This window comes from Pandoraea pneumonica (assembly GCF_049918595.1).
GTDB lineage: Bacteria > Pseudomonadota > Gammaproteobacteria > Burkholderiales > Burkholderiaceae > Pandoraea > Pandoraea pneumonica_A.
Genome location: NZ_JBNCRZ010000004.1, coordinates 284,924 through 400,266, shown reverse-complemented (window position 1 = coordinate 400,266; position 115,343 = coordinate 284,924). Strand labels below are relative to the sequence as shown.

Here is a 115,343-nt window from a genome sequence, read left to right as displayed (position 1 = left end):
AGCTTTCGTCTGTGTTTCCCGCCGCGTTGGAAGAAGTTTCGTCGGAATCAAGGCACGCGAGGTTGAAGGTTTTGACGACTTATCATCGAAAATTTCGATGATCGAAATTTTGGAGATTCATCCGTGCTCAAGCTGTCTCTGGAAGCCATCGAAATCGTCGATGCCATCGCCCGGTACGGCTCCTTCGCCGCCGCGGCCGAACGGCTGCATAAGGTGCCGTCGACCATCTCCTACGCCGTCTCCAAGCTCGAAGATCAGCTCGGCCTTGCCCTGTTCGTGCGCAACGGCCCACGGGTCACGCTCACCGACGCCGGACAAGAGATGCTCAAGGAAGGCCGCTGGCTGCTCGCCGCCGCGAATCAGCTCGAATCTCGCATGCGGCAGATCTCGACCGGTTTCGAGGCGGAAATACGACTGGCGCATGACTCGCTGATCCCGACGAGCGCCTTCAATCCCGATATCTGCGCCTTCGAAGACCTGAACTGCGGCACGCGCCTGCGCATTGGCACGGAGACGCTCACGGGCACATGGGAGTTGTTGCGGGAAGGGCGAGCCGATCTGGTCGTGGCGGCAGGGGAAGGACCGGCAAGCGGCGGTTATAAGGCCGTGTCGATCGGCACGCTGGATTTCGCGTTCTGCGTGAGCGCCACCCATCCGTTCACCAAGCTGGGACGCCCGCTCACGCGGGACGATCTGCTGGAGAACACCGCCATCGTCGTGGGCGACGGGGCACGCTCGTTGGCAGATCGCTCGGTGGGACTGTTGCTAGGCCAGCGCCGGATCACGGTGCCCGGCATGCAAGCAAAAATTTCGGCGCAGCTGGCAGGGCTGGGGCATGGCTTTTTGCCGCGTGCCTGCGTGTGTGCGGAATTGAAGCGCGGTGCGCTGGTGGAATTGCAGGTCGAGGAGCCACGCCCGCCCGAGACCTTCTGGCTGGCATGGCGCACCGAGCGCATGGGCGAGGCATTGAAGTGGTGGAGCCAGCGGCTTAGCCGGCCCCTGCTGCCCGATATCCTCGCGCTTTAAAGCTGCGCGAGGGCGTTCGCAACAGCCTTCAGGTCGACAGAACCCGGCGCGCCGATCAGCGCATAACCGAGCTGCCCCTTACGCCAAGTGACCACGCCCATCCGGTCGATATGCTGCTCGGCCACGCCCTGATCGGGGCGTGGATCCTTCACGACGCATAGCGCAATCGGGTCGCCCTTCTCCGGCAGATACACCATCTGAACCAACGCACGATCCTGCCAACGCAGGCGCTGCACGCGCTTGAACGTCAGACCCTGCGCCTTCAGATCGGGCACTTCGATAGCGAGTTGGTCGTCGCGCTGAATATCGGCCACGGTGCGCGCGGTATCGCTCGCGTCCACGTTCACCGACGCCACCGTGTCGCGCGCATAAAGCTGCTGGTATTCGGCAGCCGCACGCACCCACGTCACGCCTTGGGGCGACTTCGGCGGCGGCGTCGTGGCGCTGGTCAGCACCGGCGCACCGAGCCCCGCCTTCTGCAAAACACCCGGCAACAACGGCATGGTGACCGCCGTCGCGGCAACGCCTGCCGCAAAGGCCGCCGCAAGCCACCACGGGCGCACACGTCGCCCCTGTGCCGGAACATTCGCCGCGTTGGACGATGCCACCGGCGCATCGTTTGCGACGGGCGCATTCGCGTGCGGAATCTCAGTCGCCGACGTCGCTGTCGTCTGCTGACGTTGTGCGTGCGTGCGCAGCAGCGCGTCGAGATTGGCGCTCAGGCTTTCAGGAACAGGGGGTAGCGCTTGCGCGGCGAAGGTCTCGCGATACGGCAGACGTGATGCGCGCAGCGACGCCACCACATCGGCCAGCGCGGGTGAGGCGGCCACGGCCGCTTCTACCTCGGCACGCTCGGCCGGGGCGAGTTCGTCGTCGACGTACGCGAGCAGGCGGATATCGTCTTCGTTCATCACGCGTCCTCCTCACGTGCGCCGGGGGCTGTGTCGATCCGGCGGGGTTGTCCCTCGGGGTTACGGAACCGGTCGCCGATGGTGCGGCGAGCACGTGACAGACGGCTCATGACCGTGCCGATAGGTACGTCGAGCACGAGCGCGGCTTCCTGATAGCTCAGGCCTTCGACGGCCACCAACAGCACCACGAGACGCTGCGCCTCGGGCAACTGGTCGACGGCACCGAACACCTGGTGATAACTGGCCAGCTCCTCCGGCGTCGAGGCTTGCAAATCGGGCACGGTCTCCACGTCGGCGTCTTCCCACGCGAGGCTGCCGCGCGAGCGAACCCGCCGCGCACGAATCTCGTTGATCCACGTGGTATGCACAATGCTGTACATCCAGCTCAGCGCCGAAGTGCCGGGCTGCCACTGATGCACGCGCTCCAGCGCATGCACGCAAGCGCGCTGCACGAGGTCTTCGGCATCGTGACGATCGCCCGCAATGCGCAGAGCGAATGCCCAGAGGCGTGGCAGCAAGCCCGGGAGCATGCTGGGCAAATCCTGACCGGTCATCGGCGAATTTCCTGGCGGAGGAGACCTGGCGGCAAGCCAGTCCGAAGCGCCGCCGGCGGAGGCCGCCAGCGTACGCCGCGAAATTATACTGAGCCGCCGGGCATCCCGCGCGACGGGAGTTCGCACGTGCGTCCTCCCGCTTCGCTCAAGGCTTGATGGCGTGCCACACGTCCTTGAAGCCGTCGCCCTTCATGTCGCCCGGGGCGGCGTCTTTCGTGAACAAGTACATCGGCTTGCCTTTGTACGCCCACTGCATCTTGCCGTCGTCGCGCTTGATGATCGAATAGTCGCCTTCGGGCTTGGCACCCGACATGGCCATCACCGGCGGCCACGCTTCGGCGCACTGGCCGTTACATGCGCTCTTACCGCTACCGGCTTCATCTTTGTCGAACGTATAGATCGTGCGATTCTGGCCGTCGACCAGCATGCCGTTGGCCGCCTTGAACGGCACTTCTGCATGGGCAACGGTGGCGGCAAACGCGCCGGCGGCGACGACGAGAGCGGACAGAACGGCGGACATCGATTGACGTTGGTTCATCAGATTGGCTCCTCAGGTAATTGTCGGTGTCGACATTGAGAGAACGTTCGCCCGCCACGCTTTATTCCATCGCGAGCGATCGATATTTTCCGCCGCTGCCCGGTAAACGACAACGGCCACCCGAGCCCCCTCGGATGGCCGTCACCGGGCAGGCCGCGCCGGGGGGACATCCGGCGCGTCTGCCTGACAAACGCAGTCTTCCTTCGCTGACTAACGCCCCGCTTTAGTCTCCCGCGTATTCTCCCGCTCACTCTCCTTTGGGCGCTTCTTTCACGCGGCTCACCAACTGCGTCGGGCTGACGAATTGCAGCGCGATGAGCACCCACAGCAACGTGATCGCCATGTAGATCATCGCCATCGCATCGATCGACTGTGGCGCTCGTACACCGGTGGAGAACACCGCGTAGTACAGCGCCACCACGAGCGTCTGTGTGTCGGGCCCTGCCGTGAAGAACGTCAGTTCGAACATGCCGATGGTGCGCACCAGCACGAGCAGCCCCGCCGCGAGCATGCCCGGCACTAGCAGCGGCAGGAGCACGTGGCGGAAGTACTTGAACGTGTTCGCGCCGAAGATGCGCGCAGCGGCTTCGAGATTCGGATCGATCTGTTCGATGAACGGCGTCATCACCAGAATCACAAACGGCAGCGACGGCACGAGGTTCGCAAGAATCACGCCTGAGAGCGTGCCGCCTAGCCCGATCTTGTAGAGCACCGTCGCCATCGGAATGCCGTACGTCACCGGCGGCACCATCAGCGGCAGCAGGAACACCAGCATCGCAATCCGCTTGCCGGGAAACTGCGCGCGCGCCAGCGCATAGGCAGCGGGCACGCCCAACGCAATGGACAGCAGCACTACGGCGCCCACCACTTCGAACGTCACCCACAGCACATTGGCAAGCTGGAAGTCGTTCCACGCCTGCGCATACCAATGCAGCGTGAAGCTCTCGGGCAACGGCGTGCCGAACCAGCGCGTGGCGACCGAGTTCATCGTGACCGTGGCAATCATCAAGCCGACGTTCACGAGGAAAAAGATCATCGCGCCCCACACCAGCACACGCCAGATCCGTCCGCCGGGGCCTTCACGGCGCAAATTGCGGCGCGTGCCCTTCGCATCGCGCGACGCGGTAGTGTTGCCCACGGGCGAAGGCGTCGTCATGAAGTCTCCGTTCTGCACAGCCATGGCACCCGCCTTGGGTTTATCGGTGGCGTTCATCCTTTGCCTCCCGTGGTCGGACCGCTATAGAACGCCCGGCGCGCGCCGAGCATGCCCGCCACGATCAGCAGTTGTACAAAGCCCATCACAATCGCCACGCACGAGGCGAGCGAGTAGTCGTAGCTCTCGAATGCCGCTTCGTACGCCGCAATCGACACGACGCGCGTGGCACCTGCCGGTACCCCGAGCAGCACCGCCGACGGGAACACGGAGAACGCCTGCACGAACGACAGACACGCGGCCATCGTCAGCCCCGGCACCAGCAACGGCAGATAGATCAGCCGGAACTGTTCCCACGGGCCTGCGCCGAGCGTACCTGCGGCGCGCGCCAGCGTCGGATCGATCCCCGTCACGTACGACAGAATCAGCAGAAACGCGAACGGGAACCCCGAGATCACCAGCGAGATCAACACGCCCCAGTAGTTGTGGGTCAGCCGCACTTCATCGCTGTACAGATGCAACGCGTGCAGCGCCTGCGGGAACCAACCGTTCGGTCCGTAGTACGTCAGCATGCCGTCGGCGATCAGCACCGTACCGAGCGTGACCGGCACCACCAGCAGCATCGTCACGAACTTCGCAGCAGGCGTGTTTCGACGCAAGGCAAACGCCGCCGGAATCGATGCGCCCACGTTGATTAACGTGGCCGGGACCGCGAGCTTGAGTGTGATCCAGACCGTCGGCCAGAGCGTGGATTCGGTAAAGAACTTGAGATAGTTCGCGAACACGCCGCCGCCGTCCATCGGCTGGAACGACAGGAACAAGCCATACGCGAACGGGTACACGAACATCGCCACCAAGCACGCGAGCGCCGGTACGACGAGCCAGCCGCGCGCGTCGAACCGTGCCCCGGCCGGGGCCGTAGACGTGGCGGCACTCATGCCCGCTCTCCCGCATAAACCAGCGTACGATCGGCCGGAACACGCAGCGGCACGCGCTCACCGACGGCGAAGTCGCCGGGCAAGCGCGCATACAAGGGGCCGAAGGGCGACGCCACGCGCAGCAGCGAATCGTGACCGCCGTATTCCACCGTTTCCACCACGGCTTCGAAGGCGTTGTCGTTAGCGGCTTGTGCGCGTTCAAAGTCATCGGGGCGAATTGCCACGCTGACATTGGCACCGCTGGGCGACTCCATCAGCACGCCGTCGAACGAGGCACCGCCCGCCGACACGCGGGCGTGCTCGCCCTGCGTCGACGTGACCGAAAAATCGAGCACGTTGCGATAGCCCATGAAGCGCGCCACGTGCAGATTGCGCGGGCGGCAATACACGTCGCGCGGCACACCGATTTGCTGCACCACACCCTCTTTCATCACGACGATGCGATCGGCCATCGACAGCGCTTCGTCCTGATCGTGCGTGACGTAAATCGTCGCGCGATCGAGCTTGCCGTGAATGCGGCGAATCTCGGCGCGCATCTCGATGCGCAGCTTCGCGTCGAGATTCGACAAGGGCTCGTCCATCAGCACCACCGGCGGCTCGATCACGATGGCGCGCGCAATCGCCACGCGCTGCTGCTGGCCGCCGGAGAGCTGACCGGGCAGCTTGCGTTCGTGCCCCACGAGTTGCACGAGTTGCAGCGCATCGCGCGCCCGCTTCTCGATCTCCGCACGCGGCACACCGCGCATGCGCAGGCCGAAACCCACGTTCTCAAGCACGCTCATATGCGGAAACAGCGCGTAGTTCTGAAACACCATGCCGAAGCCGCGCTTCTCGCTGGGCAGCACATCGATACGCTCGTCGTCGAGCCAGATCGCGCCGCCCGTGAGCGGCGTGAGCCCGGCAATACAGTTGAGCGCGGTCGACTTGCCGCAACCCGACGGCCCGAGCAAGGCAATGAACTCGCCGCGCTCGATCGTCAGATCCAGCCCGTTCAATGCCGCCACGGACTGGCCTTCGGCGTTGGTGAAACTACGCGCAACGTGGTCGAGGCGCAGATGCTGAAAGTTATGCTTCATGACGAAACCCTTGTGAATCCGCCGAATTACTTCGACTTCTGTGCGCCGATCTCGGCATCCCACTTCTGGAACGCCGCCACCATGGCCGTGGCGTCGAGCGGCACGGCATGCGGGAAGTCGGCGATCAGCTTCGCGTACTCGGGACGGCCGTACTTGGCGATCACTTCCTGGCTCTTGGCGGGCGCGGCCGAGAGCGGCACGTCCTTCACGGCGGGGCCCGGATAGAAGTAGCCGTCGTCGTAGGTCAGCGCCTGTTGCGCGGGTTCAAGCATGAAGTTGATCAGCTTGATGATGACTTCCATCTTTTCCTTCGACACACCCTTGGGCACGACCATGTAGTGCGCGTCGTTCACCCACGTGAACTTGTCGAACGACTGCACCTTGAAGCTCGCCGGGACGATGCCGAGTGCGCGCGGGTTGATATCCCAGCCCGTGACGGTCACGGTCATGTCGCGGCTGCCTTCGCCGAGTTCCTTCATCACCGCCGACGTGCCGCCCGGGTAGTACGGAATGCACGTATCGAGTTCTTTCAGGAAAGCCCACGTCTTGTCCCATCCCTTGATCGGATCGTGCGGATCTTTGTCGCCGAGCAGATACGGCAGGCCCATCAGGAACGTACGGCCCGGGCCGGAGTTGGCCGGACGCGCGTAAATCAGCTTGCCGGGGTTCGCCTTGCACCATGCCAGCAGCTCAGCCGGGGTTTTCGGCGGCGCGCTGACCTTGGCCGGGTTGTATTCCACGAGCGGGCCGGCGGGCATAAACGTCACCGCCAGACCGTAGCCCTTCGAGAGCTCCTGCATCGCGCGCACATTCGGCGCGTATTTGTCGAGCACGCCCGGCAGTTGGGCGCTGTACTCGGGCAGCAGGCGTTGCCAGAGGTTTTGCTGGATACCGGCGGCGAGCGCATCGGTGCCGGTCAGCACCACATCGATGTCGGCGCGGCCAGCGGCCTGCATCGCTTTGATCTTGCCCGGCAGTTGCGGCGCCGGGGCGTTGGTGAAGGTAATTTTCGAAACGAGATCCGGGTACTTGTCACGGAACGCTTCGAAGCCCTTCTGCGTGAGCGCGAGGTTACCCGCCACGTCCACGATATTGAGCGTCACCGGCGCGGCAGCGGCGGTGTTCGCGATGCTCCCCACTACGGCGGCACATGCCAGTGCGCTTAGCGTGCGTTGCCAGAATCCCCTGCGGCTGAAGGCCATGCTGTCTCCTCTTCTAGGTTAAATTTCTCGTAAGTCATCATATGACTGACGTTGTCATTTTGCAATTAGGAGACGCCGCGAAACACGTCAGAGATTTCCCTAGGATAGCGAGACATCTTTGTTTTTACAGCGTTTACAGGCTTATTTCATCAGGAAACACGGCCAACGATCAGGGGAAACACCGATAGAGAGACGCCGGATGCGTCACCTAAATTACGGCCAGTCATACGATGACGTAAAAGATATCAGCGCACCGCAATTTGCGGTGCCGCAGAAAAGGCCGAGACACCGTGAAAATCCAGCGCATCACCATCACTCCCATTGCCTTTCGCGACCCGCCGCTGCTCAATGCGGCGGGTATTCATGAGCCCTACGCCCTGCGCACGATCATCGAAATCGAGACCGGTAACGGGCATGTCGGTTTGGGCGAGACGTATGGCGACGCGCCGGTGCTCACGCTGCTGCAAAACACCCGCGAGCAATTGATCGGCATGGACCCGTTCGACACGAACGGTCTGCGCGCCCGGGTGGCGGCGGTGGTGGCGCGTGGTGTCGGCGGCGAGCGTGTGGAATACGAACTCGCGCCGGGCACCGATCCGCGCAAGGATGCCGAGAAGATCTACTCCGCGTTCGAAGTGCCCTTCCTCGATTTGCAGGCGCGGCATCTGGGCATTCCGCTCGTCGAGCTCCTTGGCGGTGCGGTGCGCAACGAAGTGCAGTACAGCGCTTACCTGTTCTTCAAGTACGCGCAGCACATCGAGAACCCCTACGCCCCCGATAGCTGGGGCGAGACGCTCGACGCCACGCAGTTGGTGGCACAAGCGCGCACGATGATCGACACCTACGGCTTCGGCAGCATCAAGCTCAAAGCCGGGGCGCTCGATCCGAGCGAAGAAGTGAAGTGTCTCAAGGCCCTCAAGCGCGCCTTCCCCGACAAACCGCTGCGCATCGATCCGAACGGCAACTGGTCGCTCGCCACGGCGATTGCGATGGGCCGCGAACTCGAAGGCGATCTCGAGTACTACGAGGACCCGACGCCCACGCTCGAAGGCATGGCCGAACTGCATCGCGCCACCGGCATGCCGCTCGCCACCAACATGGTGGTGACCGACCTGCGCCAGTTCCGCGAGAACGTGCGCGTGAACGGCGCGCAAATCATCCTTTCCGATCACCACTACTGGGGCGGCCTGCGCGACACGCAGCTACTGGCACGCATGTGCGAGACGTTCGATCTCGGCTTGTCCATGCATTCCAACTCTCACCTCGGCATCAGCTTGATGGCCATGACGCATCTGGCCGCGAGCGTGCCGCGCCTGTCGTATGCGTGCGACACGCATTACCCGTGGCAAGAAGCCGATGAAGAAGTCGTGCGCGGCGGCAAGATCGCGATCCGAAACGGCGCGGTGGCCGTCACGAAGGCCCCGGGGCTGGGCCTCGAAATCGATCAGGACCAGTTGGCCAAGCTCCACGAGCAATACCTGCGTTGCGGGGTGCGCACTCGCAACGATGCGGTTCAGATGCGCAAATACCAACCCGGCTGGAGCGGCAAGGCACCCCGCTTCTGACACAGGCACACGCGGTATCCGAAGTCCCGAAGCATCGAAGCACCGTAGTTCCAGAAACACAAGAAAACACACCACCTGAGGAGATGTCGTGAGACAAACGAAACTGTTCGCCGGGCTCGCACTAGCCGGTCTCGCTGCCGGCGCTGTGCCGGCCTTCGCGCAAACGAACGTCACGCTGTACGGGATCGTCGACGATGCGCTGACTTACAGCAGCAACCAGAACGGCAGTTCCAACACGTACCTGCGTAACGGCAATCTGGCGGGTAGCCGCTGGGGCCTGCGCGGCACCGAAGATCTGGGCGGCGGCACCAAGGCGCTGTTCCAGTTGGAAAACGGCTTCGACGTCAACAGCGGCGCGTTCAGCTCGTCGGGTGTGATGTTCAACCGTCAGGCATTTGTGGGTCTGAAGAACGACACCGTCGGCACCGTCACCATCGGCCGCCAATACTCGCCGTACTACCTGATGGTCGGCACGATCGGCCCGGTGGCTTACGTCACGGGCGCGACCGGCGCACACCCGGGCGATATCGACGGTTTGGATACGACGATTCGCATCAACAATTCGGTGACATACACGTCGCCGGTGCTGTGGGGCGTGACCGCCAGCTTGCAATACGGCTTCGGCGGTCAGGCCGGCGCGTTCAGCAAGGGCAACACGTATTCCGGCGCGTTGCGCTACGACGGCGGTCCGCTGTCGTTGGCGGCCGGTTATCTGCGTTTGAACAACGTGGGTGGCGGTACGAGCTGGAACAGTGCGTCGACCGGGTCGTTCGGCACGTCGGCGGTCAATCAGGGGTATGTCACGGCGGACGTGCTGCAACACATCGCCTTCGCCGGTGTGTACACCATCGGCGGTCTGACGTTCGGTGCGAGCTACAGCAACGTGCAGTACAAGCCGGGCGCCACGTCGTTGTTCCACGATACGGCGGTGTTCAATACGGCGGGCGTGCACGCGTCGTGGATCGTCGCGCCGCAATGGCGTCTGGCCGCCGCGTATAGCTACACGGCAGCATCGAAGGCGAATGGCATCAATGACGCCGCGACCTACCATCAGGTCTCGCTGGCACAGGTGTATTCGCTCTCGAAGCGCACGTCGCTGTATGCGCTCGAAGCCTGGCAGCACGCGAACGGCAAGTCGCTGTCGGCGAACGCGACGAGCATCATCAACGCCGGTCCGGTGGTGGGCGACTCGCAGAATGCCACGCCGTCGTCGACGAGCTCGCAGTTCGTCGGCATGCTGGGCATTCGCGTCGACTTCTGACGTCTGCCTGCATGTTGTGAGTCCCGAGGGCCGACGCCGTGCGCACGTCGGCCTGTGCTTTACGAGTGGTCGCGAGAAGGCGCACTTTGGGCCGTCGGTACCACGCCGCGTCTAGGGTGAGATACCGACGGTCGATTCTTATCGGTTGTCGTATGTATGCGACGGTCGATAAGGTAAACTGGGGGCGTTTTTTCGTCATCACCTCTTGATCCGACGCCATGTCCATGAACAGCTCGTTGCCCGCACGTCCTCGCCGCAAGTCTCGCAGCCTCACGGAAGAGGTCGTGAGCGCCTTGTCCGAGCAGATTCGCGCCGGCACGTTCCGGCCCGGCGACAAACTGCCGACCGAGTCGGCCATCATGGAAAGTCTCGGTGTGAGCCGTACCGTGGTTCGCGAAGCCATTTCGCGGCTGCAAGCGGCGCAACTGGTTGAGACGCGTCACGGCATCGGCACGTTCGTGCTGGAAGCCCCGCGCGAAAATGCCCTGCAAGTCGACACCAACAGCATCCTCACGATGCTCGACGTGCTGGCCATTCTGGAACTTCGCATTTCGCTGGAAACCGAAGCGGCCGGACTGGCGGCAAATCGCCGCACCGACAACCAACTCAAGCTCATGCGTCAGGCGCTCGACGACTTCGAGATGCACGTGCGTCAGCGCACCGGCAATGCCGTGACCGCCGACGTCGCGTTCCATTTGCAAGTGGCGAGCGCGACGGGCAACCGTTACTTCCACGACATCCTCGAACAGCTCGGCAACACGATCATTCCGCGCACGCGCGTGAACTCGGCCGCGCTGGCCGACGACGATCAGGTGACATATTTGAATCGCGTGAACCGCGAGCACGAAGATATCTACAACGCGATCGCACGACGCGATCCGGAAGCGGCGCGCGCCGCGATGCGCACGCACCTGACGAATAGCCGCGAGCGCCTGCGCCGTGCACAGGAATCGGCAGGCGCTCAGAACTAAACCCCGCCGTCTTTCAGTAGAGATTGCCGCGCACCGCGCGGTAATACCCCTCGTCCATCTCCTGCGCTTTCGCTTTATCGATCCCGGTCAGCGATGCCTTCATCTCGCCGAGCGACGGCACCGCCGTGCGCGCGAGTTGCGACTCCGGCCGCCAGAGTTTCGCGCGATTGATCGCCTTCCCGCAGTGAAACAACACCTCGTCGATCGTGACGACGATGGCGGTCTTCGGCGTGCGTTCGTTCTCCTTCAAACGGGCCAGCAAGTCGGGCGATGTCGATATCTGCCCGTGTCCGTTGATCCGCATAAACACCTCCAACCCCGGAAACAGAAACAGCATGCCGATGCGGCTGTCCTCGCTGAGATTGCGCAGCGACGCGATACGGTTGTTGCCTGGCCAATCGGCGAAGGCGACTGTCTTGTCGTCGAGCGCATGAACGAAGCCGGGTTCGCCGCCGCGCGGTGACGCGTCGAGTCCTTGTGCGCTCCCCGAGGCGAGACAAAAGAACGTCGCGACCTTCAGATACGCGACGTGAAATGGCAGCAGATTCGGCATGACGCCTTTGACGATCATCTCCGAGGGCGGGTCGTAGAGTTGATCGAGATCGATGGCAGGTTGTGACATAGCGTGGCTCCAAGGCAGGTTTGCCGAGGCAGCATATCGCCGCGCGCGCTGGCACTGATAGACTATCTGCGCCATTCAATAGCGCATTTACGCCACAATTGCGCTCACCTACCGCGGCACCACGATCGCCATGACGTTCCCCGAGCATCTGACACCGAAGATTGCACGCGTGCATTGCATGGACGCGACCGATCCACCGCTCATCGCCTTGATGGGACGCATCGACGAGCCGCGCGGGTCGCAAACGCACCAACACGATTCGGGGCAACTGCTCGGGTTGCTCGCCGGGCTGCTCACTGTGAGCACGAGTGCCGGTACGTGGGTCGTGCCCACCACGCGCGCGGTCTGGATTCCGCCGAATCATCCGCACGCGGCGTTCTCGCATGGGCCGTTCTACGGCTGGGCGGTGTATGTGCGCCCCGACCGGTGCGACGGTCTGCCTGATACGCCGCGCGCCATTGAGGTGACTGGACTGATGCGCGAAGCCGTCTTGCGCGCGGCGCAATGGGAATTGGAGCAGCCGGACCGCCGTCAGGAAAGCATCGTGAACGTGATTCTCGACGAGGTTTCCGCCAGCGATGCCGACACCTTCCGCTTGCCGATGCCCGGCGACGCTCGGCTGCGACGCATTGCCACCGCGCTAGTCGACAATCCAGCCGATGCGCGCACGCTCGACGAATGGGCCGTCTGGGCCAACACCACATCACGCACCGTGAGCCGTCGTTTCGTCGAAGAAACGGGGCTGACCTTCACCGCTTGGCGTCAGCGTGCGAGGTTGCTTCGCGCAGTGGAATTGCTCGCGGCGGGCCAGCCGGTCAGCACCGTGGCACTCGATCTTGGTTACGACAACGCGAGCGCCTTCATCGCACTTTTCCGGCGCACCTTCCACACCACGCCCGGGCGCTACTTTGCTTCGTAATACGGCATAACACATTGCCTATGCTGCAACCTTCGCAGCCCGTTCCCGGCGTCATGCGGCAGGGGTAGTATCACCGCTGGTTCTCGCGCTTTCCCGCCGCATTCCTTCGAAGGTCAATAAAAATATGATGCCCGTCGCCACGCGTCTGCGCCCTCGCCTTCCTCGCCTCGCACCCCACTGCCGCTCAGCGATGTTGCTGACCATACTTCCGATCGCCTTGTTCGCAGGTGCCCCGCCTGCCTTCGCCCAAGACGAAGCCCCGGCAGCCACGGCTGCGCCATCGCAGGATATCCAGCCCGAGATCGTCTCGATCGTCGTGCCCGGCGCGGGCAACTTCGGCCGCGATATCGCCATGCGTACCGAGGTCTACAAGCCCAGCGGCAACGGCCCCTTCCCGGTGCTGCTCTTCGAGCATGGCCGCGCGGGCGACCCGCTGGACCGAGCCAAGCTGGCGCACCCCGTGCTACAAGGGCATGTGCGCTTCTGGCTCAAGCGGGGCTTCGCGGTCGTGGCCCCGATTCGCGTCGGCTATGGCGCGACGGGCGGGCCGGATCGTGAGAACTCCGGTGCCTCGTTCGGCAATGCAGGGGAATGCAAGCGCCGCCCCGATTTCCGGCAGCTTTGGAAAGTGACGTCCGAGGCGAACCTCGCGGCGCTTAACTGGGTACGGGAACAGCCGTGGGCCGACAAGGATCGCGTCATCTTGGAAGGCCGTTCGGTCGGCGGCTTCACGACCGTGGCGACGGCGGCCGAGCGGCCGCCGGGTGTGGTCGCGTACATCAACTTCTCGGGCGGTGCCGGTGGCTCGCCCGACAAAGCGCCGGGCCACAGTTGCGACCCGGAGCAAATGAAATCGATCTACGGCGAGATGGGCAAGACGACGACGATTCCCGGCTTGTGGCTCTATGCGAAGAACGACCAGTACTGGGGACCGGACGCGCCGAAGGGCTGGTTCGACGCGTTCGCCGCGGGCGGCAGCCCTGCACAGTTCGTCCACACCGACGACTTGCCCGGTCACGATGGACACTTGCTGCTCACCTACGGCGGCAAGATGTGGTCGGTGCCGCTCGACAAGTTTCTCAAGCAAGTCGGGTTTTGACTGACGCCGCGATGCGCGCTCAGAAGCGATACGTGAGCTTCACCCAGCCATTGCGCGGTGCGCCGTAGGTGTAGCCGTTGTAGCCGCCCAACCCGGCCCAGTACCGCTTGTCGGTCACGTTGCCGAGATTGAGCGACACGCTTAGCTGACGCGTCACGTCGTAGCGCGCCATCAGATCGATCAAGGTGATGCCGCCTTGACGTGCCGTCAGCCCGCTGTACGTCTCGACATACGAGATCGCGCTCTGATAGCTCAAGCTACCGCCGATCGTCACTTTGCTGAGTACGCCGGGCAAACGGTATGTCGTCGCGATACGCAGCAGCCGCTGCGGATACGTCGGGTTGACCAGCGCGCCGGTGCGATCGCGCTTGGCGCTGTATGTGTAGCCTGCCTGCACTTGCCAGCCCGGCAGCACCTGCCCCGCGACGGTCGCCTCGAAGCCTTGCGTCTTTGCACCGCTCACCGCTTTGTACGCAGCCGTGCCACCGGGCGTGAGCGTGCCATCGGCCACGGCGAGGTTGTCTTCCGTTGTGCGGAAGATCGCCACCGCAGTGTTCAACCGTCCACCAAAATGCTCCCCCTTCAGGCCCAGCTCGATGTTGTTGCCGCGCTTGGGCGCCAGCGTATTGCCCGAGGTGTCCTGCACGGTGTTCGGCGTGAAGATGCTCGTGTAGCTCGAATAGAGCGAGAAGTCCTCGCTGACATCGACCACCAGCCCCGCATACGGCGTGAACACGGCGTTCTGTTCGACCGGCGCGCCGGTCACCAGCGCACCATTCGTGCCGTTGTTCCAGTAGCGCGCCCAAGACGTGGCGCGATACCACGTGACGCGGCCACCGAAAATCACCGAGACGCGATCGATCGGCTTGATCTGCGTCGCCGCATAGATGGCCGTTTGTTGTGTCGTGCCGCCAAGCCGATTGAGCGGATAAGCAAACGACGGCATGGCGATACTGCCCGGATTGAGAATGTCGACCGGGCGTCGATCGAACGCATTGGGCACTGCCGAGTCGTTGCCGTAGTTGTAGTCGTTGTGATTGATGCTCGCGCCGAACGTGGCCTGATGCGTGCGCCCGAACAAGTGATACGGCCCCGTCGCATAAACATCGAACGCCTTGTTAATGCCATACGCCGGGTTGTTCGCGAGCTGCATCGTGCCCATGTGCGTGTTGGGGTCGATGTTGGCCGGATACAGCCAGACATCGCCGCTGTAGCGCTCGCGCTGGTTGCGCGACCACGAGCCTTCCGCCTTGATCTTCCATCCCGAGTCGAATCGATGATCGAGATCGACGAAGACGCGATCGGTCGTCATGTTCCACAGGCTCCACGGTGCGGACGAGTTGTACGAGCGCGGCAGATTCGTCGGCGCGCCATTGCTGTAGAACAGCGGGCTCTGGCCGAAATCGGCACCGTGGATCTTGTTCTTCTGATACTCGTAGCCCGCCGAGATCGTGGTGTTGTCGGTGATGTCCGCTTCGACGATGCCGTAGAACACGTCTTCACGCGTGCGCTTGTCGTCGGTGAAGGTGTTGCCTGCGGTGTGCGAACCGACCACACGTGCGCGCAGCGAGCCCGATTCGTTGAGCTTGCCGCCTACATCGGCTTCAAGGTTGTAGCGGCCCCACGATCCGGCTCCGGCAGTGACATAGCCCGTGAAGTCTTTGCTTGGGCGCTTGCGCACGAGATTGATCGCACCGCCGGGGTTGCCTACACCGTTGAGCAACCCGGCCGGCCCACGAATCACATCGACGCGGTCGTACATCACCATGCTCAGCAAGTTGCGCATGCCGGCGATGGTGTCGTACGCGAGCGTCGGCACGCCGTCGATCATCGTAGCGAGGTCGAAGCCACGCGAGGAAAAGTTCGCGCGCTCGTCGAGCGTATCGACCACGATGCCGGGCGTTTGCCGCAGCACGTCGGTGAGCGACATGAGGTTCTGATCTTCGATCTGCTGGCGCGTGATGACCGTCATCGATTGCGGTGTTTCACGCAATGACAAGTCCATGCGCGTGGCGCCATCGGTCACTCGCGTCGTGTACGAGCCGGTGCCCTCGGTCACGCGTTGCGCATCGGCCGTGACGACCGTCGCAGGCAACGCCACCGTATCGGCATGAATCGAGACCGTGCGCCCGGAGATGCTCACTGCAAGCCCCGAGCCAGCGAGCGCCCGTGTGAGCGCATCGCCCAACGTCATGCGGCCTTGCAGCGCCGGAGCTGCCTTGCCGACGGCGAGGCTCGCGTCGTAGCCGATGCCCACGCCCGACTGACGCGCCAGCGCGTCGATGGTCAGCGCGAGCGGTTGCGCGGGCAGCGATAGATCGAGCGGCAAGGCGGCCACGCTCGCGTTGGCGGCTGCGGATGTCTGCGCGCGTACCTCTAAGGGAAGCGTGGCGGCACACAAGCAAGCGGCGGCGATGCTGATGAGCGTGGCCGCGTGTTTCGAGTGAATCGAGTTGGGCAAAGCGTGCAGATATCTGGTCATTTCCGTGAGTCTTCTGTTGGCTTACCCGGTGAAGACGCACGAGAACGCGAAAGACAGACAAAAAGTTTTTAGCTAGCGCTGGGCGGTAATGACGGCTTGCCCGTTCTCCCGGCGCACGCGCACCGGTAGCATCGCGGGCAGGCCTTGCAGGAAGCCCGCCGGGTCGGACACGGGGAACGTGCCCGTGAGCCGCAACGCGCGCAATGCGGCCGCGTCGGTTTCGGCAATGCGGATCTGCTGTGCGGGCTGTGAGAGGAAGTCGTTCCACTGCGCAATCGCTTGCGGCAGCGGCGTGGCCTGAAAGACCAGCCACCCTTCGCGCCACGCGCCCACACTTTGCGGCGTAACGCCTTGCGGCGAGCCAATCCCTCGCGGCGTGGTACTCACCGCCTGTCCGGCACCGAGCGTGACATCGGGGTCGCGATCGACGTGAACCTCACCGTCGGGCGAACGCGCCCAGACCGCCACACGTCCACGCGCGACAGCCACGTCCATACCGTCTTCACGCAGTGCAACGGTGAATACCGTGCCCAGCACGCGCACGTTGCCGAATTGCGTGGCAACGCTAAGCGGGCGCGAGGTATCGGGTTGCACGTCGAGATGGAGTCCGCCACGCCAGAGTTGAAACTCGCGGCGATTGCGGTAGTAGGTGATCTGCACGTCTGTGTGAGGTGCCAACGTCACGACGCTGCCGTCTGGCAGCGTATGCGGCGTCACCTCCCCCTTGCCGGTGCGCAACGTCAGCGTGAGCGTCGGCTGCAACCATTGGCGTCGGGCAGCGCCGCCGAACACGATGGCGAGTCCGCCGACGCCCAGCCACGTCAGCATCTGACGGCGCGAGTGACGGACCACGCCGTCACTGCGCTTCGGTACAGCCACACGCTCGCGTAAGGCGGTACCGTCGGTTTGCGCCCAATACGATTGCGCAATATCGGCAGCGGCATCGTGCACAGGCGATTCGGCACGCCAGTCTGCCAACTCGCGCGCAGCGATCGCGGCGTCATCGGCATCGCCATGCTGCGTGCGTCCGATGAGCGAGAGCGCGTGCGCGATCTGGCCGCGAGACGGTTTCGGTGCGCGCGATGTTGGCGCAGTGTCGGGTGTGCGGCTAGTGTGGGTAGCGCGGGCGTTCATGGGCGGTAGCTCATGCAATCCATGACGCCGCGAACCACGTGCTTGTCGATGGCTTCGACGGAGACCCGCATGTGGCCAGCGGCTTCGGCATAGCTCATGCCGTGAATACGCACGAGGATGAAGGCATCGCGGCGTTTGCGCGGCATACGTTCCAAGCGGGCGAGCAACCGTTCGAGCTGCTGACGAATATCCGCATGGTGTTCGGCCGACGGCGCATGGTCGGCGCCAATGAGCGCGAGCGTTTGGAGCATGCGCGCCTCGGCGTCGTGACGGCGCGCGTCGCTCACGATCAAATGTTTGCCGGTGCGATAGAGCAAAGCGCGCCAGTCACGAACCTCCGTGCCGCGCGTCTGCAAGGCGAGCACCTTCGCGTAGGCTTCTTGCACCAAGTCCTTCGCGTTGTCGCGATTGTTCAGCGACTTCGCGAAGAAGTTGACCAGCTCGGTGTAGTAATGCGCAACCACGGCAGTCTTCCGGCAGCCCGCCGCATCCGCGCACGGAAAAGTTAAATGAGAATTAATCGCATTATTACCGTGAGTGATGGCGAGATGCAAGAAGGATTTTGTGCAACGGAACGAGGCTGGCTCAGGCGCGCTCCGCCTCACGGCGAATGCGCGCCTGCATGCGTCTGAGTTCGTGGAAGTGCGCTACCGGATTTCGGCAACGTCGATGCGGTTGCCGTCCGGATCGGCAAACACGAACGCGCGCAAGCCGATGTCCATCGTGCGCAACCCTTTGACGATGCGCACGCGATGTTGCTCGAGGTGATTGTGCAACGCATCGGCGTTTGCCACCATCAAGTGCGCGACGTTCTGTGAGGTCGCACGATGCTGGGCGTCGCGCGACAAGTGCAGTTCCGCACCGTCCTTCTTGAGAATCACGAAGCCGACGGGCGAGCCAGCTTCGAACACTTTCTCGAAGCCGAGCACATCGGTGTAGAAACGTAGCGACCGGTCGAGATCGGTCACGGAGAGGGTTGGGGCAATTCGACCGAATTGCACGGCATGCGGGACACGATTGAGAGTATCCATGGGCGCTCCACAAGCGACGTTTGCGGTTCCAAAAAGGGGCGGCGAAGGCGGTGCTTCGACGGGAGGCAGAACGTCAGATGGCGGAGCGGTGTCCGCAGGTTCGGCGTATCCTAGCACGACGTTTTCGGGCTGTTTAGCCCGCCCCCCCTCTCAAAAGTATCAAGTGCACGACTCGCCCGACACGCTCACCTCTCTCTACTGGCATGACGACATGCTGCGCAGCCGCCGCGTGAGCCGCACCGTGCTGTGGGGGCATGTGGACATTCCTGCGCCGCCTGCGCGATTGGTGACGGATTGGTCACGCGACATTTCATCGCATATGCCATTGGCCCCCGGCGACGTCGAGCCGATGCCGTTAGCTCGCGCACGCATGCGCTGGCCTGAGTATTCGCAATGCGTGCAGGCAGCCTACGACTGGACCGGAGCGCACGGGTTGCCGGGGTTGCTGTCGGCAAGCGACGTGGCGTTGATGGCATGCCGCGGCGCGCGTTATCACCACGACGGCGAGCAATACGGCGGCTTCGTGTTCTGCAATTTGTTTCTGAGCGACGACTGCGGGCTGGACGTGCATTTTCCATCTGCTGGGAATGGCGGCTACCGCATTCCGCTGGCGCGCGGCACCATGCTCGTGTTCGATACCTGCCAGCCACATGCGGTGATCCGCCGGGGCAGCAGCGGGTTCGACGAAGCCGATTTCGCGAATTCCGTAGGCGCGCTCGACGACGTGCAGATGTTCCTCACGTGGGAGCTTCCCGTGGACGACGCACGCGTGGTGAAAGCGCTCGACATTCGCTTTGACGTCTTGTCGTCGGCCCCGACCCAAGACTCGCAAGTGCTTGTGGATGGAAGCGCCGCCGCGCTGTGCGCCGATACCGGCCGATGGCTGCCGGTGGCGAATTCGCTTTGATTGGCGCATCCGGCCGTTAGCGCCGTCGCTCGTAACGCCATCATCCGCAAGATCGTACAAGCCAGCCCTCTGCTGGCTGCGTTAGTCTTCCCCTCTCGCATTTCCACACGACCGGTGCCGCAGATGCCCCGGCGTGTTCGACGTTTCGTTGGGCGTAAGTGCTTTTGTTTGAAGGACGTGTAATGAGTGGTATGTATTCGCCATCGGTCGCGGCGCAGGCGTCGCCGTTTCGCACCGAGATGGCACGAGGCATGCGCGCTGCGCTGCCGGTGATGTTGGGCTTCGTTCCTTTCGCGTTGGTGCTTGGCGCGCAAGCGGCCCAGAAAGGCTTGAGTGCGATCGAAGTGCCGTTGATGACGGGCCTGAACTTCGCGGGCGGCTCTGAATTCACGGCCATTCGTATCTGGACCTCGCCACCGCATATCGCGCTGATTATTGCCATGTCGCTGCTGGTGAACGCGCGGCACATCTTGATGGGTGCGGCGCTCGCCCCTCGCATGCGTCACGTGCCGCTGCCGCGTGCGCTCGCAGCGCTCTTCCTGATGTGCGACGAAAGCTGGGCCATGGCACTTGCGGATGCGAATGCGCGCGGCAAGGAGCGCATCAGTTTCGGTTACTACGTCGGCGCGGCGATCAATCTGTGGATGACGTGGGTGGCGTTCACCGCGCTCGGGGCAGTCCTCGGTCCGATACTGGGCGATATCGAGCAATACGGCTTCGATATGGCGTTCACGGCGGTGTTCATCGTGCTGTTGAAAGGCATGTGGAAGGGCATGACGGCGAGCCGCCCGTGGTTCGTGAGTCTGGTGGTCTCGGCGCTCACTTATCTGCTGGTGCCCGGGGCTTGGTATGTTGCGGCGGGCACGTGTGCAGGGCTGATTGCCGCGGTCATGCTGGAGAAGAAAGATGCTTGATGGGATGACCGTTCTGACGATTGTGCTGATGGCTGCATCGACGTACGCGACGCGCATCGTTGGCTTCGTAGCGCTGCGCGATCGCACACTGAGCCCGCGTATGCGCGCGATCATGGAGAGCGTGCCGGGTTGCGTGTTGATCTCGGTGATCGCACCGGCGTTCGTCGCACGTAACCCTGCCGATTTGCTGGCGCTGGCGGTGACGTTGCTGGTAGCGACGCGGTTTTCGCTGTTGCCGACGGTGGTGATTAGCGTCGTGGTGACTGGGGTGTTGCGACAGGTACTTTGATTTCGTCGACTCGGGAGAGGTGCGTTTGACTTTGCTTACGTTGTCATCGGGGAAATCCGACGGTCTGATCGTTCGGCCACGCTGGCCTGCGCGTCACGTGCATGTGGATGCACGGGTGTTGCATCGGCTTCAGTCGATACAACGTGAGCTACCGCCCGAGATCGAGTTAATTCTGACGCGAGGCTTCGAGCCTAGCGCTTCAAACCTCGGCTTCGCCCGCCGGCAGTTTCGTGCGCTGGGTATTGCTGTCTTTCGCTTGGTCTATCCCACGCGGCACAATGAACTGACCGATATTTTCGGCAGCAACGGACATGAGGCTGACGGCACACACGTCGACGTGTCCTTCCTGTTGCATGGACGACGGGTGCGGATGTTGCCGCTGGGGGTATTTACGCCGCCGTTCTGGCAGCGGCGTCGTATGCGGCGGTGTGCGTCATCGTTGGCAATGGTTAAGTCCGCGTTAGTGAATCAAGGGTTTGCGATTCACCGGAATGCTACGGAGAGTTTGCAGATTCATTGTGATTGGGTGGCATAACGGGCATAACCCCACTCACGCGTCGAACGGCATTCGAAAATGCATCCAGCGCCGGTGTTTGATGCGTCTCCGCGCGCATCACCATGCCGACAGCGGGCATCGGCCACTCGTGTGGCGTTTTCAGAATGGCAATGACGCCGAGCTTTTCATATTGAAGTGCAATTGGCCGAGGGAGGAAGGCGAGCCAATCGGTGTCTTGCAGCATTTGTAAGTTCGCAAGCACCGATACGCACTCCACCTTGGGCACAGGCACCGGCATCGCGGCGTCAGTGAAGAACTGCCGAATCGAGGTTCGCAATGGCGCATCGCCGCCCGGGAATATCCAGTCCGCCGATGCCAACATGGCCGCCGTGATGGTCTTACGTCGCGCTATCGGGTGCGCGCTTCGCGCCACGATGCAGACGCTCTCATCAAACAGTGGCTCTCTGCGGAAATGCGTCGCCGCGGTGCCGTCACCTAGTCGGCAAATGACGCAATCGAGCTTGCCTTGCGAGAGCGCACCGAGCATCCAATCAAGCGACCCTTCATGAAATTCCGCCACCACGCGCGGCGCATCGTCGGCCAATTGCAGCAGGACTTTGCTCAGCAGCGATGGCATTGCCACCGGCATGATGCCGACACGCACCTTTCCTAATGCACCGTTGGCAATGAGTTCGAGATCGCTGCCGAGCTTCTGCATTTCGACCAGCATGATGCGTGCCCGATCGATCACGATCTGCGTGGCTGCCGTCGCTCGCAAGCCGCGCGAATGACGTTCGAATAGTTGGGTGCCGAAGAGCGTTTCCAACTCGCGCAGCGATTTGCTCGCGGCCGGTTGCGTCATGTGAAGACGCGCGGCGGCGCGATGAATACTCAGCGTGTCGGCGAGCGCGACGAGCAGCGCCAAGTGTCGCGCTCTCAAGCGCGCGAGGAGGTGTCCTTCTACGACTGGTGGCATGGAATACCCCGATACCGGGAAGTTATCAGCGCCTGAAAAGAAAGCATTACCGACAGGCGGGAACGCCGTGCCATTCTACCTACGCGAGATTTCTCGATAAATTCAAACGACGGGAGACGGGTATGCAGAAGCTGCTTCGAAAGTGTGGTGCGATCGTAACGCTGCTTTGTGCTGCGAGTTATGCGCCGGTGAGTGCAGCGGCAATGAAGGTGACGTTGCTCGGCACTGGCACGCCGATTCTGAACATCGAGCGGTTCGGTATTAGCGTGCTTGTCGAAGCTGGGGATCAAAAATTGCTATTCGACGCTGGGCGAGGTGTTGCGATGCGTCTGCATCAACAGCAGGTGCCCCTGCGCGATATCTCCGCCGTCTTCATCAGCCTCTTGAATTCGGACCATATCACCGGATTGCCGGATCTGTATGCCACCGCACCGCTCCCGACGGACGACGGACGGTTAAAAACGCCCATGCTGTGGTTTGGCCCGGACGGTATCGACAACGTTGCGCGTGGCATCGAGCTTATGTTCAAGGATCAGAACCGGATGCGCATGCTCGAAGGGGAAGTCGTCGAGCCTGCAACTCATATCACGGCAAAGCGCGTCGAACCCGGCACAGTGTATGAAAAGGACGGCGTGAAGGTCTCGGCGTTTCTGATCGAACACGGTCACGTCAAACCGGATTTCGGCTATCGCATCGAATACGAGGGCCATGCCGTCATCATCACTGACGACACGACCTACTCGGAGAATTTAGTCGCGCATTCGAAGCAAGCGGACCTCATGGTGCAGAGTGTGGCGATCGGCAGTCGCGCTTTGGAGCGTGCAGCGCCCGATTACGTGAATCACTTCTATGGCTATCTCGCCAGCCCGGAAAACGCCGGTCGAATTCTCTCGGAAACCCAACCAAAGCTGGCGGTCTTTGCCCATATCTCGCTGTACAGTCGCCCCGGCATTGCACGAGCCACGGTGGATGAGTTGCGCGAGCGAGTTCAGGCGGCCTACAGCGGCCATTTCGTCATCGGTGAAGATTTGATGCGATTCACCATCGATGAACACGGCGTGACACAACTACCGTACTCGCCGGAGGTTCGGCATCAGGAGCCGGGCAGTCGCAGTTCAAGGGGGTGAGTCTCGGCGACGTGCGCCGCGCTTGAGTTCACGCCGGATTCGCACTACGCCCCTTCAGCCACGCAATCAACTTCGTAGCGGGCATCGCCTTCGAGAAAAGCCAGCCTTGCCCGTATTCGACGCCTTTGCTCTTCAGGTATTCAACCTGCGCCTCGGTTTCGACACCCTCCGCCACGATGCCGAGGCCAAGCTCGTGGGCCATGTCGATGATGTGCGGGGCGACGACACTCGACGCAGCGCCCTGCCCGATCGTGTCGACGAATGACTTGTCGATTTTCAATACGTCGACAGTGAAGGATTGCAGGTAAGACAGACTGGAATAACCGGTGCCGAAGTCATCGATATACACAGGATGACCGGCTTGTCTGAGTGCCGCGATGATCTTTCGCGCCGAGTCGGCTTTTAACATGCCCCGTTCGGTCGCCTCGATTCTGATTTGTGAAGGATGAATGCCCGTGCCCGACAAGCTCGTATTTAGTTTCTTGATAAACCTGTCGGTTTGCAGATCTTCGCCTGCCACGTTAATCGACACATAAAACGACGGCTGCGCCCGCAGAAATTCTTGTAGCTCTCGTATCGTCTTATCGAGAACCAGATCGGTGAGCGGTTGAATCAGTTCATTCTCTTCGGCGACGGCGACAAAGATATCCGGCGGAATATTCTTGCCGTTCAAGTTCCATCGAACGAGCGCTTCGGCGCCGACGCACACACCATCTGCGAGCCGCACGATCGGTTGGTACTGCACCTCGATGTAGCGTCGCTCGATGGCCCATTCGAGCGTGGCGGGAAACGAGACTTGGCGAGAGATTCGCTTATACGAGAGCCATCCGATCAATCCCCCCACCGCTACGCCAATCGCAAGCCATACGGCTAGTAGGCCAGTCCAGCCTGCAATCAACCCGCTGCGCGGCGCTTTCACGATGACGCCAATGGGCCGCGACGACGATCGGGCAACGGCGTAATGCCATGCGTCGCTCTTGACCTGCCCGCCGCGCCGCCATGCGTTGAGCATTTCATCGCGGTCGGCCCCATACGAAATCGCAAGGATGTTGTCGGTATCGATGTTGATGGCGGCGACCGGACGGCGCGACGGATCGATGATGTCCACATACGACTGCGGATTGATCGACACGTAATTGCCGTCGCGCCCGAATTGAATGTCGTCGCGAACGTCGCTGATGGGGTTGTGTTGCCGGAGCCAGACAAGGTACCCGTCGTTACTGCGCCAAGTCGGTGCCGGGAGTCGATAGTGTTTGTCGCGCACGTCCCCGAGCAATGGGGAGCAAAGGTATTGCGAGTCGCCGTAGGCGCCGGCGTCCTGAACGTATCCGTAATTGAAGATGACGCGGGCCGCGCGGGCAAGGTAGGCGGGAGAGCAGCGAGGCTCGGTACCCGCCGACAAGTCGGCGATGGCGGCGAACGCCTGATAGGTGACCTGCTCGGCGCGCATAACCGCCTTCGCGGCAAATTGCTGGAGCTCTTCTTGCTCGCGCTTTTGCGCGTCTTCGCGTGCGATGTAGACGCTGGTCAGCACGGGCAAGACCGTGCCGACACAACCGAGGGCGATGGACGCCGAAATGAGCGACAGCCGTCTTAACATGCTGCAAGCCTCCCCCGAGATCCGCATTCTGCCAATTAGCGGCAGCCCCCCGAACGGCGACAACGGTCAGGATGCCTGTTGCGACCCATGACTTGGTCGCATACTAGCTGAAATTCGGTGCACAAGGGATTGGCGGGCGCGGCAAGTCAATGCGGCGGCGGCGGAAAAAGAAAAAGCCCTGACAAGTCAGGGCTTTTGAATTTTGGAGGCGGGAGTCGGAATCGAACCGGCGTACACGGCTTTGCAGGCCGCTGCATGACCACTCTGCCATCCCGCCATCGGGATATGCCGCATTGTAACCACTCGGTGTTGCCATCGAGGGCGCCCTTCGGATCGATCGCCGTGGGCTTTTCGGCAAATAAAAAGGGAAGCCAGGCTTCCCTCTGGATTTGGAGCGGGAGACGAGTCTCGAACTCGCGACCTCAACCTTGGCAAGGTTGCGCTCTACCAACTGAGCTACTCCCGCATGACACCCGACACCAAGGATTTATTCACTCAATGTCCAGTGTGAAAACTGGAGCGGGAGACGAGTCTCGAACTCGCGACCTCAACCTTGGCAAGGTTGCGCTCTACCAACTGAGCTACTCCCGCATTTTCATGCGTACTACCAATCCAACACTTCTCAAAATTTCGCTGCCGGGCTAACGCCGTAGCAGCGAGAAGGAGATTATGTCCAAACGCCGATTCAGTGTCAAGCACCTGCACTGAAAATTTGTGAAGATTTTTTGCCTCCCCCGCGCAAATCCCGCACTTTCAGCCACTTACGCTCACATCTCTGCGCCACCGCGCTCCCGGATCTGCGGCCACGCGCGGCGCAAATAGTACAGCATCGACCACAACGTCAGCACCGCCGCCACGTAAATCAGCCACGTGCCCCAGAACCGCGAATCGAATCGCAAGCCGTTCCACACCACCGTGCCGTTGAACAGCAACAGCGGAATCGCCACCATCTGCGCCGCCGTCTTGATCTTGCCCAACTGATGCACCGCCACGCTGCGCGACGCGCCAATCTGCGCCATCCACTCACGTAACGCAGAAATCGTGATCTCGCGGCCAATGATGATCAACGCCACCAACGCGTTGATCCGGCCCATCTGCAACAACATCAGCAAAGCGGCCGCCACCATCAACTTGTCCGCCACCGGGTCGAGAAACGCCCCGAACGCCGACGTTTGATTCCAACGACGCGCCAGAAAGCCGTCGAACCAGTCGGTCAGCGCCGCCAGCACGAAGATCGCACACGCCACCCAATTCATCTGGACCGGCGTCAACCACGTGGTCGGCAAGTAATAAACGCCGACCACCAGCGGGATCAGTACGATCCGAAGCCAGGTCAGGAAGATGGGGACATTGAAAGGCATGGCAGCATGAGTTCGGCAAACGGCAGTCGACACACGGCGCACTCGGCAGCCGTACCAGACCCGCATTGTGCCGTGTATGCCCCGCAGCGACAAGGCCGAGGCACCGCTACGCGGTTGACATATGCGTCACTGTGCCCCTATCTTGCTCGCAACCACCCGCCATTAGCACCGATCTCGTGAAACTGCTCTGGTCGTCTCTGCCCGCCCTGCGACGCCGCCTGCTCCCGCCGCACGTGATCATCAGCCTGCTGGTCGGCCTCAACGGGCTGCTGCTCGTCGCCTCCGTCTTGCTGCGTGTACCGGGCAGCCTGCTCATCGACCTCTTCGTGCGCGGCGACCTCTCGGCACTCGAGCGCATCGAAGCCCGTCACCTGCCCCGCCTGCTCTTCGGCATCAACGCCATCGAACGCATCGATTTCTCGCATCTGCCCCGCGCACTCGTCGGCCTCTCGCTCGTTGCGCTCAGTTGCGGACTCGTCATTCGCGCCCGCACCGCATGGGCGTTCTCGCTCGTGATGCTCGCCCTCGCCGCGATCATCAACGTGCATCTCAATATCCGCTTCGATCTGACCTTCGCCCTGTCGATCGTCAGCATTGCGCTGCTGCTCTGGTACTGGCGCGAATTCGACCGCGCGAGCTTTGCCGCCGCCACGCTCTACACACTCGTCGCCGTGTTCGCGCTGATCGTCTATGCCACGTTCGGCACGATGTATCTCGGCAGCGAATTCGCACCGCCCGTCACCGATCTGGCCACCGCGTTCTACTTCGCCATCGTCACGATGACGACCGTCGGCTACGGCGACATCGTGCCGCACTCGACCGACGCCCGGCTCTTTACGGCGTCGGTCATCATCTTCGGGATTAGTGTGTTCGCGACGTCGCTCACCGTGGTCATCGGTCCGCTCGTCGGGGGCAATCTCAAGAAAATTCTCGCGGGGAGGTTTACTCACGTGATACGCAAGCAACACTTCATCGTGGCCGGCGCGTCGCCGCTCGCCATCAACGTGCACCACGAACTCACCAAACGTGGCTGGCCCGTCACCGTCATCATCGCGAGCGGCGTGGATAATCCGTACCCGGAAGATGCCGACGTGATCCACGGCGACGCGAGCGATAACACTGTGCTCACGCATGCCGGCATCGAACATGCGAAGGCCGTGTTGGCCCTGCGTAGCGACGACTCGGAGAACGCCTTCATCATTCTCGCGACCAAGGAGATCGCGCCGGGCGTGCGCACCATCGCGTCCGTGAACGACAGCAAACACCTGAGCAAGCTCAAGCGGGTGCAGCCGGACATGATCTTCGCGCCCCCCGTTGTCGGCGGCGAGTTACTCGCGCGCACGCTCTCCGGCGAGACCGTCGATAACGATACGGTCATGCGACTGCTGTTTCATGGGGATACCGAGCGGTGAACGGCATTCGGCGGTAACGGCGAAGACCGAACTCGGTCTTCGCCCGCGTCAGTGAAGCTGCCGGTAGATCTGCTCGGCGAGCGTTGTCGAAATACCTTCCACGCTCGCTAATTCATCGACGCTTGCCGATGCCACACCTTGCAAGCCGCCAAAACGCATCAGCAAGCGCTGACGCCGTTTGGCACCGATGCCCTCGATCTCTTCCAGACGCGACGTCTGACGTGCCTTCGCCCGCTTCGCACGCATCCCGGTGATCGCGAAGCGGTGCGCCTCGTCGCGGATCTGCGCGATCAGCATCAGCACCGCACTCTCCCGGCCAAGTTCTAACGGCGCGCGGCCATCGGCGAAGATCAACGTCTCCAACCCCACCTTACGGCCTTCACCCTTGGCAACGCCCACCAAGCGGCTAATGTCGATGCCCAGCTCCACGAACACCTGGCGCGCCACTTCCACCTGCCCCTTGCCACCGTCGATCAACACGAGTTGCGGCAAGTTGGCTTCGACATCGGAGACGTCCGTGCTTGTCGGGGTGTTGGTGACAGCGTCTTCGGTGGATCCTTGGGTGACGTCTTTGGTCCCGCTGTCCGTCGTGACTGTGGTTTCCGGTGAATCGTCGCTCGACGCCGTGTCCGGCATCACCGCTGTCTCGGCTTCGGCACGCGCCACATCCGCTGCGACGGACGACGGATCTGCGGCATCGCTCACCGTCGACGCCGCCGCTTCCATCAGGCGGCCATAACGGCGCGTGAGTACCTGTCGCATCGCCGCATAATCATCGCCCGGCGTGATGCCCGCGATGTTGTAGCGGCGATACTCGCTCGTCTGCATCTTGTGATGATGAAACACCACACACGACGCCTGCGTCGCCTCACCCTGCGTGTGACTAATGTCGAAACACTCGACGCGCAGCAATGCCGCATCGTCGATATCGAGCCCGATGGTCTGCACCAACTCGCGCGTGCGCGCCTGCTGACTGCCCTGTTCCGTCAACAACCGCGTGAGTGCCAGTTGCGCGCCTTGCAGCGCCATGTCGAGCCAGGCCCGTCGTTGACCCTGGGGTTGACGCACCATCGCAATACGGCGGCCCGCCTGCTCGGAGAGCGCCGCCAGCAACTCGTCGCTGGGCAGTGCGTGGCTCACGACCAGCACCGGCGGCACCGACTGACCCAAATAGTGCTGCGCCACGAACGCTTCGAGCAGGCGCGATTCGAGCGACGCAGCGGGCGTGTCGGACGGCAAGTCAGCGGCGATCTCGGCGGAGACGGCCGGTTCGGCATCGATCGCCTCGGGGTCCGTCGCGGCGACGTCGACCGGCATGACCTCGTCCTCGTCGAACTCATCGGCGATGCCGCCTTCGACACCGCGCTCAACGTGCGCCGGGAAGTACGCTTTGTCGCCCAAATGACGACCACCGCGCACCATCGCGAGGTTCACGCAAGCGCGGCCGCCCGCGTATGCGACCGCAAGAATGTCGGCATCGACATCGCCCGCCGTTTCCACCGATTGCTGTTGCAACACGCCGGAGAGCGCCTGCATCTGATTGCGCACGACCGCCGCCTGCTCGAACTTGAGCGCCTCGGCGTACGACATCATCTTCGTCTCGAGGGCGCTGAGCACTTCGCTCTGACGGCCGGAGAGAAACGCGGCAGCGTTGTTCACGTCGCGTGTGTAGTCCTCGTCGCTAATTGCGCCGACGCACGGTGCACTACAACGCTCAATCTGGTGCAGCAGGCACGGGCGTGTACGGTTGGCAAACACCGAGTCTTCGCACGTGCGCAGTTGGAATACCTTTTGCAGAATCTGAATGCTCTCGCGCACGGCCCACGCGCTCGGGAACGGGCCGAAATACTGCCCCCGGCGGTCGACCGAACCCCGGTAGTACGCCATGCGCGGGTACTGATGCTGCGTCAGCTTGAGAAACGGATACGACTTGTCGTCCCGAAACAAGATGTTGTATCGCGGGTGCAGCGCCTTGATGAGGTTGTTTTCCAGCAGCAACGCTTCGGTTTCCGAGCGCGTCACCGTCGTCTCAAGTTTGGCGATGCGTGCCACCATCAACGCGATACGTGGCGAGAGTTGCGTCTTATTGAAGTAACTCGAAACGCGCTTCTTCAGATTGCGCGCCTTACCCACGTAGAGCACATTGCCCGCGGCGTCGTAATAGCGGTACACGCCCGGCAGGTTCGGTAGTTGGGCCAACACCTTACGGGCGTCGAAGGCGGGCACCGACGCGTTGACGGTCTCCGACCCGGCGGCGGTTTTCGCTTTGCGTGATTTGCGGGGAGGTGTGACGTCGTGGGCGTCTTCGGTCATGAACTCTAGGCATCGGATGCGTCCTGCGTGCGACACTGCGGCGGCGTCACGTGCCACAAGGACTAGAATCGCAAGTTTAGACCAATCCGCGTCACCGCTTCTCAATGTCCCTGCCTACGTCTCACTCCGCCGCTCCCCCCGCCATGCCGCCCTCATCGCTGCCTCTCGTGCCGCGCTGCGATCTCTTCTGCACGGTGATCGACAATTTCGGCGACATCGGCGTGTGCTGGCGGCTCGCCCGTCAATTGGTGCGCGAGCATGGCTGGTCGGTACGGTTGTGGGTCGATGACCTGACGAGCTTCCGTCATCTGCGCCCCGAGATCGATCCCGGGCTGGCCAAGCAACGCTGCGATGGTGTTGACGTACGGCATTGGGGCGCCGACTTCGGCCCCGTGACGGACGACAACGCGCCGGGCGATATCGTCATCGAAGCGTTCGCGTGCAACGTGCCGGAGGCCTACGTTCAGGCCATGCATGCGCGCAAGCAAGCCGGAAGCGCACCCGTGTGGATCAATCTGGAATATCTGAGTGCGGAAGATTGGGTAGACGACTGCCACTTGCAACGCTCGGTGCATCCGCAGCTTGGACTGGTCAAGACGTTCTTCTTCCCGGGCTTCACCGAACGCACTGGCGGACTGGCGCGGGAGCGTGAGTTGTTCTCGCGGCGCGATGCCTTCTATGCTTGCGTCGAACTGCGCGACGCCTGGTGGCAACGCACGCTGGGGCTAGCCGCTGCGCCGCAGGATGCCTTGATCGTCTCACTGTTCGCGTACGAGAACGCGGCACTCCCGGCGCTGCTCGCGCAGTGGGCTGCGAGCGATACGCCGGTCGTGTGTCTCGTGCCGCAGGGGCGCATTGCCCCGGGCGTTGGCGAGTGGTTCGGGCGCAGCGCTTTGGCGCCGCGTGAGACGGCAACTCGTGGATCGCTGACGGCCTACGGCCTGCCGTTCGTCCCGCAGGCCGACTTCGACGCGCTGCTATGGGCATGCGATCTGAACTTCGTGCGTGGAGAAGATTCGTTCGTGCGGGCGCAATGGGCGGCAAAGCCCTTGGTCTGGCACATCTACCCGCAAGAGGACAACGCGCATCACGAGAAGTTGGACGCGTTTCTTGGCCGATATTTGGCTGAATTGACCGATACGGCCACAAGCGGTGGTGACCTGACGCACGCCTCGCGCGAAGCACTGCGCACGTTCACGCATCTCTGGAATGGATACGCTCAGACGGCACCCGACTGGCCGGCGCTGGCGGCGGCTCTGCCCGCACTCACCGACCATGCGCGCGGCTGGGCAGACAGACAGGGCGCCCTGCCCGACCTTGCGCGACAGTTGGCAAGCTTCGCGGAAAATCAGGTAAAATAGCTGGTTTTTCAACGCTTTGCTGCTGAACCTGCTGCCCCGGACCGTTCCGGGCGGGCGCGGGAATCAAGCGGCGAATGGGCGTATGGAAGCGCTCAACAAGCGGCAAATCGCTTATTTCGTCACAGGATCTCGTTTTTTATGAAAACCGCTCAAGAACTCCGCGTCGGTAACGTCGTCATGATCGACGGTCAGCCCAACGTCGTGCTGAAGACCGAATACGTCAAGTCGGGCCGTAACTCCAGCGTCGTGAAGATGAAGTACAAGAAGCTGCTGACCGAAGGTCGCGGCGAATTCGCGTACAAGGCCGACGACAAGTTCGACGTCGTCGTGCTCGACAAGAAGGAAGTCTCCTACTCGTACTTCGCCGACCCGATGTACGTGTTCATGGACGCCGACTACAACCAGTACGAAGTCGAAGCCGAAAACATGGGCGACGCGATCAAGTACCTGGAAGCCGACATGAAGTGCGAAATCGTGCTGTACGAGGAAAAGGCCATCTCGGTCGAACTCCCGACCACGCTCGTGCGCAAGGTGGAATACACCGAGCCGGCAGTCAAGGGCGACACCTCGTCGGGCCGCGTGATGAAGAACGCCAAGATCAACGATCTGCTCGAAATTCAAGTGCCGCTGTTCGTCAGCACCGACGATTTGATCGAAATCGATACGCGTACCGACGAATACAAGAGCCGCGCTTAAGCGTTTGCCAGCTGCCCGCGCCGTCTTCGGATGACGCGGTGCAAATGCAACGCCGTGGTGATAAAAAAAGCGCTCGTCCCTTCGGGGTCGAGCGCTTTTTGTTTGGCAGTTGGCTTGGATGAACCCGAACGGCTGACGACACCATTGGGTTCAGCATCGATGGAGACGCATCGACTGCCAGCGCAATTACCCGCCGAACGTCTGCGCAATCAGTCGCTTCGCGGCTTGATATTCCGGCTGCGCGAGCATCTTCTCCCAACCGTGCACTTTGCCGCGGCCCTTGAGATGCTTGATACGGCGTTGCGACACCGTGTCGATCTCCGTCTTCATTTCGCGCAGCATACGGTCAGCCTTTTCCGGGCTATTGCAGATCAGCACCATGTCGCAGCCCGCGTCCATCGCCGCGTGAGCCGCAGTCACCACGTCACCCGCGGCGCTCGCGCCCTGCATCGACAGGTCGTCGCTGAAGATCACGCCGTCGAAGCCGTATTTCCCACGCAGAATTTCCTTGAGCCACTTCGCGGAGAAACCTGCCGGATTCGGGTCGACCTGCGGATAAATCACGTGTGCCGGCATCACCGCCGCCAGCGACATGCCGAGCCAGTCGTAGGGCTGCGCATCGACGGCAAGGATCTCGTCGAGCGAGCGCTCGTCAACCGGAATCTCGTGGTGTGAATCCGCCGCGACGAAGCCGTGCCCCGGGAAGTGCTTGCCACAGTTCGCCATACCGGCAAGCAACAAGCCGTGATTCAAGCTCTTGGCGAGCATCGCCACCACGCGCGGGTCGCTGTCGAACGCACGATCGCCGATCACCTGCGACGTGCCGTAGTCGAGATCGAGCACCGGCGTGAAGCTCAGGTCGATATCGCACGCGCGCAACTCGGCCGCGAGCACATAACCCACGGCCGTGGTCACGCGCGTGGCCTTGAACACGTCCTCATGCCACAACTTGCCGAGCTTGCCCATCGCGGGCAGATGCGTGAAGCCGTCGGTACGAAAACGCTGCACGCGCCCGCCTTCGTGGTCCACCGCGATCAGGATATCGTCGCGCACATCGCGAATCTGCTTCGTGAGCGAGCACAACTGCGCGCGATCGTCGAAATTGCGCGCGAACAGGATGACACCTCCGGTCAGCGGATGGTCGATGCGGCGAATGTCGTCTTCGCTAAGGGTCAATCCGACGACATCCAGCATCACCGGACCCGGCCTGCGCTTCGTCATTACGTATTCTCCGATGCAATTTTGCGTGAAGCGATCGCGAACGCGACCGCGTATTCCTTCTCGTCCGTGATCGAGATTTCGATCGACAGTTGCCGCGCAGCCAGCCACTCGGCCAACTCGCCGGACGCCACCACCACGGGCTTGCCCGACGGCGCGTTGAGCGTCTGCACGGCGCGCCACGTCATCGGCCAGCGCATGCCCAGGCCGATCGCCTTCGACACGGCTTCTTTCGCGGCAAATCGCGTGCACAAGTACGCGAGACCGCGAACCGCAGACCGGTTCTGACGGGCGTGATAAACCTTGAGTTCCTCGGGCCCCAGCACGCGCTCGGCGAATCGGCCTTGCGTGCGCTCCATCACGCCCACGACGCGACTGATCTGGAGGATATCGGTGCCGACGCCGTATAGCGTTGTCGGCACTTCGGGCGGGAGCGGATCTTGAACACTCATGAGGTCAAGGTCATGCGTCGCGGTTCAGCCACGCGCAGCGATGCGGCTGGCGACCATGATCGCCTTCATCTCGCGCACGGCATTTTCCCAGCCTGCGAAGATCGCGTGCGCCACGATGGCATGACCGATGTTGAGTTCGCTAATGCCTTCGATGGCGGCGATCGGTTGCACGTTTTCGTAGTGCAAGCCGTGACCGGCGTTGACCCTCAGGCCCAGCGACAGACCCAGTGCCACGGCACGTTCAATGCGGGCGAATTCGGCTTCGCGCGTGGCTTCGTCATGCGCTTCGGCATATCGGCCGGTGTGCAACTCGACGACCGGTGCGCCCATGCGGGCAGCGGCGCGAATCGGCGCTTCCTCCGGGTCGATGAAGAGCGACACGCGACTACCGACGTCGCTCAGCCGCTGCGTCGCCGCGGCCACGGCGTCGTACAGTCCCACGACATCGAGACCGCCCTCGGTGGTCAGCTCCTGACGGCGCTCGGGTACGAGACACACGTCGTGCGCTTTGACCTGACAAGCGATGGCGAGCATCTCTTCGGTCACCGCGCATTCGAGGTTCATGCGAGTCTTGAGCAGACCGCGCAGGTTCGTCACATCGTCGTCGCGGATATGGCGGCGGTCTTCACGCAGGTGCAGCGTAATGACGTCTGCGCCCGCCTCTTCGGCCAGCAACGCCGCTTTGATCGGGTCGGGATACGCCGTGCCGCGCGCGTTGCGCACCGTTGCGACGTGATCGATATTTACCCCCAGGTCGATGGGGTTGCCGTGGAAGAAGAGGCTCATAGTTTTTGCAGGTCGAGCAGGATCTGCCGGGTATTGAGCGGCACGCCGCCCAAATGATGGTTGAGAAGAAAGCGCATCAGCAGCTTGCTTTGCTGCACTGTCTGCGCGCGCGTGTAGTCGTCCTGCTCCATGTCGAGCAACGTCTGACCACTCACCACGGGCCAGTCGGGCGACTCGTCGCCACGCGCAGGCCGTACACCCCAATCGGGATGGAATACGTACTGGCGATCGCACACCACCTTGCCGCGCGTTTGCGTGCAGCGGTCGAAGGCCACGGCGTAGCCAGTCTCGCGCAACAACACGCGCTCAAACGCGCGCAAGATGATGCCGGCCGGCTCGCCATGCGCGAGGTGGTGCAACGTCGTCAGGTAATGCTGAAACAATTTGTCGTGCGGGTCGTCGCGCGCACAGAACTTCACCAGTAATTCGTTCAGGTAGAAGCCGGAGAGCAGCGCATCGCCTTCGAGCGGACGCAGTCCGCCCACCCATTCGGCTTTGGTCAGCGTGCGTAATTCGCCCTTGCCAAGCCACGCCAGCGAGAGCGGCTGAAACGTTTGCAGCACGCCGCGCAATGCCGAGTGCGGGCGCTTGGCCCCTTTAGCGACCAGCGCAATACGGCCATGATCACGCGTCAGGACGTCGATGATCAGACTGGTTTCACGATAGGGGTAGCTGTGCAGCACGAAGCCCGGCTGCTCGGAGACGCGGCTTTGTTCGCGTTCGGCGGCGCGGGCCGGTGAAGGGGCGCGGCGCGGGCGTTTGGCCCCCGTAGCGCCCTTGGCCGCGGGAGAAGCACCGTCGGCCTTGCCCGTGACGTCGGTCTCGCGAAAGGCTTCCGCCGCTTCGTCGTCCACCACCCGCGTCGCTGCGCTCGTTGCCCGTGAGGTGCGCGTCGAACGCGTCGGACGAGTGGGACGCGCGGGGCTTGCCGTGCGGGCAGGCGATGTCTTGCCGGGCGTCGGCGCTAGTTCGGCCGACGTGGCAATCTCGTCACTTGCAGTGTCGAGTTCACTCGTAGCCATACGCCCGCAGGCCGGCCTCGTTGTCGGCCCAACCGCCCTTGACCTTAATCCAAACTTCCAGATACACGCGGCCGTCGAAGAGCTTCTCCATATCGACGCGCGCATCGGTGGAGATCTGCTTGAGCTTCGCCCCCTTGTTGCCGATGATCATCGCCTTGTGGCTGTCGCGATCGACCAGAATCGTCGCGAAGACGCGGCGCAGATTCCCTTCCTGCTCAAACTTGTCGATGATCACCGTGCTGGTGTACGGCAGTTCGTCGCCAGTCCAGCGGAACACTTTTTCGCGCAGAATTTCGGCCGCAAGGAAACGCTCGCTGCGGTCGGTCAGATCGTCTTCACTGTAGATCGGCTCGCCTTCCAGCAGGTACGGGCGCAGCACGCCCAGCAGGCGTTTGACGTCGTCGGCACGCTTGGCCGAAAGCGGCACGAATTCGCGGAAATCCCGAGCTTCGCCGACGCGCTTCAGGAACGGCAACATCTCGGCTTTATCGTTGATGCGATCGAGCTTGTTGACGATCAGCAGCACCGGCACATTGTCGGGCAGCAGCTTCATCACCTTCTCGTCGTCCGGGCCAAAATTACCGGCCTCGATGACGAAAAGCACCACATCCACGCTCGACAGCGTGGACGTCACGGCACGGTTCAGCGAGCGATTGAGCGCACTGGCGTGGCGCGTCTGAAAACCCGGGGTATCGACGAAGATGTACTGCGCGTCGTCGGTGGTGCAGATGCCGGTGATGCGATGGCGCGTGGTCTGCGCCTTGCGCGAGGTAATGCTGATCTTTTGACCGACGAGGGCGTTGAGCAGCGTCGATTTGCCGACGTTCGGACGCCCGACGATCGCCACGGTCCCGCAGCGAAAATCCGTCTTATCGTTCATGTTTGGAAACTCTCTTGATAGGGGGCCGGCGCCATGCGCCCTCCCCTTGAATGGTACTCAGGCGGCTGCCGGCGGTTGCTTGGCAGCGTCGACCTTGTCAGCCGATTTCTCGGATGCCTTCTCAGGCGCTTTCTCCGAAGCTTTGTCGGCTGCGGCCTTATCAGCCGCCTTACCGTGCACAGCCGTCATCGCGGGCACCGGAGCGCTCGCCGCCTGATCGGCCTTCTTGGCCTCGGAAGCCGCCGCCTTCGCCGCGCGCTTCTTGGCAGCCTTCGCGCTCTTCTCCGCCTTGGGCTTCGCGAGCGCCGGCATCTTCTGCACTTCTTCAAGCGCCTTCTTCGCCGCGGCTTGCTCCGCTGCGCGACGGCTCGCGCCTGCACCACCCACCTTGATATCGAGCTTGGGTACCGCGCACTCGACTTCGAACTGCTGGTTATGCGCCGCGCCGTGCGTGGCCGTCACCGTGTATTGCGGCAACGCGATCTTGTGACCTTGCAGGTACTCCTGCAACAGCGTCTTCGCGTCCTTGCCCAGCGTCTTCGGATCGACGTGTTCCAGCACCGGCGTGTAAAGACGTTCGATCACGGCGTACGCCGCTTCGAAGCCACCGTCGAGATACATCGCACCGAACAGTGCCTCGAGCGTGTCGGCCAGAATGGACGGGCGACGGAAGCCGCCGCTCTTGAGTTCGCCTTCGCCCAATCGCAGGAAGTCGGAAACCCCCAGCGCCTGTGCAATTTCGTACAACGACTGCTGCTTGACGAGATTGGCGCGCACACGCGACAGATCCCCCTCGTCGAGCTTGGGATAACGACGGAACAGAATCGCCGCGACGGAACAATTCAGAATGGAATCGCCGAGAAACTCCAGCCGCTCGTTATTGGCGGCACTATGGCTACGATGCGTCAGTGCTTGGCAAAGCAATTCCGCATCGTGGAAGCGATACTGGAGACGTTCTTCCAGTTGATTCAGAGATTGAGGCATGGCGCAAGTATAGCGCGACGCTCCCGCCCCGGCGCGCCCCGTCGCCAAGAAACGACGGGCGAAACCGCCGTCAGACGGGCTTTTCAGACTCGCGTGAGGGCGGTGGCTCAGGCAATTCCGGGGTGATCGCAGAGAGATCCCTCCGGCCCACCAAGCCAGCCGCATGATTAAAAGCAAAATCAGAAACAATAATGCGGAAATTAACGATTAATCGCCAATTTCCGCATTAATAACGCTTTACTGCCGCGTCATTCCCGGATTACCCAATGTTGCAGTCATCCGAAAACCTTCCAATTATTGGAAACCACCCAGACGCTTGAGGTTCGAGAAGTTCATCCAGATGAAGAACGCACGGCCCACGATGTTCTGCTCGGGCACGAAGCCCCAGTAGCGGCTATCCGCGCTGTTATCGCGGTTGTCGCCCATCATGAAGTAGTTGCCCGGCGGCACCTTGCAGATCACGCCCTGACTGTTGTACTGGCAGTTCTGCTTGTTCGGGAAATCGTCGGCGCCCATGATGTACGGCGGCACGTTCGGGTCGTTCAGGATGCGATGCTTCACGCCGCCCACCGTCTCCTCGAACTGCTTGAAGTACGCAATGTGCTCGTCGTCGAAGAAGTCCGGCATGGCCGTCTCGGGCACCGGCTCGCCGTTCACCGTGAGCTTCTTGTTCTCGTAGGCCACCACGTCGCCCGGTACACCGATCACTCGCTTGATGTAGTCCATCGACTCATCTTTCGGGTAGCGGAACACGACCACGTCGCCACGCTTCGGCTCGCCCAGATCGATGACCTTTTTGTTGATCACCGGCAGACGAATGCCGTAGTCGAACTTGTTCACGAGGATGAAGTCGCCGACGAGCAGCGTCGGAATCATCGAGCCCGAGGGGATCTTGAACGGCTCGACCACGAACGAGCGCAGCACGAACACCGCCAAAATCACCGGGAAGAAGCTCGCCGAATATTCCAGCCACCAGGGCTGGCGCAGCTTCTCGTCGCGCACCTTGGCACGCGCACTTGCCAGGGCACCGCCCTCTTGCACGCCCGAGCCCTGAATACCGGAGCCCTGCATCGCAAGCTGCTGCTGATCGAATTGCGTCACCGCCTGCTGTGCTGCCCGGCGGCGCGCCGGTTGAAACACCAACTTGTCGGCCACCCAGGCCACCCCGGTAACCAGCACCAGGATCAAAAGAATCAGGGCGAAATTCATGCGGGACCTGTCGCTACGTTATTTGTCTTCGACTTGCAAAATGGCGAGGAACGCTTCTTGCGGAATTTCCACATTCCCCACCTGCTTCATGCGCTTCTTACCAGCCTTCTGTTTCTCAAGCAGCTTCTTCTTACGCGAGATGTCGCCACCGTAACACTTGGCAAGCACGTTCTTGCGCAAGGCTTTGATGTTCTCACGCGCAATAATGTTCGCGCCAATCGCCGCCTGAATGGCCACATCGTACATCTGACGCGGGATGATTTCCCGCATCTTCGCCGCCACTTGGTTACCGCGGCGGCGGCTCTCCGAGCGGTGCACGATGATCGACAGCGCATCGACCTTGTCGCCGTTGATCAGCATGTCGACTTTGACCACGTCCGACGCACGATATTCCTTGAACTCGTAATCCATCGACGCATAACCGCGCGACACCGACTTCAGACGATCGAAGAAGTCGAGCACGATTTCCGCCATCGGAATTTCGTAAATCAATTTGACCTGACGACCGTGATATTGCATGTCGAGCTGAATGCCGCGTTTTTGCTGGCACAACGTGACGACCGATCCCACATACTCCTGCGGCATGTAGAGGTTGACCGTGACGATCGGCTCGAGAATCTCTTCGATGCGGCCCGGATCGGGCATCTTCGACGGATTTTCAACGGTGAGGGTCGTGCCATCGCGCTGCACCACCTCATAGATCACGGTCGGTGCCGTGGTAATGAGGTCCATGTCGAATTCGCGCTCCAGACGCTCCTGCACGATTTCCATGTGCAGCAGGCCCAGGAAGCCGCAGCGGAAGCCGAAGCCCAGTGCCTGCGAGACTTCCGGTTCGTATTGCAGCGATGCGTCGTTGAGCTTGAGCTTTTCAAGCGATTCGCGCAGGGCGTCGTACTGGTTGGCTTCCACTGGGTACAGGCCCGCGAACACCTGCGGCTTCACTTCCTTGAAGCCCGGCAGCGGCGCCGGCGCCGGCTTGGTCGTGGTGGTCACGGCGTGCGTGACGGTGTCGCCGACCTTGGCAGCGTCCAGTTCCTTGATACCCGAGATGATGAAGCCCACCTGACCGGCCGACAGCGACTCGCGCTGTTGCGAGCGCGGCGTGAACACGCCGACCTGCTCGACCGGGTACGTGGCGCCCGTGGCCATCAGTTGAATCTTTTCCTTCGGCTTGAGTGTGCCGTTGACCACACGCACCAGCATCACCACGCCCACGTAGTTGTCGAACCACGAGTCGATGATGAGCGCTTGCAGCGGGCCGTTGGCGTCGCCCTTGGGCGGCGGCACTTTGGCGATGAGGGCTTCGAGCACTTCTTCCACGCCGAAGCCCGTCTTTGCCGAGCAGCGCACGGCGTCGACCGCCTCGATGCCGATCACGTCTTCGATTTCCTGAATCGCGTTCTCGGGCTCGGCCGACGGCAAGTCGATCTTGTTGAGCACCGGCACCACTTCCACGCCGAGCTCGATGGCCGTGTAGCAGTTGGCGACGGTCTGCGCTTCCACGCCTTGCGAGGCGTCGACCACCAGCAGCGCGCCTTCGCACGCGGACAGCGAACGGCTCACTTCGTACGAGAAGTCGACGTGTCCGGGTGTATCGATGAGGTTCAGGTTGTAAATCTTGCCGTCGCGCGCCTTGTATTGCAGCGCTGCGGTCTGGGCCTTGATGGTGATGCCACGCTCGCGCTCGAGGTCCATCGAGTCGAGGACTCGGGATTCCATTTCACGATCGGACAAACCGCCGCTCAGCTGGATGATGCGATCGGCCAGGGTCGATTTCCCATGGTCGATGTGGGCGATGATCGAAAAATTGCGAATATGGTCCATGAGGCGGGGCTATAGAAAAGTCGGTGCCATGAAGATTCGGCTCGGCAGCGGCTTTCGAGAGAATCGGCGAACACGACATTTTAGCCGAAAGCGCGGTCATTCCGGCCGAAATCGCGTGCATCGCGGCGTTTCATCGGTGGGGTGGGGGAAGCCGTCCCGCGCCATCCGGGGGGGCTTGGCAGATATAGGTGCTACGGGGCGCGTAGCGCCGCTTGGACGGCACCGGCATCGAAACGATACCGGCACAACTCACGCTCGCCCAAGGCCAGCACGGGCACGATCTCGTCGTATTTCGCTTCGAGCGCAGGATCGCTGTCGACGTCCACCACTGTCACAGAGAAATCCCACGCCGGGCGCAACGCCTCCAGCGCCGCGAGCATGTCATCGCACAGATGACACCACTTGCGGCCGTAGAGGGTCAGCGCCGGCGCGGTCATCGGCAAGTCCGCTTACTTGCTCGCCGGCGCACGCGGGCGCAGCGGCACGAACTGGGTCGCATCGCCACGGCGCACCAGAATCGGCACCAGACGCTTCGGATCGAGCGCCTTGACCACTTCTTCGAATTGCTTCGCGCTCGTGATATCGGTATCGCCCACGCGCAGGATGATGTCTCCCTGCTGCAAGCCGGCGCGACCTGCCGGGCCTTCCGACAGCTCGACCTGCACACCGCCGCGCAGCTTCATGTCCTTCTTCTGCGCATCGGTCAGATCGGAGACCACCAGACCCAAGGCGTTCGGATGCGGGGTATCCGCTGCGCCGCTTTGTGCCTTCGACGCCTTCGGTGTATCGGCATCCGCTTCGGCGATCGTGATCCGCAGGTCCTGATTCTTGCCCTTACGGAGCACTTGCAGCGTCGCCGTCGCGCCCGGCTTGGTGTCGCCGACCATGCGCGGCAAATCCGTCGCGTGATCGACCGAACGGCCATCGAACTTCATGATGATGTCGCCCGGCTGCACGCCTGCCTTCTCGGCGGGGCTGCCCGGCTCGATGCTGCGCACCAGCGCGCCTTGCGCACGCGGCAGGCCCAGCGAATCCGCCACATCCTTGCTGACTTCGCTGATCGCCACGCCGATACGGCCACGCACGACCTTACCGGTCTTCTTGAGCTGGTCGGCGACGCGCATCACTTCGTCGATCGGAATCGCGAACGAAATGCCCATGAAGCCGCCGGTCTGGCTGTAGATCATCGAGTTGATGCCCACCACCTCGCCGCGCATGTTGATCAGCGGACCGCCCGAATTACCGGGGTTCACGGCCACGTCGGTCTGAATGAACGGCAGATAGTCACCGGTGTCGCGGCCCTTGGCCGACACGATACCGGCGGTCACCGTGTTCTCGAGCCCGAACGGCGAACCGATCGCAACGACCCATTCACCCACGCGCAGCTTGTTCGAATCGCCAATCGGCACCGTCGGAAGATCCTTGGCGTCGACCTTGACCACTGCCACGTCGGTGCGTTTGTCGGCACCGACCAGCTTGGCCTTGAACTCGCGCTTGTCGGTCAGCGTGACGTAGATGCTGTCGGCACCGTCGACCACGTGAGCATTCGTCATGATGTAGCCGTCGGCCGACACGATGAAGCCCGAACCGACGCCGCTGTTCTGCTCTTCGTCGGGCTGTGGCTGTCCGCGCTTGGGCGCTCCGCCCTTCGGCCCCGGTTGCGGCATGGGCACGCCGAAGAAGCGGCGGAACAGCTCGGCCATGTCGTCGTCCATGCCCGGCGGCAGGCCGCGTTGACTGCGGCTCACGCGCTCGGTCGTACGAATATTCACGACGGCCGGGCCGACGCGATCGACAAGCTGAGTGAAATCGGGGAGGTTGGTCAGCGGCGCGGCCGGTGCGGCTGGCGCTGATCCACTGGCGGGTGCCGATGCCGGTGCGGCAAAAGCGGCGGGAACTCCCGCCAACGAGGCGGTCACAATGCCGCCGAGCATGACACGAAGCAGGAGAGTCTTCTTCATTGGAAGATCGTAGTGCGCGATAGTCTGGGAATCCCTGAGGGCAACGTCGTCATGCGCACGGCCATCGCTGCCATGTGCCCTTCGCTGCCCGGGCCGCACCGTCACCGGTCGCGGCCCGCCCGACAGCCGATTACTTCGCCGGCTGCTTGAATTCGATACTTGCAGCGAACTGTTGCAGAGTCGCCTGCGGCACTTCGCCGAGCAAGGTCAGCCAGTAGTCGCCGTGGCGCTTGATGAGGATGTTGGTCGCCCCAGCGCTGCCGTGGCCTTCCTTGCGGTCACGCGTGGCCGGTTCGATAAACACCGAAAGTCCAGCCATGCCGTCGGAATATACCACCTGCTGAACTTCCAGCGGTTTGCCATCGGCGGTCGAGCGCATCGTACGACGCACTTCGCGCACGGCCTTGAAGCCCGGCACCTTCTTATCGACGTCGATGCTCCAGCCTGCGTCGGACAAGTGCGTCGGTGCAATCTGCGGTTTGATGACGTGCCAGCCGTGCGTCGCCTGAATGGCATGCACGATACGCGCCTTCTCGCTCGGCACACCAATCGAGATTTGCGAGAACGCCGCCTGCTCAAGCATGTGACCGTCAGCGTCGATGGTCTGCGCGCGCAGCAGCAAGCCGGTATTGCGATCAGCCCACAGGCGGTAGCCGAAACGATATTCGTCCTTCGGCGTCAGTTCGATCACCATGCAATCGAACCCGGCCATGCGCTCGTTCGGCAGCAGCTTGGGCGTGTAGAAATCGAGGACGTCGCGGTTAGGCGTCGCGAGCAATGCGGGGAACGAGTCCTTGCTCTCGCGTTTTTCCTGGAAGACGGTCTTCTGCTCCGGAATCAGCGTGTAGACGTCTTCATTTTGCCGAAGAATTCGGCGCTGACGACCGTCGAGCGTTTCGAGTTCTTCGTACTCGTTACCCTTATCGGCAAAGTGACTGATCTTCGACGAACGCATGGTCGAACCACGCTGATACACGAAGGTGCCGATGTAGTTTTGGGTCTGCGCCGCGCGATGGATCTTATTGAGCCACGCGCTGACTTCACGTCGCTCGACCAACGGGTCGGCAGATGGCGCCGAGGCCTGTGCCCACGCCTGCGATTGCAGTGTGGACACCAGCAGGAAGGCAAACAGGAAGAAAGTGCGCCCCAAGGGCGCACGCGGCAAGGATTCGATACTCAGGCGCTGCATTTATTCATCCGCTTGCGCCGAGGCTCGCATATAAGGAGACACACCCTGGCCGATCGGCGCCGGGGCGTATTGCTGATGCGCTGCCAGATACTGGTCCAGACGCGCATCGCGCAGCACGATCAGATCGTTCGGACCGGCACCGTTGGCGGCTGCGGCGACAGCTTGCGGCTGCTGCGTGAGCGTCACACGGGTCAGGTTCGAACCACCGGCGGCCGTTGCCGGCGTCGCCGTCTGTGCCAGCACTTGCGGTTGTGCACCGCCAGCCGGGTGATCTTGCAAACGCGGCACCACCACCCACGACAGGGCAGCGACCGCAGCAGCGGCAGCGGCCGTCGGCAGTACGCGGCGCACGCGCAGGAAAGGATTGATACGAGTGATGCGCGAGCCGGCATTGCCTGCCGTTTGTGCGGCGCTTGCCTGCGCATCGGCCAGTGCGGCCGGCGCGAGCAAGTGCGGCTCGGCTTCGAGACGCGCGGCGAACGAGGCCATGAAGGCCGATTCCGAGCGCGGTAGTGTCAGTTCATCGGAACGCAGTGCGTCCCCGATCAGATGGTAGTCGTCCCACAGAGGCCGGCCCGAAGTATCCGCCTCGTCCAGCAGGGCTGCCAACTCGTCCGGATCGAATTCCCCGTCCACCAACGCGGAAATCCGCTCGGCTTGCAGCCCCCGCTGCGTTTGCACCGTCGCTGATCCCATGATATCCCCCAACGAAAATAACTTCCCCGGCGGCGCGCTCACCAGCGCTTACCGTCAGGCGTGTCCAGCAGCGGCCTAAGCCGGCTGGCAATCGCTTCACGCGCCCGGAAAATTCGCGAACGGACCGTTCCGATCGGGCACCCCATGGCTTCGGCGATCTCTTCGTAGCTCAAACCCTCGATTTCTCGCAGGGTAATTGCCGTTCGAAGTTCATCGGGCAAAGCCTCCATCGCCGCGTTGACCGTTTGAGCAATCTGCTTGCTCATCAGCATCGACTCAGGCGTGTTGATATCCCTTAGTTGATCGGCCTCGGCAAAAGTTTCCGCTTCTTCAGCGTTTGCTTCAGTCGAAGTCGGTGCACGGCGCCCCTGCGTTGCCAGGTGGTTCTTCGCCGTGTTGACAGCAATACGATACAGCCAGGTATAGAACGCCGACTCGCCGCGAAACTGCGGCAAGGCACGGTAGGCCTTGATAAAGGCCTCCTGCGTCACATCCTCGACCTCGGCGTGGTCGCGCACGAGCCGCGATACGAGGCGGATGATCTTGCGGTGATATTTCGCGACCAGCAGCTCGAAGGCGGCTTTGTCGCCTTTTTGCACGCGCTCGACAAGCGCCTGGTCGATTTCTCGTTCACTCACCTGATATGGATCCGTTTTTTCTCTGGCTGCCAGGTCCCGGTCGGGCCTGATTGCACCATGGCGGCATTTGCCGCCACAGCTGGATATGTCTTTTGTACGCCGCACGCCCGGGCACACTCACCGGCGCGTGGGTCAGCGGGACGGGACGCCAGCACGGCGTCCCGCGAACTTAGACTCGCTGGAAGACCAGCGTGCCGTTAGTCCCGCCAAAACCGAAAGAGTTCTTCAATGCGACATCAATTTTCATGTCGCGTGCCACGTTTGCGCAGTAATCCAGGTCGCAAGCGGGGTCCTGATTGAAGATATTGATCGTCGGCGGCGATTTTTGATGATGAACAGCCAGCACGGTGAACACCGATTCCAGACCGCCTGCGCCACCCAACAGGTGACCGGTCATCGATTTGGTCGAATTCACCACGACGTTCTTGGCCGCATCGCCCATCAGACGCTTCACAGCGACCGTTTCGGCGATATCGCCCAACGGCGTCGACGTGCCGTGTGCATTGACGTAGTTCACCGCATCGCCGTTGATACCGGCGTCGCGCAGTGCGTTCTTCATCGAGCGCAGTGCACCGTCGCCGTCTTCGCACGGGGCGGTCATGTGGTACGCGTCGGCGCTCATGCCGAAACCAGTCAGCTCGGCGTAGATCTTCGCGCCGCGCGCCTTGGCGTGCTCGTACTCTTCGACCATCATCACGCCGGCACCTTCACCCAGCACGAAACCATCGCGATCGCGATCCCACGGACGGCTCGCCGTCGCCGGGTCGTCGTTACGCGTGGAAAGTGCGGTCATCGCGGCAAAGCCACCGATGCCCAGGGGCGAAACCGTCGATTCGGCACCGCCAGCGAGCACGGCATCTGCATCGCCGTACTGAATCATGCGCGCGGCCTGACCAATACAATGCAGACCCGTCGTGCAGGCCGTGACGATGGCAAGGTTCGGGCCCTTCAGGCCGTACTTGATCGACAGGTGACCCGAGATCATGTTGATGATCGAACCCGGCACGAAGAACGGGGAGATCTTGCGCGGACCACCGTTGAGGGCCGCAATCTGGGTGTCTTCGATCATCGGCAAACCGCCGATGCCCGAACCCACCAGCACGCCGATGCGCTCGGCGTTGGCTTCGGTCACTGCGAGGCCACTATCTTCGAACGCTTGAATGCCTGCGGCGAGCCCGTAATGGATAAACGTATCCATGCGGCGGGCTTCCTTCGCGGAAATGTACTTCTCGGTCTCGAAGTTCTTAACTTCGCCGGCGAAGTGCACTTTGTGGGCACTCGAATCGAACTTCGTGATGTTGGCGATGCCCGATCGGCCGGCGACCAGATTTTCCCAACCCTCGGCAACGGTGTTGCCGACCGGCGAGATCAGGCCCAGACCAGTAATGACGACGCGACGACGACTCACGATACTCCCCTTCTTCTGCTGGGTCATACAAAACAAAAGCCACAGAGGCGACAGGGTTCGACCCCGTGCTCCCTGCGGCTGACAGGCATCCCTGGCGCCGGGAACCGGTCGGCACCCCGGCCGGCCAGGCGATCCATAAGCCCTGTTTAGGCCTTGACGTGCGCGCTTGCGTAGTCGATCGCTTGCTGCACCGTCGTGATCTTTTCGGCTTCTTCGTCCGGAATTTCCATGCCGAACTCTTCTTCCAGGGCCATCACCAGCTCGACCGTATCGAGCGAGTCGGCACCCAGGTCATTCACGAAGCTCGATTCGTTCTTGATCTCCGCCTCGGCAACGCCAAGTTGTTCCGCGACGATCTTCTTGACGCGTTGCTCAATGTTATCCATGCAAACCCTCCGGGGTAGTTAGTTCAGACAAGTGCGCGCATTTTAACAGGTTTGCCGTGCAAAGTTAGCCTGCGCCAAATAATGTTCAACGTCTCGCAAAATCGCATAATTATACGATTTCTTACGCGATCCGCCCTTAACTCATAAACATGCCGCCATTCACGTGCAGCGTGGTACCGGTGATGTAACCGGCCTGCGGCGACGCGAGGAATGCGACGGCATTTGCAATATCTTCCGGCGCACCCAGACGGCCCAGCGGAATCCGCGCCTTCAGCGCTTCGTGCTGAGCTTCGCCCAACGCCTTGGTCATATCCGTGTCGATGAAACCAGGTGCCACGCAATTGACCGTGATGTTTCGGCTGCCGATCTCGGCGGCCAGCGAACGCGTCATGCCCGCGACGCCTGCCTTCGCGGCAGCGTAGTTGGCCTGACCCGGGTTGCCAGCCGAGCCGACCACCGAAGTCACGTTAATGATGCGACCGTTACGCGCCTTCATCATCGGCTTGATCACGGCACGCGACAGACGGAAGATCGCCTTCAGATTCGTGTCGATGACGTCGTCCCACTCGTCGTCCTTCATGCGCATCGCGAGGTTGTCACGCGTGATGCCGGCATTGTTGACGAGGATGTCGAGTTTTCCGTGCTGCTTGAGGATGTCGTCGAGCGCTGCGGCCACGCCTTCAGCGTCGGTCACATTCAGGACGATGCCTTTTCCCGAAACGCCAGCCTCGGCGAAATACGCGTCGATCCCCTGCGCACCCGCTTCGCTCGTGGCGGTACCCACGACGGTCGCGCCCTGACGGGCCAGTTCGAGGGCGATGGCGCGTCCGATGCCGCGCGATGCGCCGGTCACCAGCGCCACGTGATTGTCGAGTTGCTTGCTCATGAGAGAAATACCTTTGCGTGTTGCTTACGAGAGCTGCGCGCGCACGTCGGCGAGCGATGCCGGGTCGTTGATCGAGAGCCCGGTGAGGCTGCCTTCGATACGCTTGGTCAGGCCGGTGAGCACCTTGCCCGGACCGCACTCGACCACTTGCGTCACGCCTTGCGCTGCGAGCCACTGGACCGACTCGACCCAGCGCACCGGGGCAGCAGCCTGACGAACCAGCGCGTCCTTGATGCGGGCCACGTCGGTTTCGACGGCCACATCCACGTTATTGACGAGCGGAATTTGCGGCGCGTTGAACGTCACGCCCGCCAGATACTCGCGCAGACGATCCGACGCCGGCTTGAGCAGCGACGAGTGGAACGGCGCCGACACCGGCAGCACGAGGGCGCGCTTGGCACCCGCAGCCTTCGCCAGTTCGCACGCCTTTTCGACGCCTGCCTTGGCACCGGCAATCACCACTTGCGCCGGGGCGTTGAAGTTCACGGCTTCGACCACGCCAGCCGCCGACGCCTCGGCGCAGACGTTGCGCACGGTGTCATCGTCCAGACCGAGAATGGCCGCCATCCCACCCTGCCCAACCGGCACGGCTTCTTGCATGGCCTGCGCGCGGAATCGCACGAGCGGCACGGCATCCTTGAAAGCGATCACACCTGCGGCGACGAGCGCCGTGTATTCGCCCAGGCTGTGGCCTGCCACGAAAGCGGGCACGGCACCGCCGTCCGCCAGCCATGCGCGGTACATCGCATAAGCGGCAGTCAACATGACCGGCTGGGTGTTGGTGGTGAGGTTCAGATCTTCGGCCGGGCCAGCGGCAATCAGCTTGGCCATATCTTGCCCGAGGGCATCCGAAGCTTCGGCGAGGGTTTCGCGCACAACGGCGTTATCGCCGAAGGCGTCGAGCATGCCCACCGATTGGGATCCTTGTCCCGGGAAAACGAAAGCGAATGTCATGGCGCTTGGGTTTGCAGTCAGATTCAGGAAACATTGCGGCGCTGAGTCGCGCGTCGTCGTGACACGCGATGCGGTGCCGCTGCGCGAGTGGCATTCCCGCAGGAACCCAACACGCACGCGACGCCGCAGCGCCGGAGGAGCTTACATACGGAACAGCACCGCGCCCCAGGTAAAGCCGCCGCCAACGCCTTCGATCATGACGTTTTGGCCCGGCTTGATACGGCCATCGCGAACCGCCACGTCGAGCGCGAGCGGAATCGAGGCGGCCGAGGTATTGCCATGCTGGTCGACGGTGACGACCATTTTTTCTTCGGGCAGACCCAACTTGCGGGCCGTGCTCGTCATGATGCGCAGATTGGCCTGGTGCGGAATCAGCCAGTCGATCGCCGACTGCTCCAGCCCGGCCTTCTCAAGGGCCTCGTGGGCCACTTTCTCCAGCACCTTCACGGCCAGCTTGAACACTGCCTGGCCATCCATATAGAGGAACGCCTCGCCCTGCACTGCGCCGCCGTTCACATTACCCGGCACGCACAGAATGTTCGAGTGGCTGCCGTCGGCGTGCAAAGCACTCGACAGAATGCCCGGCTCGCCCGAGGCTTGCAGCACGACCGCGCCGGCACCGTCGCCGAACAGCACGCAGGTGGTGCGATCGTTGAAATCGAGAATGCGCGAGAACGTTTCGGCGCCAATCACCAGCACGTTGCGGTGAGCACCTGCGCGAATGAAGTTGTCTGCCGTCGCCATCGCGTAAGCGAAGCCCGAGCAAACCGCCTGCACGTCGAACGCGGCGCAGCCGTTAGTGATACCGAGCTTGTTCTGCACGAGGCAGGCCGTGCTCGGAAACACGAAGTCAGGCGTGGAAGTGGCGACGATGATCAGGTCGAGGTCGCTGGCATCGATGCCAGCCATTTCGAGGGCGCGCTTGGCGGCCTCGGTGGCCATGTCGCTGCTCGACTGATCGGGTGCCGCGAAATGCCGTGCCTTGATACCGGTGCGCGCGACGATCCACTCGTCGCTCGTCTCGATGCCGCGCGTGGCGAGCTCGTCGGCCAGCTGCTGGTTGGTCACGCGTCGCGCCGGCAGGTAGCTGCCGGTACCGATGACACGGGAATAAATCGCGGACTGGGTCATCTTATGATCGGTTAGAGCGCCGGGGCGGGGCCGCCGGCATCAAAGCGCCGGAATGGCGCTCACCGGCTTGTTGTCCTGGAGCTTGGTTTGATTCTCTTGCATGGCGCTCGACAAGCGGTCGAGCACACCATTGCGAACTGCATCATAGCCGCGTTTGATAGCCCATTCAAACGAGTAGGCGTCGGCCGAGCCGTGGCTCTTGATGACGAGTGCGCGCAACCCGAGCAACGCCGCACCGTTGTAACGACGGTGATCGACGCGATGCTTGAAGCGCGTGAGAATCGGCAGCGCGATGACAGCAATCACTTTGGTCCACCACGTACGGGTGAATTCCTCACGGATCATGTCGCCGAGCATTTGTGCCAGGCCTTCGGAAGTCTTGAGCGCGACGTTACCGACGAAACCGTCGCAGACCACGATGTCGGTGGTGGCGCGATAGATATCGTTGCCCTCTACGTTGCCGTAGAAGTTCAGCGTGGAGGCGCGCAACAGCTCGCCTGCCTGCTTGATAACGTCGTTACCTTTGATCACTTCTTCGCCGATGTTGAGCAGACCGATCGACGGACGTTCCTTGCCATCGACGGCCGCCACGAGCGCATGGCCCATTTCGGCGAATTGCAACAGGTGGGTCGGCGAGCAATCCACATTGGCCCCCAGATCGAGCATGGTGGTGTAACCACCTTTCTCGTTGGGCAGCACCGTGGCAATGGCAGGACGCTCGATACCCGGCAGCGTCTTGAGCACGTAGCGCGAGACGGCCATCAGCGCACCGGTATTCCCGGCGGACACGCAAGCCTGCGCGCGCGCTTCCTTGACCAGGTTCAGCGCCACGCGCATCGAGGAGTCTTTCTTCTTGCGCAGGGCGGTCTCGACCGAGTCGTCCATGGCGACGACTTCGGTAGCGTTGACCACGGACAGGCGCGGGTGATCCGTCACGCGCAGCTTCGCGAGCTGCGCGTTGATGGCATCCTGCTGCCCGACCAGCACGAGCTCGACATCGTCGGTGGATTGTACGAAGTGAACCGCGGCCGGCACCGTCACCGATGGGCCATGGTCACCGCCCATACAATCGATCGTCAGGGTGACTGTCATGTCGACGTGATTGGCTTGCGGTACAAGTAACAAAAAAAGCGGCAGGATGAGTGCCGCTTTTGCCACATCGGACGATCAAACAGCGCCATGATGGGCGCGTGTCGTCGGTGGGGCCGACTTAGTCGTTCTTGGTCTTGATGACCTTACGACCACGGTAGAAACCGTTCGGCGAGATGTGGTGACGCAGGTGCGTCTCACCCGACGTCGGCTCGACGGCGGTCGACGGTGCGGTCAGGAAATCGTGCGAACGGTGCATGCCGCGCTTCGACGGCGACTTCTTGTTCTGTTGAACGGCCATGATAACTCCTCAAAATATCGCGAAATTTTAACACAGTTCGAGCGCCGCCCTACGGTGTCGGCCTGTCGGCCCGACCTGTGCGACTAACGCAAACATGTACTTTGGTGAGCCGGAAATCCGGCCGCACTTTACTTTCCGTCCTTGTCCGGCGAGCGCTTGAGCGCTGCCAGCGCCGCGAACGGAGACGGCTTATCTTCCTCTTCGGGCTCCGGGGCCGGCTCAGCCAACCCGTCGCTGCCCGTAGCCAGGGCGTCGTGCACACTCGGACAAACCTCGTGTTTGGGCACAATCGGCAAGGCCAACAGCAATTCTTCCTCGACCAGCTCACGCAGATCGAAATGTTTCGAGCCGACCAGCGCCTCGAGTTCGTCCTCGTCGAGCGGGCGGGCTTCAGCAGCCGCATCGTCACGCACGATCTCGAACGTCGTTTCCGAGTCCAGCGGCTCCTGGTACGGCGTCAGGCAACGCTGGCATTCCAGCCACATCGGCCCTTCGACCGACAGCGTCAGAAACTGCGCCACGGTGGGGCTGCCATCGGCACGCAACACCTGCTTTTCGCTGCCTTCGGCGCGCCAATGGAACACGTCTTGTGTGCGGGCGGCCTCCGAGACTTCGGCAGGCACTTCGGTTACCATGCGCGGCAAAGCCGCAAGTTGCACGTCACCTTCCGCCACCCGGCCGGTACGCGCGAATTCGAACAGATCGACGATATATTCGTTCATCACGCTCATCCTTGCCTTTGGCGCATCTGGCTGCATTTTCAACGTCCCTTGCCCTCGCAGCGCCTTGATCCGACGCCGTTTTCCGGTGTTCGAACCTTGATCGCGCAGACTGGCGGGACCGAGCGCCAGATTGCAAAAGCCGTGAATTCTAAATAGTTTTTCGTTTCTCGTCAAACACTTAAACCCGATGACCGCACAGCCCCTGCCACCGCTGATCCTGGCCTCCGGATCGCGCTATCGCCGTGAACTGCTTGAGCGCTTGCGCCTGCCGTTCACGGTCGTCGTCCCGAACATCGACGAAACCCCGGCACCCGGCGAAACCCCGCACGACACGTCGCTGCGCCTGTCGCGCGAAAAAGCCCAGGCCGTCGCCGCACTTCACCCGGACGCCCTCATCATCGGCTCCGATCAGGTCGCCACCTTTGAAGGCCGCCAAATCGGCAAACCGGGCAACTTCGAGAATGCCATGGCACAACTGCGCGACATGCGCGGCAAAGTCGTGGAATTTCATTCCGCCCTCTGCCTGTACGACGCGCGCAACAACCACAGCCAGTCCACTGACGTGGTGACACGGGTGAAGTTCCGCGATTTGCCCGACAACGTGCTCGCCGCCTATCTCCATGCAGAAACGCCCTACGACTGCGCCGGTAGCGCCAAGTCCGAGGGGCTGGGCATCATGCTGCTCGAAACCATCGAGAACGACGACCCGACGGCGCTTATCGGCCTGCCGATGATTGCCCTCACCACCATGCTGATGCAAGCGGGCATCTCCATCGCGGCGAGCCTCGAGACCCAGCAAGGCGCACCGGGAGCGGCAGCATGAGCGGCACGCTGTATCTGATTCCGAACACACTCGGCACCGCCACGCGCGGCGGGCTGCCCGCCGTCCTGCCTGAAGACGTGCGTACGGTCACCGCAGGCCTCACCTACTTCGTCGGCGAACAGGCCAAGAGCACCCGCGCCTTCTTGAAACTGGTCGGCGTGAGCACGCCCATTCAGGAAATCGAGATCCGCGAGTTGAACGTCAACACACCGCCGGCCGCCGTCGATGCGTTGCTGGCGCCGATTCTGGCAGGCGCCGATGGCGGCCTCGTGTCGGAAGCCGGTTGCCCGGCGGTCGCCGATCCGGGGGCACTGCTGGTGCGGCGCGCCCATGAAAAAGGCGTTCGCGTGGTGCCGTTCGTCGGGCCGAGCTCGATTCTGCTGGCATTGATGGCGAGCGGCCTGAACGGCCAGAGCTTTGCGTTTCACGGCTATCTACCTACCGACGCCGGTGAGCGCAGCAAGCGGCTGCGCGAGCTGGAACAGCGCTCGCGCAAGGAAAAACAGACGCAAATCTTCATCGAAACGCCCTACCGCAACAAGGCGATGCTCGACGCGCTGCTGCAAAGCTGCGACGCCTCGACGCTGCTTTGCGTCGCGGTCGATGTGACGCAGGAAGCAGAGCAGATTGTCACGCATCGTGTGAAAGGCTGGCCGCAGAACACGGTGGAATTGCACAAGCGCCCGGCGATTTTCCTGTTCCTGGCGCAGTAGGCTCCCTCTGTGCAAGCAGGCAAAAGAAAACCCCACGAAGCTTTCCAACTTCGTGGGGTTTTTCATTAAACGGGACGTTCGGAACCGAAGCTGCGAAGCCGAAGCGAAGCAACGCGCCGTTACTTCAACGACAACGAAGACCCCATCATCATCGTCTTCATTGCGGCCGTGCCGACGGCAGCCCCGAACCGGCGCGCCATGCGCTCCGGCAGGTTTTCCTTGACGGTGTAATCGACCAGATCCGGTGCTTTCAACACGTCGCGCGCGACGGAGTCGACCGTGCCCGTGCCGTCCGCCAGACCCAGTTCGATAGCGCGCTGGCCCGTCCAGAACAAACCGCTGAACAAATCAGGATCATCCTTCAGACGATTGCCACGCCCTTTCTTGACCGCGCCGATGAACTGCTGATGCACCTGTTCAAGCATGTCGAGTGCATAGGTCTTTTGCTGATCGGTCTGCGGCGAGAACGGATCGAGGAAGCCCTTGTTGCGCCCCGCCGTCAGCAGACGGCGCTCGACGCCGAGCTTATCCATGAGTCCCGTGAAGCCGAAGCCGTCCATCAACACGCCGATGGAACCCACAATGCTCGCCTTATCGACATAGATCTTGTCGGCAGCAGCGGCGACGTAATACCCACCCGAGGCGCAGATTTCCTCGACCACCACATAGAGCGGCTTCTTCGGGTACTTCGCACGCAGTCGCGCGATATCGTCATAGATCATGCCCGCCTGCACCGGGCTGCCCCCGGGGCTGTTGATCCGCAGAATCACCCCGGCGGCCGACGAATCTTCGAACGCCGATTCCAGCGCCGAATTGATTTTTTCAGCACTGGCCTGACTGTCGGGAGAAATTTCCCCGCTCAACGTGACCAGCGCGGTGTGCTTGCCTGACCCGCCGACGGACGACGTGCTGCTGCCCCCATCGATGTCGAAGACCGACCAGACGACCAACGCGACGATCGCCAGCACAAGAAGTCGGAAGAAGATTTTCCAGCGCCGTGCAGCGCGTTGCTCGCGGATGCCGGCCATCAGCACCTTTTCGAGCATCTCGCGCTCCCACGGCTTCACTTCGCGCGGATCGCGAGGGCTTGCGCTGCCGCCACTGGCAGGCGGACGCCCGCCGGGCGGCGGAAAACCGGGTTCGGTGCGGGGCGAATCGGGCGGCAGGGAGTCGGCCATACGTTATCCAGAAAAGCTTTGGGGAAAGTCGGTAGAAAGACCGTTGAGACCGTTAAGACCGCTTAGACCTTTAAGTCCGCGCATCGCCGCAATCGTGGCGCGCCGGGTCGCGCGCCAGACTACGCGGTCGAAGCGGATGTGCCTGGTACTTGTATATAGGCATCGGGCCACCAGACGACGGTTGTCCCGGACGCGGCGTCCGATTGCTCCTCGACCCGCACCGGTTGCAACGCGCCGCCACGGCACGGGCCGCCAACGCAGTGCCCAGTATCGGGCTCGTACGTTGCGCCATGCGTAGCGCACATCAAGTATAAGCCGGACGTCTCGAAGAACTGCCCCTCGGCCCAGTCCAACTCCATGGGCACGTGGGCGCACTGATTCAGGTAGCCATACACCCGCCCGTCGTACCGGATCACGAAGGCGGGCGTGAGTCGCCCGCCGACCAGCACGTCGAAACGCACGCCGAGGCCGCCATCTTGCAGCGCAGTTCCGGCACAGATCGGCTGGGGAACGGCGGCTTCGCTCACACGCGCTCCAGCAACCACTCGCGCAGCTCGGCCACGCTGCCTGCGCAGAATGCCGGGGCCAGCGCTTCGAGTTGATCACGCGGATGGGCACCGCCATAAGCGACCGCCACACTCGCCGCTCCGGCGCTGTGCGCCATCTGCAAATCGTGCGTGGTGTCGCCGATCATCACCGTGCGGCGCAAATCCTGACCCAGCTCGCGCGTCAGTTCCTGAAGCATGGCCGGGTGCGGCTTTGAAAATGTCTCATCCGCGCAACGCGTCGCGTCGAATGTCCGCATCAGGCCTGCCGCCTCCAACGCGCGATTCAAGCCAACACGCGACTTGCCCGTCGCCACCGCCAAAAATCGGCCGCGCGAACGCAGCTCTTCCAGCAACTCGCGCACCCCCGGAAACAGCACCGTCGCCTTATCACCTATTAAGTAATGAAAGCGATAGCGTTCAGAAAGTCGTGGATAGTGCGCAGGATCGAGACTCGGGACGGCCATTTGCAAGGCATCACGAAGCCCCAGGCCGATCACATGGCTGGCAAGCTCGTCGGTCGGCACAGGCAACCCAAGGTCGCGGCAGGCCGCCTGAATACAGCGGGTAATGGTGGGCGTCGAATCCATCAACGTCCCGTCCCAGTCGAAAACGACCAGGTCGAACTCAGGGCTTGGCATCGGCGGAAGCGCCTCGAAGTTGATTCAGGAATTGCTCACATTCTGGCGGTAACGCGGCTTCCAGCGCAATTGGCGTATCGAGCACAGGGTGCGTGAACTTCAGTCGCCAGGCATGCAGGAACATGCGTTTGATACCGGGCTTGCTGCCGGGCCGGGCGAGCGTCTTGTTCAGCGTGAAGTCGCCGTACTTGTCGTCGCCCACGATCGGGGTGCCGCAGTGTGCCAGATGAACGCGTATCTGATGGGTGCGTCCCGTTTTCAGTTCCGCTTCCAGCAACGTATACGGCGGCAGCGATTCCATCATGCGAAATATCGTATGCGATTGCTGGCCGTCTTTCTGTACGCGCACACGGCGCTCGCCCTCCGACGTGACATATTTATATAGCGGCGCCTTGACCGCGCGCAGCTTGTCGCGCCATTCGCCCGTCACGCAGGCCAGATAACGCTTGTCCATCCGGTTGTGGCGAATTTGCTCGTGCATGCCCACCAGCGCGGCGCGCTTCTTGGCCAGCAGCAGAATGCCGGACGTTTCGCGGTCCAGGCGGTGCACCAGCTCCAGAAACTTCAGCTGCGGCATCGCCCGGCGCAATTGCTCGATCACGCCGAACGACACACCGCTGCCACCGTGCACGGCCACGCCGGCAGGTTTGTTGATGGCCATCAGGTAGTCGTCTTCGAACAAGACGGGGAAGGTGGCGGCGGGAACGTGGGTCTGCGGTTCGTTAGAACCGGCGGCCACGCGGACCGGAGGAATTCGGACGATATCGCCCAGGACAAGTCGATAGGCTGCGTCTACTCGCCCTTTGTTTACACGGACTTCGCCGCTGCGAAGAATCCGGTAGACGTGGCTTTTCGGTACCCCTTTGCACTCGCGCAATAGGAAATTGTCGATTCGCTGACCTGCCGAGCCGTCATCGACTTCGACGAGCCGCACCTGCGGTGCGGGTGCCGGCGCAACCATTTTGTGCCGACTTTTGCCTAACTCATTCATTATGAATATAATTTGCCCAACAGAGGTGGCGGTAGCGGGAATCATGCCAAATCCACGCCTTTGCCGGTGCATACCCCAAAACGGTATTTTACTTGCACCCCGGGCAGGCTGCTCGTCCGGTGACCCTAGAGCAGCGAGCGCACGCACGTCACGCAGCGTCGGCAGGAAGTCTGGCCCACAGGCCGCTTCGGTCGCAGCGCGCGTGACGCGGATAGAGTTGGTGGTTATAGAATTTTTTGGCGGTCAGACTGAATTCCATTATTCGGGCTGATCGCTTTGTGAATATCGTTCGCGCAAAAGTCGAGATTGAGGCGCCGCCACAATAAGAATAAGTGTCGGCAGGCGCCCCGAGAAAAAGCTGATGAAGTTTCTCGTGTTACGGACTGCAAGCCCGAAGTAATCCGCGTTGTGCCGGCGTTTTACGGCACATCGGCGGTTCCGGGCGAGCGCGTTAGCGTATTCGCAGGCGCCTTTGCGTCCGTGGGCCTCATCGCCCGGACCTCCCCGGCAATTCTTCCACCTCCGGCTCGAACCTCGCGTGTTGGATAACTCGAGTGATACGTGCCCGACGCCCTGCGCATTCGCATCGGCGGCGGGTGGGAGTCGTTTTCATGAAACGCATGTTGTTCAACGCCACGCAGCAGGAAGAACTGCGCGTGGCCATTGTCGATGGGCAAAAACTCATCGATATCGATATCGAGACGGCCGGACGCGAACAGCGTAAAGGCAACATCTACAAGGGTGTCATCACCCGTATCGAACCCTCCCTCGAAGCTTGCTTCGTCAACTACGGCGAAGGCCGTCATGGCTTCCTGCCGTTCAAGGAAGTCGCCCGTGCGTACTTCCGCGATGGCGCCGATGTGCGCAATGCGCGCATTCAAGACGCGCTGTCCGAAGGCCAGGAACTCATCGTTCAAGTGGAAAAGGAAGAGCGCGGTAACAAGGGCGCAGCCCTGACCACGTTCATCTCGCTGGCCGGCCGTTACCTCGTGCTGATGCCGAACAATCCGCGTGGCGGTGGCGTGTCGCGCCGCATCGAGGGCGAAGACCGTCAGGAACTGCGCGAAACGATGGCGCAGCTCGAATTGCCCGACGGCATGAGCATCATTGCGCGCACCGCCGGTATCGGCCGCTCGGCCGAAGAGCTCCAGTGGGACTTGAACTACCTGCTGCAACTCTGGCACGCCGTCGAAGGCGCCGCCAACAACATCGAACTGCCGCGCGACTCGGCCCTGATCTACCTCGAGTCGAGCCTCGTCATTCGCGCTATCCGCGACTATTTCCAACCGGATATCGGTGAAATTCTCATCGATACGGAAGAAATTTCCGAACAGGCACGCAACTTCATGCAGGTGGTCATGCCCGACCATCTCAATCGCGTGAAGCAATACCGCGACGACGTGCCCCTGTTCTCGCGTTTCCAGATCGAACACCAGATCGAGACGGCGTACTCGCGTCAGGTGCCGCTGCCCTCGGGCGGCGCCATCGTGATCGACCACACCGAAGCTTTGGTCTCGATCGACGTGAACTCGGCACGCGCCACCAAGGGTGCCGACATCGAAGAAACCGCCCTGCGCACCAACCTGGAAGCTGCCGACGAAGTCGCGCGCCAGTTGCGTTTGCGCGACCTCGGCGGCCTGATCGTGATCGACTTCATCGATATGGAGTCGGCCAAGAGCCAGCGTGAAGTCGAACAACGTGTGAAGGATGCACTCAAGCACGACCGTGCTCGCGTCCAGATGGGCAAGATCTCGCGCTTTGGCCTGATGGAACTCTCGCGTCAGCGCCTGCGCCCGTCGCTCTCGGAAGGCACGCACGTGACCTGCCCGCGTTGCAACGGCACCGGCCACATTCGCGATGCCGAATCGTCGGCACTGCAAGTCCTGCGCATCATCCAGGAAGAAGCGATGAAGGAGCACACGGCAGCGATCCACTGCCAGGTGCCGGTCGAAGTCGCCGCCTTCCTGCTCAACGAAAAGCGCCAGGAAATCAACAAGATCGAAGCCCGCTTCAAGGTTGGCGTGCTGCTGATCCCGAACAAGCACCTCGAGACGCCGCATTACAAGCTGGAGCGCCTGCGCTTCGACGATCCGCGCCTCGACGCGCCCAAGGCCAGCTACGCGCTCGCCGAGGAAGCCGCCCGTGCGTCGGAAGACGATCCGGCCGGTTACAGCAAGAAGAAGGAAGACGTGCGCCCGCGTCAGGAAGCGGCCGTCAAGGGCATCACGCCTGAGCAACCGGCCCCGGCAGCACAACCGCGTCCGGAACCGGTCGCCGCAACGCCTGCCCCGGCAGCCCCGGTGCGCAGCGGCGGTTTCATCGGTTTCGTGAAGCGCTTGCTGGGTCTGGAGTCTGCTGCACCGGCACCGGTGAAGGAAGAAGCCCCGGCCAAGCCGACCGCGCGTCCGCCGCGCGAGCGCCATGACCGTCCGCATCAGCAAAACCGTAATCGCCGCGGCAACGCCCGTGACGAGAACAAAACGGGCAAGGACAACGCCGGCCAACCGGCCCGCGAAGGCCGTGCTGCACGTCCGGAACGTGGTGAGCGTGCTGACCGTAACGAGCAACGCGCCGAGCGTGGTGATCGTAACGAACGCAATGAGCGCAACGATCGTACGGATCGCAATGACCGTAACGAACGTAATGAACGCAACGAGCGCGGCGATCGCAACGAGCGTCAGGAAGGCCGCGATAAGCGCGAGCGTGACGATGCACAACGTCAACCGGCACAGGAAGTCGTGCGCACGGAAGACGGCCGCGAGCCGCGCGAAGGCCGTGAGCGTGGCAATCGCCGCGATCGCAACGAGCGTCGTGAGCGTCGTCAAACCGAGGGCACCGATGGCCAGCAAGCCGCACCGCAACGTGTTGCCCAAGGCGCTGCCCCGCTGAACGCTGGCGACGAAGCCGAATACGACCAACAGGACCGTCTGGCCGCGCAAGCCGCACAGGCCGAAGGTGCTCAGGGCGTGATTGGTGAAGACAACGAGCAAGCGAACGAGGAGCGTCGTCGCAGCCGCCGCCGTGGTCGTCGTGGTGGCCGTCGTGAACGCGAAGCCGGCGAGCAGCAAGCGCATGGTGAAGGCGAGCAAGGCGAAGGTGCGGAAAACGTGGAACACACCACGGCATCGGACGGTGGCGTCGAAGGCGTGCGTACCCCGGCACTGACGGAAGAACGTGCCGAGCACGCAGCACCGCAAGCGGTTGCTGCTGTGGCCGCCGTGACGGCAGCTGTTGCCGCACCGGCTCACACCGAAGCCGCTCCGGCACCGGTCCAGACGTTCCAACCGGCCGCTCAAGCCGTTGAAACGACGCCGGTCGCCGCCGCGCCCGCCCCGGTGCAAGTGCAACAAGTGCAAACCGCAGCCCCGGTTGCGGCACCTGTCGCCACGGTGAGCGAAGCCGCCCCGGTGGCAACGCCGGAAGCGCCGGTGCAAGTGGTCACGGAGCCGGTCGCGCCGATCGCCCCTGTGAACGTTGCACCGCTTCCTGCCGCCGAAGTTGCCGCACCGATCGTGCCGCCGGTTAGCTCGCCGCTGCCGGCAGCCACGCCGGCCCCGGCACAACCGACGGTACCGGCCGAAGCCTTGACCGAAATCGCCGCTACGGCAGCCAGCGCCAGCGCTCCGGTCGAACCGGCGCCGGTGCAAAACGCCCCGGCAGCGCCCGCAGCACCGATCGAAACCGCTAAGCCGGTGGAAGTCGTGACGCAATCGCCCGCCTACGTGGCCCCGGCCGTGACGGCGCAACCGGAAGCGGCAGCCGCCGCCACGGAAATCGTGACGCCGAAGCCTGCATCGGCCAGCGTGACGCCGGTCGTCGAGCAAGGCGCGTTGGAAAGCACGCTCCAAAGCGTTGGTCTGGTCTGGGTGCACACCGATGCGGACAAGCATCGCGCTGCCAAGGAAGCGGCTGCGCAAGTGGCACCGGCACCGCGTGTGCAGCGCCAGCGCCGTGCGGCAGCACCGGTCAACAATGGCCCGATGGAGCAAGTGGAAACGCATGGCTCGTCGGATCACATTGCCTGAGAGGCTTTGACGTTGCCCCGGCGAGGTTGATGCCGCACGTTTGACGCAGCATCGACCCGCGCCAGGGCAATTGCCGTGACGCCAAAAAGGGGGCTTCGGCCCCCTTTTCCATTGTGCGAGCGCCTGCGAGCACAAACGCCCTGACGCCGCGGTGCAGCATGCAAATATCGGGACATCCTCGTGTTGTCCCGACTTGTGCGTGCGCCGCACTGCCCGTATCGTGATGCCTGACACTGGCTTGATGTCCCGCATCGAACTGGTTGCTGTCTGTCCTGCCGGCGCGACGGTCATACCGTCCGAATCGCCGGTGTCGGCGGCAAACATGCCAATTCGCTAGAATGGAGACGCAAGCTTAGGCCCCACCATGACCGAAACGATTATCCGACTTACCGATCTGCGCACCGACGCGCGATATGCGACACATACGCCGCAGATCCCCGCACAAGTGCGCGCAGCCACCGGCCATCTCGACGATGCGCTGGCCCGGCCGCTGCACGATCTGCGGATTTCGGTCACGGATCGTTGCAATTTCCGCTGTGTGTATTGCATGCCGAAGGATGTGTTCGACAAGGACTACACCTTCCTGCCGCAATCCTCCCTGCTTTCCTTTGAAGAAATCGAGCGTGCCGCGCGCCTGTTCGTCGAACATGGCGTGGAAAAGCTGCGTCTGACAGGCGGTGAGCCGCTGCTGCGCAAGCATCTGGAGCGACTCATCGAGATGCTCGCGCGTCTGCGCACGCCGTCAGGCAAGCCGCTCGATATCACGCTGACCACCAACGGTTCGTTGCTCAAACGCCGTGCCCAGTCGCTCAAGGATGCTGGTCTCACCCGCGTGACAGTGAGTCTGGATAGCCTCGACGACGCGATCTTCCGCCAGATGAACGATGTCGACTTCCCCGTCGCCAACGTGCTCGAAGGCATTGCCGAAGCGCAGCACGTCGGCTTGGGACCGGTGAAGGTCAACATGGTCGTCAAGCGCGGCACCAACGACTCCGACATCGTGCCAATGGCGCGCCATTTCCATGGCAGCGGTGTCGTGCTGCGCTTCATCGAATACATGGACGTCGGCACCTCGAACGGCTGGCGCATGGATGAAGTGTTGCCGTCTGCCGACGTCATCGCGCGCCTGAACGACGCCCTGCCGGTCGAACCGCTTGAAGCCAACTACCCGGGCGAGACTGCGCAGCGCTGGCAATATCGCGACGGCGGTGGCGAAGTGGGCGTCATTTCGTCGGTCACTCGCGCGTTTTGCGGCACTTGTTCGCGGGCGCGACTGTCTACAGAAGGCAAGCTGTACCTGTGCCTGTTTGCCAGCTCGGGTTACGACTTGCGCACGCTGTTGCGCAACGGCGCGAGCGACGCGCAGATTTCGACCGTCATCGGCGATATTTGGCGCGGCCGCACCGACCGCTACTCGGCCTTGCGCACGGCCGCCACGGGCTTGCCCGAAGATGCACCGCCGAAAGTGGAAATGTCCTATATCGGCGGATGATTACCCGCAGCCGACGTGACGCGCAACGGTGCACTGAACGCACCGAATGCGCGAAGTGCGACAAGCGCCACGCACCGCTGCCGAATCCGAATTCCTGATCTCACAACACATGATTGCTGCTGCCCCGGACGCTAGTTGCGCCCGAGACTCCTTCGCTCTGTCTGAACGTGCAGGCCAAACGGCACTGCACACGACGACACGGGCTCGCGCACGAGGTCTGCGCATGATCGCCATGGGCTTCGCCACGCTGGCGATGCTGTGCGGTGCGCTAATGCCCTCGCTCGCGCATGCCGATTGCGACCCTTCCGAGCGCGATATCGCGAACCATCTCATCACCTATAGCGGTCAACTCGGCGAGCGCAACCCGCTGCGCCTCGTATTGCGCACGTCGTCGAGCGGCAAGCTCGAAGGCCGTTACGCCAACGCCTCATCGCAAAGCGACACGCTGCTCACCGGCAAGCTGGAGAACAAGTCTCGCGTGCATCTGACGGAGTTCGATGCGGGTGGCATGCCGCGCGCCACCTTCGAAGGGGAGTTCTCCGCACGGGACGATATCAATCGCCAGCGCGGGGCCTCGGGCAGTTGCGAGGTCATCTCCGGCCAGTGGAAAGACTTGCGCAACGGCCGCACGGTGCCGTTCGAGCTGGCGATGTCGAATATCCAGACCGGCAAGATCGACCACTTGTACGGCGCGGCCGGCGCCAATGACGACGAAACCATCAATCGTGCAGCGGGCATGTTCCGCAAGGGCGTGCTCGACGATCGTCGCGACGTCGTGGCCCAATCGATTCGTTACCCGGTCCACGTATCGCTGCGCGGCAAGACGCTCATTCTGCGCAATCCGAAGTCGCTGCTGGCACGCTACAACGAGATATTTACCGACAGTTATGTGCGCACCATCGGTGCCGCTGTGCCGCGCCTGATGTTCGCGCGCGACCAAGGCGTGATGCTCGGCGACGGCGCCGTCTGGTTCGACGCCACCGGGCGCGTCATCGCCCTCAACCGCTCATAACGGAAAACGCATGCCGCACTGTCCGCCCATTGGTCGCGACGCCATTACCGGCCTGATTCTCGCGGGCGGGCGCGGACAACGCATGGGCGGGCGCGACAAGGGCCTGCAACTTTACGACGGCCGCCCGTTGGCCGCGCATGTGCTCGCGCGGTTGGCGCCGCAGGTCGGCACCGTCCTCATCAGCGCTAACCGGAATCACGCCACCTATGCGGCGCTTGGCGCTGACGTGATCTCCGATGAAACACAGGATTTTGCCGGGCCGTTGGCCGGGATGCTCTCAGGGCTTCGTGCGGCGAAAACGGAATACGTGCTGGTGGTGCCGTGCGACTCACCCTTGTTGCCGGACGATCTGGCTGTGCGCCTGACGGTCGGCCTTCTCGAAACGACGCCGTCATCGCGACCGGCCGCGGTGACGCCGTCGCACGGGCTGGGAATGGCACCGCTGACGGCAACGTCCACCGCGCCGTCGACGCCGATTGCCTTACCGAAAGCCGCCTCGCCGTGCACGGCCCCGCTCGCCGCTTACGCGGTCACGTCGGAAGGCCCGCACCCGGTCTTCGCCTTGTTGCATCGCTCGCTGGCCGACGATCTTGCCGCGACGTTGGCCGCAGGCGAACACCGTGTAAGAGCGTGGCTGGCGCGCCACAAGGCCGTACAAGTTCACTTCGGCGACGAGCGTCCGTTTTACAATGTCAACACGCTTGACGACCTTCATACCGACACGCCGCGCGCCCCCCGGAATTCCGGGCAATGACTTTGGGGCACTGACGCGGCCCGATCCGCCGCCATCGCGCGATGTCCGATGACGACGCCACACCGATGACAACACTAGACGAAGCCCTGGCCGGCTTGCCGGCGTACGACCCTAACGACATGACGGTCGAGATGGCGCGCGCGATCATCGCCCGCACTGCGCAGCCGGTGGCCGCCATCGAACAAGTCGCCGTTCGCAGCGCGCTGGGCCGCGTACTGGGCCGCGATGTCATCTCCCCGCTCGACGTTCCCGCGTTTGAAAACGCCGCCATGGACGGCTACGCCTTCGCCGGTGCCGCACTGAGTGCGGGTGGCCAGGTTCGTTTGCGCGTGGCCGGACGCTCGTTCGCCGGACGTCCCTTCGACGGCGCCACCGGCAAGGGTGAGTGCATTCGCATCATGACGGGCGCGTTGCTGCCCGCCGGTTGCGACACCGTGATTCCGCAAGAACAAGTGCAGCGCGAAGGCGACACGGAAATCGTGACCTTCGCCGCCGACGCCGTGACCCCGGGCCGTCATGTCCGCCATATCGGGGAAGATCTCGCCGCAGGCCATCCTGCGTTACTCGCGGGCAAGCGCTTGCGCCCCGCCGCGCTCGGCCTGCTCGCTTCGCTCGGTATTGCCGAAGTCCCAGTGCGCCGCCGGATTCGCGTCGCCTTCTTCTCGACCGGCGATGAACTGCGCTCCGTCGGCGAGCCGCTCGTGCCGGGCAATCTGTACGACAGCAATCGCTACACGCTGTATGGCATGCTCCAGCGACTCGGCGTCGAAGTTCTTGACCTCGGCGTCGTGCGCGACGACCCGCAAGCCATCGAAGACACGCTGCGCACCGCCTGCCGCGAAGCTGACGCAGTGATTACCTCCGGTGGTGTCTCGGTCGGTGAGGCCGACTACACGCGCGAAATGATGACGCGTCTGGGCAACGTCGTGTTCTGGAAGATGGCGATGCGCCCGGGCCGTCCGTTTGCGTTTGGCGAACTGGAAAGCGACGGCCATCGTGCCCTGCTCTTCGGCCTGCCGGGCAACCCGGCGGCCGTGATGGCGTCGTTCTACCATCTCGTGCGCGACGGTTTGTTCGTGCTGATGGGGGCCGAGCCGCAAGCCACGCCGCGCCTGCCGGTACCGACGACCACCGCCCTCGCTAAACGCCCTGGCCGGACCGAATTCCTGCGCGGCATTCTGGCCGCCGATGCTCAAGGCCACTGGCAAGTCACGGTCGCCGATGCGCAAAGCGCCGGTATCTTGCGCACGATGAGCGAAGCCAATTGTTTCGTCTCACTGGAAGCGTCGCGCGGTAACGTCGCGGCGGGTGAATTGGTCGACGTCATCGTGTTCGACGGACTGGTCTAGTTCCGCGCGAATTCCACAAGCCAACCTTACGAAATACCCGCAGGCTGTGCGTCGACAGCTTGCCTACACAACAAACCTGCAAACACACACGCGCGATGACAATTCGAAAACAGATCACTTACATCAGTCCCGGTCAGACGGCCAAAGCGCTGGTACTGGTCTACCTCACCTTTAGTATTCCGCTGGTGCTGCTCGCCTTCCTGGCGGCGTTCATCCGCTATGGCGAATTACCCGGTCTCGCGTTCATCTCCGCCTTGGTGCTCAACGCCATCGTCGGCTTCGTGCTCTTGTGGATTGCCTGCCACGCCTATAACTGGGTGGCTGAGCGTTTCGGTGGCATTGAAGTCGCACTGAGCGACGTGCCCGACGAAGACGAATAACGCCCGATCATCGAGATCATTCCGACTTACGAGAATTTCACTATGTCTCTGAACCTGCGCCCCGCGACGCCGAACGATGTCGATGCCATTCACGGCCTGATGCGTGAACTGGCGGTTTTCGAAAAGCTGCTCGATATTTTCGAAGCGACGCCGGCCAGCGTGCACGACGCCTTGTTCGGGGCGTCGCCTGCGGCCGAGTGTTTGATGGCGGAGTGGGATGGCAAGCCGGTCGGCTATGCCTTGTTCTTCCACAACTTCTCGACGTTTCTCGGACGCCGGGGTCTGTATCTGGAAGATGTCTACGTGCAGCCGACGATGCGAGGCAAGGGCGTGGGGCAAGCGCTCTTGCGACGTCTCGCTCGCATCGCGGTGCAGCGCGATTGCGCGCGCTTCGAGTGGACGGTACTCGACTGGAATCAGCCCGCCATCGATTTCTATACCGCGCAAGGCGCATCGGTACTGCCCGACTGGCGCGTGGTTCGCATGACCGGCGACTCGCTGACAAAGTTTGCCGAAGGCGACGCCTAAGCCGTCTTTTGGCGCCCAAGTCGTTTTTTACCGAAAACGGCACCTAAGTCGGTTCGGGCGCGCAAGGTGATCGTGTCACCTTCGACGCGCCCGGCGTGAACCGCACGCGCTCACTCTTCGTCTGCGCCCAAATCCACACCCAGCAACTGCGTGGCCTGCTCTCCCGGCAACGCTTCAACGGTCTTGAGCTTGCGTGCCATCTGGCGCGTACGCACTTCGGCCTGATCGATCGAGCGCGTCACCGTTTCCAATTGCGACTTGGTCCGTGCGAGTACGTCGCCGAACTTGGTGAACTCAGTCTTCACCGCGCCCAACACCTGCCAGACTTCGCTCGAACGCCGCTCGATAGCAAGCGTGCGGAACCCCATCTGCAAGCTGTTGAGCAGCGCGGTCAGCGTGGTGGGCCCCGCCACAGTCACGCGATATTCGCGCTGAAGCAGATCCGATAGCCCCGGGCGGCGCAACACTTCCGCATAGAGCCCCTCGGTCGGCAGGAACAGCAGAGCAAAGTCCGTCGTGTGAGGCGGTGCCAGATACTTCTCGGCAATGGTTTTGGCCTCCAGACGAATCCGAGTTTCGAGCGCTTTCGATGCCTCTTCCACGGCGGCAGGGTCGGCCCGTTCTTGCGCGTCGAGCAGGCGCTCGTAATCTTCACGCGGAAACTTGGCATCGATCGGCAGCCATACCGGCGTGCTGCTGTCGCCGCTTTGGCCTGGCAACGCGATGGCGAATTCCACGCGCTCGCTGCTGCCCGGTTTGGTCGCCACGTTCTTCGCAAACTGATCGGCCGTGAGCAACTGTTCGAGTAACGCCTGCAACTGGACTTCGCCCCAGATGCCGCGCGTCTTCACGTTGGTCAGCACCCGCTTGAGATCGCCCACACCAGCGGCAAGCGTCTGCATCTCGCCAAGCCCGCGATGCACTTGCTCCAGACGATCCGACACGAGCTTGAACGACTCACCCAGCCGCTGTTCGAGCGTGGCGTGCAACTTCTCGTCCACGGTGCGGCGCATCTCTTCGAGCTTCGTCGCGTTGTTGACCTCGATGTCCTTGAGCTTTTGTTCGAGCGTCGCACGCACTTCCGCGAGACGTCGTTCGTTGCCTTCGGCCAACTGCGTCAGTTGCTGATGCTGTGCGTCACCGAAGCGGCGCAATGCCGACGTCTGTTCTTCGCGCATCTGCTGACCGTTAAGCACCAAGCTCTGGCGCACCGCATCGAGCTGCGCCGCGTTCGACTCGGTCAACTTGGCCAGTTGTTGCGCAAAGCCGTCGATCTGGTTGTTCTGTACCGTTGCCACGCTCGTCATCTGCGCAGCCAGCGTCTGCTGAAACTGCGCCATCTGCGCACTTTGTTCACCTCGACCGGCACGCGCCGTCTCAGCGAACTCCTGCCGTAATCCGCGCTCGCTGCGCTCTGCCGCTCGCAAGATATCGTCGCGCGCATTCGTGAGCGAATCGACGAGCGTCGCGCGCATGTCAGCGTCGCCGTTGCGTTGCCATACCTTTATGGCAATCGCGATCATCACCAGCAAATTCAGCGCCGCCAGCCCGACTAACACCATCTCCACACTTGCCTCCTTAGGCCTTGCGCACAGCAGGGTTGAGCAGGCACGGCGGCTTCCCCGGTGCCGACCCGAAGCCCAATGCCGCAATCAGGTTATCTGCTGCCAAGCTCGCCATGCCACGGCGCGTGGCCGCCGAGGCACTCGCGATATGCGGCGTCAGCACGACGTTCGTTACCTTGAGCAAGTCGGGATGCACGCTCGGCTCACCCTCGAATACGTCAAGGCCAGCTGCTGCGATTTGCTTGCTCGCCAACGCCTTCGCCAGCGCCGCATCGTCGACGATACCGCCGCGCGCCAGATTCACCAGCGTCGCCGTCGGCTTCATCGCCGCAAGCTCCGCTGCGCCGATCGTGTGATGTGTGTCCTTTGAGTAAGGCAGCACGAGAATGACGTGGTCCGCCGTCTTCAGCAGGGTGTCCTTATCGACGTACGACGCTTTGCATGCGGCTTCCGTCGCCGCATCGAGGCGCGAGCGATTGTGATACACCACGCGCATATTGAAGCCCATCGCGCGACGGGCAATCGCCTGCCCGATACGGCCCATCCCGATGATGCCGAGCGTGCTGCCGTGCACGTCGGCACCGAGGAACATGTCGTAGGCCCACTTATTCCAGTGGCCCTCGCGCAACCAACGTTCCGATTCCGTCACCCGCCGTGCGGTGGCCATTAACAGTGCCCAGCCGAAATCCGCCGTCGTCTCATTCAAAACGTCCGGCGTATTCGTCGCCATCACCCCGGCGGCCGTCATCGCATCGATGTCGAAGTTGTTGTAGCCCACGGCCATATTGGCAACCACACGCAGATGCGGCGCACCCGCGAGCACCGACGCATCGATACGTTCGCTGGCCGTGGTGATGGCACCGACCTTATCGGCCAATCGAGCACGCAACTCGTCGCTCGAATAGACGGTGTCGGCGTCGTTGCGCTCGACCTCAAAGTACTGCGCCAGCCGTTCGATCACGTCCGGGAAAATGGCACGGGCCACAAGAATCTTCGGTTTCACCTATCGTCTCGCAGGAGTTGGCCGCTTGGCAGATATCGGATATCGGTTTGCGGCTTAGAAGAAAATTAACGTCATCAGCACGAACAGCGGCAGCAAGATCGCGCCCGACCACAGCATATAGCCAAAGAAGCTGGGCATGCGAATGCCGCGTTGCTCCGCAATGGCTTTGACCATGAAGTTCGGTGCATTGCCGATGTACGTGTTCGCGCCCATAAACACAGCGCCTGCCGAAATGGCCGCCAGCGTGGCTGCCCCCGACGTCATCAGCGTCGCCGCGTCGCCACCCGCCGTGTTGAAGAACACGAGATACGTCGGTGCATTGTCGAGGAACGACGACAAGATACCCGTCGCCCAGAAGTACATGACGTTATCCGGCGCACCGTTCGGGCCGGTCACCAGTCGGATCACCCAGCCCAGTGCGCCCGCCTCACCGGCACGCAGAATGGCCACCACCGGAATGATCGTGAGAAAGATGCCCGCGAAGAGTTTGCCGACCTCTTTCATCGGCTCCCAATTGAAATCGTTACCAAGGCGCGCGGTACGCGGCGTGATGATCAGCGAAATTACCGTAAGCACAATGAGCCCGGCATCGCGTGCAAGATTCTCCAGCGTCACCGGCGTGCCGAACACGTCGAACACGACGCCCGGCTTCCAGATGCCGCTCATCAGCACGAGCCCGACGGCGGCGGCGAGCAGCACGAAATTGCGCTTGCCTTCGAGGCGCAGCGGTGCAGCGTGCGGCGTGGGATCGAGTTCATCGATTTGACGCTCCGACTTCTGACGGAAGTAGTACGTATCAATCAGGAAGAAAAGCACCAGCAAGATAACGCAGGCCATCAGGGTTTCAGGCCAGATGTGCTGCGTCGTCCAGAAGAAATCGACGCCTTGCAGGAAGCCGAGGAAGAGCGGCGGATCGCCCAGCGGCGTGAGCGAGCCACCAGCGTTAGCGACCAGGAAGATGAAGAACACGACGACGTGCACGTTGTGCTTGCGATTGTCGTTTGCGCGGATCAGCGGACGAATGAGCAGCATCGCCGCCCCGGTCGTGCCCATGATGCTCGCGAGCACCGTGCCCAACCCCAGCAGCCCGGTGTTGAGCCAAGGACCACCGCGCAGGTTGCCGTGCACACAGATACCACCGGCCGTCGTGAAGAGCGCCGTGAGCAGAACGACAAAGGGAATGTATTCAGCGACCAGCGCGTGGACGGCGCCGTGCCATGCCGCGCCCGCCCCGAACATGAACGCATAGGGCAACAAAAATGCCGCGCCCCAGAACGCGGCAATCTTGCCGAAATGGTGATGCCAGAACGCCGGCGCGACTAACGGCCCGAGCGCAATCGACAACAGCATGCCAGCGAACGGCAGCCCCCACCACGCGACGAGTTGTGCGCCGTCCGGGCCGCCCCCTGCGGCAAACGCCGCCGGACTGATCAACGTCAGTCCCGCGGCGGCCAATGCTCCCCAAATGCCCTTCTGCATGGTTTCTGGTTCCTGTTGGTTGATGGTCGACCGATTACGAGTCGCCCGTCTCGACGGAGTGCCCGAAGCGGCAAGAGCTTGGGATATTTCCTATTTGGATGCGATATCCACACCAGCGCAGCGCGATGCGACAGCCTGTCCCGCGACAGCCCGTCTCTCTCAGGCCCTTTCTGTGCCTTCGGTCGAGCTCCGGCCGAATGGCGCTCAGGCGCCGTCGACGATGATGACGTGGACGCGGTACGGGCCATGCGCGCCCAGCACCAGCGTTTGTTCGATGTCGGCCGTACGCGACGGCCCAGCGATGAAATTGGTCGCGCGCGACAGTTGACCGCGTTCGGTGCGCATCAGGGCGAACGCGTCTTCATGCCCCGAGACGATGCGCGATGCGGGCACGACGGCAATGTGAGTCTCTGGCAGCAACGTCGCCGACGCGAACGTCTCGGGACCGGACATCATCATCAACGCCCCCGTCTCGGCCACGGCGCAGAAGCAACCCGTGATGCCCACGAGATCCTCGCCCAGCGGTTTGCGATATTCGAGATGGCAACCCGCCCCCGCCCAATCCAATTCGCGCAACGTCGGCCATGCCACCGCCTGCGAGACCAGCCCGTTCGTTTGCAGATATTGCGCAGCGGCCGCAGGGACATCGCTCATGGCGGGCACGCGTGCGATCGTGGTCGAGAGCGCTTCGGCCTTACCGATGAATGTGGCGATGAGATCGTCGGGCATCGCCGGGCGCGGACCTTGCGGATGGCGAGCCAGATAGTCTTCCGCCGCCGCCTGCTCATTCTCGCGCGCGACATCCGGACGATGCTGAGCATTGCGGATGCGGGCGAAGATGCGATTGCGGGCGTCGGTGGTATCCATGGCTGCGTCCTGTGAGGCCGGCACACCGGTACATGGCCGGCGCTGTGTCGTGCGTGTCGATCGGGTTGATCGTGTCGGTTGGCCGCCGAAGCGTGTCCGGCGGGCGATGCGCAATTATAACGGCACGTCAGGCCCGCAAGTCCGGCATTCGCGCACTATCGGAATGCTCTGCCCTCGTGCTCAGATTAAGCAGCAGGCGCTTCCGGCGCGATCTCGAACACCTGACGCAAATAGGCCAAATAAGCGTCATCGTCACACATGTTCTTGCCCGGCGAGTCCGACAACTTCGCTACCGGCTGACCGTTGCAACGCACCATCTTGATCACGATTTGCAAGGGCTGATAGCCGAGGTCGTTCGTAAGATTGGTACCGACACCGAACGCCAGCTTGCAACGATCGCGAAAGCGCTCGAAGAGTTGCAGCACCTTCGGAATGTCGAGACCGTCGGAGAAGATCATCGTCTTAGTGTGGCTATCGACCCGGTTCTCGGCGTAATGCTGCAACAGCCGCTCGCCCCACGCGAACGGATCGCCCGAGTCGTGACGCGCGCCATCGAAGAGCTTGCAGAAGTACATGTCGAAGTCGCGCAGGAAGGCCGACATGCCATACACGTCCGAGAGCGCAATGCCGAGGTCGCCGCGATATTCCTTGGCCCAGGTCTCGAAGCCGAAGATTTGCGAGTCGCGCAGGCGCGGCCCCAGTGCCTGACACGCCTGAAGGTACTCATGCGCCATCGTGCCCAGCGGGGTGAGGCCGAGTTTGGATGCGTAATACACGTTGCTCGTGCCCGCAAACTGCTCGCCCAGTTCCTCGCTCAACGTGAGAATCACTTCCTCGTGCCACTCCTTCGAGAAGCGGCGTCGCGTGCCGTAATCGGCAATCTTGCAGTCGCGATAGGCCACTGGTTCGGTGAGCATGCGAATCTTGTCGCGCAGTCGCTGGCGTCCCTCTTCATAAGCGGGCACACGCTGCGTGTTGCGGAAGTACACCTCGTTGACGATGGCGAGCACCGGAATCTCGAACAGGATCGTATGCAGCCACGGCCCCTGAATCGTAATGTCGATCTCGCCGTTGCCCTTGGCCGAGGGCTGCACGGTGACGTACTTCTCGTTGAGATGGAACAGATCGAGGAAGTCGACGAAATCGCTCTTGATAAAGCGCATGTTGCCGAGATAGCGCAACTCCGACTCGGTGAAGCGCAGGCCGCATAGCAAGCGAATCTCGTCGCGAATTTCGTCGACGTAAGGCGTGAGATCGACGCCTTCCGTGCGGCACTTGAAGCGGTATTCCACCTGCGCCGCAGGGAAGTGATGCAGCACCACCTGCATCATCGTGAATTTATAGAGATCGGTATCGAGCAGCGAGGTGATGATCATGGCGACGGGCCCCGGCAGGAGCAGGCACAGAAGCAGCGAGTGAATGTCCGTCCTTGCGCGGCGGGCAAGCAGGCCGGCGCTGCGCAAGGGCACGCACGATGGTACCGCAAAGCGATGGCGCACATGCGCTCGCGCACACGGCCCGGGACGCGCTCTCGCGCGAGGCCGCGCCAACGCCCACAAGACTCGGGGCAGGCTCACCCATGGCCCCGGGCTGCGCTACAATACGCGTTTTAACGGCCGATCGAAGCCGTTGCGCCCTACGTTCTGGAGTTGGCATGACCCACGTTGTCACCGAAAACTGCATCAAGTGTCGATACACGGATTGTGTCGACGTTTGCCCCGTCGATTGCTTCCGCGAAGGCCCGAATTTTCTGGCCATCGATCCGGACGAGTGCATCGATTGCGCGGTCTGTGTGGCCGAGTGTCCCGCTAACGCCATTTATGCCGAAGAAGACGTCCCGGGCGATCAACAAGCCTTCATCGCGCTGAACGCCGAACTCTCGCCGCTGTGGCCGAGCATCACCAAGACCAAGGCACCGCTCGCCGATGCCGACCAGTGGAAGGACGTCGCCGACAAGCTCAAGCTGCTCGAGCGCTGATTCAGCGGCACCCACCCCATTTGGCGCACAAAAAATGCGTTCCGAGTGTTGACAGTGGGTTTAAGCCGCCACTATAATCGCTTTCTCTTTTGATCCCCGATAGCTCAGTTGGTAGAGCGCCGGACTGTTAATCCGTAGGTCCCTGGTTCGAGCCCAGGTCGGGGAGCCAAGAATTACCGAAGCGATGGCCTCGCGCACGCGAGGCTTTTGTTTTAGTCGATGCGCCGTAACAGCGACGCATGACAACCCAGTTTGATCCTCGATAGCTCAGTTGGTAGAGCGCCGGACTGTTAATCCGTAGGTCCCTGGTTCGAGCCCAGGTCGAGGAGCCAAAACGCAAAAAGCCTTGCCGATCGGCAAGGCTTTTTTGTTTTCGGCGACGCTGTTCGCCAACGCTGTCCGGCCACGGCATTCGTTCCGTGCGCCCAAAAGAAAACGGGGCACCGTCTCCGGCGCCCCGCTCACTGCTACACCTCATCCTCACCCGCGCAAACTTACTCGCTGGCAGGCGCCCCAATCGGCACTTGCGGGCTGAGCGTTTCGTTGTTATTCACGCTCTCGATCCAGCGACGGCGCATCGGTGCGAGCAGGAACTTCGCCGCCACGGCCGCCGCAATGCTGATAACAGCCGCAGCAATGAACACACGGTCCCAGTGCCCGCCCACGGCCAGCACCGACGCGAGCGGCACCAGCAGCGCAGCCGTACCCTTTGCGGTGTACAGCGTGCCAGCATTCGACGCAGCGTTCTTGCTACCGAACGTGTCGGCACACAGCGCCGGGAAGATCGAGAAGATCTCGCCCCAGCACAGGAACGTCATCGCCGCGAAGAACACGAACATGTACGGGTTCTGACCGAAGTGCATCAACCCGAGCATCGCCACCCCTTCGCCGAGGAAGATGATGAACATCGCGTTTTCACGACCGATCTTGTCCGACACGAAGCCGCACAGCGGACGCGTGAAGCCGTTGCACAGATTGTCGATCGACAGCGTCATCGTGAGCAGCGGCAGCGTGGCGCCGAACAGCGTCATGGGCATCGACGCGATACCGTAGTCCTTCGCAATCGGACCGATCTGCGCGGTCGCCATCAGGCCGCCCGCCGCCACCGCCACGAAGCACACGTAGATCACCCAGAACACCGGCGTGCGAATCATCTGGCCCGAGGTGTAATCCACCTTCGTCGCCAAATTGCGGCGCGACACCGTGACACCCTTCGGCGCACGCGGCTTGACCAGCAACAACGCGAGGATAAAGATCGCCACGCCCTGCACGATGCCGAAGTTGAAGAACGCTGCTTCGTAACCCGACTCGCGAATCATGTTCGCAATCGGAATCACCGTCAGTGCCGCCCCTGCGCCGAAACCGGCGGCCGTCAGGCCAGCGGCCAGACCGCGCTTGTCCGGGAACCACTTCAACGCATTACCCACGCAGGTGCCGTACACGCAACCGGCGCCGATACCGGCGATCACGGCGGCCGTGTAAAGCACGGTCAGCGACGTGGCGTACGAATACATGATCCACGAGAGTGCGACGCAGATCGCGCCGCCAGCGACCACCGGACGCGGCCCAAAGCGATCGACGAGCCAGCCTTCGATCGGCACGAGCCAGGTTTCCACGACGATGAAGATAGAGAACGCCACCTGAATCGCCGCGATGCCCCAATGGTTCTTGGCCTCCATCGGCTCGACGAACAACGTCCACGAATATTGCAGATTGGCCACCAGGCCCATACAGATGATGCCGATCACCAGTTGTGACCAGCGCCCTCCCAGAAAAGAGGTTTTCTCCTCCGGTTGCGCAGCTGCTTGCATGACTTGCCTCCTGTTCCTGTCAGACGATTGCCGATGGCCTGCCCGATCGCACGCACCCGCGCGCAGTGAAGGGAGCACCACCGTCATCGCGTGCCGTCGCGCGTCACTACTTCGGTGACAGCGCATACGACACGCCTCCTGGCATTGCTTGCGGCTCATGCTCGGCCGCTTGATCCTGGAGCGTCGCCTGGCGGCGCGCTCGCGGGGCTCGGGCCCCGGCTGACTGACTTGCGGAAGCGCCAAAGGACACTTCCGGCCCCCGCTTCGGCGCGGCGACACAGGCGTTGAGCCCGTGCCGGCAAGTTGCCGGCTGCCGAAGGGTGACTAGGGTGACGAATTCGAGTGCGGGTCGCGGGTCTGCGGTGCTGTCGGGTTGCCGACGTCACGTCACAGGCCGCGCCCCATCACTCAGGCGGGCGCGCCTCGCGGACGCGTGATCGCCGAATCGCCTGCCCACGACGGGCGGCAGGGAGATGAGGACCGCCGGGTGTCCCACAGCAAACGTGCGGACGATGGCGACGGATACGACGGGACAGCCAACGCGATGTCGACATCGCATTCAGGCTGCCCAAAAGGAAAGGTGTGCTTGCCCAACTTGAGTCTCCGACTTGTGCCACGGCACGACCCGGGGTATCCCGGTGAATTCCACTTCGCTCGGCCGATCCGAATCGCTCCGGATTTGCCCGATATTTCACGGAATTTTCGGTGCCGCTCCGACAAATCGCATCTGATATACAAGATGCAATATATCGAATTAAGTATTTTTATGGTTCCAAAAGTAGACGATGCCCGAACCACTGTCAACCCGGGAACGGCGGCAATGGAGTGTCGGCCAGAGCCTTGGCGTCGTAGTGCGGAGCGGTGCGAGGTGAGCGCTTGGTAACCCCGGAATGAGCAGCAGCCTTGCTGGCGGGGGAGCCAAGGTGGGCACAGCGGTAGGAACCCACCCTGCCCCGGCATGATGCCGGGAAGCGCAGGGTCAGGGAAAACGATGACGTTTTGAGGGGTGCTTCGTGCGTGATCCGGTGGGGGTCAACCGCGATTCAAACGCTGCCGGCATCGCCCGAGTTGTCGCGGATGAAGGCGAGATGTTCGCGCAACGAGCGTTGCGCGCTGGCGGCGTCATGGGAGGCCACCGCGTTGAAAATGCGGCGATGTTGACCGATCAGTTCTGCCAGATCGGCACCGTGTCCGACGATCGCACGGTAGTTGTCCACGACCGAGCCGCGCAACAGTTCGAAGATCGCATGCATCAGATGCACGAGCACCAGATTGTGCGTGGCTTCGGCCAAGGCCAGATGGAAATGCGCGTCGAGTTCGGGCACACGGGTGAGCAATGACGCGCCGCGGGCCCCGCCGTCTGTCTCCCCGTCAAGGCCATCACGCCCGGCCGCGTATGCGGCTTCCAGCGCTTCGAGCGCCTGCGCAAGACGCGCGATGTCCTCGGGCGTGGCGCGCTCGGCCGCCAGTTCTACGGCTTTGGCTTCGAGCACCTCGCGCATCTCGAGCACGTCGTCGACCGTCTTGCTATGACGCGACATTAATTGCGAGAGCGGCTCGGCGAGCAACGGTTGGCTGGCATTCGCCACCAGATACCCGCCACCGGCGCGCCCCACGATCAGACCGCGCGACTCCAGGCGTAGCAGCGCCTCGCGCAGCGACGGGCGCGACACGCCCATCTGCTGGGCCAGATCGCGCTCCGACGGCAAGGCCGAACCGGGCGCAAGGCGCCCCTCCACCACCATCGTCTCCAGTTGCTCGTAGACCATGTCGGACAGCCGCAAACGCGGCGGAGGCGTGACCGGCGCAAAGCTCGCGACGGCCCCCGAAATCTCGCTGGTGGGGACGGAGGACATAGGCTGGGACGGCTCGTTAGACGACATGTCGGCTGGGTTTCTCGACGAAAAAGACTCAGAGACGCAACGATACAGGATGGCGTTCATGCCGGGGCGCGCCAGCGCCGCCTCAGACCGTCTCAGTTCGTGTCCGATAGCGCACCACACTCAAAACAAGGGTTAACCCTGTAGTCGGAATGAGAGCATTCCCTTTAGGATGACGTCATCCGACAACTGGTCGACCAGTCTACCAGTAGACCAGACAATCCAAAATATACGTCAACGACCCTTCGAGCGCGAGACGCCCATGGCATCGAATCCGCACCCCACGCGCAGCCCAGCATCGGGCGACGCCTCCAGCAGCATGACGCTGCGCCCGTCACTGACCGGGGCCGGCCTGTCGGCGGCAGCGAACAGCGCCGCCCAGCGCGCGCCTGAGACCGAGCCGGTTTTTCCGCAGGTCGACGCACAGGAGCGGGCCGCCCGTCTCGCCGCCCTGCAAGCGGCTGTCCCCGAAGCGTTGTGGCTGACCGAGCGCGAACAGATCGCGCCATACGAATGCGACGGGCTCGCGGCCTACCGCCGGCTGCCGCTCGCCGTGGTGCTGCCGTCTGACGAAGATCAGGTCTGCCGCATCTTGCGTGCCTGTCGTGAACATCGCGTGCCGGTCGTACCCCGTGGGGCGGGCACCGGCTTATCGGGCGGTGCCATGCCGATTACCGACGGCATCGTGCTGTCGTTGGCCAAATTCAAACGCATTCTCGAAGTCGACGCGTATGCTCGCACCGCCACCGTGCAGCCCGGCGTGCGCAACCTTGCCGTGTCTGAAGCCGCCGCGCCGTACGGTCTGTACTACGCCCCCGACCCGTCGTCGCAAATTGCCTGCACGATCGGCGGCAATGTGTCGGAAAACTCGGGCGGCGTGCACTGCCTGAAGTACGGCCTGACCGTGCACAACGTGCTGCGCGTGCGCGCCGTGACGATGGACGGCGACGTGGTCGAATTCGGCTCGCACGCCCTCGACTCGCCAGGCCTCGACCTGCTCTCCGTGTTCATCGGCAGCGAGGGGATGTTCTGCGTCGTGACCGAGATCACGGTGAAGCTCGTGCCCAAGCCGCAAGTGGCACAGGTCATCATGGCGAGCTTCGACGACGTGGAAAGCGGCGGTAACGCCGTGGCCGCCATCATTGCCGCGGGCATCATTCCTGCGGGCCTCGAGATGATGGACAAGCCCGCGACACAGGCCGTCGAAGAGTTCGTACATGCGGGCTACGACTTGAACGCCGCGGCCATTCTGCTGAGCGAATCCGACGGCACCGCCGAAGAAGTGGCCGAAGAAATTGCACGCGTGTCTGCCGTGCTGCGCGCCTCGGGTGCGACCCGCATTCAGGTGTCGACCTCCGAAGCGGAGCGCCTGCGCTTTTGGTCGGGACGCAAGAATGCGTTTCCGGCAGCCGGACGCATTTCCCCTGACTACTACTGCATGGACGGCACGATTCCGCGCCGCACGATCGGCACGCTGCTCAAGCGTATCGAGGCGATGGAAGCGCAATACGGCCTGCGCTGCATCAACGTCTTTCACGCGGGCGACGGCAACATGCACCCGTTGATTCTGTTCAACGGTAACGATCTCGACGAATGGCACCGCGCCGAAGCGTTCGGCAGCGACATTCTGGAAGCCTGCGTCGAACTCGGCGGCACCGTCACGGGCGAGCATGGCGTGGGTATCGAGAAGATCAACTCCATGTGCGTGCAGTTCTCGCCCGAAGAGCGCGATGCGTTCTTCGCGATCAAGCGCGCCTTCGATCCCGCAGGGCTGCTCAACGCCGACAAGGCCATCCCCACCCGCGCACGTTGCGCCGAGTACGGCAAGATGCACGTGCGTAACGGCCTGTTGCCGCATCCCGATTTGCCGAGGTTCTGATGTCACAGGCCCCTACGCTTTCCCCTCTCACGCCACACGCACAAGACGCAACTACCGTAGCGCGTGCTGCACAAACGCTCGACGCCATCCGTGCGCGCGTCATCGCAGCCACCGCTGCCGGCACACCGCTCGATATCCACGGCGGCAGCACCAAGCGCTGGTATGGCGAAACGCCTTCGGGCGAGCCGCTCGACATGCGGGCCTACGCAGGCATCGTGTCGTACGATCCTGCGGAACTCGTCATCACGGCGCGCGCCGGTACGCCGCTCGCAGAGATTGAAGCCGCGCTCGCCGAGAAGGGCCAGATTCTGCCCTTCGAGCCGCCGCACTTCGGCCCCGGGGCAACGCTCGGCGGCTGCATTGCTGCCGGGCTCGCCGGTCCGCGCCGCCCGCATGTGGGGGCGCCACGCGACTTCGTGCTCGGCGCAGTCGTCATGAACGGCCAAGGTCAGGTGCTGCACTTCGGCGGACAGGTCATGAAGAACGTGGCCGGTTATGACGTTTCGCGCGTACTCGCCGGGGCGCTCGGCACGCTGGGCGTGCTGCTCGAACTCTCGATCAAAGTACTGCCGCAGCCGGTCGCCGAAACCACGCTGCGCTACGAGATGCCGCAGGCGCAAGCCATCGAACAACTAAACCAGTGGGGCGGCCAACCGCTGCCGCTGATGGGCTCGGCATGGCTCGAGGGTGTGCTGACCGTGCGACTGGGCGGTGCCGCCGCAGCTATCGATGCGGCACGCCACACCATGGGCGGCGCGCACGTCGATGCCATGGAAGCGCAACGATTCTGGCAAGCCTTGCGCGAGCAAACGCACCCGTTCTTCGCTCGCTCGCCGGTGCATGGCGATGGCGAAGCGTTATGGCGGTTGTCGGTGCCACCGACGACACCGCCGCTCACGCATGGCGACGAACATTTGATCGAATGGGGCGGTGCGCAACGGTGGTGGATTACGCCGCGTAGCGCAACAGAAGTGCGCGCCATTGCCGCAGCGACAGGCGGGCATGCTACGCTGTTCCGCCACGGCGACAAGTCGGCCGGCGTGTTCACCGCAAAACCGGCCCCAATACAAGCCATCGGCGAGCGCTTGCAGCAAGCTTTCGATCCGAGCCGAATCTTCAACCGCCACCGGCTGTACCGCTAAAGAAGACGATGCAAACGAACCTCGCAGAATTCCTCCGCCACACGCCGGACGGCGACGAAGCCGAAGCCATTCTTCGCAAATGCGTGCATTGCGGTTTTTGCACCGCCACGTGTCCGACCTATCAGTTGTTGGGCGACGAACTCGACGGCCCGCGCGGGCGCATCTATCTCATTAAGCAGATGGTTGAAGGCCAGCCTGTGACGCGCGAAACACAGCGCCATCTGGACCGCTGCCTCACGTGCCGCAGTTGCGAATCGACTTGCCCATCGGGCGTGCAGTACGGGCGTCTCGCTGAAATCGGCCGCCGCCACGTCGATGCCAAAGTCGGTCGCCCCGCCGGTGAGCGCGCCCTGCGCTGGACGCTCGCTCACGTGCTGCCCAACCGTGCGTTGTTCTCCCCGGCGCTGCGGCTGGGCCAGCAGTTCCGCACGCTGTTGCCGCGAACGTTGCGCGAAAAAGTCCCGCATCGTCAGCGCTCGGGCAGTTGGCCGCAAGGCAAGCACGCGCGCCGCATGCTCATGCTTGAAGGGTGCGTGCAACCGGCCATGCTCCCGAACGTCAACAAAGCCACCGCACGTGTGCTCGACGCGCTCGGCATCGAGATGGTAAGGCCGTCGTCTGCGGGCTGCTGCGGCGCGATCCGCCTGCACCTGAACTATCACGAGGATGGGCTCGACGACGCACGCCGCAACATCGATGCGTGGTGGCCCGAGATCGAAGCGGGTGCCGAGGCCATTGTGATCAACGCGTCGGGCTGCGGCGCCACGATTAAGGAATACGGTCATCTGCTGCGTCACGACCCGCAATACGCCGGCAAGGCACAACGCGTCTCCGAGTTGGCACGCGACTTGTCGGAAGTCATGCTCGACAACGTGGAAGCGTTGCAGCGTCGCATGCCGAACCGCAAGACCGGCAAGATCGCCTATCACCCGCCGTGCACGTTGCAGCATGGCCAGCAACTCAAGGGGGTGGTAGAGAAGTTGCTCGCGCAGGTCGGCGTGAATGTGATGCTGCCGCAGGACAGCCATATTTGCTGTGGCTCGGCAGGCACGTACTCGGTGACGCAACCGACGTTGTCGCACCAGTTGCGCGACGCCAAGTGGAAGTCGCTCGATGCGCTCGATCCGGAATTGGTGGTGTCGAGCAACGTGGGCTGTATCTGCCATTTGCAGGCCACCGCCAAGGGCGAACACTCGCGCGACCATGCACCGGTGCAGCATTGGATCGAGTTGATCGACCGGTTGATGCGTCCTGCTGCCTGACCGGCATCCCCAACTTTCGCCTTACCTGCCAGTAGCAATTCTCCGCGCGCCCGGCGATTATCCCGACCAAAGGGACAATCAATCCCGGGCGCGCTCGTTTATCTGGACGATCACGCTCCCTAGAATCGGGGCTTAGGTCAGCACTGCGTTGTGCTGACGAGCCAACCGTTGTTACCCCCCGATTCCATCGCTGGAGCCCGTCATGATCGATACCAAAACCGCCCCGTACGCCGCCCTATTGCTGCGTGTCTCGTTGGGCATCCTGTTCCTCGCCCACTTGTCGCTGAAAGTCTTCGTCTTCACGATCCCCGGCTTCGTGGGGTTCTTCGGCTCGCTTGGTCTGCCGCCATTTCTGGCCTATGTCACGATGGCAGTCGAGCTGATCGGCGGCCTGATGCTGATTACCGGCTTCTATGCCCGCTGGGCGGCGCTGCCGCTGGCCGTGCTGATGCTCGGCACCATCGTCAGCGTGCACGGTCACAACGGCTGGATGTTCGCCAACAAGGGCGGCGGCTGGGAATTCCCGGCGTTCTGGCTGGTGGCGCTGCTCGTCGTGGCGTTGTTGGGCGATGGCGCCTGGTCGGTCCGTTCGGCCGGTCGCACCCGCGCCGCTTGATTGGCCTGATCGAACTGATCGGCCCGATCCGCAATCCGCTTTCCGGAGAAATCGCTATGTCTGCCCTGCCCTCGTTGTTCGTCTCCCACGGTTCGCCACTGCTCGCGCTCGAACCGGGCCGCACCGGCCCGTTGCTGACGGCGCTGGGCCGGGCGGTACCGCGTCCGCGCGAAATTCTCGTCGTCTCCCCGCATTGGTCCACGCCGACGCCGCGGGTGGGGAATCTCGCGCAGCAGCGCACCATTCACGATTTCGGCGGCTTCCCGCGCGAACTCTACGGCCTGCAATATCCGGCCGCCGGTGCGCCCGCGCTTGCCGAGCGCACCGTGCAGATCTTGCGCGATGCGGGCCTGCCCGCCGCGACCGACGACCAATGGGGTCTCGATCACGGCGCGTGGGTGCCGCTGCGCTATCTCTTTCCCGATGCCGACGTGCCGGTGACGCAACTGTCGCTGCAACGTCAGATGCGTCCTGAGTATCACTATCGCGTCGGCCAGTTACTCGCACCGCTCGCGCAAGAAGGCGTGCTTGTCGTGGCGTCCGGCAGCTTCACGCACAACCTGCACGAAGTCTTTCGTGCACCATCCGAAGACCGTGCTGAAGCCCCCTATCTGGCGGAATTCGTCGCGTGGTTCACCGAGCATCTCGCGGCGATGGATCTGGACGCGCTGTTCGACTATCGTGCGCGTGCGCCGCATGCCGAACGTGCCCACCCGACCGACGAGCACTTGCTGCCGCTCTATATCGCGTTGGGTGCCGCCGACGATGCTGCCAAGCAAACGCACTTCGACACCGGCGCGACCTACGGCGCGTTACGCATGGACGCGTTCGCGTTCGGCAGCGCCGCCCCGACACTCAAAGAGGTCGCAGCACTGGCACAATAGTGCGCAAACCCGCCATTTAGGAGCCACGCCGCGGCATGAATAAACTGCGCGAGATCGAGTGTTTCATCGCCGTCGTCGAATCGGGCAGCTTCGTGAAGGCGGCGGCGGCCCTCGGCATCTCGAAGACCGCCATCTCGCGGTATGTGGCCGACCTCGAAGCCCGGCTGGGCACACGACTGCTGCAACGCACGACGCGCCGCCTGTCGCTCACCGAGCCCGGCCAGCGCTATGTCGAGCGCTGCCGTCAGATCCTCTCCGAACTCGACGAAGCCGACGCCATGGCGGGCGAGCAAGACGGGCAACCCGCCGGGCCGCTGCGCATCAACGCACCGCACACGTTCGGCGTGCTCCATCTCGCACCGCTGTGGCCGACGTTTCTCGCGCGTCATCCACAAGTCTCGCTCGATATCACGCTCAGCGACCGGCTGATCGATATCGTCGAAGAAGGCTACGACTTGGCGATCCGTATTACGCGCCTGCCCGATTCGTCGCTCGTGCATCGTCGACTGGCTGGCACACGCATGGTGCTTTGCGCGTCACCCGGATATCTCGCGCAACACGGCACGCCACAGCATCCGAGCGAACTGGCCCATCACGACACCGTGGGCTACAGCTACTTCTCGCATCGCCGCGAGTGGCGTTTCGACGGCCCGGACGGCCCGGTCTCCGTGCGCACGCATGCACGACTGATCGCCGACAACGGTGACACCTGCCTCGCGGCCGCAGAGGCCGACGCCGGTGTGATTCTGCAACCGTCGTTCCTTGTGCAAGATGCGTTGCGCGACGGGCGTCTTATCGAGTTTCTGCCCGAGTACACGCAAGGCGAGACTGGCATCTACGCGGTCTATCCAACGCGCAAATATCTGAGCGCCAAAGTGCGCGCGCTGATCGACTTCCTCGTCGAAGCGTTCGCGATGCCAGGCTGGCGGGCTATCGACCGTACCGACCCGCGCTGAGCCCGCGCCGCATAGGCCACACCGGCCATGTGATGCGGCGGATCGCAACTTGCTCACATCCGCCGTGAAAGCACCGTGAATCGCACAGAATTCCCCGGCAAAACACCGGAACTTCGCGCAGATTTATTGTCCATGACAAATGTCACTTATACTGTCGGGCCTGTCGTCCCATCTCAAATATTTTGGAAAACTTTTTACTGATCGTCGCTGCGATCCTGCTGGTGTTTCTTAACGGCTTCTTCGTGGCGGCGGAATTTGGCCTCGTCAAACTGCGCCAGACGCGCGTTCACATCATTGCCCGCCAACGCGGTTGGCGCGGCCGTATCCTGGCCAAGGTTCACGGCCAACTCGATACTTACCTCTCGGCATGTCAGCTCGGTATCACCCTCGCCTCGCTCGGCCTGGGCTGGATCGGCGAGCCCGCGTTCGCACGCGTACTCACGCCGTTGTTCGCCGCCGTGGGCGTCACGTCGCCCGAGTTGATTCACGCGCTGGCGTTCTTCATCGCGTTCTTCACGATCTCGTATCTGCACATCGTCGTGGGCGAACTCGCGCCGAAGTCGATGGCACTGCGCATGCCTGAAGCGGTTTCGGTGTGGACGGCCGCGCCGCTCTACGGCTTTTACTGGCTGATGTACCCGGCGATCTGGGTGCTCAATCACAGCGCCAACCGTCTGCTGCGCTGGACGGGCCTCGACCCGTCGCACGGCGCCGAAGCCCATTACTCGGCCGACGAAATCAAGTTGATCGTGCGCGGCGGCGCGGCGAGCGAAAAGCTCTCGCGCGACGACTGGAACGTGGTGGCGTACGCCATCGACTTCAGCGACCTGACCGTGTCCGACCTGATGCGCCCGATGAGCGAAGTGGCGGCCTTTCGCCGCAGCGCCACGTTCACCGAGAACATGGACACCGCGTATCGCCATCGCTACAGCCGCTATCCGTTCTTCGATAAAGACGGCGAGACCGTGCTGGGCGTTATCCACCTGAAAGACCTGTTCCTCGCGGAACATCACGGCCAGTCGATCGAAGACCTGGGCAGCATGACGCGTCCGGTCGAGCGGGTGAAACCGGATATGCCCGCGCGCGAACTGTTCCAACGTTTTCGCCGCGGCGCGCCGCACTTTGCCATCGTGGGCTGGCCCGATCAGAAACCGATCGGCTTCCTCACGCTGGACAACCTGCTGTCTGCGCTGGTTGGCAAGATTCGCGACGAATTCCGTCAGACCGAAGACGACTGGACGCGCATGGAAGACGGCACACTCATCGGCCGCGGCAGTCTGCCGATCCTGACGCTCGAACGCGCGCTGGGCCTGAACATTCCGAGCGAGCATGCGGAGTCGGTGGGTGGCCTGATCATGGACACCCTCGCGTACCTGCCCCGCGAAGGCCAGAAGATCGACTTCGACGGCTTCTCGGTCGTGGTCAAGAAGATGCAAGGCCCGCGTATCGTGCTGGTGCGCGTGTACCCCGACGGGGTACGCGAAGCACGGGGCGAGGCACCCGACGCGGCCTGAGCGGCATAAGCGGCATAAGCGACCTAAGCGCCGTACCCCGGTACATTCCCCAATATGTGGCGGTGCAACAACGGGCGGGGGACGCCTGATTGATGCCCGTCACGTCCCTCGCCACACTACGCTCTATAAGTGCCAAATCCCGTTCGAGGCAGGCACAGGTTGCGGGGGCAACACGCGTGATGGACGTCGCCGGACGTTCAGGGGAGTCCCAAAGTGGACAACACGGGGAATACGGGGAAGTTGGCGCTCGATGCGCTGATCGGCACCTGCTATGACGGTGTGCTCGATGAGGCACGCTGGGACGCGGCGCTGCGCGGCATCAACCAGTGGGTAGGCGGTATGGGGTTCCACTCGGTGACATGGGACCGCGCCCGCCACTGCGCTACACGTGAGTCGAACTCGCTCGACGCGTCACCCGCGGTCATCCAGGAGTTTCTGGAGAAGCTTGCGCCGTCCGACCCGCGCGTGAGCCTCATGCTGCGTCAGCCCGTCGGGCACGCAATGCGCTGCCACCATCACCTGAGCGACCGCTACGTCGCGCGCAGCGAACTGTTCAACGAATTCCTGATTCCCAACGGCGTGCGCTATACATACGGCCTGCATCTCGAAGGGGCCGACGGCACCAGCGAGTTGCTGGCCATCTTGCGCTCGCCCGACCATGTCCCCTTCGAAGAGGCGGACGCCGACCCAGAACTCGAAATCCTCACCCAACATCTGGCACGTGCGGCGCGTCTGCGAGCAGGCACGCGTCATTTGCAGGCGCAGGCGGCGATGGGGATGGCCGTGCTCGACCAGTTGGAGTTGGCGATCATCATCACCGACGACACCGCGCATACCCACTATCTGAACGCGGCCGCACATCAATTGCTGGGGGAGACACGGAATGTCGCGATACGCAGCGGGAAGTTCGGCGCGTTGCTGCCGAGCGACGAGCGCGCGCTGCGGCGGCTGATCGAACAGGCTACCGCGCGCATGCCGGTGGCTGGCAGCCATCGGCTGCATGGGGAGAATCAGCGGCACTGGGTGGTGACGGCGTTGCCGCTGCGCGAGTCTCACGCGTGTGCGGCACCGTGGCAGCGTCCGATGGCCATGCTCACCATCGGTGAACTTGACCGCCGGGTGTCGCTAAGTCCTTACACCCTCAAGGTATTGTTCGGGCTATCGCCGGCCGAAGCCCGTCTGGCGTTGTCTCTAGCGGAAGGCACTGAGTTGACGCAGTACGCGCAGGACGCCAACGTTGCCATCAACACCGCACGTACGCAGTTGCGGCACGTCTTCGACAAGACCGGGTGCCGACGGCAGGGCGATTTATTGCGCTTGCTGCATGCGATTCCGGCGCTACGTATTCACGCGCCGACATAGCCAGTCGGCGGCGGGCACAAAGCAAACGGGGAATGAGATGCTGGCGAGGCCACAGACCGGGCCTCGCCTTGACGACTCAGCCGCGTGCAAATGCCTTGCGGTTGAGTTCGAGCTGGGTGATCAGCTTTTGCAGACGCGACTCCGCCGTGCGCGAGAGCGCGATGTAGCGGCATCCGATGTGGTACTCGACATCCTTGGGCAGCGGCACCGTACGCAGATTGCACACTTCGAGATCGACCTGCACCGTGCCGTAGTCGCGCAATTCGACTTCGGCATGCATGAGCATCGAGCCCTTCGGAATATCGGCGGCCGCTTCAGCCCGCGTGCGCAACCCCAAGCCACCGAGCGAGAGGTCGAACACATTGAGCCGCAGCGGCGAATCTTCCGGGAATTTGACCGTGCATTGGTACGGATCGAGGATCGGCGTCTTCACGCGGAAATAGTCGCGGCGCTGCAAGCGCACAAGCGATTCCGGGTACGACGCATAGAACGCGGGGTAGCCCTCGAACTCACGCTCTTCGATGTCACCGATCGGGAAGTGCACCTGAATGCCTTCCGGCACGCCGACAAACAACGCACGCTTGTTGGCGAGCAAGGCGCGGTTTTCCGTCTCTACGCCACCCCAGTCGAAATAGAAACCGCGCGCTTGCGGTTCGACCTTGAGCAGTCGCGTAACGAGCTGACGCTGCCCGTTGGCGAAATACACCGTCATGAAATCGCCGCGCGTGGCCAGATGGCGCAGTACGCCACCGATTTCCAGCGGGTTGCTGATGCGATACGAGTCGTGCAGTTGGGACTCGTCGTCCGTGGGCGCCGGCGTCACCTGCGGTTCTGTCGTTTCCATACCTGATCTTCTATTTGTCCCCGATACGACCGCGCAAGCCGTACGAATTAAGCCTCTGGCGACTGGCCGGGCGTCTCGGCCCGAAGGCCACCAGACGCACTCCACGACACATCACGTGGCATCACGTGATTAACGGCCGTCACCCGGAAATATTGAGTGCATTGGCCTGCGGGCGTCCTTCTCCCCGTACCCGCACACCGCACTTTGGTACCCGTTGGCACCCCTACTTGCTCAATCGATCCATTGCGTTGTTGCTGTGCCCGCCCGCCGAATCGGCTTAGCGGTGCACGGCGGCCATCAACGCACCAAACCCCATGAACACGCCGCCGCTGATCCGGTTGAACGCTTTGAGTACGCGGGCTTCACGCAGATACGGCGCGATGCGCAAGCCACCCGTAGCGTAGATCAAATACCAGCTCATCTCGATGACGGCAAACGTGCCGAGCAAAATCGAGAATTGCGGCAGCTTGGCCGCCGCCGGATCAATGAATTGCGGCAGAAATGCCGCGGCGAACAGAATCGCTTTCGGATTGCTGGCAGCCACCAGAAAGCCGGACTTGAACAGCTTCGCGAAACTGGAATCTTCCACCAGTGCCGGGGCACCGAGATTGGCCGCGTTGCTGGTGTCGACCGGCGAGCGCCAGCTCTTGTATCCGAGGTAAATGAGGTAAGCCGCGCCGACGTAGCGCAGGGTGTCGAACACCATCGGCCATGCCTTGAGGACAGCCCCCAACCCCGCCGCGGAGACCGACATCATGGCGATGAGTGCAGTCATGCAACCGGCCATCGTACCGGCAGCAGGACGCAGTCCGTGACGTGCGCCATGCGTCATAACGAGCAGCATGTTCGGACCTGGTGTTGCCGACACGAAGAAGACGGTGACCACGTACAGCCACCAGGTTTGCAGGCTCATGATTGCCTCGGAAAAATGCTTCACATGTGACGAACAGGCATTGTAGCGTCGAACCGCTGCGGTGGCATGGTTCGCGTGCACGTCCTGTCAGTTTCCGCGGCTATCCGCGCGGGGCTTGCCGTGAAGCGGACGATGACGAGATCGAAAAAGCGATTCGGAAAAATAAACAGGCCCGATGACTTTCGTCATCGGGCCTGTCATTCGTCGCACGCCCCGTTACCGGGGGTGCTTACGAAGGCGAATTAAGCGCGATTAGATCGGCTTGATGTTCGCGGCTTGCTTGCCCTTCGGGCCAGTCTTGACCTCGAACGACACGCGTTGGTTCTCTTGCAGCGACTTGAAGCCGTCAACCTTCACTTCCGAGAAGTGAGCGAACAGGTCTTCACCGCCGGCGTCCGGGGTGATGAAGCCGAAGCCCTTTGCGTCGTTGAACCACTTAACAATACCGGTTTCCATGTTTTTTCCTAATAAAACAATAGCCTGGGGTCGAAATGACCCCTCCAGCGCTGACAATCAAGGGAAAATGAAGGACTAGAAACCAGCGAGAAGCAGGAAAACTACGTCGGACAACAACTTCGCGGCTTGACAATCTGCAATTGGTTTTATACGTGGCAACTGCGTGCTTGTCAACTAGGAAAATGCCGCAAATTAAGTAACAGTTTCCCGCAAATAGCGGGGAATTTGCGCACTGTTCCAGTATCTGACAGGGTCTCGCTGCCCGTACAATGGGCGTTTTGCACCGTGCTCATGCCGTCGCTGCGCACTCGGACCCGTATTTCGTGCTGCCAGAAATGATCTTCAGGCAACATTCGGCCACCCCGCTCAGCCTTTGCTGCTGTGCCTCGCGACCGCCTCTGGGCCCATAACCTGCCAACGGATGGAGCCTATTTTCCTCGCGCGATCGATCCGGTCGCAATCTAAAGCGCCGACGCGCGCCATCGCGCCGTCCCGCGCTTCGAGCACTCCCAGCACTTCCCGCCTATTTTCGAATTGGCTCACGCGCTGGCGTGCGCACGCCGTGAGTCTTGCCGTGTGCGCCACCTTGGCGGCCTGTGCTGGCTCGCCGACCTACGGTCCGGTGCCTGCCGGCAGTTATCGTGTGGCCTCCGGCGATACGCTATACGGCATCGCCCGCGCCAACAACGCCAGTACGGCCGATCTGGTGCGCTGGAACGGTTTGACCGATCCGGACAAGATCGAAGTTGGCCAAGTGTTGCGTGTGGTCCCGCCTGCGGGATCGGCGAGTACACCGCCCCCGGCGGCATCGAGTGGCGCCTCGTCGGGCAGTGCGGCGAAGCCGCGCCCAAAGGCGCAGGCGACGCCTAAGGCGGCCCCAGCGCCCGTCGCACCACGTACGGCAACCAACAAGATCCCGATGGTCTGGCCGGCCGATGGCCCCGTGCTCTCGAACTTCAACGGCAGCAGCAACAAGGGTGTCGACATCGGCGGCAAGGCGGGCGATCCGGTCTATGCCGCGGCGGCAGGTAAGGTCGTGTATGCGGGAAGCGGGTTGCGCGGCTACGGCAATCTGGTGATGGTGCAGCACGACAACGGCTATCTCACCGCGTACGCCCACAACCGCGCCATCCTGGTCAAGGAAGGAGCGGCCGTCACCAAGGGGCAGAAGATCGCCGAAATGGGCGATACCGACTCGCACGGCACCGTCAAACTGCACTTCGAAGTGCGCCAGAAAGGCACGCCGTTCAACCCGCGCGACTTCCTGCCGTCACGCTAATCCTCGTAAGCAAAGCCTCGAGCCCGTTCGCGGCTTTGCCCCCCCTGCTAGACACCCTGCGCCGACACGAGGCTAAGCGGTGATCGTCCCATTTTTTCCGAAAAATCACAAATAAAAATCGATTAAAATCATTGAGTTACCACGATTTTTTGAATAACATAATTTCCATTATGCTATGAAAATCAGGGCAACAAGATGAGTGATTGGGACTTTTACGGGCGCACCGAACCGTTAGCGGAATTAAGCCGGATCGTGAACGCAGGACGATGGTTCTTTTGCCGCATTGAAGGGCGCAGGCGAATTGGCAAAACCACACTCATCTCGCATTTGGCGCGCAACCACTCATCGTTATCGGATCGACTTGTGTATATGCAAGTCCCCGACTCGGATGAGCGCGACGTGGCTGCCACGTTTCATCGCGCGCTCAAAGACAGCGACCACGACCTCGCGCGACAACTGAGCGAGAAGGTCGTTGACTTCCCGACAATGGCGAGCGCCATCGGCGCGTTGTGCCGCGCCGGCCTGCTCATCGTGATCGACGAATTCCAATATTTCACGCGAGCGGCCCTCAGCAGTTTCACCTCGTTCCTTCAGGCAGAAATCGACAAGCTACGCCACTCCAGTCCGTCGCACGGTGGCCTTTTCGTGCTGGGATCTCTGCACGCCGATATGAACTTGCTGCTCGAGGATGCGGGCGCACCGCTATTCGGGCGCCTCACGCAGCGCATCAGACTAGACCATTGGGACTTCGAGGACCTGACTTCCGTGTTTCGAAGTCAGGAGATTCTGGCGCCCTCGCAATGGCTGACTTTGTGGACCTTTTTCGAAGGCGTTCCCAAGTTCTACCACGATGCATTCGAGCAAGACCTTTACGATGTCGAGCCTGAACGGTTTTCGGACGAGTTGCTAACGAGAATGTTCATTCGTAGCTCAAGCCCGCTTTCAGAGGAGGCGGACACGTGGTTCCTGCGCGAGCTACGGGGACGTGCCCTTGCCATTCTCACGTTTCTGGCCGAACACCCCGGGTGCGGACACGGAGAACTGCTCGCGGGAGTCGGAGCGCCGGCGGAGAAGACGCAGATCAGTGCTTACCTGACCAAGCTGATTCAAAACTACGAGATGATTGCCAAGCAGAATCCGGTGTTCTCGGATGGTAAAAGTCGGAACGCTCGATACTACGTAGCGGACAACTTTTTGCAGGCTTGGCTCGCCGTCGCAAAGCCAGCCAGGGAAGCGGCACGAATGAAGCCGCTGGAACGCACGCTTGCATTGTCTCGCCCGAGGTTGGAATGCGTCGAAGGATTCGCATTGGAAAAGCTCATTCGCAAGCTTCATGAAGAGTGCTCGCGAAAAGGCAAAGGAGACTTCGACCTGTCCAGCCTGCAAATGGGCTACTGGAATCGCCCCAAGGATGCGAGCCGAAGCATTGAAATCGACTTGGTCGCATTGGATGAGGCAAATAAGCGGGTTCGGTTTGGCTCGTGCAAGCGCGCGGCACACGCCCACACGAACGAGTCGCTAGCGGGATTCGCCCATCACGTCGCCGACTTTCTTGCGGCGAAAGACCATCGATATCTTCAGGCGTGGACCAAAGAAATGTTCCTCTTCTCTCCCCACTTCACGCAAAGCGATAGAGAGCACTTCGCCGCAAAAGGATATGTCGCGCGTGATTTGAACGACTACGCCGCGCTCTTTTGACAAAAGGCACGAGCGCTCGCTCGTGCCTTTCTCATACGATTTACATCGACTCAAGCCGACGCCAAGAACCCCTGCGACAGCCCGTTGGACCGCGCATCGCGCCAGTCGCGATGGGCGCGCGGATCGGTCCACACCAACAGGTGCAGCGCCGCTAACCCACGCGGGTCGTTGAGCAACTCCCACTTCTGCGTATTCGTCAGCTTGCCCGGCCCCTTCAGCAGCGCCGTCTCGACGCGCGCCGCACGAATCGTGTCGTGCTTCGGATCGTCGTGCGTCGGCGCCACGCTCGCGGCGACCAGCGCATTCGCCATCGGATCGACCACCGCATCCACGAAACTCACATGCGAACGCGCTTCGTCGGTGTACTTCTCCGTCATGCGCAGCTCTTTCGGCGGCCACGACTCTTCCGGAATCAGGAACAGACGTGCTCGCTTTAGCCCGCGCCCCAGCGACACACGGCTAGAGAACACCGACACCGGAATCGAGATCATCATCGAGCCGACAATCGGCATCAGCCACCAGATGAAATCCGGATTGAGCCAGTACACCAATGCGCCCCAACCCACCCCGATAATCGTCTGCAAACCATGGCGGCGAATCGCCTCGCCCCAATGCGTTTCCGCATCTTCACGCGGCGGCGACTTCCACTGAATCGCGATGCCGGTGAGCGCCGCCAGCACGAACTGCGTGTGGAACAACATCCGTACCGGTGCGAGCACGGCCGAGAACACCAACTCGATCAGCATGCTTACCGTGACGGCAAACCAGCCACCGAAACGCTTCGCCCCCTTCACCCAGATCAGCAACACCGCCAAAATTTTCGGCAGGAAGAGCAACGTCGCCGTCGCCGAGAACAACGCCACCGCGCGCTCGGGATGCCACTCCGGCCAGACCGGGAACAACTGACGCGGCGCCGTGAAGTATTCCGGCACGACCAACGTGTGTTTAGCAAGCAAACACGTCGAGAGAATTAGGAACGCAAACCACAGCGGTGCCGACACATACGCCATCGCGCCCGTCACGAACACGGCACGATGCACCGGATGCATCCCTTCCGCGAGGAACAGGCGGAAGTTCATCAAATTGCCCTGACACCAACGGCGGTCGCGCTTGAGCTCGTCGAGCAAATTGGGCGGCATTTCTTCGTAGCTGCCCGGCAGATCGTAAGCAATCCACACGCCCCAGCCCGCCCGGCGCATGAGCGCCGCTTCCACAAAGTCGTGCGAAAGAATCGCGCCCGACAACGCGCCCTTGCCCGGCAACGGCGCGAGTGCGCAGTGCTCCATGAACGGCTTGAGACGAATAATCGCGTTGTGGCCCCAGTAATGCGACTCACCCAATTGCCAGTAGTGCAGCCCGGCAGTAAAGAGCGGCCCATACACGCGCCCGGCAAACTGCTGCAACCGAGCGTAAAAGGTCTCGCGTCCGGCGGCCAGCGGTGCGGTCTGAATCAACCCGGCACTCGGGTGCGATTCCATCATGCGCACCAGCTTGGTCAAACACTCGCCACTCATCACGCTATCGGCATCGAGCACGATCATGTAGCGGTAGTCGCTGCCCCAGCGGCGGCAGAAGTCGTCGAGATTGCCGCTCTTACGCTTCACGCGGCGCTGACGCCGGCGATAGAAGATGCGCCCAAACCCACCGACTTCACGGCACAGCGCCTGCCAGGCATCGACCTCGGCCGTGCAGTTATCGGCTTCGTTCGAATCCGACAAGATGAAGAAGTCGAAACGCTCCAGCGAATCGGTCTTTGCGAGCGACTCATACGTGGCACGCAAGCCCGCAAACACACGACCGACGTCTTCATTACAAATCGGCATCACGATCGCCGTGCGCGCGTGCGCATCAATCGGCGCATCGCCCGCCGCCATCTTCGAGATCATGTGGCGCTCGCCACCGACCAGCAAAACGAAGAAACCGAAGATCGCCGTCCAGAAGCCAGCAGACACCCAGCCGAACAGCAGCACGAAGAGTGCGAGCACCGAAAATTCTAGCGGATCGGCACCGTGATACGGCAACACCGACGCCATGAAATGGGTCGCAAGCGCCGTCTGCGCAATCATCAGCGCGAGCAGCGTCCAGCGGCGGCGACGCCCTGCCTGCGACCATCGGCCTTTGGGATCGGGGGCATCGCGTACGAGCGGATCGGGGTCTTTGCGGCCCGTGATCGCGCGCCACAAACGCTTGAGCGGATTGAGCGACCACGGACGCGGCACGAGCGACGTGCGGCGCACGGGCGGCGCAATGCGCAGCGTCTCGACGCCCCGCACTTCGTTCAACCCGGCGGCCGCCGCCAACGAACCACCTTCGGTCAAGGCAAGCCGCGCAGGCTGCGACGCCAGCACTGCATCGCTGTCGGATTCGATTTCGGCGATATCGGGGGCGTGCCATGCCGCAGTGGCGACAGGCGAGCGCGTCCCTGCGGGCACGGTCGCTGCGCCGGTCGCCGCTTGCACCGGCACATTGGCACCGTCACTTTGCCCAGCGTCGTCGCGCGGCGCATCGTCCAGAATGGCCGGTTCGCCCTCGCTAAACGACGAAACATCGTCGGCAGACAGGCGATCGGCGCCCTCACCGTTCGCTACGCGGGCGGTGAGCAGACGCTGGATACGGGTGAGCACATCGAGCGAATCGCCGCCGTCACGCTGCGCCTGAGCGAGCAGTGCGCGGCGCTTTTCGGCGGGCAAAGGCAGCCGGTCGACGTATAACTCGTCGACCGGAATATCGGAGCGGTCGCTCACTCGGGGGGTAACAGGTAGCTCCACGTTTCGGATAGGGTATTGCTGCCGTTGCGCAGGTAAGCGCGCATTTCGACGGGTTTCTCGGAATCGAGGCGGCGCATGCGGAGCATGACGCGGTAGCCTCCCGTGACGTCATTGCGCTGCGTCTGCACTTCGAGGATCTTGCCGTTGCCGTCGGTCGTCACATTGCCTTCGACCTTGGCGTCGTCCGGCAGTTTCTTGAACGCCGGGCCCTCGAAATCGAGCGCGAACAGCAGACTGTCGTCTGGTTTTCCCCGGTAGCCATGCCCCCGCCGGCTTTGCGTCACCCACGCCATCGGCGGGCGCTTGTCATTATCCTTTTGCCACGACAGCTTGTATTCGAAGGAATAAGGCTGCTTCGGCTTGGGCGGTGCATCCGGCACCCAATAGGCGACGACATTATCGTTCGTTTCATCGGGCGTTGGAATCTGCACCAGCTCCACGCGGCCCTGCCCCCACTTGCCCTTGGGTTCGACCCAGGCGCTCGGGCGCAATTCGTAGTGATCTTCCAGATCCTGATAGCTGCTGAAGTCGCGGTCGCGCTGCAACAGGCCGAAACCGGCCGGATTCGAGAGCGCGAACGACGACACCAGCAAACGCTTCGGATTGACCAGCGGACGCCAAATCCACTCGCCCGTGCCCGACTGAATCGACAAGCCATCGGAGTCATGCACTTCCGGGCGATAGTCGGGCGCTGGCGGTTGTTGGTTCTCGCCGAAGAAATACATACTCGTGAGCGGCGCGAGACCCAGCTTGGTCACATTCTCGCGCAGGAACAGCTCGGCCTTCACGTCCACCGTGGTGTCGACACCCGGGCGCAGCGTGAAGCGATACGCGCCCGTCGCACGGGGCGAGTCGAGCAGCGCGTAGATCGTCAGATCCTTGGCCCCCGGGGCCGGACGCTGAATCCAGAATTCGGTGAAACGCGGGAATTCCTCACCGGAATTGAGCGCCGTATCGAGCGCCAACCCGCGCGCCGACAAGCCATAGGTCTGGTTCTTACCCAGCGCGCGGAAATAGCTCGCGCCGAGGAACACCATCACCTCGTCCTTGTACTTGGGCGTGTTGACCGCGTAGTGAATGCGAAAACCGGCATAGCCCAGCCCGCGCAATTGCTTCGGATCGACCTTCACCGCGCCGAAATCGAACTGGTCCGGGGTGTAGCGCACTTCGCGCACGACGTTACCGCTCAGCTCGTTGATCTTCACCGGACGGTCGTAATACGAGCCTTCGTGGAAGAACATCAGCTCGAACGGCAGCTTTTGCGCACGCCACAGCGCCTTCTCGGGCTTGAAGCGGATGCTGCGATAGCGGTCGTACGTCAGATTCTGAAGATCCTTCGGCAGATTCTGATCCGTCGGCTTGTAGCGGCTGTTCGCGAGCGTACGGGCCTGTTTGGCCACGTCGTCGAACGAGAAAGCATGCGCTGCGCCCGAGACCAGCGCGCAGACACTGAGTACGCCGGCAAGCGCCAGTCGCAGGGCACGGTGGGAAATCATGCGGGAAACCGTATTTGGCAGGAATTCCATCGGCAGTGGGGTAGCGTGTAACGCGCGTGCTGGCCGCAGCCAGCGTGCGCTGAACGCGCAATTTTACCCGTTCATTTGCCGATTGACCAAAGGCGCACCGGCAAAACCTTCGAAGCAGGTGCTCACATCACGTCAATCGTCCGCGCCGCAGTCGCTCCAGCGGGATCGGAAAATTGTGACGATTTGTGACTGATACGAAAAAAGAGGCAGTTTTTTCGATTTCGTCCCCTTTCAACGATTGGCAAACGCCAACAATCCGCCTAACGCCATCAACGTGCCGCCAATGGTCCGGCGCACCGCGTGCTGCCGACGAACCATGGCCGCGCGCATCCAACCGGCCGAAAAGCCAAGCGCGACCAGACTGAACCAGCCCCAGTGCGCCAGCGACATGAACGCGCCGTACGCCAGCCCGACCTTCCAGCTCGTGCCCGCGTGCACCACCTGCGTGAAGGTGCTCACGACGAACAACGTGGTCTTCGGATTCAACGTGTTGGTGAAAAAACCGGTCCGGAACGCCTGCCATTGCGAACGTTGCGAACGTTGCGAGGTTTGCGAGCGCTTGCCCGCGCCCGGGGACGCATCGCCTGCAGCGGTCGCCCCGCTCACACCTTCCTGCGTGGCGTCGGCAACCGGCGAGCGGTCTCGCAGCGTGCGCCAGCCGATATAGATCAGGTACAGCGCCCCGCCCCATTTCACCGCAGAAAACAGCCAGGGCAAACGCGTCATCAGCAGCCCGACGCCGACGAGCGTGTAGAAGACGTGCACCTGTACGCCAGCGGCAATGCCCAGTGCGGCCCACAGTCCGGCGCGGCGGCCGTGCTGCCAACTCGCACGCGTGACCATGGCGAAGTCGGCCCCCGGGCTGATCACCGCCAACACGGTGATGGTCATGACGGCAATCAACTCTTGCATGATGAGAACTCACAGATTCGGCTCGAACGCAGCCCCTGTGGCTATGTCATCGAGATCCGAGCGAGCGTCATTTTCCCGAGAATTTCCTCATATGAAAAACGATCCTTTCGCACGGCAACACGTGATAATTTCTCACCTATGAATCGCACCCTGCCGCTAAACGCCCTGCAAGTCTTTGACGTCGCCGCCACCGAATTGAGTTTTGCCCGGGCGGCCGAGCGGCTATTCGTGACGCACGGCGCTGTCAGCCGTCAGATCCGCACACTCGAAGACTCGCTTGGGCTGCCGCTGTTCGAGCGCCGCAACCGCGCGGTGTTTCTCACCCCGGCGGGCGAGCGTCTGCACGCCACGACGCGGCAGATGTTCGAACAGTTGACGCAAACGGTGGCGAGCCTGCGCCCAGTCGCGGCGTCGCGCACGCTGGTGGTCTCGTGCGAGCCGACGTTGGCGATGCGTTGGCTGATTCCGCGTCTCGGCGCGTTTGCGCAAGCCCATCCGGACATCGCACTGCACCTGCATTCCGCGGGCGGGCCGATCGATCTGGCGAGCGCCGGGGTCGATGTGGCCATTCGGCGCAACGACTTTTTCTGGGGACACACGCTGGTTGCCGAGCCGCTGGCCGACGAATGGATCGGTCCGGTGGGGTTACCGGCGGCGTTCGACGCCCCCCACCCGACGTTGCTGCAAACGCGCACCCGGCCACAGGCGTGGCAAGACTGGCAGCGCGCGATGAAAGCGGATGGGCACGCATTGCCCCACGGCAGATACACCGCGCGAACCCCTGCGCCGCCACCCTTCGAGCATTTCTACTTGAGCTTGCAGGCCGCTAGCGCGGGCTTGGGAACCGCTATCGGGTCGGTCTATATGGTCGGTGACGAACTACGCGACGCTCGCCTCGTCGCGCCACACGGCTTTGTCCGAGACGGATCGGGGTATGTCGCCCTCTCACGCGACGCGTTTTCGGCGAATCCCGCCGCGCAGACATTGTTGACGTGGCTGCGAACCGCAATGGTCGAGTCGGCGTCGCCATGGATCGGCACCGACGCACCTGCGACTGCGACTGCGACTGCGCGATAAAACACCGCGTCCGCAGCCGTCGCGAGCCTCGTGCGCGACCGTCGGCTCCGCACGCGCAACCCGAAACCTCACTCCCGGGCGTCGCCCCCGTCAGCCTCGCGTCTTGGCAAGCCACTCACTGGCGGCACCGGGGTCGCGGGCGGTCCGGCTGCCGCACCGGCCGCATCTTCCAGCGGCCCAACCGCAGGTGGCGCGGCGCGCGGCAACATACGAACGCCCCGCCAGTTCCCCCACTTGTAGTAAGCGAGCGCCATCACGAGCGAGACGGCGAACCCCAGCGGGAAACTCCACCAGATCGCCTCTGCGCCCCACGTCTTTTGCATCTGCCACGCAAACGGCAACCGGATCACCCATTGCGAGACGAAAAGAATCACCAGCGGTGCCGTCACCGCCCCGGTCGCGCGCACCACACCGAACAACACGATCGTCACGCCGAACAGCACGAACGACCACGCCACCACCGCGTTGATGTGCTGCGCCACCGAAATGGCATAACCGTCCCCCGGCAGAAACGCGTTCAGGAACTGACGGTTGAACAGCAAGATGGCCACGACTAACGTGCCCGTCATCACAAAATTCAACCCGACGCCCACACGGCCGATGCGCGAGACGCGATCCCACAACCCCGCCCCGACGTTCTGCGCTGTCATCGACGACACCCCCGCACCGATGGCGAGCGCAGGCATTTGCACGTACGTCCAGAGCTGCGACGCCACCCCGTAGGCCGCCGTCGTCTGCGAGCCGTAGCCGTTGACGAAGCCCATCATCACCATGGCCGACGACGAGATCACGACCATCTGAAGGCCCATCGGCAGCCCTTTGACGACAATCAGCCGCAGCAACCCCGGGTCGATGCGCAGATAGCGCCAGTTCTCGCGCGTAAGCCACAGCGGATCGCGACGGCGATAGAGCGTGTAGAGCAACGCCGCAAGGCTCACCGTCTGGGCGATGAGCGTGGCACCGGCCGACCCCGCGATGCCGAACGGCGGTATCGGCCCCCAGCCAAAGATCAGCAACGGGTTGAACACCACGTCGAGCCCGACCGAAAGCAGCATGAAACGGAACGGCGTGCGCGCGTCGCCCGCACCGCGCAGCGCCATCATCACGAAGTTGTAGAAGTACATCACCGGCAGCGCGACGAAGATGATGCGCAAATAAGCCACGGCGAACGCGCGCGCGTCGGACGGCGTGCCGAGCGCATTGAGCAACTCCGGCGTGAAGATGTAGCCGAACACGGCCACGGCAGTGGACATCAGCACGAAGAACGTGGCGCTGGTGCCGACGATGCGTTGCGTGAGCACCGGGTTCTTCGCACCGATCGACTGGCCGATCAGAATGGTGTTGGCCATGCTGATGCCGAACACGACACCCAGCAGAAAGAACAGCAGGATATTGGCGTTCGAGGCCGCCGTGAGCGCCGACTCGCCGAGGTAGTGGCCGATCCACATCGCGTTGATCGACGCATTGAGCGACTGGAGCACATTGCTGCCGAGCACCGGCAGCGAGAACCAGAAGAGCGTCTTGCCGATGGGCCCGCGGGTGAGGTCTTTTTCGGCCATGGTGGGGGCTATTTGGTATCGAGCTTCACACCCGCGGCGGGTGTGGGCACCGCACATCGGTGCGCGCGAAGGTTGTCGAGAAAGCGCTCGATGAGCGGCAGCACCTTCGCCTCGATATCCGGGTGCCCGTAGCCGAAGCCTGCGAAATTGTAATGCGTGGCGCCGTCGACCACAGCGAGCCAATGGCAACCCGGCGGCAAGTCGGCATAGGGCGTGGTGCGTTCCTGCCACTTGCCGTCGAGCGGCGCGTCGCGTGTGCCGGTGACGAGCAGCATGGGCTTACGAATGTCGTGCCATGCCCCGGCCGGGAAGATCGCCCCGGGGCCTTGCGGCGAGAGCACCACGTAACCGTCGAAGCGGTCGTCGCTGTCCAGCCCCAGTTTGTTCTTTGCGCCCGCCTCGAACATGACCGTCGCCGCCCCGGCCGCATGGCCCATGAATACGGTGGGGCCTGCACGGCATTGCGTGCGCCCCCAGTGCAGCGCGGCACCCGCGTCTTCGAGACGGTCGTCGTACACTTCGGGATCCGTAGGAAGCGCCAGCGAGCCGTCACGCATGCCGCCGCTGCGCACGCGGTCGCGCAGCGTATCGCGGCTGTTGTCTTCCTTGTGCGCCAGCGTGAGCGTGAGCCAGCCGTATTGCGAGAGCGCGCGGCCAAGCCAAGCGAGGGCGTCGCGATCGTCGCCCGCGCCGGGGCTCAGTACAGCCAGCCCGTTGCACGCGGTCGTGGGACGAAAAACGTGGAGCAGCACATTGGCACCGTCGCTGCGCAACACGCGCTGGTCGATGCCCGTTGGCGATGGCCCGGTTGGGGCCGATGCGGGAGATGGCGTTGCGCCAGCCGAGACAGAAGACGATGCAGCGGCGGGCTTGGGGATCGGCTTACCGATAATGGGCGTATCGGCAGCGTTGGCGGTGAGCGGTAACAGGGACGTGGCAAAAGCACAGGCGGCGAACGTCACGAACATCGTCCCGAGGGAGCGTCCCACCGTCCACCGCGCCATTCCGAGCATCCGTTCTCCCCTGAAATCTGGAAGTGCGAAGTCAGGACGCCCGGTCTCGCGCCGAAGTCCCGCAGCGATATCACACGATGGGTAATCTTAGCGCGGATTGCGTAGAGGCTCGCATGATTTTTGCGTGTCGAACGCGTGTCTCGCGTGCGCAACGCGCGCGGGGCTAGGCGCTTGCGGGCAGTGCGACTTCATGCCCAGCGCCGATGCGTAACCGGTCGGATCGAAGCGCCAGGTCAGCGCCACGAGCGCAACGTTCACGCCAACGAGGGCGATCCACGCGGGCGTGAAACCGCCGGTGACGGCACGCACCGCGCCAGCGGCAAACGGCGCGAGGGCGGCGATACAGAAACCGACGCCTTGCATGAACGCCGCGAGCGCCGCCGCGTGCCGTGGGTGCGCGTGATGATCGAGCGCGAGCACAAGGCCCAACGAGAACGTGCCGCCCAACCCGAAACCGATCGCGCCAATCCAAACCCAAGGGGCCGCCTCGGGGGCCACGACAAGGCCAACCAGACCGGCCAGCGTTGCCACCAGTGCCAGCGTCAACCAGCGGCGACGGTCGACATTACGCCGTGCCAGCCACGGCAGCGCCAGCGCCGCGACCACCTGACACGCCGTCAGTCCCGCGAGCAGTGCGCCGCTTTGTGTCGCACTCATGCCCGTCTGCTGATAGAACGGCGGCAGCCACGCCACCATCGTCGTGTAAGTGCAATTGATCAAACCAAAGTAAATCGCGAGCGTCCATGCACGAGGCTTGCGCAACAGATCGAACATCGACGGTTCGCGCAACGTGTCGTGACCAGCGGCTGCGCTCCGGGCACCCTGCCCCGAACCGCCCGCATTCGACAACACTTTCGCATGACGTGCGACCAGGGCTTGCGTCATCTCAGGGCTGATTGCCGCATGCCCACCCAACGGCGCACGCCACCATGCCAGCGCCGCTGCGGCGATCACCACGAGCCACATCCCAAGCCCGACGCGCCAGTCGTCGGCCAGCGACGACACCCACGGGCTTGCCGCCGCCCCGAGCCCACCGCCGCCCATGAGCGCCGCCGAATAGATCCCCATCATTGCCGTCATGCGCGCGGCGCTGTAGTTCCCCTTCACCACACCGGGCAGCAGCGCCTGAATAATGGCGATGCCGATGCCCGAGGCGAGCGCCGTCGCCAGCATCAGCACCGTATCGTCGGCGACGAAACGCACGCCGCAGGCCAATGCGAGCGCGGCCAGCCCGAGCAGCACGCCGCGTCGCTCACCGAGTCGGCGCGTCAGTCCGCTCGCCGCGAACGCCCCCGCGCCCATCGCGAGCACCGGTAGCGATGTGAGCAACGCCGCCACCGGATAGCTCATCCCCGTCGCCTCGCGAATCTGCGGCAACAACGGGCTGATCGAGGTGAGTGTCGGGCGCAGCGTGAGACCGACCGCGATGATCGCAAGCCAAAGCGTCATACCGCGACACCCTCGCGTACGACGACGTGACCATTGGCAACCACCCAGCGACGCGGTGCACGCGTGACGATCGCTTGTGCGGCGTTCAAGGCATCTACGAGCACCAGATCGGCGCGTGCGCCCACCGTCAGACCGTAGTTCTCGAAACCACACACTTGCGCGCCTTGATGTGTCACGCAGTCGAGCGCGATGTCGAGTTCGTCATCGCGGCGCAGGTTGTAGCGCAGGCCGATCATCATGGCGCGCTCGAGCATGTCGGGCGAACCGTAGGGTGTCCACGTATCGCGAATGCCGTCGTTGCCGCCTGCGAGCGGCACCCCGGCTTTACGGCAAGCCATGAGCGGCGGCACCACGCGCGAGGGCGGCGCGGTGGTGATGAGCGACACGCCCGCATCCGCCAAGCGGCCGAGCAGCGCCTGTGCGCGCGCAGCATCGAGTTCGCCCAAACAGAATGCGTGCGAGACGACCACCTTGCCTTGCATGCCGAGGGCGGCGATCCGCTCAAGCATTAGCTCGAACGAGAACACGCCCATCTCGCCGGGTTCGTGCAGGTGAATGTCGACGGGGCAACCATGCTTGTCGGCCAGCGCAAACATCGCGTCGAGCGATTTCGCCGGATCGCGGTCGATGGCACATGGGTCGAGCCAGCCCAGCACGTCGGCGCCATTTGCCAGCGCCTCGTCGAGCAGTGCAACCGTGCCCTCGCGATCGAGTACGCCCGATTGCGGAAACGCCACGATCTGCATATCGAGCGTATCGGCCAGCGTCTCGCGCGTGGCAAGCACGCCGTCGAGATGACGCAGTCCGGCATCGGTATCGATGTCGACGTGCGTGCGCAAACGCGTGGTACCCGCTGCCAGAAACGCACGGCCCAGCGCCAGCGACGCCGCACCCGCGTCATGTCCGCTACTCGCGCGCCACGTGCGCTCGTTGTCGATGCGGTCGATCAGGCGCGTGCCACATTCGTTCACGTACCACGGCATGCCCCACACGGTTTTATCCAGATGCGTGTGCGCTTCCACAAGCCCCGGCATCAGCAACGCGCCGCGCGCATCGATCGACTCGGCAGCGGCTGCCGCGGGCAACGACTGTCCGATTGCCGCAATCGTCGCCCGCCCAGCGCCATCGCGTTCGATGCGCACTTCGACGGGGGAGCCGTCGAGTGCACGGGCATTACGAATATCCAACGTTGTCATGAATCAAGTTCCTTGCGCCAGTCCCGGCGCGACATTGCGAGCGCGTGTCAGCACACTCACGACCACGAACGTTACCGCGTTCACAGCGAGTGCCACGAGCCCCATGTTGATCGACGCCACCGTGTCCGGTGCCGCCGGCAACAACGTATGCAGATTGACGTCGAGCGTGACCGCAAACGCCAAGACGACCGCACCGGCGCCAATGCCCGCGAACGCGCCGTACTTGTTGCCGAACGGACGCGGCAGCAAGCTCGCCACGAACGACGGGAACAATTGCGTGAGCAGGCTAGATGCGAACAGCGCCAACGCGACGAACGTCGCACCGCCGCGCAGCACGAAGAACACGGCCACGAGCCCGAACACCGGCAGCACGCGCTTGGCCAGCTTGGCCACGAAGGCATCGCTCGCGTGCGGCGCGAAACCATCGCGATAAACGTTCTTGGCGAGCAAGGTCGACGCGTTGAGCAGAATCATCGAACCCGGCACCAGCGCGGTCAACACCCCGACGCCGCCGATCACGCCGACGAACCACGGCGAGAACGTCTGCTTGACGATGCGCAACAGCGCCAGATCCGAGTCGGCGCCCGTGAGGCCCGGCACTTGCAGAATGGCGGCGAAGCCCACGAAGAACATGAATGCGATGACCATCTGATACAGCGGCATCAGAATCGTGTTCTTACGCACGGCCGTCTCGCTCTTGGCCGCGTACACCGACGTGAACACGTACGGATACAAGTAATAGCCGAGCGAGGTCAGCAGAATGGTCGAGTTGTACCAGGACAGCGTAAGACCGCTCGTCGGCATTTGCAGAAAGCCCGGACGCGCGGCTTCGATACGATCGAACATCTCGCCGAAGCCACCGAAGTAATGCAGCGGCAAGTAGATACCGAGGAAGATCGCGATCACGAGAATCAGAATGTCCTTGTAAATCGCGATGCTCGCCGAGCCATGAATACCGGACACCGTGATGTAGAGCACCATCGCGATGGCCCCGCACCAGATGGCCACCGTCGGCGTGATCGTGCCATACGACGCTTCGGACACGATGATACCCAAGCCGCGCAACTGAATGATCAACAGCGCGCTCATGCCGAGCACGGCAACCAGCGACACCACCACACCCAGTGCTCGCGAACGGTAGGCCGTTGCGAAGAAATCCGAGAACGACACGCAGCCATGGCGCGTCGCGTGACGCCACGCGGCGGGCAGCATCCAATAGCCGAGCAAATACGCGAGCGCACCGTACGCGAGGATGTAGAACGCGGGCGGCCCCTTGCTGTAAGCCCAACCGCTCGCGCCCAGAAACGTAAACGTCGAGAAGGCCTCGCCCGCCATCAGCAGGAAGACGAGCAGCGTGCCGAACCCGCGCCCGCCCACGGCCCATTGCTCCAGACTCATCTTGCGGCCACCGCGCGCGCGCAGGCCGACAAACAAGGCGAAGACGAGAAACGCCGCAATCACAGTGAGTGCGGCGTTCATGATGCGGCTCCCGAGCGCTGGTGGGCTTCGTTGGCGGCAGCGGCGCGATCGGCCGCTGCGGCTTCGCGCGAACCGTCGAAGCGGAACATCACCACCATGACGACCGACGTGAGCAGCAGCCAGACGATGTTCCATGTCATCAGGAACGGCAGACCGGCAAGCCGGGTGCCGACGTGTTCAGCAAGCCAGCCGCCGCTGTAAAAGGCCGCGACAGGCAGCGCGGCCAAACAATGTACGAGTTTCATGACGTCTCCAGACCCAATTCAATACGAGGGGGATGGCCGCTGTCGTGCGGCCGGATGGTTTTCACCGTAGAATGAACCACGAAATGGTTAACCATTTTTGTTGACCATTATCGGCAGTGCGATGCCAAAATGCAAGATCGCGTCGCCGATGGCGGTCGAACCGAGGGTTTTCCGGATGGGAACAAGGGGCTGAGGCCGCCGGGTACAATGCGCCCCACAGAGAGGTCTGCCGGTCGTTTGCCGGTGGACAGCCATCCAAAGATTGATATGGAGGGAAGGTTTGAGCCGCACTGCACCGGCGCCGCACCACGAGGCGTCAGACTCCGATACCGCGCCATCCCTGCCGCCGACGGACGACGCCCAAGGCGCGGGCAGCGCCGGGCAGCAAATCGAAGCGCGGGTCTACGCCGCCATTTCGCAAGCGTTGCTCTCAGGCAAGCTGCGCCCGGGCATGCCGCTACGCGAGCGCAATCTCGCACAGGCGTTCGACTGCACGCGCGGGGCGGTTCGCAAGGTACTCGCGCGGCTCGGTTTCGAAGGCAAGCTGGTACTCGAACCCAACCGCGGCGCGTTCGTGCCGCAGCCTTCGCTCGACGACATCCGCCAGACCTACCGCGCCCGGCGCGTGCTCGAAACCGGCGTAATCGCGAGCGTCTGCGGCCAGTTGAGCGAGACACAACTCGCGCAACTCGATGCGCACGTGGCCTTCGAGGCCGAATCGCATGCCCAGGGCACGCACGAGCGCTCGATCCGGCTCGCGGGCGAATTCCATCTGAAGTTGATCGACACGGCGAATAGCGCCGAGTTGGAGACATTCGCGCGTCAGCTCGTCGCCAAAACCGAGCTCTACAAGGCGCTGTTCGATCCGGCCGAGTTCATCCATTGCGCGCCCACCGAGCATGCGCAACTGGTGGCGCGTCTGCGTGCCGGGGAAACCGCGGCGGCCATTGCGCTCGCCACAGCGCATCTGGACGAATTGGAGGCACGCGTGCTCACGCGGGCAGCGGCCGCCGAGACCCCCGACTTCCACGCGATCTTCGCCGAAGCTTTCGCGAACGCCGGGGCGCGCTGATCCCCTTGCCCCGGGGTCTTGTGCCTGCCCGCTCCGGCTCACGCCCGTCAAGCCGGGCGCAACATTCCCACCACGGCGGTCGGGTCGCGTCGCACACGCGGCGCAATCGGGGTATATTTCGCCTCAACCCGATTCGCCGTTCCCCCGCTCGACGCACGAAGCCCGAAGGTAGCCCATGTCCCATCTGGTAGTTCACGGCGGCCAGCCCCTGCGCGGCCGCATCACCCCCTCCGCCAACAAGAATGCCGTCCTGCCGGTGCTGTGCGCCACGCTGCTCACCGACAAGCCGGTGCGATTGATCGGCGTACCCGAAATCACCGACGTCCGTAAGATTCTCGACATCTTTCGCCAACTGGGCAGCGATGTCGCCGTCGATTTCGAGGCGGGCACGCTCGACGTGCATCACCTGAATACGAAGTTCGACCCGCGCACCGACCATCTGCCGGAAGAAATGCGCTCGTCGATCATGCTGGTGCCGCCGCTGCTTGCGCGCTTTGGCGTCGCACGCATCGAAGACAACATCAAAGGCTGCACGCTGGGTGTGCGCGAGATCGATCCGCACATCGAAGTGCTGCGCCATTTCGGCGGACGCGTCGAGCGCACCGAAGGCTCGCTGCTGATTCACGCCGACGACTCGCGCCCGGCCATTCACCACTGGCTCGACTATGCGTCGGTGACCACCACGGAAAACTTCGTGCTGTGCGCTGCCTCGGCCAACGGACGCTCGCAGCTGAATAACGCCGCATCCGAGCCGCACGTGCAGGAGTTCTGCCGCTTCATGCAAATGCTGGGCGTGCCCATCGAAGGCGTGGGCACCTCGCAGTTGGCCATCGAAGGCGTGACGAGTTTCGGCGGCGGCGAATTCCGCTTCTCGGAAGATTTCCACGAGATCACCACCTTCCTCGCGCTCGGTGCCATCACCGGCGGCGAGATCACCGTCAAGAACACGGCCCCCGACCAGTTCCCACTGATCGACCGCACGTTTGCGAAGTTCGGCGTGAAGGTGGAGCATCGCGACGGCTGGTCGACCGCGACCGCGCAGGGTCCGCTCAAGGTGCAGACGCCGTTCACGAAGAACATCCTGACGAAGGTCGAAGCGGCACCGTGGCCATACTTCCCGGTCGACCTGCTGCCGATCTTCATCGCCCTGGGCGTGAAGGCCGAAGGCAGCGCGATGTTCTGGAATAAGGTTTATGACGGCGCGATGGGCTGGTCGACGGAGCTCTCGAAGTTCGGCGCCCACGTGTTTCAGTCGGACCCGCACCGACTGATCACATTCGGCGGCATTCCGCTCTCGCCGGCGGTCGTCGAGAGCCCGTACATCATTCGGGTGGCGATCGCGCTGCTGATGGTGGCGGCGAGTATCGACGGCCAGTCGACCATCAAGAATGCGCTGCCGATCAAACGCGCCCATCCGCGATTTGTGGAAAACCTTTGCTCGGTGGGCGCTAACGTCGTCTGGACGGACCCGGAGTAAGGTGTCCCCCCCGGGGGGGCCGGGCTCGCAGATCGAGCGCGCCAGCGGCATACGACCCCCCGATCGCCTGCACACCGGTCATCGCTACAGCGAACCCGACGGCTGACCTTACCTGAGCCGCTATTGCCCGACGGCACCGCACCTTTGCCCGACGGCAGGCGGCTTTTGCTCGGCGGAAAAATATTTGCCGCGCCCCGGCAATCGCCCCACATCCCCCCGGCACCCCGGACCGAATGTGAAAGAATGACGGCCATCATGAGCGATCGCCCCCTGCCCTTGCCGCCGTCCGGCGCAGTTCATCCCACGGCTGCCGCACGCCGTGCCGGTACCCCTTGGCCCGTCTCGCCGCATGCCCGCCAGTTGTCGGGCGCACGCGTGCTGGTCGTCGACGACAACCAAGAAGACCGCATGCTGCTGATGGACTTCCTCAGCCAACAAGGCTGCCGTGTCTACATCGCGCAAGACGGTCGAGACGGCTACACCAAGGCCCGCACCGTGCAGCCCGACCTCATCCTGATGGACATCCGCATGCCGGTCTGCGACGGCCTCGGCGCCTGCCGTCTGCTCAAGGCCGACCCTGGCACCCGGCACATCCCGCTGATCTTCCTCACCGCTGCGGCGTTGCCCGGCGAGCGCGTGGCCGGGCTCACGGCCGGCGCGGTCGACTACGTGACCAAACCGTACGACTTCGAAGAAGTGCGTCTGCGTCTGTCGATTCACCTCAAGGCCAGCGCGCCCGCGCCCGCCGCCGCTCCGGCGAGCCTGCCGGCGGCGAGCATCGCGGCCCCCGAAGCGCCACTGCCCGTTCAGGCGCACACGCTCGACGCGGTGCTCTATCGCGCCACGCGAGCGTTGCTGCTCGGGCAGCTTGACGTCACACCGGAACTGGCCGGATTGGCCAGCGCGGTCGGCACGAACACGCGCCGCCTGAATCTGGCATTTCGCCGCTGCGTCGGCGTGACCGTGTTCGATTTTCTGCGTGAAGAACGCATGAAGGAAGCACGCAGGCTGCTCGCCGAGACCTCGCTCGACGTGCAGGACATCGCCGCTGCCGTGGGCTTCGCCAGCGCCGCCAACTTTGCGACCGCGTTTCGCGAACGCTTCGGCATGCCGCCCAGCGGTTTTCGCGGGCGCGGACCATACCACCGGCCAGACGCGCAAGGTATGCAGGACGATCAAGACGACATGGCAGCGCCCCCGCCCGCGCCGGGATCTTCACAATGACCACAGCGCCTGCGGGAAGTCAGGCGAGTGGTTGGCGACGGGCAACGTGGGCCGTCGCCTTGCTGCTTTTCTTGCTGGTCAGTTGGCTTTCCCCGACAAGAAGCGCTCACGCCTCGCCATCGGCGCTCGACATCGCCAGTGCCCCGTCGCCACTCAAACTCGACCGGCAACTCCGTATGTTGGTCGACCCCTCAGGCCAGTTCGATCTGGCGCAGGCGCTGGCAGCCCCCGACTGGCGCGACGTGACGCCCAAAATGCTCAACCCCGGCTACAGCCGCTCGGCATTCTGGCTGCAAGGCACCCTCGATAACGCAAGTGATAAACCGGTCACACGCTGGCTCAGCGTAGGCATCGTGCGCCTCGAAGATATTCGCTTTTACGCGATGCCTGCGGGCAGCACACAGCCGAGCGTCGCATGGCGCGCCGGCCACACCGTGCCGCTGGCCCAGCACCCGATACGCTCCGAGACATCGGTCTTCCCCATTTCGCTCGCCCCCGGCGAGCGCATCACGTTTGCCGTTCGCGTGCAGACGCGCTCGTCGGTGAGCATCGTGCCGCAGCTCTGGCTGCCCGATGACTTCCGCCAGACCGAAGCGCGCAACGCCATGGTGGCGATGCTGCTCGCGGGCTCGATGCTCACCATTGCGTTGTACACGCTCGTGCTCGGCGTCGCCCGGCGCGACATCGTGTTCACGCTGCTCGCGCTCACCACGCTGACGCAGGTGGCGCAAGACATGGCGTTCCAGGGCTTCATCTATCGCTATCTGCTCCAGCAGGGTGGCGATTTCATCGTGCGGGCGCCGAGCTTCTTCTCCACCATCACGGCCGCTGTGTTCAGCGCGATGGTCCTGATCTTCTCGGGGCTGAGCCGGGTGACGTTCTGGCGGTGGATGTATCGCGCCATGATCGCAGTCATGGTTTGCATGACGCTCTGGGTGGCTTTCGGCGACCACCGTGCGGCGGCCTTCACGCACCTTCAGCTGCTCACCGTCTTCAACGTCATCTGGGTCGTGTCGATGGCCGACGGCTGGCGGCGCGGGTATGCCAACGCCCGGCTATGCCTGCTCTCGTTCTCGCCCGGTTGCTTGGTGTTGTTCTGGCGTCTGGCGATCATCAACGGTCTATTGCCTGAAGACTGGCTCGCCAACACGGCGATGGCGTGGAGCACCAATTTCTCGGTGCTCATCATGCTCTCGGTGATCGTGGCCGGGCGCTCTCGCGAACTCGATCGCAAGCAACGCGAAGCGCAGCAAGAAGTGCTCGACACGCGCCGCGAAGAACAAGCACGGCTGGCCAACGCAGTCGACACACGCACGCGCGAGCTGCAAGCCGCACTGATCGCCGCCGACGAAGCGAGCAGCGCCAAGAGCGACTTCCTCGCGCGCATCAGCCACGACCTGCGCACGCCGCTCACGTCGATCATCGGCTTTGCCGATCTCGTTCAGGCGGGCGGGCGTGAAGACGCCGACCGCGGGCGCATCATCCGCCGTAGCGCGCATCACATGCTTGCGATGATCAACGACCTGATCGAGTATGCCGGCGGTGGCGCCGCGGATGCGTTGCACGTCGCGCCCGTCTACACGCACGCGTTTATCGACGGTGTCGCGCAAGAAGGCATGAGTCTCGCGCGCAAGCACGGCAATGCGTTCCTGCTCGACATTCGTGCGCCGTTGCCGCCGCTACTCACGCTCGACGCCAAACGCGTGCGGCAGGTACTCGGCAATCTGCTCGACAACGCGGCGAAATACACCGCCGACGGCACCATCACGCTCACGCTCTCGGCGTCGCCCGACCCCAAACACAGCGACATCGTGCACGTGTGCTTCGGCGTGGAAGACTCCGGCTGCGGTATCGCCCGCGAAGATCTGGTGCGCGTGTTCGAACCGTTCGCACGGCTGGATCGTGCACGGCGCCTGCCCGGCGTCGGGCTCGGACTCGCCATCGTGCGGCAATGGGTCGAGCGCATGAAAGGCACGATCGCCATCGACAGCACACCGAATGTCGGCACGCGCGTAGCGTTCACCTTGCCGCTGCGTATCGCGCGCGAAGGCGAACTCGTGCCACAGTCGCTCGCGGGTGCCACGCATGCGCTGCCCTCCTTCGACGGCACGGGACATCACATCTGGCTGGCGGAAGATTCCCCCGAAATCAGGCAGTTCCTGCATGACGAACTCGCCAGTCTGGGGTTCACGGTGAGCACCTTTAACGACGGTGTGGCATTGATCGCTGCGCTGGGCAATCCGCACGAAACCGAGCCCGATCTGGTGCTGACGGATCACATGATGCCCAACGCCGACGGGTTGAGCGTGGCGCGCGCCGTACGCCGATACTGGCCCGGCATGCCGGTGCTGGCGATTTCGGCCTCGCCGCAGGTGGTGGCTTCCGACGGGGGCTATACCGCGTGCCTGCTCAAGCCTGTCGAACTGGCGGACTTGCGCAATACGCTCGCACGCTTGCTCGATTTGCAGCGCGACGACGTACCCGCGCCGGCACATGAGGACAGCAACACCGCGGTGATACGGCCGCCGCGCGACCATTTGCAACAAGCCCGGCAACTGATCGCGATGGGCGCGATCACCGACCTGATGGACTGGGCGCGCGAACTGAGCGAGCAAGCACCTCAGTTCGATGGCTTCGCGCGGCACGTGCATCAACTGGCGCAGCGCGGCGATTTGGCCAGTCTCGCCGAGTTGTGCGAAGCCTGAGACATCGCAATCTCCAAACGAAAACGGCACGCCTCGCAGCGTGCCGTTTTTTCATGCCACCGGTGCAACCGGGGTCGCCCGGCGGGAATCGTTAGTCCCTGAGCGGCTTGTGTGCGGTTTCACGTGCCGCGAACAAGGCGATGGCCGTAATCGCCAGCGCCGCCGTCACGTAGAGCGACACCGACACCGTCGTGCCGAATTCCTTGTAGAGACTCACGATGATGAGCGGTGCGAAGCCGCCACCGAGAATACCCGCGAGCGTGTAAGCGAGCGACGATCCGGCATAGCGCACACGTGTCGGGAATTGCTCGGTGACGAACGCCGCCTGCGGCCCGTACATGATCGCGTGAATAACCAGCCCGATCACCACCGACAGCACGATCAGCGCCGGGCTCGACGTATCGAGCAACACGAAGAAGCCGTACGCCCAGATCACTGCGCACAGCACACCGAAGCCATACACCGGACGGCGACCGAGCTTGTCCGAGAGCGCACCGAACAGCGGCACCGTGAGCGCGTTGAACGCCGTGCCCACCAACACTGCCGTGAGCGCCAGCGGTCGCGACAAATGCAGCGTGCCGGTCACATACGTCAGCGTGAAAACAACCATCAGTGCATACAGCACGTCCGAACCGATACGCGAGCCACCGGCCACGAGCAGATTGCGCCAGTGCGAGCGGAACACGTCGGCAATCGGCATTTCTGCCTGACGGTCCGAATGCGCCATGGCTTCGAACATCGGCGTTTCTTCCACACCGCGACGCACCCACAGCCCGAAGGCCACGAGTACCAGGCTCAACAGGAACGGCACACGCCAGCCCCACGACAGGAAGTCTTCGGGCGAGATCGCCAGCGTGATGAGGGCGATCAGGCCAGTGGCGAGCAACGTGCCGAACGACGGCCCGACTTGCGTCCACGACGCGTTCAATCCGCGCTTGCGCTGGTCGCCATGCTCGACCGAGAGCAAGACCGCACCGGCCCATTCGCCGCCGAGTGCCACGCCCTGCACGAAACGCAACGCAACGAGCAGCACCGGGCTCCAGATACCGATCGAAGCGTACGTCGGCAGCAGCCCCATGAGGCCCGTTGTGAGCCCCATCACCACGAGCGTGAGCACGAGGACGGCGCGTCGGCCGATCTTGTCGCCCAGGTTGCCGAACACCATGCCGCCCAGGGGGCGCGAGACGTAACCGACCGCATACGTGGACAACGCCAGAATCGTGCCCGCGAGCGGATCGACCGACGGGAAAAACAGATGGTTGAAGACCAGCGCAGCGAGCGTGTTGTAGACCGTGAAGTCATACCATTCGAGCGTGGTGCCGACCATGCTGGCCGTGGCCAGACGGCCTTTTTTCGACCGTTGCTGGCGGGCCGTTGCGGCGGCGTCACCGTCGTGGCCGACGGTATCGCGGGCGTCCGTGTAGGTTGTCATGTGTGTCTCCGTGAGGGGCGGATCGGGGGGCTGTGGGCCTGTGGATCAGATGGCGCGAGCGTGAATCAATCGTCACCGGCGCCGAGACGCCAGAGCATCGCGAATCGCGTGACACCGGCGGGCGGCACGCCGTAAGCCACCGCGAGCGTCTCGGCAGCGGCACGCACGGCATCGGCGTCGGTACCTTCGATCAGTACGACGGCATCGGCAGGCGGCAGCGGCGCGTCTTTGGCGGTCAGCGAGACAGACAGCTTAGGCACCGTCACTTGCAGCGTGGCGCGCACGATGCCGTCGCCTTGTGCGATTTCGGTCAGTTGCGAGGCGAGGCGGTCATGCGATTTCGCCACCGTCGCCTCGTCGAGCACGAATGCGGCGAGCTGGCCGCCCTGCCCTTCACCGGCTTCCACGTCGAGCGTGCCGACACGGCGTTGCGTGGCCTGCATGCGCGCGAAGTTGCGCAGCGACCATTCCGTTTGGTGATTGAAGGCTTGTGCGTAGGGTTCGCTCGAGAACACACCGGCGTCCTGCGTGCAGTACAGCGCGAGATACGGACGGGGTGTGTCGTGCAGCGCCTTGAAGCGGCGGGCGAACCGGAAGCCCGGAATTGCCACACGCTCCTGCATGTGCTCCCGGTCGTACCAGCGGTTGAAGTCCGCTTCGAAAGCCGGGTCGATATTCGTCCAGATACAGAGTTGGGCGCGCGGGGCAGTGGCAGTCATGAGGCAATTTCCATCGGTGGCGACAATCGGGGGAGCCGGGCCGGCGCATGAAATCACTGCATGCGTGAGGCTCGAGCGTCATTCCGAGTGTGCAAAACCGGGGAAAAAGCGTCCAACAAGAAATCAAATTTGCCGTAACAGCAAATTCTTATGACCGCCGCAGGCCCGACCACAGGCGGTTTGCGCCCGATGGCAGCCGACGGCGCCCAATGGCGAGCAGGTGTGCGTCAGGATTCCGCGTCGCCCCACGCGGGGGCCGTCATGGCAGCGGCGGGCGGAATAGCGATATCCGGCCCCATGTTGAGCGCGAACTCGCTCGCGGTGCGCTGCGCCAGGCGGGCGACGTTCTCGGCGAGCAGCGCCCCCGTGCGAAACGAGCCGACCAGCGGCAGATTGGGGAAATTGGCGTTCACGCGCAGCAAATGCAGGCTGTGCTCGCCCAGTTCGCGTTGAATGATCGCGGGCGGCAGCATCGCGACGCCGAAACCGTCGACCACAAGCCGGATGATGGCCGCGACCGATGTCATGCAGTGCACCCGCACCGGCCGCTCGGCCGCGACCGAGAACATGCGCTCCAGCGTCTTGTGCGGCCCGGAGTTGCGCGAAAAGCTCACCAGCGAATAAGCCGCCAGGTCAGCCACGTCGAGCGTCTCGCCTTCCAGGTTGAGCTTGGGGCTGGCCACCCAGCGCATCGGAAACTCGGCAAGCGCCAGGTTATCGATGCCGGTGCCGTGCTGCATGTCGGTCTGCAACACCAGATCGAGCGATCCGGCTTCGAGCTGCTTGCACAGGTTGATGGTCGTCTCGCTGGTGACCTCGATTTCGAGTTGCGGGTACTCGCGGTGAATGCGGGCCGCCAGATCGGGAAACCAGCTATGCACGATCGACTCGACGACACCGATCTTGAGCACGCCGGGCGGCATGTCGGGGTCGGATAGCTCGCGCTTCATCTCCTGCCCGAGCATGACGATGCGCTCGGCATACGCCAGGGCCTTCTGGCCTGCGGCGGTGAGCGTGACTTCGCGCGCGCTGCGATCGAACAGTCGCACGCCGAAACTCTGCTCAAGCGACGCGATCCGGCTCGACACGCCCGCCTGCGTGGTGTGCAGCCGCTCGGCCGTCAGCCGGAAATTGCGCAGCTTGGCGAGCCAGACGAAGGTTTCGAGAAAGCGGAGGTTCATGCAGCGTGGAGAGGACTGAGAGGTTCCGATATCGGCGTATCGGCAAAAAGTCACCGCAATTAGCGGCGAGGCGTTGGCCCATTCTAATGGATCACAAAAAAGCCCCCAGACGCGAGCTTGGGCCGACCGGGTTTCGACGCCCGGGTGGTCCGAGTCGAACGGGAGCGTGTTACGTCCCGCGTTCCGGGGATGTTTCGTTTCCGTAACGTTTTGGCAGGGTTTGGGACCGGTCGGGGAGACTTACCTGCGCGTCACGCCTTACAAATCAAGTAGTTGAGGGTTTCGAGACGCATGGCATGAGATTTGCTGATGGAGAAGTAACGGCCCGTCGAGGCCGGAGGGCCGATTCACTGGAGACTGTCATGCCATCTGCCCACTTTCGCCGTCCGCATCCGACAGTAGAACTCGCGCGTTGCGTGTTCCGTCAGCACTACATTCGCATCATGCAGGCCGACCGGCCGGGCAATTACGCGGTGCTGGTGGATGTTTGGCCGATGGACGGCCGCACGTTCGCGAGTATCGATCAGGCCAAACACGCCGCCATGTTGTTCATTCGCGATATGGAAAACGATTGAGCGACTGAACCATCGAGTCCACGTAAGTGTTCCCGCGCCGGGACGCCTGGCGCGGCCAACGAGACGAGACCGTCATGAAACACCACCACACACGCCACACCGCCGCCCGCAACCATGCCCTGTCGGCGATGCCGAAGATGGCAGCCCGCCAGGAAGTCGTACTCGATCCGGCGGTCGACCCATTCGCGCGCATCGCCGTCGAGGCGTACGCCGAGGCCTGCGCGCATGAGCAGCCTTGGCTGGCC

General features: G+C 62.8%; 102 protein-coding genes, 5 tRNA genes and 3 pseudogenes (1 of these 110 cut by a window edge). 43 read left to right on the top strand and 67 right to left on the bottom strand.

Features of this window, described 5'->3' with window-relative positions; translation table 11 throughout:
* The first annotated feature begins 123 nt into the window (after positions 1 to 123).
* A complete protein-coding gene (locus tag ACPWR9_RS18415) occupies positions 124 to 1,026 on the top strand; it encodes a LysR family transcriptional regulator (RefSeq protein WP_426331064.1) in 903 nt (300 codons plus the stop codon).
* Here the strand turns inward: ACPWR9_RS18415 and ACPWR9_RS18410 are convergent.
* The 7 genes from ACPWR9_RS18410 to ACPWR9_RS18380 all read right to left on the bottom strand — a co-directional run bounded on the left by ACPWR9_RS18410 (position 1,023) and on the right by ACPWR9_RS18380 (position 7,398).
* On the bottom strand, positions 1,023 to 1,937 hold the full coding sequence (locus ACPWR9_RS18410; protein ID WP_426331065.1) for an anti-sigma factor: 915 nt from the start codon (positions 1,935 to 1,937) through the stop codon (positions 1,023 to 1,025). The genes ACPWR9_RS18415 and ACPWR9_RS18410 overlap by 4 nt on opposite strands.
* On the bottom strand, positions 1,937 to 2,491 hold the full coding sequence (locus ACPWR9_RS18405; protein WP_426331066.1) for an RNA polymerase sigma factor: 555 nt from the start codon (positions 2,489 to 2,491) through the stop codon (positions 1,937 to 1,939). Before ACPWR9_RS18405 ends, ACPWR9_RS18410 begins: the two co-directional genes overlap by 1 nt.
* A 145-nt stretch (positions 2,492 to 2,636) precedes the next feature.
* Entirely contained in the window at positions 2,637 to 3,029 is a 393-nt protein-coding gene (locus ACPWR9_RS18400) for a COG4315 family predicted lipoprotein (RefSeq protein WP_426331068.1), read from the bottom strand.
* A 247-nt stretch (positions 3,030 to 3,276) separates the two neighbouring features.
* Positions 3,277 to 4,242 carry an ABC transporter permease gene (locus tag ACPWR9_RS18395; RefSeq protein ID WP_426331069.1) on the bottom strand — a complete coding sequence of 322 codons (966 nt, stop codon included), beginning with the start codon at positions 4,240 to 4,242 and terminating at the stop codon, positions 3,277 to 3,279.
* Entirely contained in the window at positions 4,239 to 5,120 is an 882-nt protein-coding gene (locus ACPWR9_RS18390) for an ABC transporter permease (RefSeq protein WP_150680724.1), read from the bottom strand. The genes ACPWR9_RS18395 and ACPWR9_RS18390 overlap by 4 nt, the downstream gene beginning before the upstream one ends.
* Complete coding sequence (locus ACPWR9_RS18385; RefSeq protein WP_426331070.1) at positions 5,117 to 6,196, bottom strand: ABC transporter ATP-binding protein; 1,080 nt, start codon at positions 6,194 to 6,196, stop codon at positions 5,117 to 5,119. The genes ACPWR9_RS18390 and ACPWR9_RS18385 overlap by 4 nt, the downstream gene beginning before the upstream one ends.
* 26 nt (positions 6,197 to 6,222) lie before the next feature.
* On the bottom strand, positions 6,223 to 7,398 hold the full coding sequence (locus ACPWR9_RS18380; RefSeq protein WP_174988158.1) for an ABC transporter substrate-binding protein: 1,176 nt from the start codon (positions 7,396 to 7,398) through the stop codon (positions 6,223 to 6,225).
* Positions 7,399 to 7,688: 290 nt separating this feature from the next.
* On the opposite strand from ACPWR9_RS18380, the gene ACPWR9_RS18375 reads away from it, so the two are divergent.
* The 3 genes from ACPWR9_RS18375 to ACPWR9_RS18365 all read left to right on the top strand — a co-directional run bounded on the left by ACPWR9_RS18375 (position 7,689) and on the right by ACPWR9_RS18365 (position 11,195).
* Positions 7,689 to 8,963, top strand: a complete 1,275-nt coding sequence (locus ACPWR9_RS18375) for a glucarate dehydratase family protein (RefSeq protein ID WP_426331072.1) — start codon at positions 7,689 to 7,691, stop codon at positions 8,961 to 8,963.
* 88 nt (positions 8,964 to 9,051) lie between these two features.
* Entirely contained in the window at positions 9,052 to 10,224 is a 1,173-nt protein-coding gene (locus ACPWR9_RS18370) for a porin (protein WP_426331073.1), read from the top strand.
* Positions 10,225 to 10,448: 224 nt separating this feature from the next.
* A complete protein-coding gene (locus tag ACPWR9_RS18365) occupies positions 10,449 to 11,195 on the top strand; it encodes a FadR/GntR family transcriptional regulator (RefSeq protein WP_426331074.1) in 747 nt (248 codons plus the stop codon).
* 13 nt (positions 11,196 to 11,208) lie between these two features.
* Here the strand turns inward: ACPWR9_RS18365 and ACPWR9_RS18360 are convergent, their stop codons facing one another.
* Complete coding sequence (locus ACPWR9_RS18360; protein ID WP_426331075.1) at positions 11,209 to 11,817, bottom strand: MSMEG_1061 family FMN-dependent PPOX-type flavoprotein; 609 nt, start codon at positions 11,815 to 11,817, stop codon at positions 11,209 to 11,211.
* Positions 11,818 to 11,947: 130 nt separating this feature from the next.
* Here ACPWR9_RS18360 and ACPWR9_RS18355 point away from each other — a divergent pair, with 130 nt between their 5' ends.
* Positions 11,948 to 12,736: a helix-turn-helix domain-containing protein gene (locus tag ACPWR9_RS18355; protein WP_426331076.1), complete on the top strand. Its 789-nt coding sequence runs from the start codon at positions 11,948 to 11,950 to the stop codon at positions 12,734 to 12,736.
* A 190-nt stretch (positions 12,737 to 12,926) separates the two neighbouring features.
* On the top strand, positions 12,927 to 13,835 hold the full coding sequence (locus ACPWR9_RS18350) for a dienelactone hydrolase family protein (RefSeq protein ID WP_426331078.1): 909 nt from the start codon (positions 12,927 to 12,929) through the stop codon (positions 13,833 to 13,835).
* A gap of 19 nt (positions 13,836 to 13,854) precedes the next feature.
* On the opposite strand, the gene ACPWR9_RS18345 is transcribed toward ACPWR9_RS18350, so the two are convergent.
* The 4 genes from ACPWR9_RS18345 to ACPWR9_RS18330 all read right to left on the bottom strand — a co-directional run bounded on the left by ACPWR9_RS18345 (position 13,855) and on the right by ACPWR9_RS18330 (position 18,482).
* On the bottom strand, positions 13,855 to 16,317 hold the full coding sequence (locus ACPWR9_RS18345; protein ID WP_426331080.1) for a TonB-dependent siderophore receptor: 2,463 nt from the start codon (positions 16,315 to 16,317) through the stop codon (positions 13,855 to 13,857).
* Between the two features lie 72 nt (positions 16,318 to 16,389).
* Positions 16,390 to 17,451 carry a FecR family protein gene (locus tag ACPWR9_RS18340; protein ID WP_426331081.1) on the bottom strand — a complete coding sequence of 354 codons (1,062 nt, stop codon included), beginning with the start codon at positions 17,449 to 17,451 and terminating at the stop codon, positions 16,390 to 16,392.
* A complete protein-coding gene (locus ACPWR9_RS18335; RefSeq protein ID WP_426331082.1) occupies positions 17,448 to 17,915 on the bottom strand; it encodes a sigma-70 family RNA polymerase sigma factor in 468 nt (155 codons plus the stop codon). The genes ACPWR9_RS18340 and ACPWR9_RS18335 overlap by 4 nt, the downstream gene beginning before the upstream one ends.
* Before the next feature lie 183 nt (positions 17,916 to 18,098).
* Positions 18,099 to 18,482, bottom strand: a complete 384-nt coding sequence (locus tag ACPWR9_RS18330; protein WP_426331083.1) for a VOC family protein — start codon at positions 18,480 to 18,482, stop codon at positions 18,099 to 18,101.
* Positions 18,483 to 18,693: 211 nt separating this feature from the next.
* On the opposite strand from ACPWR9_RS18330, the gene ACPWR9_RS18325 reads away from it, so the two are divergent.
* From ACPWR9_RS18325 to ACPWR9_RS18310, 4 genes are all read left to right on the top strand, one after another.
* Positions 18,694 to 19,389 (top strand): hypothetical protein, encoded by a 696-nt coding sequence (locus tag ACPWR9_RS18325; RefSeq protein WP_426331118.1) that lies wholly within the window; start codon positions 18,694 to 18,696, stop codon positions 19,387 to 19,389.
* 182 nt (positions 19,390 to 19,571) lie between these two features.
* On the top strand, positions 19,572 to 20,303 hold the full coding sequence (locus ACPWR9_RS18320; RefSeq protein ID WP_426331084.1) for an AzlC family ABC transporter permease: 732 nt from the start codon (positions 19,572 to 19,574) through the stop codon (positions 20,301 to 20,303).
* Complete coding sequence (locus ACPWR9_RS18315) at positions 20,296 to 20,592, top strand: AzlD family protein (protein WP_426331085.1); 297 nt, start codon at positions 20,296 to 20,298, stop codon at positions 20,590 to 20,592. Before ACPWR9_RS18320 ends, ACPWR9_RS18315 begins: the two co-directional genes overlap by 8 nt.
* A gap of 25 nt (positions 20,593 to 20,617) precedes the next feature.
* On the top strand, positions 20,618 to 21,127 hold the full coding sequence (locus ACPWR9_RS18310; protein WP_426331086.1) for a hypothetical protein: 510 nt from the start codon (positions 20,618 to 20,620) through the stop codon (positions 21,125 to 21,127).
* Here the strand turns inward: ACPWR9_RS18310 and ACPWR9_RS18305 are convergent.
* Positions 21,087 to 21,818, bottom strand: a complete 732-nt coding sequence (locus ACPWR9_RS18305) for a LysR substrate-binding domain-containing protein (protein ID WP_426332397.1) — start codon at positions 21,816 to 21,818, stop codon at positions 21,087 to 21,089. The two genes, ACPWR9_RS18310 and ACPWR9_RS18305, sit on opposite strands and share 41 nt — an antisense overlap.
* Before the next feature lie 42 nt (positions 21,819 to 21,860).
* A pseudogene (locus ACPWR9_RS18300) lies at positions 21,861 to 22,064 on the bottom strand (helix-turn-helix domain-containing protein); the annotation flags it as partial.
* 122 nt (positions 22,065 to 22,186) lie between these two features.
* Here ACPWR9_RS18300 and ACPWR9_RS18295 point away from each other — a divergent pair.
* On the top strand, positions 22,187 to 23,191 hold the full coding sequence (locus ACPWR9_RS18295) for an MBL fold metallo-hydrolase (RefSeq protein WP_426335144.1): 1,005 nt from the start codon (positions 22,187 to 22,189) through the stop codon (positions 23,189 to 23,191).
* 28 nt (positions 23,192 to 23,219) lie between these two features.
* Here ACPWR9_RS18295 and ACPWR9_RS18290 read toward each other — a convergent pair whose 3' ends face one another.
* From ACPWR9_RS18290 to pgsA, 5 genes are all read right to left on the bottom strand, one after another.
* Positions 23,220 to 24,791 (bottom strand): EAL domain-containing protein, encoded by a 1,572-nt coding sequence (locus tag ACPWR9_RS18290; protein ID WP_426331090.1) that lies wholly within the window; start codon positions 24,789 to 24,791, stop codon positions 23,220 to 23,222.
* Between the two features lie 203 nt (positions 24,792 to 24,994).
* Positions 24,995 to 25,068: transfer RNA gene (locus ACPWR9_RS18285), tRNA-Cys, on the bottom strand.
* Positions 25,069 to 25,181: 113 nt separating this feature from the next.
* Positions 25,182 to 25,257, bottom strand: a tRNA-Gly gene (locus tag ACPWR9_RS18280).
* 49 nt (positions 25,258 to 25,306) lie between these two features.
* Positions 25,307 to 25,382: transfer RNA gene (locus ACPWR9_RS18275), tRNA-Gly, on the bottom strand.
* 176 nt (positions 25,383 to 25,558) lie between these two features.
* Complete coding sequence (pgsA, locus tag ACPWR9_RS18270; protein ID WP_426299923.1) at positions 25,559 to 26,152, bottom strand: CDP-diacylglycerol--glycerol-3-phosphate 3-phosphatidyltransferase; 594 nt, start codon at positions 26,150 to 26,152, stop codon at positions 25,559 to 25,561.
* A 176-nt stretch (positions 26,153 to 26,328) separates the two neighbouring features.
* Here pgsA and kch point away from each other — a divergent pair, with 176 nt between their 5' ends.
* Complete coding sequence (kch, locus tag ACPWR9_RS18265) at positions 26,329 to 27,564, top strand: voltage-gated potassium channel protein (RefSeq protein ID WP_426299921.1); 1,236 nt, start codon at positions 26,329 to 26,331, stop codon at positions 27,562 to 27,564.
* A gap of 48 nt (positions 27,565 to 27,612) precedes the next feature.
* On the opposite strand, the gene uvrC is transcribed toward kch, so the two are convergent.
* Positions 27,613 to 29,877, bottom strand: coding sequence for an excinuclease ABC subunit UvrC (uvrC, locus tag ACPWR9_RS18260; protein WP_426299919.1), 2,265 nt, complete (start codon positions 29,875 to 29,877; stop codon positions 27,613 to 27,615).
* Between the two features lie 104 nt (positions 29,878 to 29,981).
* Between uvrC and earP the strand changes: the two genes are divergently transcribed.
* Together earP and efp are read left to right on the top strand one after the other, a co-directional pair.
* On the top strand, positions 29,982 to 31,238 hold the full coding sequence (gene earP / locus ACPWR9_RS18255; RefSeq protein WP_426299917.1) for an elongation factor P maturation arginine rhamnosyltransferase EarP: 1,257 nt from the start codon (positions 29,982 to 29,984) through the stop codon (positions 31,236 to 31,238).
* Between the two features lie 138 nt (positions 31,239 to 31,376).
* Positions 31,377 to 31,934: an elongation factor P gene (efp, locus tag ACPWR9_RS18250; RefSeq protein ID WP_150680784.1), complete on the top strand. Its 558-nt coding sequence runs from the start codon at positions 31,377 to 31,379 to the stop codon at positions 31,932 to 31,934.
* A 186-nt stretch (positions 31,935 to 32,120) separates the two neighbouring features.
* Here the strand turns inward: efp and nagZ are convergent, their stop codons facing one another.
* The 21 genes and pseudogenes from nagZ to ACPWR9_RS18145 form a co-directional block, all read right to left on the bottom strand.
* A complete protein-coding gene (gene nagZ / locus ACPWR9_RS18245; protein ID WP_426299915.1) occupies positions 32,121 to 33,155 on the bottom strand; it encodes a beta-N-acetylhexosaminidase in 1,035 nt (344 codons plus the stop codon).
* The gene (acpS, locus tag ACPWR9_RS18240; RefSeq protein ID WP_426299913.1) at positions 33,155 to 33,604 is read right to left on the bottom strand and encodes a holo-ACP synthase; all 450 of its coding nucleotides are present in this window, start codon (positions 33,602 to 33,604) and stop codon (positions 33,155 to 33,157) included. Before acpS ends, nagZ begins: the two co-directional genes overlap by 1 nt.
* Before the next feature lie 24 nt (positions 33,605 to 33,628).
* The gene (gene pdxJ, locus ACPWR9_RS18235; RefSeq protein WP_426299911.1) at positions 33,629 to 34,390 is read right to left on the bottom strand and encodes a pyridoxine 5'-phosphate synthase; all 762 of its coding nucleotides are present in this window, start codon (positions 34,388 to 34,390) and stop codon (positions 33,629 to 33,631) included.
* Complete coding sequence (gene recO, locus ACPWR9_RS18230; protein WP_426299967.1) at positions 34,387 to 35,244, bottom strand: DNA repair protein RecO; 858 nt, start codon at positions 35,242 to 35,244, stop codon at positions 34,387 to 34,389. The genes pdxJ and recO overlap by 4 nt, the downstream gene beginning before the upstream one ends.
* 154 nt (positions 35,245 to 35,398) lie before the next feature.
* Positions 35,399 to 36,292 carry a GTPase Era gene (gene era / locus ACPWR9_RS18225; protein WP_426299909.1) on the bottom strand — a complete coding sequence of 298 codons (894 nt, stop codon included), beginning with the start codon at positions 36,290 to 36,292 and terminating at the stop codon, positions 35,399 to 35,401.
* Between the two features lie 60 nt (positions 36,293 to 36,352).
* Positions 36,353 to 37,276: pseudogene (gene rnc / locus ACPWR9_RS18220) on the bottom strand (ribonuclease III); the annotation flags it as partial.
* 294 nt (positions 37,277 to 37,570) lie between these two features.
* Entirely contained in the window at positions 37,571 to 38,485 is a 915-nt protein-coding gene (gene lepB, locus ACPWR9_RS18215) for a signal peptidase I (protein ID WP_426299907.1), read from the bottom strand.
* An 18-nt stretch (positions 38,486 to 38,503) separates the two neighbouring features.
* On the bottom strand, positions 38,504 to 40,309 hold the full coding sequence (gene lepA / locus ACPWR9_RS18210) for a translation elongation factor 4 (RefSeq protein ID WP_426299905.1): 1,806 nt from the start codon (positions 40,307 to 40,309) through the stop codon (positions 38,504 to 38,506).
* 191 nt (positions 40,310 to 40,500) lie between these two features.
* Entirely contained in the window at positions 40,501 to 40,746 is a 246-nt protein-coding gene (locus ACPWR9_RS18205; RefSeq protein WP_426299903.1) for a glutaredoxin family protein, read from the bottom strand.
* A gap of 12 nt (positions 40,747 to 40,758) precedes the next feature.
* Positions 40,759 to 42,270, bottom strand: a complete 1,512-nt coding sequence (locus ACPWR9_RS18200) for a DegQ family serine endoprotease (RefSeq protein ID WP_150680793.1) — start codon at positions 42,268 to 42,270, stop codon at positions 40,759 to 40,761.
* Positions 42,271 to 42,400: 130 nt separating this feature from the next.
* Positions 42,401 to 43,459, bottom strand: a complete 1,059-nt coding sequence (locus tag ACPWR9_RS18195; protein WP_150680794.1) for a MucB/RseB C-terminal domain-containing protein — start codon at positions 43,457 to 43,459, stop codon at positions 42,401 to 42,403.
* Positions 43,460 to 44,155 (bottom strand): sigma-E factor negative regulatory protein, encoded by a 696-nt coding sequence (locus ACPWR9_RS18190; RefSeq protein WP_426299901.1) that lies wholly within the window; start codon positions 44,153 to 44,155, stop codon positions 43,460 to 43,462. It lies immediately after the preceding gene.
* A gap of 38 nt (positions 44,156 to 44,193) precedes the next feature.
* The gene (gene rpoE, locus ACPWR9_RS18185; protein WP_058375946.1) at positions 44,194 to 44,793 is read right to left on the bottom strand and encodes an RNA polymerase sigma factor RpoE; all 600 of its coding nucleotides are present in this window, start codon (positions 44,791 to 44,793) and stop codon (positions 44,194 to 44,196) included.
* Between the two features lie 169 nt (positions 44,794 to 44,962).
* Positions 44,963 to 46,201, bottom strand: a complete 1,239-nt coding sequence (gene fabF / locus ACPWR9_RS18180; protein ID WP_426299899.1) for a beta-ketoacyl-ACP synthase II — start codon at positions 46,199 to 46,201, stop codon at positions 44,963 to 44,965.
* A gap of 146 nt (positions 46,202 to 46,347) precedes the next feature.
* Positions 46,348 to 46,587: an acyl carrier protein gene (gene acpP, locus ACPWR9_RS18175; RefSeq protein WP_150680797.1), complete on the bottom strand. Its 240-nt coding sequence runs from the start codon at positions 46,585 to 46,587 to the stop codon at positions 46,348 to 46,350.
* Positions 46,588 to 46,723: 136 nt separating this feature from the next.
* On the bottom strand, positions 46,724 to 47,473 hold the full coding sequence (fabG, locus tag ACPWR9_RS18170) for a 3-oxoacyl-ACP reductase FabG (RefSeq protein WP_426299897.1): 750 nt from the start codon (positions 47,471 to 47,473) through the stop codon (positions 46,724 to 46,726).
* A 24-nt stretch (positions 47,474 to 47,497) separates the two neighbouring features.
* Complete coding sequence (gene fabD, locus ACPWR9_RS18165; RefSeq protein ID WP_150680799.1) at positions 47,498 to 48,427, bottom strand: ACP S-malonyltransferase; 930 nt, start codon at positions 48,425 to 48,427, stop codon at positions 47,498 to 47,500.
* 141 nt (positions 48,428 to 48,568) lie between these two features.
* Positions 48,569 to 49,558 (bottom strand): beta-ketoacyl-ACP synthase III, encoded by a 990-nt coding sequence (locus ACPWR9_RS18160; protein WP_426299895.1) that lies wholly within the window; start codon positions 49,556 to 49,558, stop codon positions 48,569 to 48,571.
* A gap of 39 nt (positions 49,559 to 49,597) precedes the next feature.
* Entirely contained in the window at positions 49,598 to 50,650 is a 1,053-nt protein-coding gene (plsX, locus tag ACPWR9_RS18155) for a phosphate acyltransferase PlsX (RefSeq protein WP_426299893.1), read from the bottom strand.
* Between the two features lie 118 nt (positions 50,651 to 50,768).
* On the bottom strand, positions 50,769 to 50,948 hold the full coding sequence (gene rpmF / locus ACPWR9_RS18150) for a 50S ribosomal protein L32 (RefSeq protein ID WP_023594409.1): 180 nt from the start codon (positions 50,946 to 50,948) through the stop codon (positions 50,769 to 50,771).
* A gap of 128 nt (positions 50,949 to 51,076) precedes the next feature.
* Positions 51,077 to 51,670 carry a DUF177 domain-containing protein gene (locus ACPWR9_RS18145; protein WP_426299891.1) on the bottom strand — a complete coding sequence of 198 codons (594 nt, stop codon included), beginning with the start codon at positions 51,668 to 51,670 and terminating at the stop codon, positions 51,077 to 51,079.
* Positions 51,671 to 51,857: 187 nt separating this feature from the next.
* On the opposite strand from ACPWR9_RS18145, the gene ACPWR9_RS18140 reads away from it, so the two are divergent.
* Both ACPWR9_RS18140 and ACPWR9_RS18135 read left to right on the top strand, forming a co-directional pair.
* On the top strand, positions 51,858 to 52,493 hold the full coding sequence (locus ACPWR9_RS18140; RefSeq protein WP_426299889.1) for a Maf-like protein: 636 nt from the start codon (positions 51,858 to 51,860) through the stop codon (positions 52,491 to 52,493).
* Positions 52,490 to 53,206 carry an SAM-dependent methyltransferase gene (locus tag ACPWR9_RS18135; RefSeq protein ID WP_426299887.1) on the top strand — a complete coding sequence of 239 codons (717 nt, stop codon included), beginning with the start codon at positions 52,490 to 52,492 and terminating at the stop codon, positions 53,204 to 53,206. Before ACPWR9_RS18140 ends, ACPWR9_RS18135 begins: the two co-directional genes overlap by 4 nt.
* Positions 53,207 to 53,325: 119 nt before the next feature.
* Here ACPWR9_RS18135 and ACPWR9_RS18130 read toward each other — a convergent pair whose 3' ends face one another.
* The 4 genes from ACPWR9_RS18130 to ACPWR9_RS18115 all read right to left on the bottom strand — a co-directional run bounded on the left by ACPWR9_RS18130 (position 53,326) and on the right by ACPWR9_RS18115 (position 56,561).
* Positions 53,326 to 54,384 carry a S49 family peptidase gene (locus ACPWR9_RS18130; protein ID WP_426299885.1) on the bottom strand — a complete coding sequence of 353 codons (1,059 nt, stop codon included), beginning with the start codon at positions 54,382 to 54,384 and terminating at the stop codon, positions 53,326 to 53,328.
* Between the two features lie 119 nt (positions 54,385 to 54,503).
* Positions 54,504 to 54,911: a Rieske (2Fe-2S) protein gene (locus ACPWR9_RS18125; protein ID WP_426299883.1), complete on the bottom strand. Its 408-nt coding sequence runs from the start codon at positions 54,909 to 54,911 to the stop codon at positions 54,504 to 54,506.
* Complete coding sequence (locus tag ACPWR9_RS18120; protein ID WP_426299881.1) at positions 54,908 to 55,570, bottom strand: HAD-IA family hydrolase; 663 nt, start codon at positions 55,568 to 55,570, stop codon at positions 54,908 to 54,910. The genes ACPWR9_RS18125 and ACPWR9_RS18120 overlap by 4 nt, the downstream gene beginning before the upstream one ends.
* A complete protein-coding gene (locus tag ACPWR9_RS18115) occupies positions 55,557 to 56,561 on the bottom strand; it encodes an RluA family pseudouridine synthase (protein WP_426299965.1) in 1,005 nt (334 codons plus the stop codon). The genes ACPWR9_RS18120 and ACPWR9_RS18115 overlap by 14 nt, the downstream gene beginning before the upstream one ends.
* Positions 56,562 to 57,172: 611 nt before the next feature.
* On the opposite strand from ACPWR9_RS18115, the gene ACPWR9_RS18110 reads away from it, so the two are divergent.
* From ACPWR9_RS18110 to ACPWR9_RS18080, 7 genes are all read left to right on the top strand, one after another.
* Positions 57,173 to 60,586, top strand: a complete 3,414-nt coding sequence (locus ACPWR9_RS18110; protein WP_426299879.1) for an Rne/Rng family ribonuclease — start codon at positions 57,173 to 57,175, stop codon at positions 60,584 to 60,586.
* A 364-nt stretch (positions 60,587 to 60,950) separates the two neighbouring features.
* A complete protein-coding gene (gene moaA / locus ACPWR9_RS18105) occupies positions 60,951 to 62,078 on the top strand; it encodes a GTP 3',8-cyclase MoaA (RefSeq protein WP_426299877.1) in 1,128 nt (375 codons plus the stop codon).
* Positions 62,079 to 62,301: 223 nt separating this feature from the next.
* On the top strand, positions 62,302 to 63,090 hold the full coding sequence (locus ACPWR9_RS18100; RefSeq protein ID WP_426299875.1) for a hypothetical protein: 789 nt from the start codon (positions 62,302 to 62,304) through the stop codon (positions 63,088 to 63,090).
* Positions 63,091 to 63,100: 10 nt separating this feature from the next.
* The gene (gene mobA, locus ACPWR9_RS18095) at positions 63,101 to 63,844 is read left to right on the top strand and encodes a molybdenum cofactor guanylyltransferase MobA (RefSeq protein WP_426299873.1); all 744 of its coding nucleotides are present in this window, start codon (positions 63,101 to 63,103) and stop codon (positions 63,842 to 63,844) included.
* A gap of 65 nt (positions 63,845 to 63,909) precedes the next feature.
* Positions 63,910 to 65,193, top strand: a complete 1,284-nt coding sequence (glp, locus tag ACPWR9_RS18090; RefSeq protein WP_426299871.1) for a gephyrin-like molybdotransferase Glp — start codon at positions 63,910 to 63,912, stop codon at positions 65,191 to 65,193.
* Between the two features lie 101 nt (positions 65,194 to 65,294).
* Positions 65,295 to 65,573, top strand: a complete 279-nt coding sequence (locus ACPWR9_RS18085) for a hypothetical protein (protein ID WP_150681131.1) — start codon at positions 65,295 to 65,297, stop codon at positions 65,571 to 65,573.
* A gap of 42 nt (positions 65,574 to 65,615) precedes the next feature.
* Complete coding sequence (locus ACPWR9_RS18080) at positions 65,616 to 66,101, top strand: GNAT family N-acetyltransferase (RefSeq protein ID WP_426299869.1); 486 nt, start codon at positions 65,616 to 65,618, stop codon at positions 66,099 to 66,101.
* A 110-nt stretch (positions 66,102 to 66,211) separates the two neighbouring features.
* Here the strand turns inward: ACPWR9_RS18080 and rmuC are convergent, their stop codons facing one another.
* The 5 genes from rmuC to pncB form a co-directional block, all read right to left on the bottom strand.
* Entirely contained in the window at positions 66,212 to 67,663 is a 1,452-nt protein-coding gene (rmuC, locus tag ACPWR9_RS18075) for a DNA recombination protein RmuC (protein WP_426299963.1), read from the bottom strand.
* A 16-nt stretch (positions 67,664 to 67,679) separates the two neighbouring features.
* Entirely contained in the window at positions 67,680 to 68,669 is a 990-nt protein-coding gene (locus ACPWR9_RS18070) for a 2-hydroxyacid dehydrogenase (protein WP_426299867.1), read from the bottom strand.
* A gap of 54 nt (positions 68,670 to 68,723) precedes the next feature.
* Complete coding sequence (locus ACPWR9_RS18065; RefSeq protein ID WP_426299865.1) at positions 68,724 to 70,148, bottom strand: sodium:proton antiporter; 1,425 nt, start codon at positions 70,146 to 70,148, stop codon at positions 68,724 to 68,726.
* A gap of 204 nt (positions 70,149 to 70,352) precedes the next feature.
* On the bottom strand, positions 70,353 to 71,015 hold the full coding sequence (locus ACPWR9_RS18060; protein WP_426299863.1) for a LutC/YkgG family protein: 663 nt from the start codon (positions 71,013 to 71,015) through the stop codon (positions 70,353 to 70,355).
* A 185-nt stretch (positions 71,016 to 71,200) separates the two neighbouring features.
* Entirely contained in the window at positions 71,201 to 72,391 is a 1,191-nt protein-coding gene (gene pncB / locus ACPWR9_RS18055) for a nicotinate phosphoribosyltransferase (RefSeq protein ID WP_426299861.1), read from the bottom strand.
* A gap of 278 nt (positions 72,392 to 72,669) precedes the next feature.
* On the opposite strand from pncB, the gene fdxA reads away from it, so the two are divergent.
* From fdxA to ACPWR9_RS18040, 3 genes are all read left to right on the top strand, one after another.
* Positions 72,670 to 72,993 carry a ferredoxin FdxA gene (fdxA, locus tag ACPWR9_RS18050; protein ID WP_150680819.1) on the top strand — a complete coding sequence of 108 codons (324 nt, stop codon included), beginning with the start codon at positions 72,670 to 72,672 and terminating at the stop codon, positions 72,991 to 72,993.
* Between the two features lie 93 nt (positions 72,994 to 73,086).
* Positions 73,087 to 73,162: transfer RNA gene (locus ACPWR9_RS18045), tRNA-Asn, on the top strand.
* A gap of 87 nt (positions 73,163 to 73,249) precedes the next feature.
* Positions 73,250 to 73,325: transfer RNA gene (locus ACPWR9_RS18040), tRNA-Asn, on the top strand.
* A 162-nt stretch (positions 73,326 to 73,487) separates the two neighbouring features.
* On the opposite strand, the gene oxlT is transcribed toward ACPWR9_RS18040, so the two are convergent.
* Positions 73,488 to 74,804 (bottom strand): oxalate/formate MFS antiporter, encoded by a 1,317-nt coding sequence (oxlT, locus tag ACPWR9_RS18035; protein ID WP_150680820.1) that lies wholly within the window; start codon positions 74,802 to 74,804, stop codon positions 73,488 to 73,490.
* Positions 74,805 to 75,847: 1,043 nt separating this feature from the next.
* Positions 75,848 to 76,660 (bottom strand): FadR/GntR family transcriptional regulator, encoded by an 813-nt coding sequence (locus tag ACPWR9_RS18030; RefSeq protein ID WP_426299859.1) that lies wholly within the window; start codon positions 76,658 to 76,660, stop codon positions 75,848 to 75,850.
* A gap of 286 nt (positions 76,661 to 76,946) precedes the next feature.
* Here ACPWR9_RS18030 and ACPWR9_RS18025 point away from each other — a divergent pair, with 286 nt between their 5' ends.
* The 8 genes from ACPWR9_RS18025 to ACPWR9_RS17990 all read left to right on the top strand — a co-directional run bounded on the left by ACPWR9_RS18025 (position 76,947) and on the right by ACPWR9_RS17990 (position 86,299).
* Positions 76,947 to 78,563, top strand: a complete 1,617-nt coding sequence (locus tag ACPWR9_RS18025) for an FAD-linked oxidase C-terminal domain-containing protein (protein WP_426299857.1) — start codon at positions 76,947 to 76,949, stop codon at positions 78,561 to 78,563.
* Positions 78,563 to 79,705, top strand: a complete 1,143-nt coding sequence (gene glcE / locus ACPWR9_RS18020; RefSeq protein ID WP_426299855.1) for a glycolate oxidase subunit GlcE — start codon at positions 78,563 to 78,565, stop codon at positions 79,703 to 79,705. The genes ACPWR9_RS18025 and glcE overlap by 1 nt, the downstream gene beginning before the upstream one ends.
* 8 nt (positions 79,706 to 79,713) lie before the next feature.
* On the top strand, positions 79,714 to 80,967 hold the full coding sequence (gene glcF / locus ACPWR9_RS18015) for a glycolate oxidase subunit GlcF (protein ID WP_426299853.1): 1,254 nt from the start codon (positions 79,714 to 79,716) through the stop codon (positions 80,965 to 80,967).
* 202 nt (positions 80,968 to 81,169) lie between these two features.
* Positions 81,170 to 81,583, top strand: coding sequence for a DoxX family protein (locus ACPWR9_RS18010; protein ID WP_426299851.1), 414 nt, complete (start codon positions 81,170 to 81,172; stop codon positions 81,581 to 81,583).
* A 56-nt stretch (positions 81,584 to 81,639) separates the two neighbouring features.
* Positions 81,640 to 82,467 carry a dioxygenase gene (locus tag ACPWR9_RS18005; protein ID WP_426299849.1) on the top strand — a complete coding sequence of 276 codons (828 nt, stop codon included), beginning with the start codon at positions 81,640 to 81,642 and terminating at the stop codon, positions 82,465 to 82,467.
* 35 nt (positions 82,468 to 82,502) lie between these two features.
* On the top strand, positions 82,503 to 83,423 hold the full coding sequence (locus tag ACPWR9_RS18000; protein ID WP_426299847.1) for a LysR substrate-binding domain-containing protein: 921 nt from the start codon (positions 82,503 to 82,505) through the stop codon (positions 83,421 to 83,423).
* 182 nt (positions 83,424 to 83,605) lie between these two features.
* On the top strand, positions 83,606 to 84,937 hold the full coding sequence (locus tag ACPWR9_RS17995; RefSeq protein WP_426299845.1) for a hemolysin family protein: 1,332 nt from the start codon (positions 83,606 to 83,608) through the stop codon (positions 84,935 to 84,937).
* 213 nt (positions 84,938 to 85,150) lie between these two features.
* The gene (locus ACPWR9_RS17990; RefSeq protein WP_426299843.1) at positions 85,151 to 86,299 is read left to right on the top strand and encodes a helix-turn-helix transcriptional regulator; all 1,149 of its coding nucleotides are present in this window, start codon (positions 85,151 to 85,153) and stop codon (positions 86,297 to 86,299) included.
* A 76-nt stretch (positions 86,300 to 86,375) separates the two neighbouring features.
* Here ACPWR9_RS17990 and ACPWR9_RS17985 read toward each other — a convergent pair whose 3' ends face one another.
* The 3 genes from ACPWR9_RS17985 to ACPWR9_RS17975 form a co-directional block, all read right to left on the bottom strand.
* Complete coding sequence (locus ACPWR9_RS17985; protein ID WP_426299841.1) at positions 86,376 to 87,143, bottom strand: flagellar brake protein; 768 nt, start codon at positions 87,141 to 87,143, stop codon at positions 86,376 to 86,378.
* Positions 87,144 to 87,420: 277 nt separating this feature from the next.
* A complete protein-coding gene (locus ACPWR9_RS17980; RefSeq protein ID WP_426299839.1) occupies positions 87,421 to 88,056 on the bottom strand; it encodes a LysE family translocator in 636 nt (211 codons plus the stop codon).
* A gap of 252 nt (positions 88,057 to 88,308) precedes the next feature.
* On the bottom strand, positions 88,309 to 88,512 hold the full coding sequence (locus tag ACPWR9_RS17975; protein WP_010805153.1) for a cold-shock protein: 204 nt from the start codon (positions 88,510 to 88,512) through the stop codon (positions 88,309 to 88,311).
* Between the two features lie 562 nt (positions 88,513 to 89,074).
* Here ACPWR9_RS17975 and ACPWR9_RS17970 point away from each other — a divergent pair.
* Both ACPWR9_RS17970 and ACPWR9_RS17965 read left to right on the top strand, forming a co-directional pair.
* Positions 89,075 to 89,791: a peptidoglycan DD-metalloendopeptidase family protein gene (locus ACPWR9_RS17970; RefSeq protein WP_426299837.1), complete on the top strand. Its 717-nt coding sequence runs from the start codon at positions 89,075 to 89,077 to the stop codon at positions 89,789 to 89,791.
* A gap of 195 nt (positions 89,792 to 89,986) precedes the next feature.
* A pseudogene (locus ACPWR9_RS17965) lies at positions 89,987 to 90,373 on the top strand (ATP-binding protein); the annotation flags it as partial.
* A gap of 1,166 nt (positions 90,374 to 91,539) precedes the next feature.
* Here ACPWR9_RS17965 and mdoH read toward each other — a convergent pair.
* The 3 genes from mdoH to ACPWR9_RS17950 form a co-directional block, all read right to left on the bottom strand.
* Positions 91,540 to 94,113, bottom strand: coding sequence for a glucans biosynthesis glucosyltransferase MdoH (gene mdoH / locus ACPWR9_RS17960; protein ID WP_426299961.1), 2,574 nt, complete (start codon positions 94,111 to 94,113; stop codon positions 91,540 to 91,542).
* 116 nt (positions 94,114 to 94,229) lie between these two features.
* Complete coding sequence (locus ACPWR9_RS17955; RefSeq protein ID WP_426299835.1) at positions 94,230 to 95,753, bottom strand: glucan biosynthesis protein G; 1,524 nt, start codon at positions 95,751 to 95,753, stop codon at positions 94,230 to 94,232.
* Positions 95,754 to 96,014: 261 nt separating this feature from the next.
* The gene (locus tag ACPWR9_RS17950; protein ID WP_426299833.1) at positions 96,015 to 96,695 is read right to left on the bottom strand and encodes a LysE family translocator; all 681 of its coding nucleotides are present in this window, start codon (positions 96,693 to 96,695) and stop codon (positions 96,015 to 96,017) included.
* A 138-nt stretch (positions 96,696 to 96,833) separates the two neighbouring features.
* Here ACPWR9_RS17950 and ACPWR9_RS17945 point away from each other — a divergent pair, with 138 nt between their 5' ends.
* A complete protein-coding gene (locus tag ACPWR9_RS17945) occupies positions 96,834 to 97,772 on the top strand; it encodes a LysR family transcriptional regulator (protein WP_426299831.1) in 939 nt (312 codons plus the stop codon).
* A 68-nt stretch (positions 97,773 to 97,840) separates the two neighbouring features.
* Here the strand turns inward: ACPWR9_RS17945 and ACPWR9_RS17940 are convergent, their stop codons facing one another.
* The 6 genes from ACPWR9_RS17940 to ACPWR9_RS17915 all read right to left on the bottom strand — a co-directional run bounded on the left by ACPWR9_RS17940 (position 97,841) and on the right by ACPWR9_RS17915 (position 104,713).
* Positions 97,841 to 99,331, bottom strand: a complete 1,491-nt coding sequence (locus tag ACPWR9_RS17940; RefSeq protein WP_426299829.1) for an MATE family efflux transporter — start codon at positions 99,329 to 99,331, stop codon at positions 97,841 to 97,843.
* Positions 99,332 to 99,339: 8 nt separating this feature from the next.
* Complete coding sequence (locus ACPWR9_RS17935) at positions 99,340 to 100,320, bottom strand: alpha/beta hydrolase family protein (protein ID WP_426312088.1); 981 nt, start codon at positions 100,318 to 100,320, stop codon at positions 99,340 to 99,342.
* A gap of 111 nt (positions 100,321 to 100,431) precedes the next feature.
* Positions 100,432 to 101,793 (bottom strand): MFS transporter, encoded by a 1,362-nt coding sequence (locus ACPWR9_RS17930; protein ID WP_426299825.1) that lies wholly within the window; start codon positions 101,791 to 101,793, stop codon positions 100,432 to 100,434.
* Positions 101,790 to 102,989 (bottom strand): amidohydrolase family protein, encoded by a 1,200-nt coding sequence (locus ACPWR9_RS17925; protein WP_426299823.1) that lies wholly within the window; start codon positions 102,987 to 102,989, stop codon positions 101,790 to 101,792. Before ACPWR9_RS17925 ends, ACPWR9_RS17930 begins: the two co-directional genes overlap by 4 nt.
* A gap of 3 nt (positions 102,990 to 102,992) precedes the next feature.
* Positions 102,993 to 104,468 (bottom strand): sodium:solute symporter family protein, encoded by a 1,476-nt coding sequence (locus ACPWR9_RS17920; protein WP_426299821.1) that lies wholly within the window; start codon positions 104,466 to 104,468, stop codon positions 102,993 to 102,995.
* Positions 104,465 to 104,713: a DUF3311 domain-containing protein gene (locus ACPWR9_RS17915; RefSeq protein ID WP_426299819.1), complete on the bottom strand. Its 249-nt coding sequence runs from the start codon at positions 104,711 to 104,713 to the stop codon at positions 104,465 to 104,467. The genes ACPWR9_RS17920 and ACPWR9_RS17915 overlap by 4 nt, the downstream gene beginning before the upstream one ends.
* Positions 104,714 to 104,993: 280 nt before the next feature.
* Here ACPWR9_RS17915 and ACPWR9_RS17910 point away from each other — a divergent pair, with 280 nt between their 5' ends.
* The 4 genes from ACPWR9_RS17910 to ACPWR9_RS17895 all read left to right on the top strand — a co-directional run bounded on the left by ACPWR9_RS17910 (position 104,994) and on the right by ACPWR9_RS17895 (position 111,191).
* On the top strand, positions 104,994 to 105,785 hold the full coding sequence (locus tag ACPWR9_RS17910) for a GntR family transcriptional regulator (RefSeq protein ID WP_426299817.1): 792 nt from the start codon (positions 104,994 to 104,996) through the stop codon (positions 105,783 to 105,785).
* Between the two features lie 175 nt (positions 105,786 to 105,960).
* A complete protein-coding gene (locus tag ACPWR9_RS17905) occupies positions 105,961 to 107,262 on the top strand; it encodes a UDP-N-acetylglucosamine 1-carboxyvinyltransferase (RefSeq protein WP_426299815.1) in 1,302 nt (433 codons plus the stop codon).
* A 408-nt stretch (positions 107,263 to 107,670) separates the two neighbouring features.
* Positions 107,671 to 108,486, top strand: a complete 816-nt coding sequence (locus ACPWR9_RS17900; RefSeq protein ID WP_426299959.1) for a response regulator transcription factor — start codon at positions 107,671 to 107,673, stop codon at positions 108,484 to 108,486.
* Complete coding sequence (locus ACPWR9_RS17895) at positions 108,483 to 111,191, top strand: hybrid sensor histidine kinase/response regulator (RefSeq protein ID WP_426299813.1); 2,709 nt, start codon at positions 108,483 to 108,485, stop codon at positions 111,189 to 111,191. The genes ACPWR9_RS17900 and ACPWR9_RS17895 overlap by 4 nt, the downstream gene beginning before the upstream one ends.
* 91 nt (positions 111,192 to 111,282) lie before the next feature.
* On the opposite strand, the gene ACPWR9_RS17890 is transcribed toward ACPWR9_RS17895, so the two are convergent.
* From ACPWR9_RS17890 to ACPWR9_RS17880, 3 genes are all read right to left on the bottom strand, one after another.
* Positions 111,283 to 112,623, bottom strand: coding sequence for an MFS transporter (locus tag ACPWR9_RS17890; RefSeq protein WP_426299811.1), 1,341 nt, complete (start codon positions 112,621 to 112,623; stop codon positions 111,283 to 111,285).
* Between the two features lie 65 nt (positions 112,624 to 112,688).
* Positions 112,689 to 113,342, bottom strand: a complete 654-nt coding sequence (locus ACPWR9_RS17885; protein WP_426299809.1) for a hypothetical protein — start codon at positions 113,340 to 113,342, stop codon at positions 112,689 to 112,691.
* Between the two features lie 227 nt (positions 113,343 to 113,569).
* On the bottom strand, positions 113,570 to 114,523 hold the full coding sequence (locus ACPWR9_RS17880) for a LysR family transcriptional regulator (protein ID WP_426299807.1): 954 nt from the start codon (positions 114,521 to 114,523) through the stop codon (positions 113,570 to 113,572).
* A 362-nt stretch (positions 114,524 to 114,885) separates the two neighbouring features.
* Here ACPWR9_RS17880 and ACPWR9_RS17875 point away from each other — a divergent pair, with 362 nt between their 5' ends.
* Positions 114,886 to 115,098 carry a hypothetical protein gene (locus ACPWR9_RS17875; protein ID WP_426299805.1) on the top strand — a complete coding sequence of 71 codons (213 nt, stop codon included), beginning with the start codon at positions 114,886 to 114,888 and terminating at the stop codon, positions 115,096 to 115,098.
* A gap of 74 nt (positions 115,099 to 115,172) precedes the next feature.
* Positions 115,173 to 115,343 carry the 5' end (the start) of a hypothetical protein gene (locus ACPWR9_RS17870; RefSeq protein ID WP_426299803.1) on the top strand. The gene runs 177 nt beyond the window's last position, so only the first 171 of its 348 coding nucleotides appear in the window; its start codon is at positions 115,173 to 115,175; its stop codon lies off the right edge, out of view.

Coding starts and splice junctions, on each gene's coding strand:
- ACPWR9_RS18410 (WP_426331065.1), bottom strand. CDS start 1,937: ATGAACGAAGACGATATCCGCCTGCTCGCGTACGTCGACGACGAACTC.
- ACPWR9_RS18405 (WP_426331066.1), bottom strand. CDS start 2,491: ATGACCGGTCAGGATTTGCCCAGCATGCTCCCGGGCTTGCTGCCACGC.
- ACPWR9_RS18400 (WP_426331068.1), bottom strand. CDS start 3,029: ATGAACCAACGTCAATCGATGTCCGCCGTTCTGTCCGCTCTCGTCGTC.
- ACPWR9_RS18395 (WP_426331069.1), bottom strand. CDS start 4,242: ATGAACGCCACCGATAAACCCAAGGCGGGTGCCATGGCTGTGCAGAAC.
- ACPWR9_RS18390 (WP_150680724.1), bottom strand. CDS start 5,120: ATGAGTGCCGCCACGTCTACGGCCCCGGCCGGGGCACGGTTCGACGCG.
- ACPWR9_RS18385 (WP_426331070.1), bottom strand. CDS start 6,196: ATGAAGCATAACTTTCAGCATCTGCGCCTCGACCACGTTGCGCGTAGT.
- ACPWR9_RS18380 (WP_174988158.1), bottom strand. CDS start 7,398: ATGGCCTTCAGCCGCAGGGGATTCTGGCAACGCACGCTAAGCGCACTG.
- ACPWR9_RS18365 (WP_426331074.1), top strand. CDS start 10,449: ATGAACAGCTCGTTGCCCGCACGTCCTCGCCGCAAGTCTCGCAGCCTC.
- ACPWR9_RS18360 (WP_426331075.1), bottom strand. CDS start 11,817: ATGTCACAACCTGCCATCGATCTCGATCAACTCTACGACCCGCCCTCG.
- ACPWR9_RS18355 (WP_426331076.1), top strand. CDS start 11,948: ATGACGTTCCCCGAGCATCTGACACCGAAGATTGCACGCGTGCATTGC.
- ACPWR9_RS18350 (WP_426331078.1), top strand. CDS start 12,927: ATGTTGCTGACCATACTTCCGATCGCCTTGTTCGCAGGTGCCCCGCCT.
- ACPWR9_RS18345 (WP_426331080.1), bottom strand. CDS start 16,317: ATGACCAGATATCTGCACGCTTTGCCCAACTCGATTCACTCGAAACAC.
- ACPWR9_RS18340 (WP_426331081.1), bottom strand. CDS start 17,451: ATGAACGCCCGCGCTACCCACACTAGCCGCACACCCGACACTGCGCCA.
- ACPWR9_RS18330 (WP_426331083.1), bottom strand. CDS start 18,482: ATGGATACTCTCAATCGTGTCCCGCATGCCGTGCAATTCGGTCGAATT.
- ACPWR9_RS18325 (WP_426331118.1), top strand. CDS start 18,694: ATGCTGCGCAGCCGCCGCGTGAGCCGCACCGTGCTGTGGGGGCATGTG.
- ACPWR9_RS18320 (WP_426331084.1), top strand. CDS start 19,572: ATGAGTGGTATGTATTCGCCATCGGTCGCGGCGCAGGCGTCGCCGTTT.
- ACPWR9_RS18315 (WP_426331085.1), top strand. CDS start 20,296: ATGCTTGATGGGATGACCGTTCTGACGATTGTGCTGATGGCTGCATCG.
- ACPWR9_RS18305 (WP_426332397.1), bottom strand. CDS start 21,818: ATGCTGGTCGAAATGCAGAAGCTCGGCAGCGATCTCGAACTCATTGCC.
- ACPWR9_RS18295 (WP_426335144.1), top strand. CDS start 22,187: ATGCAGAAGCTGCTTCGAAAGTGTGGTGCGATCGTAACGCTGCTTTGT.
- ACPWR9_RS18290 (WP_426331090.1), bottom strand. CDS start 24,791: ATGTTAAGACGGCTGTCGCTCATTTCGGCGTCCATCGCCCTCGGTTGT.
- pgsA (WP_426299923.1), bottom strand. CDS start 26,152: ATGCCTTTCAATGTCCCCATCTTCCTGACCTGGCTTCGGATCGTACTG.
- uvrC (WP_426299919.1), bottom strand. CDS start 29,877: ATGACCGAAGACGCCCACGACGTCACACCTCCCCGCAAATCACGCAAA.
- earP (WP_426299917.1), top strand. CDS start 29,982: ATGTCCCTGCCTACGTCTCACTCCGCCGCTCCCCCCGCCATGCCGCCC.
- efp (WP_150680784.1), top strand. CDS start 31,377: ATGAAAACCGCTCAAGAACTCCGCGTCGGTAACGTCGTCATGATCGAC.
- nagZ (WP_426299915.1), bottom strand. CDS start 33,155: ATGACGAAGCGCAGGCCGGGTCCGGTGATGCTGGATGTCGTCGGATTG.
- acpS (WP_426299913.1), bottom strand. CDS start 33,604: ATGAGTGTTCAAGATCCGCTCCCGCCCGAAGTGCCGACAACGCTATAC.
- pdxJ (WP_426299911.1), bottom strand. CDS start 34,390: ATGAGCCTCTTCTTCCACGGCAACCCCATCGACCTGGGGGTAAATATC.
- era (WP_426299909.1), bottom strand. CDS start 36,292: ATGAACGATAAGACGGATTTTCGCTGCGGGACCGTGGCGATCGTCGGG.
- lepB (WP_426299907.1), bottom strand. CDS start 38,485: ATGAATTTCGCCCTGATTCTTTTGATCCTGGTGCTGGTTACCGGGGTG.
- lepA (WP_426299905.1), bottom strand. CDS start 40,309: ATGGACCATATTCGCAATTTTTCGATCATCGCCCACATCGACCATGGG.
- ACPWR9_RS18205 (WP_426299903.1), bottom strand. CDS start 40,746: ATGACCGCGCCGGCGCTGACCCTCTACGGCCGCAAGTGGTGTCATCTG.
- ACPWR9_RS18200 (WP_150680793.1), bottom strand. CDS start 42,270: ATGAAGAAGACTCTCCTGCTTCGTGTCATGCTCGGCGGCATTGTGACC.
- ACPWR9_RS18195 (WP_150680794.1), bottom strand. CDS start 43,459: ATGCAGCGCCTGAGTATCGAATCCTTGCCGCGTGCGCCCTTGGGGCGC.
- ACPWR9_RS18190 (WP_426299901.1), bottom strand. CDS start 44,155: ATGGGATCAGCGACGGTGCAAACGCAGCGGGGGCTGCAAGCCGAGCGG.
- acpP (WP_150680797.1), bottom strand. CDS start 46,587: ATGGATAACATTGAGCAACGCGTCAAGAAGATCGTCGCGGAACAACTT.
- fabG (WP_426299897.1), bottom strand. CDS start 47,473: ATGAGCAAGCAACTCGACAATCACGTGGCGCTGGTGACCGGCGCATCG.
- fabD (WP_150680799.1), bottom strand. CDS start 48,427: ATGACATTCGCTTTCGTTTTCCCGGGACAAGGATCCCAATCGGTGGGC.
- ACPWR9_RS18160 (WP_426299895.1), bottom strand. CDS start 49,558: ATGACCCAGTCCGCGATTTATTCCCGTGTCATCGGTACCGGCAGCTAC.
- plsX (WP_426299893.1), bottom strand. CDS start 50,650: ATGACAGTCACCCTGACGATCGATTGTATGGGCGGTGACCATGGCCCA.
- rpmF (WP_023594409.1), bottom strand. CDS start 50,948: ATGGCCGTTCAACAGAACAAGAAGTCGCCGTCGAAGCGCGGCATGCAC.
- ACPWR9_RS18145 (WP_426299891.1), bottom strand. CDS start 51,670: ATGAACGAATATATCGTCGATCTGTTCGAATTCGCGCGTACCGGCCGG.
- ACPWR9_RS18140 (WP_426299889.1), top strand. CDS start 51,858: ATGACCGCACAGCCCCTGCCACCGCTGATCCTGGCCTCCGGATCGCGC.
- ACPWR9_RS18135 (WP_426299887.1), top strand. CDS start 52,490: ATGAGCGGCACGCTGTATCTGATTCCGAACACACTCGGCACCGCCACG.
- ACPWR9_RS18130 (WP_426299885.1), bottom strand. CDS start 54,384: ATGGCCGACTCCCTGCCGCCCGATTCGCCCCGCACCGAACCCGGTTTT.
- ACPWR9_RS18120 (WP_426299881.1), bottom strand. CDS start 55,570: ATGCCAAGCCCTGAGTTCGACCTGGTCGTTTTCGACTGGGACGGGACG.
- ACPWR9_RS18115 (WP_426299965.1), bottom strand. CDS start 56,561: ATGAATGAGTTAGGCAAAAGTCGGCACAAAATGGTTGCGCCGGCACCC.
- ACPWR9_RS18110 (WP_426299879.1), top strand. CDS start 57,173: ATGAAACGCATGTTGTTCAACGCCACGCAGCAGGAAGAACTGCGCGTG.
- moaA (WP_426299877.1), top strand. CDS start 60,951: ATGACCGAAACGATTATCCGACTTACCGATCTGCGCACCGACGCGCGA.
- ACPWR9_RS18100 (WP_426299875.1), top strand. CDS start 62,302: ATGATCGCCATGGGCTTCGCCACGCTGGCGATGCTGTGCGGTGCGCTA.
- mobA (WP_426299873.1), top strand. CDS start 63,101: ATGCCGCACTGTCCGCCCATTGGTCGCGACGCCATTACCGGCCTGATT.
- glp (WP_426299871.1), top strand. CDS start 63,910: ATGACAACACTAGACGAAGCCCTGGCCGGCTTGCCGGCGTACGACCCT.
- ACPWR9_RS18080 (WP_426299869.1), top strand. CDS start 65,616: ATGTCTCTGAACCTGCGCCCCGCGACGCCGAACGATGTCGATGCCATT.
- rmuC (WP_426299963.1), bottom strand. CDS start 67,663: ATGGTGTTAGTCGGGCTGGCGGCGCTGAATTTGCTGGTGATGATCGCG.
- ACPWR9_RS18065 (WP_426299865.1), bottom strand. CDS start 70,148: ATGCAGAAGGGCATTTGGGGAGCATTGGCCGCCGCGGGACTGACGTTG.
- ACPWR9_RS18060 (WP_426299863.1), bottom strand. CDS start 71,015: ATGGATACCACCGACGCCCGCAATCGCATCTTCGCCCGCATCCGCAAT.
- pncB (WP_426299861.1), bottom strand. CDS start 72,391: ATGATCATCACCTCGCTGCTCGATACCGATCTCTATAAATTCACGATG.
- fdxA (WP_150680819.1), top strand. CDS start 72,670: ATGACCCACGTTGTCACCGAAAACTGCATCAAGTGTCGATACACGGAT.
- oxlT (WP_150680820.1), bottom strand. CDS start 74,804: ATGCAAGCAGCTGCGCAACCGGAGGAGAAAACCTCTTTTCTGGGAGGG.
- ACPWR9_RS18030 (WP_426299859.1), bottom strand. CDS start 76,660: ATGTCCTCCGTCCCCACCAGCGAGATTTCGGGGGCCGTCGCGAGCTTT.
- ACPWR9_RS18025 (WP_426299857.1), top strand. CDS start 76,947: ATGGCATCGAATCCGCACCCCACGCGCAGCCCAGCATCGGGCGACGCC.
- glcE (WP_426299855.1), top strand. CDS start 78,563: ATGTCACAGGCCCCTACGCTTTCCCCTCTCACGCCACACGCACAAGAC.
- glcF (WP_426299853.1), top strand. CDS start 79,714: ATGCAAACGAACCTCGCAGAATTCCTCCGCCACACGCCGGACGGCGAC.
- ACPWR9_RS18010 (WP_426299851.1), top strand. CDS start 81,170: ATGATCGATACCAAAACCGCCCCGTACGCCGCCCTATTGCTGCGTGTC.
- ACPWR9_RS18005 (WP_426299849.1), top strand. CDS start 81,640: ATGTCTGCCCTGCCCTCGTTGTTCGTCTCCCACGGTTCGCCACTGCTC.
- ACPWR9_RS18000 (WP_426299847.1), top strand. CDS start 82,503: ATGAATAAACTGCGCGAGATCGAGTGTTTCATCGCCGTCGTCGAATCG.
- ACPWR9_RS17985 (WP_426299841.1), bottom strand. CDS start 87,143: ATGGAAACGACAGAACCGCAGGTGACGCCGGCGCCCACGGACGACGAG.
- ACPWR9_RS17980 (WP_426299839.1), bottom strand. CDS start 88,056: ATGAGCCTGCAAACCTGGTGGCTGTACGTGGTCACCGTCTTCTTCGTG.
- ACPWR9_RS17975 (WP_010805153.1), bottom strand. CDS start 88,512: ATGGAAACCGGTATTGTTAAGTGGTTCAACGACGCAAAGGGCTTCGGC.
- ACPWR9_RS17955 (WP_426299835.1), bottom strand. CDS start 95,753: ATGATTTCCCACCGTGCCCTGCGACTGGCGCTTGCCGGCGTACTCAGT.
- ACPWR9_RS17950 (WP_426299833.1), bottom strand. CDS start 96,695: ATGCAAGAGTTGATTGCCGTCATGACCATCACCGTGTTGGCGGTGATC.
- ACPWR9_RS17945 (WP_426299831.1), top strand. CDS start 96,834: ATGAATCGCACCCTGCCGCTAAACGCCCTGCAAGTCTTTGACGTCGCC.
- ACPWR9_RS17940 (WP_426299829.1), bottom strand. CDS start 99,331: ATGGCCGAAAAAGACCTCACCCGCGGGCCCATCGGCAAGACGCTCTTC.
- ACPWR9_RS17930 (WP_426299825.1), bottom strand. CDS start 101,793: ATGACGCTTTGGCTTGCGATCATCGCGGTCGGTCTCACGCTGCGCCCG.
- ACPWR9_RS17925 (WP_426299823.1), bottom strand. CDS start 102,989: ATGACAACGTTGGATATTCGTAATGCCCGTGCACTCGACGGCTCCCCC.
- ACPWR9_RS17920 (WP_426299821.1), bottom strand. CDS start 104,468: ATGAACGCCGCACTCACTGTGATTGCGGCGTTTCTCGTCTTCGCCTTG.
- ACPWR9_RS17915 (WP_426299819.1), bottom strand. CDS start 104,713: ATGAAACTCGTACATTGTTTGGCCGCGCTGCCTGTCGCGGCCTTTTAC.
- ACPWR9_RS17905 (WP_426299815.1), top strand. CDS start 105,961: ATGTCCCATCTGGTAGTTCACGGCGGCCAGCCCCTGCGCGGCCGCATC.
- ACPWR9_RS17900 (WP_426299959.1), top strand. CDS start 107,671: ATGCTGCTGATGGACTTCCTCAGCCAACAAGGCTGCCGTGTCTACATC.
- ACPWR9_RS17895 (WP_426299813.1), top strand. CDS start 108,483: ATGACCACAGCGCCTGCGGGAAGTCAGGCGAGTGGTTGGCGACGGGCA.
- ACPWR9_RS17890 (WP_426299811.1), bottom strand. CDS start 112,623: ATGACAACCTACACGGACGCCCGCGATACCGTCGGCCACGACGGTGAC.
- ACPWR9_RS17885 (WP_426299809.1), bottom strand. CDS start 113,342: ATGACTGCCACTGCCCCGCGCGCCCAACTCTGTATCTGGACGAATATC.
- ACPWR9_RS17880 (WP_426299807.1), bottom strand. CDS start 114,523: ATGAACCTCCGCTTTCTCGAAACCTTCGTCTGGCTCGCCAAGCTGCGC.
- ACPWR9_RS17875 (WP_426299805.1), top strand. CDS start 114,886: ATGCCATCTGCCCACTTTCGCCGTCCGCATCCGACAGTAGAACTCGCG.